General features: G+C 70.5%; 106 protein-coding genes and 1 tRNA gene (2 of these 107 cut by a window edge). 67 read left to right on the top strand and 40 right to left on the bottom strand.

Annotated elements, in window-relative coordinates; translation table 11 throughout:
- The 3 genes in view from hsdR to ELQ39_RS09575 are tightly spaced (each overlapping or abutting the next) and all read left to right on the top strand, a layout consistent with a single transcriptional unit that may run on beyond the window.
- Positions 1–2,304 carry the 3' portion of an EcoAI/FtnUII family type I restriction enzme subunit R gene (hsdR, locus tag ELQ39_RS09585; protein ID WP_242591649.1) on the top strand. It extends 147 nt beyond the left edge of the window, so the window shows 2,304 of its 2,451 coding nt (coding positions 148–2,451); the start codon falls outside the window, past its left edge; its stop codon occupies positions 2,302–2,304.
- Positions 2,304–3,743 (top strand): class I SAM-dependent DNA methyltransferase, encoded by a 1,440-nt coding sequence (locus ELQ39_RS09580; protein ID WP_242591648.1) that lies wholly within the window; start codon positions 2,304–2,306, stop codon positions 3,741–3,743. Before hsdR ends, ELQ39_RS09580 begins: the two co-directional genes overlap by 1 nt.
- Positions 3,736–5,382: a restriction endonuclease subunit S gene (locus ELQ39_RS09575; protein ID WP_242591647.1), complete on the top strand. Its 1,647-nt coding sequence runs from the start codon at positions 3,736–3,738 to the stop codon at positions 5,380–5,382. Before ELQ39_RS09580 ends, ELQ39_RS09575 begins: the two co-directional genes overlap by 8 nt.
- A 453-nt stretch (positions 5,383–5,835) precedes the next feature.
- Here ELQ39_RS09575 and ELQ39_RS09570 read toward each other — a convergent pair whose 3' ends face one another.
- On the bottom strand, positions 5,836–6,078 hold the full coding sequence (locus tag ELQ39_RS09570; protein WP_242591646.1) for a hypothetical protein: 243 nt from the start codon (positions 6,076–6,078) through the stop codon (positions 5,836–5,838).
- Positions 6,075–7,163 carry a DUF1152 domain-containing protein gene (locus ELQ39_RS09565; protein ID WP_242591645.1) on the bottom strand — a complete coding sequence of 363 codons (1,089 nt, stop codon included), beginning with the start codon at positions 7,161–7,163 and terminating at the stop codon, positions 6,075–6,077. Before ELQ39_RS09565 ends, ELQ39_RS09570 begins: the two co-directional genes overlap by 4 nt.
- An 85-nt stretch (positions 7,164–7,248) precedes the next feature.
- On the opposite strand from ELQ39_RS09565, the gene ELQ39_RS09560 reads away from it, so the two are divergent.
- From ELQ39_RS09560 to ELQ39_RS09500, 13 genes are all read left to right on the top strand, one after another.
- Positions 7,249–7,989: a GntR family transcriptional regulator gene (locus ELQ39_RS09560; protein ID WP_242591644.1), complete on the top strand. Its 741-nt coding sequence runs from the start codon at positions 7,249–7,251 to the stop codon at positions 7,987–7,989.
- A 280-nt stretch (positions 7,990–8,269) separates the two neighbouring features.
- Positions 8,270–8,707 carry an ATP-binding protein gene (locus tag ELQ39_RS09555; protein ID WP_242591643.1) on the top strand — a complete coding sequence of 146 codons (438 nt, stop codon included), beginning with the start codon at positions 8,270–8,272 and terminating at the stop codon, positions 8,705–8,707.
- An 81-nt stretch (positions 8,708–8,788) separates the two neighbouring features.
- Positions 8,789–9,517, top strand: a complete 729-nt coding sequence (locus ELQ39_RS09550) for a GntR family transcriptional regulator (protein WP_205077424.1) — start codon at positions 8,789–8,791, stop codon at positions 9,515–9,517.
- A gap of 126 nt (positions 9,518–9,643) precedes the next feature.
- Entirely contained in the window at positions 9,644–9,994 is a 351-nt protein-coding gene (locus tag ELQ39_RS09545; RefSeq protein WP_024884492.1) for an SCO3933 family regulatory protein, read from the top strand.
- A gap of 5 nt (positions 9,995–9,999) precedes the next feature.
- Positions 10,000–11,373 (top strand): FtsK/SpoIIIE domain-containing protein, encoded by a 1,374-nt coding sequence (locus ELQ39_RS09540; RefSeq protein ID WP_242591642.1) that lies wholly within the window; start codon positions 10,000–10,002, stop codon positions 11,371–11,373.
- Positions 11,374–11,450: 77 nt separating this feature from the next.
- Positions 11,451–12,080: a DUF2637 domain-containing protein gene (locus ELQ39_RS09535; RefSeq protein ID WP_242591641.1), complete on the top strand. Its 630-nt coding sequence runs from the start codon at positions 11,451–11,453 to the stop codon at positions 12,078–12,080.
- Positions 12,081–12,098: 18 nt separating this feature from the next.
- On the top strand, positions 12,099–12,290 hold the full coding sequence (locus ELQ39_RS09530) for a hypothetical protein (protein ID WP_004985516.1): 192 nt from the start codon (positions 12,099–12,101) through the stop codon (positions 12,288–12,290).
- Entirely contained in the window at positions 12,290–12,481 is a 192-nt protein-coding gene (locus ELQ39_RS09525; protein ID WP_242591640.1) for a mobile element transfer protein, read from the top strand. Before ELQ39_RS09530 ends, ELQ39_RS09525 begins: the two co-directional genes overlap by 1 nt.
- Positions 12,482–12,491: 10 nt before the next feature.
- Entirely contained in the window at positions 12,492–12,686 is a 195-nt protein-coding gene (locus ELQ39_RS09520; protein WP_023588145.1) for a hypothetical protein, read from the top strand.
- Positions 12,687–12,700: 14 nt separating this feature from the next.
- Positions 12,701–12,958, top strand: coding sequence for a SpdD protein (locus ELQ39_RS09515; RefSeq protein WP_242591639.1), 258 nt, complete (start codon positions 12,701–12,703; stop codon positions 12,956–12,958).
- Positions 12,959–13,090: 132 nt separating this feature from the next.
- Positions 13,091–14,413, top strand: a complete 1,323-nt coding sequence (locus ELQ39_RS09510; protein WP_242591638.1) for a replication initiator — start codon at positions 13,091–13,093, stop codon at positions 14,411–14,413.
- The gene (locus ELQ39_RS09505; RefSeq protein ID WP_033275543.1) at positions 14,410–14,580 is read left to right on the top strand and encodes a helix-turn-helix transcriptional regulator; all 171 of its coding nucleotides are present in this window, start codon (positions 14,410–14,412) and stop codon (positions 14,578–14,580) included. Before ELQ39_RS09510 ends, ELQ39_RS09505 begins: the two co-directional genes overlap by 4 nt.
- On the top strand, positions 14,577–15,950 hold the full coding sequence (locus ELQ39_RS09500; protein WP_242591637.1) for a tyrosine-type recombinase/integrase: 1,374 nt from the start codon (positions 14,577–14,579) through the stop codon (positions 15,948–15,950). The genes ELQ39_RS09505 and ELQ39_RS09500 overlap by 4 nt, the downstream gene beginning before the upstream one ends.
- An 84-nt stretch (positions 15,951–16,034) precedes the next feature.
- Here the strand turns inward: ELQ39_RS09500 and ELQ39_RS09495 are convergent, their stop codons facing one another.
- Both ELQ39_RS09495 and ELQ39_RS09490 read right to left on the bottom strand, forming a co-directional pair.
- On the bottom strand, positions 16,035–16,340 hold the full coding sequence (locus tag ELQ39_RS09495) for a hypothetical protein (RefSeq protein WP_242591636.1): 306 nt from the start codon (positions 16,338–16,340) through the stop codon (positions 16,035–16,037).
- A gap of 361 nt (positions 16,341–16,701) precedes the next feature.
- Positions 16,702–16,776 (bottom strand) — tRNA-Arg (locus tag ELQ39_RS09490).
- 135 nt (positions 16,777–16,911) lie between these two features.
- Between ELQ39_RS09490 and ELQ39_RS09485 the strand changes: the two genes are divergently transcribed.
- The 25 genes from ELQ39_RS09485 (at position 16,912) to ELQ39_RS09365 (ending at position 43,579) form a co-directional block, all read left to right on the top strand.
- The gene (locus ELQ39_RS09485) at positions 16,912–17,394 is read left to right on the top strand and encodes a response regulator (protein ID WP_225640695.1); all 483 of its coding nucleotides are present in this window, start codon (positions 16,912–16,914) and stop codon (positions 17,392–17,394) included.
- A gap of 95 nt (positions 17,395–17,489) precedes the next feature.
- Entirely contained in the window at positions 17,490–18,542 is a 1,053-nt protein-coding gene (nrtL, locus tag ELQ39_RS09480; RefSeq protein WP_242591635.1) for an ArgS-related anticodon-binding protein NrtL, read from the top strand.
- Between the two features lie 17 nt (positions 18,543–18,559).
- Positions 18,560–19,951 carry a diaminopimelate decarboxylase gene (gene lysA / locus ELQ39_RS09475; RefSeq protein WP_242591634.1) on the top strand — a complete coding sequence of 464 codons (1,392 nt, stop codon included), beginning with the start codon at positions 18,560–18,562 and terminating at the stop codon, positions 19,949–19,951.
- 170 nt (positions 19,952–20,121) lie between these two features.
- Positions 20,122–21,414: a homoserine dehydrogenase gene (locus tag ELQ39_RS09470; RefSeq protein WP_190002609.1), complete on the top strand. Its 1,293-nt coding sequence runs from the start codon at positions 20,122–20,124 to the stop codon at positions 21,412–21,414.
- 6 nt (positions 21,415–21,420) lie between these two features.
- On the top strand, positions 21,421–22,479 hold the full coding sequence (thrC, locus tag ELQ39_RS09465) for a threonine synthase (RefSeq protein WP_190002610.1): 1,059 nt from the start codon (positions 21,421–21,423) through the stop codon (positions 22,477–22,479).
- Positions 22,480–22,884: 405 nt separating this feature from the next.
- Positions 22,885–23,802, top strand: a complete 918-nt coding sequence (gene thrB / locus ELQ39_RS09460) for a homoserine kinase (RefSeq protein ID WP_242591633.1) — start codon at positions 22,885–22,887, stop codon at positions 23,800–23,802.
- 418 nt (positions 23,803–24,220) lie between these two features.
- Complete coding sequence (gene rho / locus ELQ39_RS09455) at positions 24,221–26,278, top strand: transcription termination factor Rho (RefSeq protein ID WP_242591632.1); 2,058 nt, start codon at positions 24,221–24,223, stop codon at positions 26,276–26,278.
- Positions 26,279–26,446: 168 nt separating this feature from the next.
- Entirely contained in the window at positions 26,447–28,222 is a 1,776-nt protein-coding gene (locus ELQ39_RS09450; RefSeq protein WP_242591631.1) for a trypsin-like serine protease, read from the top strand.
- A gap of 169 nt (positions 28,223–28,391) precedes the next feature.
- Entirely contained in the window at positions 28,392–28,613 is a 222-nt protein-coding gene (rpmE, locus tag ELQ39_RS09445; protein WP_006130146.1) for a 50S ribosomal protein L31, read from the top strand.
- A 109-nt stretch (positions 28,614–28,722) separates the two neighbouring features.
- The gene (gene prfA / locus ELQ39_RS09440; protein ID WP_242591630.1) at positions 28,723–29,790 is read left to right on the top strand and encodes a peptide chain release factor 1; all 1,068 of its coding nucleotides are present in this window, start codon (positions 28,723–28,725) and stop codon (positions 29,788–29,790) included.
- Positions 29,791–29,816: 26 nt separating this feature from the next.
- Positions 29,817–30,662, top strand: coding sequence for a peptide chain release factor N(5)-glutamine methyltransferase (gene prmC, locus ELQ39_RS09435; RefSeq protein ID WP_190002614.1), 846 nt, complete (start codon positions 29,817–29,819; stop codon positions 30,660–30,662).
- Positions 30,663–30,718: 56 nt separating this feature from the next.
- Positions 30,719–31,366, top strand: coding sequence for an L-threonylcarbamoyladenylate synthase (locus ELQ39_RS09430; RefSeq protein ID WP_190002615.1), 648 nt, complete (start codon positions 30,719–30,721; stop codon positions 31,364–31,366).
- Positions 31,363–32,040, top strand: a complete 678-nt coding sequence (locus ELQ39_RS09425; RefSeq protein WP_190002616.1) for an arsenate reductase/protein-tyrosine-phosphatase family protein — start codon at positions 31,363–31,365, stop codon at positions 32,038–32,040. Before ELQ39_RS09430 ends, ELQ39_RS09425 begins: the two co-directional genes overlap by 4 nt.
- Positions 32,041–32,140: 100 nt before the next feature.
- Positions 32,141–33,379 (top strand): serine hydroxymethyltransferase, encoded by a 1,239-nt coding sequence (gene glyA, locus ELQ39_RS09420; protein ID WP_190002617.1) that lies wholly within the window; start codon positions 32,141–32,143, stop codon positions 33,377–33,379.
- A gap of 124 nt (positions 33,380–33,503) precedes the next feature.
- Positions 33,504–34,859 carry an MraY family glycosyltransferase gene (locus tag ELQ39_RS09415; protein ID WP_242591629.1) on the top strand — a complete coding sequence of 452 codons (1,356 nt, stop codon included), beginning with the start codon at positions 33,504–33,506 and terminating at the stop codon, positions 34,857–34,859.
- A 309-nt stretch (positions 34,860–35,168) separates the two neighbouring features.
- On the top strand, positions 35,169–35,606 hold the full coding sequence (locus ELQ39_RS09410) for a hypothetical protein (protein WP_190002619.1): 438 nt from the start codon (positions 35,169–35,171) through the stop codon (positions 35,604–35,606).
- A gap of 225 nt (positions 35,607–35,831) precedes the next feature.
- The gene (gene atpB, locus ELQ39_RS09405; protein WP_190002620.1) at positions 35,832–36,659 is read left to right on the top strand and encodes a F0F1 ATP synthase subunit A; all 828 of its coding nucleotides are present in this window, start codon (positions 35,832–35,834) and stop codon (positions 36,657–36,659) included.
- A gap of 73 nt (positions 36,660–36,732) precedes the next feature.
- Entirely contained in the window at positions 36,733–36,963 is a 231-nt protein-coding gene (gene atpE, locus ELQ39_RS09400) for an ATP synthase F0 subunit C (RefSeq protein WP_009321656.1), read from the top strand.
- 41 nt (positions 36,964–37,004) lie between these two features.
- Positions 37,005–37,550, top strand: coding sequence for a F0F1 ATP synthase subunit B (locus ELQ39_RS09395; RefSeq protein WP_190002621.1), 546 nt, complete (start codon positions 37,005–37,007; stop codon positions 37,548–37,550).
- Positions 37,547–38,362 carry a F0F1 ATP synthase subunit delta gene (locus tag ELQ39_RS09390; RefSeq protein WP_242591628.1) on the top strand — a complete coding sequence of 272 codons (816 nt, stop codon included), beginning with the start codon at positions 37,547–37,549 and terminating at the stop codon, positions 38,360–38,362. Before ELQ39_RS09395 ends, ELQ39_RS09390 begins: the two co-directional genes overlap by 4 nt.
- A 134-nt stretch (positions 38,363–38,496) precedes the next feature.
- On the top strand, positions 38,497–40,086 hold the full coding sequence (gene atpA / locus ELQ39_RS09385) for a F0F1 ATP synthase subunit alpha (protein ID WP_242591627.1): 1,590 nt from the start codon (positions 38,497–38,499) through the stop codon (positions 40,084–40,086).
- Positions 40,087–40,107: 21 nt separating this feature from the next.
- Positions 40,108–41,025, top strand: coding sequence for a F0F1 ATP synthase subunit gamma (locus ELQ39_RS09380; RefSeq protein ID WP_190002624.1), 918 nt, complete (start codon positions 40,108–40,110; stop codon positions 41,023–41,025).
- Positions 41,025–42,461, top strand: coding sequence for a F0F1 ATP synthase subunit beta (gene atpD / locus ELQ39_RS09375; protein ID WP_190002625.1), 1,437 nt, complete (start codon positions 41,025–41,027; stop codon positions 42,459–42,461). The genes ELQ39_RS09380 and atpD overlap by 1 nt, the downstream gene beginning before the upstream one ends.
- Positions 42,462–42,592: 131 nt before the next feature.
- Positions 42,593–42,970 (top strand): F0F1 ATP synthase subunit epsilon, encoded by a 378-nt coding sequence (locus ELQ39_RS09370; RefSeq protein ID WP_048459226.1) that lies wholly within the window; start codon positions 42,593–42,595, stop codon positions 42,968–42,970.
- Between the two features lie 162 nt (positions 42,971–43,132).
- Positions 43,133–43,579, top strand: coding sequence for a DUF2550 domain-containing protein (locus ELQ39_RS09365; RefSeq protein ID WP_190002626.1), 447 nt, complete (start codon positions 43,133–43,135; stop codon positions 43,577–43,579).
- Positions 43,580–43,666: 87 nt separating this feature from the next.
- Here the strand turns inward: ELQ39_RS09365 and ELQ39_RS09360 are convergent, their stop codons facing one another.
- The 3 genes from ELQ39_RS09360 to ELQ39_RS09350 all read right to left on the bottom strand — a co-directional run bounded on the left by ELQ39_RS09360 (position 43,667) and on the right by ELQ39_RS09350 (position 47,463).
- Positions 43,667–45,490 (bottom strand): glycosyl hydrolase family 18 protein, encoded by a 1,824-nt coding sequence (locus ELQ39_RS09360; protein ID WP_242591626.1) that lies wholly within the window; start codon positions 45,488–45,490, stop codon positions 43,667–43,669.
- Between the two features lie 141 nt (positions 45,491–45,631).
- Entirely contained in the window at positions 45,632–46,273 is a 642-nt protein-coding gene (locus ELQ39_RS09355) for a response regulator (RefSeq protein ID WP_242591625.1), read from the bottom strand.
- Complete coding sequence (locus ELQ39_RS09350) at positions 46,273–47,463, bottom strand: sensor histidine kinase (protein WP_242591624.1); 1,191 nt, start codon at positions 47,461–47,463, stop codon at positions 46,273–46,275. Before ELQ39_RS09350 ends, ELQ39_RS09355 begins: the two co-directional genes overlap by 1 nt.
- A gap of 153 nt (positions 47,464–47,616) precedes the next feature.
- Here ELQ39_RS09350 and ELQ39_RS09345 point away from each other — a divergent pair, with 153 nt between their 5' ends.
- Entirely contained in the window at positions 47,617–48,201 is a 585-nt protein-coding gene (locus ELQ39_RS09345; RefSeq protein WP_190002630.1) for a hypothetical protein, read from the top strand.
- Positions 48,202–48,258: 57 nt separating this feature from the next.
- Positions 48,259–48,381 carry a hypothetical protein gene (locus ELQ39_RS32530; protein ID WP_337663037.1) on the top strand — a complete coding sequence of 41 codons (123 nt, stop codon included), beginning with the start codon at positions 48,259–48,261 and terminating at the stop codon, positions 48,379–48,381.
- A 3-nt stretch (positions 48,382–48,384) separates the two neighbouring features.
- Here ELQ39_RS32530 and ELQ39_RS09340 read toward each other — a convergent pair whose 3' ends face one another.
- Together ELQ39_RS09340 and ELQ39_RS09335 are read right to left on the bottom strand one after the other, a co-directional pair.
- A complete protein-coding gene (locus tag ELQ39_RS09340; RefSeq protein ID WP_019524076.1) occupies positions 48,385–48,957 on the bottom strand; it encodes a cob(I)yrinic acid a,c-diamide adenosyltransferase in 573 nt (190 codons plus the stop codon).
- Positions 48,958–49,008: 51 nt separating this feature from the next.
- Positions 49,009–49,674 (bottom strand): maltokinase N-terminal cap-like domain-containing protein, encoded by a 666-nt coding sequence (locus ELQ39_RS09335; protein WP_242591623.1) that lies wholly within the window; start codon positions 49,672–49,674, stop codon positions 49,009–49,011.
- 288 nt (positions 49,675–49,962) lie between these two features.
- Between ELQ39_RS09335 and ELQ39_RS09330 the strand changes: the two genes are divergently transcribed.
- The 3 genes from ELQ39_RS09330 to ELQ39_RS09320 all read left to right on the top strand — a co-directional run bounded on the left by ELQ39_RS09330 (position 49,963) and on the right by ELQ39_RS09320 (position 54,064).
- On the top strand, positions 49,963–50,811 hold the full coding sequence (locus ELQ39_RS09330) for a 3-hydroxyacyl-CoA dehydrogenase family protein (protein ID WP_058916962.1): 849 nt from the start codon (positions 49,963–49,965) through the stop codon (positions 50,809–50,811).
- A gap of 151 nt (positions 50,812–50,962) precedes the next feature.
- Complete coding sequence (locus tag ELQ39_RS09325) at positions 50,963–51,286, top strand: STAS domain-containing protein (RefSeq protein ID WP_019524073.1); 324 nt, start codon at positions 50,963–50,965, stop codon at positions 51,284–51,286.
- 261 nt (positions 51,287–51,547) lie between these two features.
- A complete protein-coding gene (locus ELQ39_RS09320) occupies positions 51,548–54,064 on the top strand; it encodes an ATP-binding protein (RefSeq protein ID WP_242591622.1) in 2,517 nt (838 codons plus the stop codon).
- Positions 54,065–54,145: 81 nt separating this feature from the next.
- Here ELQ39_RS09320 and nucS read toward each other — a convergent pair whose 3' ends face one another.
- Positions 54,146–54,817: an endonuclease NucS gene (gene nucS, locus ELQ39_RS09315; protein WP_190002634.1), complete on the bottom strand. Its 672-nt coding sequence runs from the start codon at positions 54,815–54,817 to the stop codon at positions 54,146–54,148.
- A gap of 288 nt (positions 54,818–55,105) precedes the next feature.
- Between nucS and ELQ39_RS09310 the strand changes: the two genes are divergently transcribed.
- The gene (locus ELQ39_RS09310) at positions 55,106–55,498 is read left to right on the top strand and encodes an SCO5389 family protein (protein WP_189904667.1); all 393 of its coding nucleotides are present in this window, start codon (positions 55,106–55,108) and stop codon (positions 55,496–55,498) included.
- A gap of 84 nt (positions 55,499–55,582) precedes the next feature.
- Here ELQ39_RS09310 and ELQ39_RS09305 read toward each other — a convergent pair whose 3' ends face one another.
- Positions 55,583–56,611 (bottom strand): LLM class flavin-dependent oxidoreductase, encoded by a 1,029-nt coding sequence (locus ELQ39_RS09305; RefSeq protein WP_225626433.1) that lies wholly within the window; start codon positions 56,609–56,611, stop codon positions 55,583–55,585.
- A 241-nt stretch (positions 56,612–56,852) separates the two neighbouring features.
- On the opposite strand from ELQ39_RS09305, the gene ELQ39_RS09300 reads away from it, so the two are divergent.
- Positions 56,853–57,185, top strand: a complete 333-nt coding sequence (locus tag ELQ39_RS09300; RefSeq protein WP_190002636.1) for an ATP/GTP-binding protein — start codon at positions 56,853–56,855, stop codon at positions 57,183–57,185.
- Between the two features lie 17 nt (positions 57,186–57,202).
- On the opposite strand, the gene ELQ39_RS09295 is transcribed toward ELQ39_RS09300, so the two are convergent.
- The 7 genes from ELQ39_RS09295 to mce form a co-directional block, all read right to left on the bottom strand.
- A complete protein-coding gene (locus ELQ39_RS09295; protein WP_225626434.1) occupies positions 57,203–58,096 on the bottom strand; it encodes an ABC transporter permease subunit in 894 nt (297 codons plus the stop codon).
- Positions 58,093–59,301 (bottom strand): ABC transporter ATP-binding protein, encoded by a 1,209-nt coding sequence (locus ELQ39_RS09290; RefSeq protein ID WP_190002638.1) that lies wholly within the window; start codon positions 59,299–59,301, stop codon positions 58,093–58,095. The genes ELQ39_RS09295 and ELQ39_RS09290 overlap by 4 nt, the downstream gene beginning before the upstream one ends.
- A gap of 132 nt (positions 59,302–59,433) precedes the next feature.
- Positions 59,434–60,207 (bottom strand): ABC transporter permease subunit, encoded by a 774-nt coding sequence (locus tag ELQ39_RS09285; RefSeq protein WP_242591621.1) that lies wholly within the window; start codon positions 60,205–60,207, stop codon positions 59,434–59,436.
- A gap of 2 nt (positions 60,208–60,209) precedes the next feature.
- Positions 60,210–61,166 carry an ABC transporter ATP-binding protein gene (locus ELQ39_RS09280; protein WP_242591620.1) on the bottom strand — a complete coding sequence of 319 codons (957 nt, stop codon included), beginning with the start codon at positions 61,164–61,166 and terminating at the stop codon, positions 60,210–60,212.
- 82 nt (positions 61,167–61,248) lie between these two features.
- On the bottom strand, positions 61,249–62,187 hold the full coding sequence (locus ELQ39_RS09275; RefSeq protein WP_190002641.1) for a cellulose-binding protein: 939 nt from the start codon (positions 62,185–62,187) through the stop codon (positions 61,249–61,251).
- A gap of 183 nt (positions 62,188–62,370) precedes the next feature.
- Positions 62,371–66,219, bottom strand: a complete 3,849-nt coding sequence (gene scy / locus ELQ39_RS09270; protein ID WP_242591619.1) for a polarized growth protein Scy — start codon at positions 66,217–66,219, stop codon at positions 62,371–62,373.
- A 226-nt stretch (positions 66,220–66,445) separates the two neighbouring features.
- Positions 66,446–66,886 (bottom strand): methylmalonyl-CoA epimerase, encoded by a 441-nt coding sequence (gene mce, locus ELQ39_RS09265; RefSeq protein ID WP_190002643.1) that lies wholly within the window; start codon positions 66,884–66,886, stop codon positions 66,446–66,448.
- A gap of 147 nt (positions 66,887–67,033) precedes the next feature.
- Here mce and ELQ39_RS09260 point away from each other — a divergent pair, with 147 nt between their 5' ends.
- Together ELQ39_RS09260 and meaB are read left to right on the top strand one after the other, a co-directional pair.
- Positions 67,034–68,257: an acetyl-CoA C-acyltransferase gene (locus tag ELQ39_RS09260; RefSeq protein ID WP_190002644.1), complete on the top strand. Its 1,224-nt coding sequence runs from the start codon at positions 67,034–67,036 to the stop codon at positions 68,255–68,257.
- A 40-nt stretch (positions 68,258–68,297) separates the two neighbouring features.
- Positions 68,298–69,269, top strand: coding sequence for a methylmalonyl Co-A mutase-associated GTPase MeaB (gene meaB / locus ELQ39_RS09255; RefSeq protein WP_190002645.1), 972 nt, complete (start codon positions 68,298–68,300; stop codon positions 69,267–69,269).
- Between the two features lie 201 nt (positions 69,270–69,470).
- On the opposite strand, the gene ELQ39_RS09250 is transcribed toward meaB, so the two are convergent.
- Positions 69,471–70,085, bottom strand: a complete 615-nt coding sequence (locus ELQ39_RS09250; RefSeq protein WP_242591618.1) for a PepSY domain-containing protein — start codon at positions 70,083–70,085, stop codon at positions 69,471–69,473.
- A 116-nt stretch (positions 70,086–70,201) separates the two neighbouring features.
- On the opposite strand from ELQ39_RS09250, the gene ELQ39_RS09245 reads away from it, so the two are divergent.
- Both ELQ39_RS09245 and ELQ39_RS09240 read left to right on the top strand, forming a co-directional pair.
- Positions 70,202–70,867, top strand: a complete 666-nt coding sequence (locus tag ELQ39_RS09245; RefSeq protein WP_102638330.1) for a response regulator transcription factor — start codon at positions 70,202–70,204, stop codon at positions 70,865–70,867.
- Positions 70,864–72,342, top strand: a complete 1,479-nt coding sequence (locus ELQ39_RS09240) for a sensor histidine kinase (protein ID WP_242591617.1) — start codon at positions 70,864–70,866, stop codon at positions 72,340–72,342. The genes ELQ39_RS09245 and ELQ39_RS09240 overlap by 4 nt, the downstream gene beginning before the upstream one ends.
- Positions 72,343–72,362: 20 nt before the next feature.
- On the opposite strand, the gene ELQ39_RS09235 is transcribed toward ELQ39_RS09240, so the two are convergent.
- From ELQ39_RS09235 to ELQ39_RS09220, 4 genes are all read right to left on the bottom strand, one after another.
- Entirely contained in the window at positions 72,363–72,839 is a 477-nt protein-coding gene (locus ELQ39_RS09235; RefSeq protein ID WP_006130189.1) for a MarR family winged helix-turn-helix transcriptional regulator, read from the bottom strand.
- 97 nt (positions 72,840–72,936) lie between these two features.
- The gene (locus ELQ39_RS09230) at positions 72,937–73,737 is read right to left on the bottom strand and encodes an AIM24 family protein (protein ID WP_242591616.1); all 801 of its coding nucleotides are present in this window, start codon (positions 73,735–73,737) and stop codon (positions 72,937–72,939) included.
- Positions 73,734–74,384 carry an AIM24 family protein gene (locus ELQ39_RS09225; RefSeq protein ID WP_225626440.1) on the bottom strand — a complete coding sequence of 217 codons (651 nt, stop codon included), beginning with the start codon at positions 74,382–74,384 and terminating at the stop codon, positions 73,734–73,736. Before ELQ39_RS09225 ends, ELQ39_RS09230 begins: the two co-directional genes overlap by 4 nt.
- Position 74,385: 1 nt before the next feature.
- Complete coding sequence (locus ELQ39_RS09220) at positions 74,386–75,018, bottom strand: AIM24 family protein (protein ID WP_225626487.1); 633 nt, start codon at positions 75,016–75,018, stop codon at positions 74,386–74,388.
- Positions 75,019–75,220: 202 nt separating this feature from the next.
- Here ELQ39_RS09220 and ELQ39_RS09215 point away from each other — a divergent pair, with 202 nt between their 5' ends.
- From ELQ39_RS09215 to ELQ39_RS09195, 5 genes are all read left to right on the top strand, one after another.
- Complete coding sequence (locus tag ELQ39_RS09215) at positions 75,221–75,565, top strand: DUF3817 domain-containing protein (RefSeq protein ID WP_190002650.1); 345 nt, start codon at positions 75,221–75,223, stop codon at positions 75,563–75,565.
- On the top strand, positions 75,562–75,855 hold the full coding sequence (locus tag ELQ39_RS09210; protein WP_006130194.1) for an MTH1187 family thiamine-binding protein: 294 nt from the start codon (positions 75,562–75,564) through the stop codon (positions 75,853–75,855). Before ELQ39_RS09215 ends, ELQ39_RS09210 begins: the two co-directional genes overlap by 4 nt.
- Positions 75,856–75,916: 61 nt before the next feature.
- Positions 75,917–76,426 (top strand): MarR family winged helix-turn-helix transcriptional regulator, encoded by a 510-nt coding sequence (locus ELQ39_RS09205; protein WP_190002651.1) that lies wholly within the window; start codon positions 75,917–75,919, stop codon positions 76,424–76,426.
- A 43-nt stretch (positions 76,427–76,469) separates the two neighbouring features.
- A complete protein-coding gene (locus ELQ39_RS09200) occupies positions 76,470–76,802 on the top strand; it encodes a DUF3817 domain-containing protein (RefSeq protein WP_190002652.1) in 333 nt (110 codons plus the stop codon).
- Positions 76,803–76,886: 84 nt separating this feature from the next.
- On the top strand, positions 76,887–78,587 hold the full coding sequence (locus tag ELQ39_RS09195) for an acyl-CoA mutase large subunit family protein (protein ID WP_242591615.1): 1,701 nt from the start codon (positions 76,887–76,889) through the stop codon (positions 78,585–78,587).
- 58 nt (positions 78,588–78,645) lie between these two features.
- Here the strand turns inward: ELQ39_RS09195 and ELQ39_RS09190 are convergent, their stop codons facing one another.
- A complete protein-coding gene (locus tag ELQ39_RS09190; RefSeq protein WP_242591614.1) occupies positions 78,646–79,446 on the bottom strand; it encodes an SAM-dependent methyltransferase in 801 nt (266 codons plus the stop codon).
- A 109-nt stretch (positions 79,447–79,555) separates the two neighbouring features.
- Positions 79,556–80,176 carry a TetR/AcrR family transcriptional regulator gene (locus ELQ39_RS09185; protein ID WP_190002655.1) on the bottom strand — a complete coding sequence of 207 codons (621 nt, stop codon included), beginning with the start codon at positions 80,174–80,176 and terminating at the stop codon, positions 79,556–79,558.
- A gap of 236 nt (positions 80,177–80,412) precedes the next feature.
- Here ELQ39_RS09185 and ELQ39_RS09180 point away from each other — a divergent pair, with 236 nt between their 5' ends.
- From ELQ39_RS09180 to ELQ39_RS09165, 4 genes are all read left to right on the top strand, one after another.
- A complete protein-coding gene (locus ELQ39_RS09180; RefSeq protein WP_242591613.1) occupies positions 80,413–81,387 on the top strand; it encodes a tetratricopeptide repeat protein in 975 nt (324 codons plus the stop codon).
- Positions 81,388–82,057: 670 nt separating this feature from the next.
- Positions 82,058–82,693, top strand: coding sequence for a DUF6230 family protein (locus ELQ39_RS09175; protein WP_006130203.1), 636 nt, complete (start codon positions 82,058–82,060; stop codon positions 82,691–82,693).
- A 116-nt stretch (positions 82,694–82,809) separates the two neighbouring features.
- On the top strand, positions 82,810–83,379 hold the full coding sequence (locus ELQ39_RS09170) for a DUF6114 domain-containing protein (RefSeq protein ID WP_225626444.1): 570 nt from the start codon (positions 82,810–82,812) through the stop codon (positions 83,377–83,379).
- Positions 83,369–84,679, top strand: coding sequence for a hypothetical protein (locus ELQ39_RS09165; RefSeq protein WP_242591612.1), 1,311 nt, complete (start codon positions 83,369–83,371; stop codon positions 84,677–84,679). The genes ELQ39_RS09170 and ELQ39_RS09165 overlap by 11 nt, the downstream gene beginning before the upstream one ends.
- Before the next feature lie 100 nt (positions 84,680–84,779).
- On the opposite strand, the gene pyk is transcribed toward ELQ39_RS09165, so the two are convergent.
- The 3 genes from pyk to pta form a co-directional block, all read right to left on the bottom strand.
- On the bottom strand, positions 84,780–86,207 hold the full coding sequence (gene pyk / locus ELQ39_RS09160; protein ID WP_242591611.1) for a pyruvate kinase: 1,428 nt from the start codon (positions 86,205–86,207) through the stop codon (positions 84,780–84,782).
- Between the two features lie 73 nt (positions 86,208–86,280).
- The gene (locus ELQ39_RS09155) at positions 86,281–87,492 is read right to left on the bottom strand and encodes an acetate kinase (protein ID WP_242591610.1); all 1,212 of its coding nucleotides are present in this window, start codon (positions 87,490–87,492) and stop codon (positions 86,281–86,283) included.
- Positions 87,489–89,585 carry a phosphate acetyltransferase gene (gene pta, locus ELQ39_RS09150; protein WP_225626448.1) on the bottom strand — a complete coding sequence of 699 codons (2,097 nt, stop codon included), beginning with the start codon at positions 89,583–89,585 and terminating at the stop codon, positions 87,489–87,491. Before pta ends, ELQ39_RS09155 begins: the two co-directional genes overlap by 4 nt.
- A gap of 212 nt (positions 89,586–89,797) precedes the next feature.
- On the opposite strand from pta, the gene ELQ39_RS09145 reads away from it, so the two are divergent.
- Positions 89,798–90,823 (top strand): ATP-dependent 6-phosphofructokinase, encoded by a 1,026-nt coding sequence (locus ELQ39_RS09145; RefSeq protein ID WP_033275475.1) that lies wholly within the window; start codon positions 89,798–89,800, stop codon positions 90,821–90,823.
- Positions 90,824–90,954: 131 nt separating this feature from the next.
- On the opposite strand, the gene ELQ39_RS09140 is transcribed toward ELQ39_RS09145, so the two are convergent.
- The 6 genes from ELQ39_RS09140 to ELQ39_RS09115 all read right to left on the bottom strand — a co-directional run bounded on the left by ELQ39_RS09140 (position 90,955) and on the right by ELQ39_RS09115 (position 97,705).
- On the bottom strand, positions 90,955–91,677 hold the full coding sequence (locus ELQ39_RS09140) for a helix-turn-helix domain-containing protein (protein WP_242591609.1): 723 nt from the start codon (positions 91,675–91,677) through the stop codon (positions 90,955–90,957).
- 287 nt (positions 91,678–91,964) lie between these two features.
- Positions 91,965–92,828 carry a carbohydrate ABC transporter permease gene (locus ELQ39_RS09135; RefSeq protein WP_242591608.1) on the bottom strand — a complete coding sequence of 288 codons (864 nt, stop codon included), beginning with the start codon at positions 92,826–92,828 and terminating at the stop codon, positions 91,965–91,967.
- A gap of 5 nt (positions 92,829–92,833) precedes the next feature.
- Complete coding sequence (locus ELQ39_RS09130) at positions 92,834–93,781, bottom strand: carbohydrate ABC transporter permease (protein ID WP_242591607.1); 948 nt, start codon at positions 93,779–93,781, stop codon at positions 92,834–92,836.
- A gap of 19 nt (positions 93,782–93,800) precedes the next feature.
- A complete protein-coding gene (locus tag ELQ39_RS09125) occupies positions 93,801–95,192 on the bottom strand; it encodes an extracellular solute-binding protein (RefSeq protein WP_242591606.1) in 1,392 nt (463 codons plus the stop codon).
- A 189-nt stretch (positions 95,193–95,381) separates the two neighbouring features.
- Positions 95,382–96,065 carry a response regulator gene (locus tag ELQ39_RS09120; protein ID WP_242591605.1) on the bottom strand — a complete coding sequence of 228 codons (684 nt, stop codon included), beginning with the start codon at positions 96,063–96,065 and terminating at the stop codon, positions 95,382–95,384.
- Positions 96,062–97,705, bottom strand: coding sequence for a sensor histidine kinase (locus tag ELQ39_RS09115; RefSeq protein WP_242591604.1), 1,644 nt, complete (start codon positions 97,703–97,705; stop codon positions 96,062–96,064). Before ELQ39_RS09115 ends, ELQ39_RS09120 begins: the two co-directional genes overlap by 4 nt.
- 155 nt (positions 97,706–97,860) lie before the next feature.
- Between ELQ39_RS09115 and ELQ39_RS09110 the strand changes: the two genes are divergently transcribed.
- From ELQ39_RS09110 to ELQ39_RS09095, 4 genes are all read left to right on the top strand, one after another.
- The gene (locus tag ELQ39_RS09110) at positions 97,861–99,255 is read left to right on the top strand and encodes a cation:dicarboxylate symporter family transporter (RefSeq protein WP_242591603.1); all 1,395 of its coding nucleotides are present in this window, start codon (positions 97,861–97,863) and stop codon (positions 99,253–99,255) included.
- A 201-nt stretch (positions 99,256–99,456) separates the two neighbouring features.
- A complete protein-coding gene (locus ELQ39_RS09105) occupies positions 99,457–99,885 on the top strand; it encodes a MerR family transcriptional regulator (RefSeq protein ID WP_242591602.1) in 429 nt (142 codons plus the stop codon).
- On the top strand, positions 99,882–100,205 hold the full coding sequence (locus ELQ39_RS09100; RefSeq protein ID WP_228755162.1) for a thioredoxin family protein: 324 nt from the start codon (positions 99,882–99,884) through the stop codon (positions 100,203–100,205). Before ELQ39_RS09105 ends, ELQ39_RS09100 begins: the two co-directional genes overlap by 4 nt.
- Before the next feature lie 172 nt (positions 100,206–100,377).
- Complete coding sequence (locus tag ELQ39_RS09095) at positions 100,378–102,609, top strand: HelD family protein (protein ID WP_225626455.1); 2,232 nt, start codon at positions 100,378–100,380, stop codon at positions 102,607–102,609.
- A gap of 12 nt (positions 102,610–102,621) precedes the next feature.
- Here ELQ39_RS09095 and glgB read toward each other — a convergent pair whose 3' ends face one another.
- The 4 genes from glgB to ELQ39_RS09075 form a co-directional block, all read right to left on the bottom strand.
- Positions 102,622–104,856: a 1,4-alpha-glucan branching enzyme gene (glgB, locus tag ELQ39_RS09090; RefSeq protein ID WP_391674873.1), complete on the bottom strand. Its 2,235-nt coding sequence runs from the start codon at positions 104,854–104,856 to the stop codon at positions 102,622–102,624.
- A gap of 314 nt (positions 104,857–105,170) precedes the next feature.
- Positions 105,171–106,589 carry a maltokinase N-terminal cap-like domain-containing protein gene (locus tag ELQ39_RS09085; RefSeq protein WP_242591600.1) on the bottom strand — a complete coding sequence of 473 codons (1,419 nt, stop codon included), beginning with the start codon at positions 106,587–106,589 and terminating at the stop codon, positions 105,171–105,173.
- A gap of 111 nt (positions 106,590–106,700) precedes the next feature.
- On the bottom strand, positions 106,701–108,401 hold the full coding sequence (gene treS / locus ELQ39_RS09080; protein WP_190002673.1) for a maltose alpha-D-glucosyltransferase: 1,701 nt from the start codon (positions 108,399–108,401) through the stop codon (positions 106,701–106,703).
- Complete coding sequence (locus ELQ39_RS09075; protein WP_242591599.1) at positions 108,398–110,569, bottom strand: maltotransferase domain-containing protein; 2,172 nt, start codon at positions 110,567–110,569, stop codon at positions 108,398–108,400. Before ELQ39_RS09075 ends, treS begins: the two co-directional genes overlap by 4 nt.
- A 759-nt stretch (positions 110,570–111,328) precedes the next feature.
- Here ELQ39_RS09075 and ELQ39_RS09070 point away from each other — a divergent pair.
- Positions 111,329–113,947: a glycosyltransferase family 1 protein gene (locus tag ELQ39_RS09070; RefSeq protein ID WP_242591598.1), complete on the top strand. Its 2,619-nt coding sequence runs from the start codon at positions 111,329–111,331 to the stop codon at positions 113,945–113,947.
- Positions 113,948–114,277: 330 nt separating this feature from the next.
- Here ELQ39_RS09070 and ELQ39_RS09065 read toward each other — a convergent pair whose 3' ends face one another.
- Positions 114,278–114,799, bottom strand: coding sequence for a DUF1990 domain-containing protein (locus tag ELQ39_RS09065; RefSeq protein ID WP_242591597.1), 522 nt, complete (start codon positions 114,797–114,799; stop codon positions 114,278–114,280).
- 91 nt (positions 114,800–114,890) lie between these two features.
- Positions 114,891–114,893: the end of a M4 family metallopeptidase gene (locus tag ELQ39_RS09060; protein WP_242591596.1), read on the bottom strand. 1,656 nt of this gene lie beyond the right edge of the window; only the last 3 of its 1,659 coding nucleotides appear in the window; its start codon lies beyond the right edge, outside the window; its stop codon occupies positions 114,891–114,893.

Here is a 114,893-nt window from a genome sequence, read left to right as displayed (position 1 = left end):
AAAAAGGGTGTCCGGAAAAAGGCCAAAAAGGTCGACTACCTCCTCGAGTGGCGCCCAAATCTGCCGCTTGCGGTTGTTGAGGCTAAGGACAACAACCACGAGCCAGGCGACGGCATGCAGCAAGCCATTGAGTACGCTGAACAGTTGGATGTCCCCTCTGTTTTCACTAGTAACGGGGACTCGTTCGTGTGGCACGATCGCACGGGTATCCGGCCAGAGGTCGAGGTTGAGATACCGCTTGATCAGTTTCCGTCTCCCGAAGAGCTTTACGATATCTACAAGCAATGGAAAGGCGTTACAGACGCTGACGAGCGCGTTGTGGCCAGTCAGTTCTATAGCGATGGTTCCGGGCGGCGCCCGCGTTACTACCAACGCATTGCTGTCAATCGAACGATGGAAGCCATCGCGAGAGGTAAGCGCCGACTCCTGCTGGTCATGGCTACAGGGACAGGAAAGACCTACACAGCTGCCCAGATTATTTGGCGCTTCATGGAATCGTTCAAGACGATCAACCCTGGCAAGTCTCAGGCTCGTGTCTTGTTTCTGGCTGACCGCAACATCCTAATTGACCAGACAATGATGAACGACTTCTCCATGTTCAAGGGGCGCATGGCGAAGCTCAGCACATCGCACAAAACTATCACGAGGGTCGTGGCGTCCGGCAAGCCCGATGACGTTCGGGTCAAAGTTGTCGACAAGAGCTTTGAGCTTTATCTCTCCCTTTACCAGGCCGTCACTGGCACAGAAGAAATTAATAACGTCTATAAGCAGTTTTCGCGCGATTTCTTCGACTTGGTGATTGTTGATGAGTGTCACCGCGGCAGCGCCAGAGATGACAGCGCTTGGCGCGCCATCCTCGAATACTTTGACTCGGCGATCCAAATCGGCATGACAGCAACACCAAAAGAAACGAAGACTGTCAGTAACATCAGCTACTTCGGTGACCCTTTGTACACCTATTCACTGAAGCAGGGTATTGAAGACGGGTTTCTAGCCCCCTACAAGGTGATACGTACCGCCCTCGATATTGACACCTTTGGCTGGCGCCCTGAGCAAGGTCAGTTGGATGACTATGGAACCGCGATACCTGATAAGCATTACACGAGCGGAGACATCGACGATTCTATTGTCTTTCCGGAGCGCGACAAGCGCGTTGCCGAACGAATCACTGAGTACTTGAAAGACACGGACAGATACGCAAAAACAATCGTCTTCTGTGAGGACATTCCGCACGCGAACCGAATGCGGCGAGCCCTAGCTAACCTCAACGCAGATGAAGTCCAAAAGGACCGTCGTTATGTCATGCAGATCACGGGCGACGAACAACAGGGTAAGCAAGAGCTTGACAATTTCATCGACCCAGAGTCGCCCTATCCTGTGATCGTAACGACGTCGAAGCTTCTTGCTACTGGAGTGGATGCACAGACTTGCAAGCTCATCGTGCTGAATAGCAATGTGGCCAGTATGACCGACTTCAAGCAGATGATCGGTCGGGGTACCCGCGTGCGGACGGATTACGATAAGTGGTTCTCCGTTATTTTGGACTTCAAGAACGTCACTAAGCTTTTCTCTGATAGAAACTTCGACGGAGATCCTGTCAAAGTCTACGAACTGCCCCCTAACGGCGACATGCACGCCGCAGTAGAAGACCTGAATGATGTCGATGAAACCAACGACGGCGGCGAAGGTAAGGAAGCACCGGATCAGTGGGTTGAACGGCCAAGTGCGCGAAAGCCCCGTCGCAAGAGAATTGTGGTCAGTGGCCAGCCTGTGACCATCATAGGTGAGCAGGTCCAGATGTTGGGAGTGGACGGCAAGCCGATTACTACGAGCCTCAAGGGCCTCGTGCGTAAGAACCTATTGGAGCGTTATCCGACGGTAGAGGCCTTCCGGAGTGCCTGGTTGGCAGCGAGACGGCTGTCGGACCTGCTAGACGAGTTGACTGACGCCGGCATCCCACTCGAGGACCTAGCGGAGCAGTCTGGACAGGATGTCGACCCGTTCGACGCTGCACTTGACGTATGCTATGCGGGCCCGCGGCACCAGCGCCAGGCGCGGGCAGCGGCCGTCCGCGCCTGTGGCTACCTTGGCACCTACCAAGCCAAGGTGCGCTCGGTGTTGGAGGCGTTGCTCGATAAGTACGTCGAGTCTGGTGTCCGTTCGATCGAAGACATTGCGATCTTGCGGGTGGAGCCGTTCAGCTCTATAGGCAGACCCATGGAGATCATCCAACTCTTTGGGACTCGCGAAACTTACTTCACGGCAGTGCACGATCTTGAGCAGAAGCTCTACCAGGAGGCGTAGTGATCTCGTCCACGCTGATCAAATCCATCCAGGACATCATGCGCCAAGATCAAGGCGTGGACGGAGATGCTCAGCGCCTCAGTCAGCTGGTGTGGCTGATTTTCCTCAAGATCCTGGATGATACCGAGCGAGAGCTTGAGTTGTTGACTGACGGCTATGTGTCAGCAATTCCGGTGGAATACCAGTGGCGTTCCTGGGCTGGCGATGCCGAGGGCCTCACGGGCGACGATCTTAACAACTTCGTCAATAACGACCTATTCCCGGCCCTCAGGAAGCTTTCCGTGGAGGATAATCCTCGTACCCTAATCGTACGGGAGGCGTTCGAGGATTCTTACAATTTCATGAAAAGCGGGACACTGCTCCGCCAGGTGATCAACAAGATCAACTCAATCGATTTTACGATCAGGGCTGATCGGCACCAGTTCAATGATCTTTACGAGAAGCTTCTTAAGGACCTGCAAAGCGCGGGTAACTCCGGTGAGTACTACACGCCCAGGGCATTGACACAGTTTATTGTCGAGATGGTGAACCCCCGCTTGGGTGAAGTGGTTCTTGATCCTGCGTGTGGAACCGGGGGATTCTTGGCCAGCTCGATCGATCATATGCGCAAGCAGGTTGTGACTGCTGATGATGAACTTCTGCTGCAGTCGTCCGTACGTGGCGTTGAAAAAAAGCAGTTGCCGCACCTGCTTTGCCTTACCAACATGATTCTGCATGGGATCGACGCACCCACAGGCATTCGTCGAGCTAACGCCCTATCGCGGCCTCTTCGCGATTACGGGCCAGCCGACAGAGTTAGCGTTGTTGTGGCGAATCCCCCTTTCGGAGGCATTGAAGAACCGGGAATTGAGCAGAATTTCCCTCAGAAGTTCCGCACTCGGGAAACTGCTGATCTTTTCCTTGTTCTGATTATGAGACTCCTCGAGGATGGGGGACGGGCGGGAATTGTTCTGCCCGACGGCACCTTGTTTGGAGAGGGCGCCAAGACGCGCATCAAGGAACAGCTTCTGAACGAGTGTAATCTGCATACAATCGTTCGCCTTCCGAACAGTGTCTTCGCTCCTTACACGTCGATTGCAACAAATCTCCTGTTTTTCACGAAGGGTGAACCGACTAAGGAGATCTGGTACTACCAGCACCCCTTGCCGGAAGGGGTTAAGGCGTACAATAAAACCAAGCCGATTCGCTCGGACGAGTTTGCGTCTGAGAGGGCATGGTGGAGCGAGCGTGCTGAATCCGATTGTGCGTGGCGAGTCTCGATCGACGAGATCAAGAGTCGCGGTTACAACCTGGATGTTCCGAATCCGCGAGCTCGGCGCGAGGATGACGTAAGCATGGCTGAGCGCCTACAAATGTACCGGGATGCGCAGATGCAGACCAAGACAGTGGTTGCAGAACTCAGGGATGCGCTGGCGCGAGCTTTGGAAAACAGTGACTGACGAACTGAAAAAGATGCTTAAGCATCTGGACGATATCGTGGAGATGCCGCAGGGTGTCGACATGATCCGACGTGAAGTCCTGCGGCTGGCATTTAGTGGCCGCTTGGTTCCTCAGGATCCAGACGAAGGCGATGTCGAGCAGCTCATCAGTGCGATAGAAAAAGAGAAAGCCGACCTTGTTGCTGAGCAGAAGCTCAGGCCCTCTCGGGGGCGCCGATCTCGGTCGACGGTATCCGATCATCCATTCGATATTCCGGACTCGTGGAAGTGGGTCGATGCACTTTCTGTCTGCAGTGTCGTTGTAGACGGGGATCATCAGCCTCCACCGAAGACGGTTTCTGGCGTGCCATTCTTGGTTATCGGCGACGTCAATTCGGGAGTGCTGAACCTAGAAAAGGTGACAAGGCGAGTTCCCGTCGAGTATTTTCGCGGCCTTGATTGGGCTCATACACCTAAGCCTGGGGACATCCTCTATACGACCGTCGGCAGCTTCGGTATTCCTGTTATGGTTACCGGCAGTGCGGATTTTTGCTTTCAGCGTCACATTGCGCTGTTTCGGCCTGTGCTTTCGGAAATGCAGGAGTATCTCTATCGATTTCTGCAGTCACAGTTTGCTTTCCAGTATGCCGCATCGGTGGCGACTGGAATCGCGCAAAAAACCGTCCCTCTCAGTGGTCTCCGCTCTATGCCGGTGCCCCTTCCTCCACTTGCTGAACAGCGGCGCATCGCACGTCGAGTCGATGAAATCTTCGATCTCATTGATCAGGCGGAAGCGGCCGTCAGGAAGCAGGAGACTGCGCGAAGAGCATTCACTCGGGCAGGCTTGAGAAGCCTTGCCAGCGGCGGGGAGCGAACGATCGTTTCTTTCCTCCAGGATGTGATCAGAGAAGATTCCGACACGGCTGAGCTGGAGGACGCCATTCTCCAACTCGCGGTGACCGGCCAGCTTACGCGAAGGCATGCGAACGACCAGTCCGCTCACTCGCTCCTAGAGGATGCTCAGTCAGTGGCGCTGGACCCTCCCAACCTCCACCTGGGCGATGACGAACTTAGTGATGGAGCTTATCCGCTGCCGGCTGGGTGGGCGTGGGTTTCGTTCGGGTCCGTCCTTACGCGAATTCAGGCCGGTTGGAGTCCGAGTGCCGAGCCGAGGCCAAAGGAGGGAGACGAGTGGGGTGTTCTAAAGGTGAGTGCTTGCTCATGGGGTGAATATAGGCCTCACGAGAACAAGGCGCTCCTACCTGACCAAGGATCACGCCCCGAGCTTGAGGTCCAGGTCGGTGATTTCCTCATTTCGCGTGCGAATACCTCCGAACTCGTCGGTCGTAGCGTTGTCGTGCGAGAGACTCCCCCTCGTTTGATGCTGAGCGACAAGACGCTGCGCCTCTCTACCGTGAAGGGCTGCAACCCCAGGTACCTAAACCTTGCCAACCTGGGCCCCGCAGCGCGAAGGCATTATGAGCGGGAAGCGACTGGGACCAGTAGTTCCATGAAGAATGTTTCTCAGCGGGTTATTAGGCGTACACCGATTCCTCTTCCACCTCGCGAGGAGCAAGATCGGATTGTCGAGGTCTTCGATGAAATGTCGAGGCTATTGCGCAGGGTACGTCAGGCTATGAGTGTCGTGGTCAGCGTATAGGTGTGCGGGGTGCTGCCCGGAGGCTACGCTGCGGAACGGCCACATGTGGTACGCCGCCGCAGCACCGAGTCGCATGGGTCGGCATTCCGGAGCGCAGTGAGGTCGGTGGAACGGCTTTGGGCTGGAGCTGCTTTGGCGCGAGTGATCATGGCCCCGTAAGCTTTCGGCGCGTCGGGCAGTCTGTGGACCTGCCCGGTAAAGCACGACGTTGGGGCCATGATCTTCGAGGCTCGCGCCAAAGTGGCTGCCTAAAGCCGTGGAGCCGACCGCCCCAGCCACGATGTACTCCTTCTCTGGCACCAGATGGCTGATCGCTGTAGAGCGCGGCACGGGCGCCGGCCGGGCTGGAGCGGGGCGGAGACAGGAGCGCAGGCCCGGCCGGGGGTCGGGCCGCGCGCGGTGAGCGGAGCGAGCCGCCTTGAACCTGTGGAGAAGGTTGTAACTCAGTGGGATTCAGGTGCTGGTTGACCGGTCCGGTCCTCTGGCTGCTGTGATCCTGCGTGCTTGTTCTGCTGCGCGCTGAAGTGCCTGGGCCACCTGGTCGGCGTCGTCGGCGTTCAGCAGGATCTCTTGTGTCCAGAGGATCGAGAGTTTGACCGTGCCGTCCTGAAGATGTACGGCTACGTCGACTTCTGTGTCGTGGCCGGCTGCGTCCCGGATGTCGTCCAGGCCTGGGTCGCTGGCGAACGCGCTCATGCTCCGATGTTCCACAGCGGAGCGTCGTACTGGCCCGGTCGGCTGTGGATGAGGAGCCGGCGCAGCTCGTCGCGCTGGGAGCCGCTGAGGTTCAAGGCCTCGGTGAGGTGGCGGAACGTCGTGTGGGTGACTCCGCGGGTTCGGGCCTCGCTCTGGAACTGGTCGAGTCGGGACAGGACGTCGTCGGGGTCCAGCTTCGTCTGTGGCCGTTCAGTGAGCCATGCTGCCTTGTTGCGTTCGTAGTCGATCTCCGAGAAGCCGCAGATCTCGCGGCTGTGTGCCTCGGCCTCGTCCAGGGTGGCGGTCGTCATGATGGCGAGGGCCAGGCTGTTGCGGGTCACTGCGTCGTCCAGGTCGACTTCGTGGACCGTGGGTCCCTCGTCGGTGAGGGGGACGGGAAGGCCGGCGTCGCGCACCTCGCAGATGCCGCGGGCTCCTCGGGCTGTTGCGGCCAGCATGGCGGTGGCCTCTGAGGGGTGCCACTCCAGGATGCTGCCGATCGTCTCCACGTCCTCAGCCGTGAAGATGTGGACGGGAGTGCCGAACAGAGGGCGCAGGTCGTTGGGGGAGATCTCACCGTCCAGTCCGGGGCCTGCGACCAGGAGCCGGATCGGCGCGTTGACCTGGCAGCAGGCGGCGAGAGTGAGGGCGTCGGCGAGTGGGCTCTTGAGGGTGGGTTCGTCGCCCTGGGCGAGGATGTCGCCGCCGACATCGAGCAGATCGATCGATGTCGGCGCCAGGTGGGACACCAGCTCTTCGAGCTGGCGAGTGATGCCCTCGGCGCCGTGGTGCGGGTCGAGCAGAGCCAGTGTGTGCGGGAGCTCCGTCGCGAGTCGGGGGAGTGTGGAGCCCGCCGGGGCGATCGGCTGGGCCTCGGCCGGCACCGACCAGACGGACTGAGTGACGGGTTCGAGTCCCGTGAAGCTGTCGGCTCCCCGTGGTCCCGGGAGGGGGTCGATCAGGAGGCGGTCCCACGCGTACGTGAGGATCACCGCCCGGTCCTCGTCGCCGTAGAGGGCGGCGTGAAGCATGGCGGCGGCGACTGCGTCGCCCCCTCCTCCTGCTGCGACGATCAACCGCGTCATGCGCTCAGAGTACGGGTTCACGGGTTGGCCACTCACCCTATAGTGGCCAAAGGCCATAGCCACTTGGACGAGGAAGGGAGGGGAGATGCCGCAGATCGAAGAGGCCCAGCCGAAGTATCTCCAGATCGCCCACTACATCCGTGACCAGATCCTTCGGGGTGACCTGCGACCGGGGGACGAGGTTCCCTCGGAACGGCAGCTCGCCGCGGACTGGAAGGTGTCCCGGCCCACGGCCGCGCGGTCGTTGGAGGCGCTGAGTCATCAGGGCCTGGTCGAGAAGCGTCAGGGCTCGGGGACGTACGTGCGCAGCCTCGAAGTGAACCGGCGTGCACGGGAGTTGTACGGGCGCGCCCGGCAGACCGGGAAGATCTACACGCCCGGAGAGTACGCGGTGATCACCTCGACCGGGTGGCTGGAGGCTCCGGACTACGTCGTCGAGGCGCTGGGGCTGGTGAAGGATCGCCGAGCCGTGCACCGCCGGCGGGTGACGAACAACCAGGACGGCCCGATCAACCTGTCCACTTCGTGGTTCGCTGCGGATGTCGGCCGCCGGGCACCCAAGCTCCTGGACCCCGAGCGGATCCAGGAAGGCACGCTCATGTACGTCGAGCGGATGACGGGGCGTCAAGGCAGTTACGCGGAAGACCGGATGTGCGCTCGTGCTGCCACGGATGAGGAGGCGGACGACCTGCGGTTGGAGCCGGGGTCCGCGGTCCTCATCGTCCATCACGTCGTCTTTGACCTCCAGGACCGTCCCCTGGAGTTCGCCGAAGCCACCTACCCGCCGCACCGCTGGGCGTTCGAGCAGGGCTACCCGCTCACCTGACGACGACTCGCCAGTTCCGGTGAACCGCTTGCACCTCTCAAGTGGCTAATGCCACTATCCAGAAAGTGGCTAAGGCCACTTGAGGAGAAGGGGGCACGACGTGACGAGTCGGCGGCCGGTACAGGGCGCGCGGTTAGCTTGCCGGGGGTGTCGGGGGCGTGGATGGAAGCGCGTCGGCTCCCGAACGGCGCTGGCGCTCTCCACGGCCAACGACCGCGGCCGTGCCACGTCGAAGCGGCGCTGCCTCGACTGCGACGGCAGCGGCAAGGAGTGAGCACGCATGGCCTACACGATCGACCGCCACCCCTGTGAGGACTCGCCGCGGCTCGGAGCGATGACCTTGCATCCGGAGCCCGAGTCCGTCCCTCGCGCCCGGCGCTGGTTCCGGAAGTTCATCGCCCCGTACAACCCGGCCTGCTCGATCGACGACTGCACGCTGATGATCTCGGAACTGGTGACCAACGCCATCTGCTACGGGAAGTCGGATGACCCGTGGTTGGTGCGGGTCGAGTGGTACCGCGAGGGAACCTCGCTCCGCGTCGACGTGCACAACCCGGGTTTCCCGGCGAACGTGCGGCTGAGGCATCCGGAGGCGAACGACGCTCACGGACGGGGGCTGCTCCTGGTCGACTCCATCGCGGATTCCTGGCACTCCGGGCCCAGCTGCTTCGGTGGAACGGTCGTTTCCTTTGTGGTTGCCGATGCTTGGCGAGCGTGAAAAGTCGCCCACCCTAGCGCACTTGCAGATGCGTTAGGGTGGTTGACTGGTTGACTTGGCCAATCTCAACGGGCGGCGTTCATGGCGTATGAAGTGGAGCCACCGAAGTACGTGCGCCTCGCGCAAACGCTTCAGCAGCGCATCGAGGACGGCACGTACGCGCCCGGCACCCGCGTACCGAGTGAGAACCAGTTGGTGCAGGCCTTCGGGATGTCCCGGCCCACGGTCGTACGGGCGCTGGAGCTGCTGAAGCGGGACGGCTGGCTCGAGTCCCGGCAGGGGTACGGCACGATCGTCCGCGGTCGACCGGAAGTCGTCGAGCAGAAGGATCGGCGGGGGCGTGAGGCGCTGGAGCGCGACGAGTCGCAGGGTGCGGGGCGGCTGATCGAAGTCGGGCGTGTACCTGTCCCGGCTCGGGTCGCCTCGGCGCTCGGCCTGCCGAAGAAGACCGAGGTTCTCATGCGTCGCTTCCTGGTCGAGGAGGACGGTGAAGCTGTCGAGCTGGTCTCGTCGTACTTCCCCGCCGGCCTGGTCGAGGGTACTGAGCTGGGGACCGACGAGCCTCTGAGCGGGAGTGTTCGCGAACACCTCGAGACGCGGAAGAAGGTCCGCTTCGACCACGTGGTCGAGCGTGTGTCGGCCCGGCTACCCGAAGCGAGTGAAGCCGAACTGCTGGATCTGCCGGACGGTATGCCCGTGCTGAGTGTCCTGGTCGTCGCCTGTGACGCCTCCGGCCGATCCTTGCAGGTCGCTGACGTGCTCCTGCCCGCTGACCGGCAGGAACTCGAAGACACCTACCGCCTGAGCTGAGCCCCGTCCGGGAGCTAAGCCCCGCGATAGCAGCTTGACAAGTCAACCTGGCATCCTTAGCTTCGGACTTGCTAAGTCAACTTGTCAGGTCGACGAGTTGATCAACTCTCAGAAGGAGCAATCCCTGTGCGTGTGATCCGCGTTGACGCCTCGGCCGCCACGATCCTGCTCACCGAAGCTCCGGCGCCGAAGGTGCGCGACCGGCAGACCGGTGAGATCGCCAAGGACGCGATGACCGGTGAGGCGCTGATGACCGTCGGCGTCGTCTACATCGACGAGGGCGAGTCGTCGCTGATCCAGGTCACCGTCCCGGAGAGCGGCGTGACCGAGGGCCTGACGGTCGGTGCTCCGGTCTCGCTTCCGGGACTGGTGGCACGGCCTTGGCAGAGCGTCTTCAACGGCCGGGAGCGGCACGGCATCGCCTACCGGGCGACCGCCGTCGCTCCGGGTGCCTTCTCGATGGCTCAGGCGGGCTGACCGCCGTGACGGGTCTGGTGACGTGGGTCGAGCTGGGCGGTTCGCTCGCTGCGATAGGCGGCGCCGCCTACGCCCGGCATGCCCACCCGGCGGCGTACTGGTCCACGGTCGGGCTGCCGCTCTCGGTGGTCCGGCTGCTGGCCTCTTACTCCTCGACCATGGACGCCTGCGGTCTGACCGTCGAGCCGTCCCGGTGGCGGGCGTTGGCCGTCCGGGCGGCCACCCGCCGTGAGGTCCGGCCGGTGCCTCCTCGCCGAGGTGTCATCCGTCCCACCACGACCGGCCTGCGCATGCGGCTGCGGTTGGCTCCGGGGCAGGAGCCGGCTGACGTGGCGGCCTCCGCCGAACGCCTCCGGCACGCCTGGGGCGTTCACGCCGTCCACGTGCGGGACGTCAAGCCGGGCGTCGTCGAACTGCGGCTCGTCGGCTTCGACGTGCTGCGGAAGGTGCGGATGCCCCGGCGGCTGGACGGCGGCCCGCTTCGGATCCCGGTGGCGTTAGGGGAGGACGCGACCGCGTTCCTGCGGGACTACCGGGCCGTACCGCATGAGCTGGTGCTCGGCGCCACGATCTCGGGCAAGTCCATGTACCTGCGGAACCTGCTGACCGGGCTCGCCGCTCAGCCGGTGGCGCTGGTCGGCATCGACTGCAAGCGCGGCGTCGAGCTGGCGCCCTTTGCGCCTCGACTCTCCGCCCTGGCGACCGACCCGGACCAGGCGGCCGAGCTGCTTCCCGCACTCGTGAAGGAAATGGAGGACCGATACGACCTGATCAAGGCCCGGCAGTGCATCGCGCCCGGCACTCCGGAAGAACTGATCACCTCGGACGTCTGGGGACTGCCGAAGGACGAACGCCCGGCCCCGATCGTGCTATTCATCGACGAGGTGGCCGAACTCTTCCTCGTCGCAACGCGGAAGGAGGAGGAGCGGCGGGACGAGATGGTCACCCAGCTCATCCGGCTCGCCCAGCTCGGCCGGGCCGCCGGCATCTATCTCGAAGTCTGCGGACAGCGCTTCGGCGCCGAGCTGGGCAAGGGCGCGACCATGCTCCGCGCTCAGCTCACCGGCCGCGTCTGCCACCGTGTGAACGACGAAGCCTCGGCGAAGATGGCACTCGGCGACATCGCCCCTGAGGCCGTCGGCGCGGCCTGTGCCATCGCCGCCGAGCTGCCCGGCCTGGCCGTCGTCGGCGACACCTCCGGCGGCTGGTCCCGCATCCGCACCCCCTACCTCTCCCTCGCCGACGCTGCGGCCACCTGCCGCGCGACGGCTGACCTAGCCCCAGACGTACCGGCGCTCCACCCCTTCCGACCGTACGTCTCGCCGATGCCGGTGGAGGCGTCCGGGCCCGTAGCCACGGCCCGCCCGGTCATCGAGTAAGCGCACCCGCCCACGGCCGGCACGGCCGTCCCGTGCCACGTCCTTACCCCCCGCCTGGAACCGGAAGGAGCTGCGCCGTGCGTGCCCTGTCCGTCCGCATCGACGCCGTACTCGTCCAAGCGCTGATCGCTGCCGCGCTGTCCTTCGCCCACCTGCATGACCTGGCGCTGGCCGCCGGACAGGATGGCTGGAAGGCCTGGGCCTACCCGGTCTCCGTCGACCTGCTGTTGGTCGCAGCCTGGCGGCGGCTGCGCTCCGGTGAGGCGAAATCGGCCGGGTGGTGCTGGTTCCTCGTCGCCCTGACCGCCTCGCTCGGCGCCAATGTCGCCACGGCCGGACTCCTCGACCTCGACGACGTGCCGGACTGGCTGCGCATCCTCGTCGCCGGATGGCCCGCGATCGCCTTCCTGGGCGGAACGCTGCTCGCCCACGGAGCAACCGCGGACGCCTCGACGGAGCAGCGCGAGTCGGCCTCGGAACCCATCGCGTCCGAAGCGCCTTCCTCTGCACCTGAGTTGCCCGCTGTGGAGCCGGAACCGGCTCCACCCGCCACGCCCCCGGTCCCTCCGGCGCTCGTCACGCTCGCACGCAAGGTCGCCGAAGAGCACCGCGCCCGCACCGGAACGCCCATCGACACCTCGACCCTTCGCGCCCGGCTCGGCGTCCCGCTGCCGCTGGCCGAAGCCATCTCCGCCCACCTGACCTGACCCGGAGGACCTTCCCCCGTGCGCCCGTCCACGCTCCGCGCGCTGAAGCGCGCCGCCGAGCTGACCCGACAGAACCGCCTCACCGAAGCCGTGCTCATCGCCGAGCCCGTGATCCTCGCCGCCGACGAGTACGAGGGCGACGAGATCTTGCGCTGGCTGGCCGAACACGTCACCGACTTCACCGGCGAAGACCCGAAGGAGACCCCCTGATGCCCACCAACCGCCGCTTCCGCCGCGTCGTCCGCATCGGCCCCGTGCAGGTCGCCACCTACTACGACGGCCGTGGCCGTGAGAAGCACACCGCCGCCTGCACGGCGCCGCGCTGTGGCTTCGCCACGGACTACGACAGCCGCGCCGCCGCCGAGCTGGCCGCCCGTACCCACCGCTGCGCCATCCGCTGAGGGAGCTTCCGTGACCGTCTCGCTGCCGCTCGTCTTCGTCCTGGGCGTCATCGCCTGGGCCGCGATCAAGTTCCTCGGCGTCCGGCTCTGGGTCGCCGTCGTGATTGCGCTCTTCGGCTTCTGGCTCTCGCACACCTTCCTCGCCCCCGCCATCGAGTCCGGCACCCGCTCCGGGGTCGACGTCGTCAACGGCACCCACGAGTGACAAGGAGATCCGTCGTGTTCCGTCCCAAGCTGCCCGACGTCCCGACTCTGCCGACGCCGACCGTTACGCATCAGCAGACACAAGCTCCGGTTGCCTTGGCCGGTCGTCCGATCGCCCCGTACGTGGGCATCGGTGCCAGCGCGGTCGCCGCCGTGGTCGTCGTCGGGATCGTGCTCACCGCGCTCCTGGCGGCGGTCGCCGTCTCGGCCGTTTCCGTGGCCATCGCCGCCGTGGTCCTGCGCTCGCTCGTCAACGGCGCACACAAGCGCTGACCGGCCGCCGGGGCGGCAACAAGCCGCCAAGCATCCCGCCGCCCCGGGGCCGTCCCTTCCGAACCGTCACGACAGCCGAAAGGAACTCCCATCATCACCCGGCAGACTCCGCCTCCGCTGGCGGAACTCTCCATGCTGGCCTCCCTCGGCACCCTGCCCGAGCTGGGCCGCCAACTGTCCGGCCTGGGCGGCTGCACCCGCCCGGTACGTCTCGACGGCCACCGCACCGAATACGCGGTGGACCGGACGACCGGGGAGATCGGCCGCGTCCTGCACCATCTGGACTCCTCCGCCCTCCCGGCCGGCCAGCTCCTCGTCCGCTGCAACAACCGCCGCGCCACCCGGTGCGCGGCCTGCGCCGAGACCTACCGCCGCGACACCTACCACCTGATCACCGCCGGACTCCGCGGCGGCAAGGGCACCCCCGAACGGGTCGCCACCCACCCGCGCGTCTTCGCCACCTTCACCGCCCCCGGCTTCGGCCCGGTCCACAACCGGCCCTCCGGTGATCGCCCCTGCCGCTGCGGCATCCGCCACGACGGCCAGGACCCGGCCCTGGGCACGCCCCTCGACCCGGACACGTACGACTACGAAGCGGCCGTGCTGTGGAACGCGCACGCCGGGCCTCTCTGGCAACGCTTCTCGATCTACCTCCGCCGGGAAGTCGCCAAGCGGGCCGGCCTCACCCAGCGGGCCTTCCGCGACCATGCCCGGGTCTCCTTCGCCAAGGTGGCCGAGTACCAGAAGCGTGGCGCCGTCCACTTCCACGCGGTAATCCGCCTCGACGGCCCGGAAGGCGGTGAGACCGCGCCCCCGGCCTGGGCGACGGCCGAGCTGCTGACCGACGCCATCCGTGCTGCCGCCGCTGCCGCTCGCGTCGACGGCCCGGAGGTCGACGGCCGGCCGCACACCTTCGTCTTCGGCCGACAGCTCGACGTCCGTACGATCCGCTCTGCCGACTTCGGCGACGGCCAGGACCTGACCGAGCGGGCCGTAGCGGCGTACGTCGCCAAGTACGCCACCAAAGGCGCCGAGACGGCGACCGGCACCCTCGACCGGCCGATCCGCTTCCTCGCCGAGCTGGCACAAGCGAGGATCACCGACCACTCCCGGCGCATGATCCGCACGGCCTGGACCCTGGGCGCACGCACCGAGTTGGCAGACCTCCGCCTGCGGGCCTGGGCCCACATGCTCGGCTTCCGCGGCCACTTCTCCACCAAGTCCCGCCGCTACTCCACCACCCTCGGCGCCCTCCGCGATGCCCGTGCCGCATGGCGCCGTGCCCAAGCCGATCCGGCCGTCGACACCGCCCAGGAAACGACTCTCGTCCTCGCGCACTGGGTCTTCGCCGGAACCGGCCTCTCCGGTGCTGAAAGCTGGCTCGCCACCACCCTCGAACCCGCTCCCGGAACGGAAGGAGAACCGACATGGACCGCCGATGCGACGAACTCATGACCGTTCCGCAAATCCTTGCCGAGCTGGGTGGGGTGTCCCGGCGTACCTTCTACCGCTGGCGCGAATTGGGCCAGGGGCCCGCTGCGTTCAAGTTGCCCAATGGGGAGCTCCGGGTGTGGCGGAGTGACTTCACCACGTGGCTGCGGCAGTTGGAGGCGGCGGCGTGAAGTCTCTCGATGTGAAGGTCTGGAGCGTTCGTAAGCGGGACACCAAGACGCCCTCATATGGAGTCCGCTGGTCTGTTGCGGGCAACGTCTTCTCGGAGTCCTTCCGGACCAAGGCGCTCGCCGACCACTACCGCACGAAGCTCATGCGCGCGATGCGCGACGGCGAGGAATTCGACACAGAATCGGGCCTTCCGGCCTCGATGGAAGAGAAGAAGTCGGCCGTGTCGTGGTACGCCTTCGCTCTCAGGTACCTCGCCATGAAGTGGCCCCATGCCGCACCCAACACACGGGACGGCATCAACGAAGCCCTCACCAGCGTGACGCTGGAACTCCTCGACGAGCGCGCCGGACGACCGTCCGACGAGGTGATCCGCAGAGCACTGCGCAACTGGGCCTTCGTGCTGCCGGGGCCCGATGACCGGAAAGTCCCGGACGACGTGCGGAACGTTCTCCACTGGGTGTCCAAAGCGTCCCGGCCGCTCGCCGATCTTGCAGAACCGGCCACGGCTCGCGCGGTCCTCGATTCGCTGAAGCTTAAGCTCGACGGCACGGCGGCAGCGGCGGAGACGGTGCGGCGCAAGCGTCGGACGCTCGTCAACGCCGCGAATTACGCCGTCGACCTGGGGGAGTTGCGGGAGAACCCCATCACGGCTGTCCGCTGGCAGAAGCCGAAGGTGTCCAACCAGGTCGATCCGCGGGTCGTCGCCAACCCGGAGCAAGCACGGAACCTGCTGGCGGCGGTTTCCTATGTGGGCGGGTACCGGCGTGCCCGTGGTCGTCGCCTCGTGGGTCTGTTCGCCGCCATGTACTTCGGCGGTCTCCGGCCGGCGGAAGCGGTCGGCCTCGTCGAGACGGACCTGAACCTTCCCGGGCAAGGCTGGGGCTCGGCGCTGCTCCACCGGACACGTCCGTCCGTCGGCAAGCAGTGGACCGACTCGGGGGAGACCCATGACGACCGCGGGCTGAAGAACCGGCCGACCGAGGACGTCAGGCGGGTGCCCATCCCGCCCCACCTCGTCGCCGTGCTCCGCGAGCACCTGGCCACCTTCGGCACGGCGGACGACGGGCGGCTGTTCTTCAGTGAGAAGGGCTCGGTCGTCCCATCCTCGACCTACTACCGCGTGTGGCAGGAGGCCCGGCTCCTCGCGCTTCCGCCGGCCGTCGCGGCCTCGCCGCTCGCGAGTAGGCCGTACGACCTCCGGCACTCGGCGCTGTCGACGTGGCTCAACGCCGGTGTCGACCCGACAGAGGTGGCCGAGCGCGCCGGCAACAGTGTCGAGGTCCTGCTGACTCGCTACGCGAAGTGCCTCGACGGACGGCAGGACGTCGCCAACCGGCGTATCGAGGACCTACTTCGTGAGTATGAGTAAGTAGGACCTCGGCATTCGAGGCCTCTGGGATCGACCAGGGGCCTCATTGCTTTTCGGAGATCGGCACTAACGAGCAAGCAGGCATCAGCGTCGACGGCGTCCTAGCGTGGGAAGCCCTCCAGACAACGTGCGAATGCTCTCGCTTGCCTCCAGAGCCGGTGTTGAGTCGACGGGCTCCTTGCGCCAACCGCGTGCCGCGAATTCTGCCGCTTCCTGGCGCTTCTTTTCGGCCTCGCGCTCTCTGCTCTCGAAAACCTGTTCGCGCAGGAGGATCCGTGCTTCCTCTGGATCATCGAGTCCAGTTAGTTCGCGCAGCGCACCGCGTGTGGCATTGACCAGTGCCATCAGCGACTCGGGATCTCTGGGCATTTCAAACTTCTGGGACTTCACACCCTCCACGCGATCGAACGAGAGGCGCGGTTCACCTGACTCGTCGGTCCAAAGCCACACACGTACATGCGGCCATCGATAGTCCTTCTCCCCCCGAAGCATGCAGGCATCATGCTCTGTCGAGGTCGCGATCGCTAGACCTCGGCAGTGAACGTAGCGGTCATGCGGGGACTGTTCGCCTTTCCGGCCACACAATGGTCGGAGGGGCTGGGCTCACCTGCGGCGATGCTCCAAGACCCCGTCCACGCCTCGTCCACAGACCCCGACATACGGCCGCTCCGGGCGGCACATGCCTGCACATACGCGAAGACCCCGGCCTCAGCGTTTCCGCTGGTGACGGGGTCTTTGGGCACCTAATCCGTGGTGCCCCCGGCAGGATTCGAACCTGCGCACACGGCTCCGGAGGCCGTTGCTCTATCCCCTGAGCTACGGGGGCGTGTCGGTCGCGGTGATCGCGGCGACGGGTAGAACACTACCAGTTCTCGGGGGGTGGTCATGAACCACTTTCCCTGTCCGGTGACGTCCGTCCCGGTCGGCTCCCCGCGCGGCCCGTACCCCGGTCGGGGTGGAAGTGGGCAAACGCCGGACGCGGTGGCCGGGCTCGACCTACTCTCGAGTCGTGCCGAGCACTTCGGGCCGGGTTCTTGTGGTCGACGACAACAAGGTCATCCGGCAGTTGATCAGGGTCAACCTCGAGCTGGAGGGCATCGAGGTGGTGACCGCGGCCGATGGTGCCGAGTGTCTGGAAGTCGTGCATCAGGTGCGGCCCGACCTCATCACCCTGGATGTCGTCATGCCCCGGCTCAACGGGCTCAGAACCGCCGCGCGCCTGCGGTCCGACCCCCGCACCGCCGGCACCCCCCTCGTCATCGTCAGCGCCTGCACCCAGCACGAGGTCGAGAGCGGGCTCGACGTCGGTGTCGACGCCTTCCTCGCCAAGCCCTTCGATCCGCAGGAGCTCGTGCGGGTCGTGCAGTCGCTGATCGACTCCTCGACCGGGCGGGTGCGGGGGAGCGGGGACGCCGAGGCCGCCGCCGGGCACGCCGGCGGCTGACGCCACACCCCACGGCCTGTCCACGCCCGTCCACATCCCGGGACAGCGGCCAACCTGTTCGCCTGCCCACCCCCCTCCTCGCCTACGCTTGTCCCGTGACCCCCGTCGAGCTCTCCCGCACCGTGCTGCACGCGGTGCGTCGTGCCGTCGACGAGGGAGAACTCGCCGTGGCCGTGCTGCCCGAACGGGTCGTCGTCGCTCCCCCCGGGCCCGGAGGCTGCGGCGACTACGCCACCAACGTCGCCCTCCAGCTCGCCCGCCCGGCCGGACAGCCCGCCCCCGCCGTCGCCGAGCTGCTGCGCACCCGACTTCTCCGTACCCACGGGATCAGCGACGTCGTCGTCACCGGGCCCGGGTTCCTCAACATCTCCCTCGCCGGTGATGCCGACGGCCGTCTCGTCCGTGACATCCTCCGCGCCGGCCCCCGGTACGGGCACAGCGACACCCTCGCCGGGCAGGCACCACAGCTCCACGCCGCCCCCGAGGTCCGCGCCCTGGTCCTCATGGATTCCGTCGCCCGGGTCCTGCGGTCCCAGGGGGCCCGCCCCCAGCTGCACTGCGCCCGCCCGCCCCAGGACGCCTGGGTGCGCACCCTCGGCGTCCCCGGCGACCTCACCGTGGGCACCGTCACGGACGACCCCCTCCGCCCCGTCCCCGCCCCCGCCGACCCCACCCCCCTCGGCCGCGACGCCGCCCGCTGGGCCCTGCTCCACGCCGCCCCGCACGACCGCCCCCACATCGGCGACAGCCGGAGCGAGCAGCACCTCGCCCAACGGGAGACCAACCCCCTCTTCCGCGTCCGGTACGCCCACGCCCGCACCCGCGCCCTCCTCCGCAACGCCGCCGACCTCGGCTTCACCCCCGAGCCTGGCCCCGTCACCCCGCACGCGGAGGCTCTCCTCCACCTCCTCGCCGACCACCCCCGCGTCCTGGCCGCCACCGCCGCCCACCGCGCCCCCGACCGGCTCGCCCGGCACCTCGTCGCCGTCGCCGACGCGCTCGCGCCCCTGCTGCCCTCCGTCCTGCCCCTCGGCGACGAGAAACCCTCGGCCGCCCACCGTGCCCGGCTCGCCCTCGCCGAAGCCGCCGGGACGGTGCTGGCCGGCGGCCTCACCCTGCTCGGCATCGACGCACCCGAACATCTCTAGGAAGCCCAAGACCTGCCATGAGCCGTTCCGCACACCCCGCCGGGCCCCGTCACGCCGACGTCCTCCCCGAGGGGCACTACCTCGCGCCTCCCGCCGACCCCAATGCCCTCGACCCCAAGGTGTGGTCCCGGACCGTCACCCGTGACGAGCACGGCGTGCTCACCGTCGGCGGGATCGACGTCAAGCGGCTCGCCGAGGAGTACGGCACCCCCGCCTACGTCCTCGACGAGGACGACTTCCGCTCCCGGGCCCGCGCCTGGCGCACCGCCTTCGGCGAGAACGCCGACGTGTTCTACGCCGGCAAGGCGTTCCTGTCCCGCGCCGTCGTGCGCTGGCTGAACGAGGAGGGGCTGAACCTCGACGTCTGCTCCGGCGGCGAGCTGGCCACCGCGCTGTCCGCCGGGATGCCCGCCGAGCGCATCGCCTTCCACGGCAACAACAAGTCCGTCGCCGAGATCCGCCGCGCCGTCGAGGCCGGCGTCGGGCGCATCGTGCTCGACTCCTTCCAGGAGATCGTCCGCGTCGCCCACATCGCCCGGGAGCTCGGCACCCGGCAGCGCGTGCAGATCCGCGTCACCGTCGGCGTCGAGGCCCACACCCACGAGTTCATCGCCACCGCGCACGAGGACCAGAAGTTCGGCATCCCGCTGGCCGGCGGGCAGGCCGCGGAGGCCGTGCGGCGCGCGCTGCAGCTCGACAGCCTCGAGGTCATCGGGATCCACTCGCACATCGGCTCGCAGATCTTCGACATGTCCGGGTTCGAGGTCGCCGCGCACCGCGTGGTCGGGCTGCTGAAGGACATCCGTGACGAGCACGGCGTCGAGCTGCCCGAGATCGACCTCGGCGGCGGTCTCGGCATCGCGTACACCAGCGACGACGACCCCCGCGAGCCGCACGAGATCGCCAAGGCGCTCACCGAGATCGTCACCCGTGAGTGTGAGGCCGCGAAGCTGCGCACGCCCCGCATCTCCGTCGAGCCGGGCCGCGCCATCGTCGGGCCGACCGCGTTCACGCTCTACGAGGTCGGCACCGTCAAGCCGCTCGACGGGCTGCGCACGTACGTGTCCGTCGACGGCGGCATGTCGGACAACATCCGCACCGCCCTCTACGACGCCGAGTACAGCGTCTCCCTCGTCTCCCGCTCCTCCGACGCCGCACCCATGCTCACCCGGGTCGTCGGCAAGCACTGCGAGAGTGGTGACATCGTGGTGAAGGACGCGTTCCTGCCGGGCGACCTGGCACCGGGTGACCTGATCGCCGTGCCGGCGACCGGGGCGTACTGCCGGTCCATGGCCAGCAACTACAACCACGTGCTGCGGCCGCCGGTGGTGGCCGTCAAGGACGGTCAGGCGCGCGTCATCGTCCGGCGTGAGACGGAGGAGGACCTGCTCCGGCTCGACGTCGGCTGAGAGGCCCCCGAAGAAGGGCTCCGGACAGGGTGTCCGCGCCGACGGAAGATCTTTCGTCGGCGCGGTCATGGAAATGAAATAGACGTCTCACGATCCGGACTTTGCACAGAAAGTCCCGTTCGGTGAGTGAGACTGGTGCAACCGAGACGGTAATCAGGAAACGAGGTCGGATGATGCGTACGCGTCCGCTGAAGGTGGCGCTGCTGGGCTGTGGAGTGGTCGGCTCAGAGGTGGCGCGCATCATGACGACGCACGCCGACGACCTCGCCGCCCGCATCGGCGCCCCGGTCGAGCTCGCCGGCGTGGCCGTACGGCGGCCGGACAAGGTACGTGAGGGCATCGACCCGGCGCTGATCACCACCGACGCGACCGCCCTGGTCAAACGGGGCGACCTCGACATCGTCGTGGAGGTCATCGGCGGCATCGAGCCCGCCCGGACCCTCATCACCACCGCCTTCGAGCACGGCGCCTCCGTCGTCTCCGCCAACAAGGCCCTCCTCGCCCAGGACGGCGCCGCGCTGCACGCCGCCGCCGAGGAGCACGGCAAGGACCTCTACTACGAGGCCGCCGTGGCCGGCGCCATCCCGCTGATCCGCCCGCTGCGGGAGTCTCTCGCCGGCGACAAGGTCAACCGGGTGCTCGGCATCGTCAACGGCACCACCAACTTCATCCTCGACAAGATGGACAGCACGGGGGCGGGGTATCAGGAGGCCCTCGACGAGGCGACCGCCCTGGGATACGCCGAGGCCGACCCGACCGCCGACGTCGAGGGCTTCGACGCCGCCGCCAAGGCCGCCATCCTCGCCGGGATCGCCTTCCACACCCGGGTGCGCCTCGACGACGTCTACCGCGAGGGCATGACCGAGGTGACGGCCGCGGACTTCGCCTCCGCCAGGGAGATGGGCTGCACCATCAAGCTGCTCGCCATCTGCGAGCGGGCCGAGGACGGCGCGTCGGTCACCGCGCGCGTGCATCCGGCGATGATCCCGCTCAGCCACCCGCTGGCCTCCGTGCGCGGCGCCTACAACGCCGTGTTCGTCGAGTCCGACGCCTCCGGGCAGCTGATGTTCTACGGCCCCGGCGCGGGCGGCTCCCCGACCGCCTCCGCCGTCCTCGGCGACCTGGTCGCGGTCGGCCGCAACCGGCTCGGCGGCACCACGGGACCCGGCGAGTCCGCGTACGCGGCACTGCCCGTCTCACCGATGGGCGAGGTCGTCACGCGCTACCACATTAGCCTGGACGTGGCCGACAAACCGGGTGTCCTCGCCCAGGTCGCCACCGTGTTCGCGGAGCACGGTGTCTCGATCGACACGGTCCGCCAGCAAGGCAAGGACGGGGAGGCGTCGCTCGTCGTCGTCACCCACCGCGCGTCCGACGCGGCCCTCGGCGGGACCGTGGAGGCGTTGCGAAAGCTCGACACCGTGCGTGGTGTCGCCAGCATCATGCGGGTTGAAGGAGAGTAACCAGCAATGACCCACCAGTGGCGCGGAATCATCGAGGAGTACCGGGACCGGCTTCCGGTGTCGGACACCACGCCGGTCGTGACGCTCCGTGAGGGCGGTACGCCGCTCGTGCCCGCGCAGGTGCTCTCCGAGCGCACCGGCTGCGAGGTCCACCTCAAGGTCGAGGGCGCGAACCCGACCGGGTCCTTCAAGGACCGCGGTATGACGATGGCCATCTCGCGGGCCAAGGAGGAGGGCGCGAAGGCGGTCATCTGCGCCTCCACGGGCAACACCTCCGCCTCCGCCGCCGCGTACGGCGTGCGCGCCGGGATGGTCTCCGCCGTGCTGGTGCCGCAGGGCAAGATCGCGCTGGGCAAGATGGGCCAGGCCCTGGTGCACGGCGCGAAGATCCTCCAGGTCGACGGAAACTTCGACGACTGCCTCACGCTGGCCCGCTCGCTGAGCGACAACTACCCGGTGGCGCTGGTCAATTCGGTCAATCCGGTGCGCATCGAGGGCCAGAAGACGGCCGCCTTCGAGATCGTGGACATGCTGGGCGACGCCCCCGACATCCACGTCCTGCCGGTGGGCAACGCGGGCAACATCACCGCGTACTGGAAGGGCTACAAGGAGTACGCGGCCGACGGCGTCAGCTCCCGGACCCCGCGCATGTGGGGCTTCCAGGCCTCCGGCAGCGCCCCGATCGTGCGCGGCGAGGTCGTCAAGGACCCCTCGACGATCGCCACCGCGATCCGTATCGGCAACCCCGCCTCGTGGCAGCTCGCGCTGGCCGCGCGGGACGAGTCGGGCGGCCGGATCGACGAGGTGACGGACCGTGAGATCCTGCGCGCCTACCGGCTGCTGGCATCCCAGGAGGGCGTCTTCGTCGAGCCGGCGTCCGCCGCGTCGGTCGCCGGTCTGCTGAAGGCGGCCGAGCAGGGCAGGGTCGACCCGGGGCAGAAGATCGTCTGCACGGTCACCGGCAACGGTCTGAAGGACCCCGACTGGGCCGTCGCCGGCGCCCCGCAGCCGGTCACCGTCCCGGTCGACGCCGCGACCGCCGCCCAGCGCCTCGGTCTCGTCTGACCCGCGGCGACGGACGCCACCCGGCCCGCCGGGCCACGCGCTTCCGCCGACGCGGAGCCGCGACAGCCTCGCGTTTCCGCCGACGCGGAGCCGCGAAACCGGCGTAAGGGCGCGCCTGCCCGGGGACGCTACCTACGGGGGGTGCACAGGGGGCTCGCGACACGCATCGTGCGCCTCCTGTGCGCCCTATGTCGCAGGTGAACCTTCCTTCGATAGGCTGTAGGGAACCCGCCCGCCGCATATGCCGCGGCAGTGCGTCGTCCCCAGGGTCCCGCCAGTGACCCGGGACGGCCCGGAAGCGGCCGGCCAGCCCGGTCGGCGGCGGCCCCAGGGTTTTCGTACGCCATCGAATGTCCATCGAACGTCATTCGACAGTCCACGCAGCTCAAGGAGAATTTGCGAGCGATGGCCGGTCCCGCGTTCCGCGCCGCCGCCGTCCGGGTGCGCGTCCCCGCCACCAGCGCCAACCTCGGCCCGGGCTTCGACGCCCTCGGCCTCGCGCTGGGCCTCTACGACGACGTCGTCGTCCGGGTGGCCGACTCCGGGCTGCACATCGACATCGCGGGTGAGGGCAGCGAGACCCTCCCGCGGGACGAGAGCCACCTTCTCGTACGCTCCCTGCGCACCGCTTTCGACCTGCTCGGCGGGCAGCCGCGCGGTCTGGAGATCGTCTGCGCCAACCGGATCCCGCACGGCCGGGGCCTCGGCTCCTCCTCGGCCGCCATCTGCGCCGGCATCGTCGCCGCCCGCGCCGTGACCATAGGCGCCGAGGGCAAGCTCGACGGCACCGCGCTGCTCGAACTGGCCACCGAGATCGAGGGCCACCCCGACAACGTCGCGGCCTGTCTGCTCGGCGGTTTCACCCTGTCCTGGATGGAGGGCGGCGCCGCCCGGGCGATCAGGATGGAGCCCGCCGATTCCATCGTTCCGGTGGTTTTCGTGCCCGCGAAGCCGGTCCTCACCGAGACCGCGCGCGGACTGCTCCCGCGCACCGTGCCGCACGTCGACGCCGCCGCCAACGCGGGCCGTGCCGCCCTGCTCGTCGAGGCCCTCACCCGGCGCCCCGAGCTGCTGCTGCCCGCCACCGAGGACCGCCTGCACCAGGAGTACCGCGCCCCGGCGATGCCGGAGAGCGCCGCACTGGTGGAGCGGCTGCGCGGGGACGGCATCCCCGCGGTCATCTCCGGCGCCGGACCGACGGTCATGGCGCTGGCCGACGCGGGCACGGCCGACAAGGTCGAAGCGCTCGCCGGCGCCGACTGGGCCGCCAACCGGCTGAGCCTGGACGTCCAGGGAGCGAGCGTCCTTCCGCTCGCGACCTGACACGGTTGCCGGATTTCGAGAGGGGGAATGTTTGTTGGATCCGGTAGTGTTAATCTCAAGTCTGCACCCGACCCCACCATGGCGAGGTGCCTCGTGTCCCCGTCCGGGACAGACATTCTTCCGGGAGCCCCCCAAGCCGCACTGTGTTCACTGCTACGTACGCGGGCAGTACGTCGTACGCGGACACTGAACGGCCCGCAGGTGGGGGCACCCCCTCTGGGGGAGCTTCGGAATCGGTGCGACCACGCCACGTGACACCGGGTGCCACGGCTCGAGGTAGCGCCATCACCAGATATCTCTTCCGCCGCGCAGGCGGACAACCGCCCCGGCACGGTCCACACATCAGGGAACGATGCCGGACAGCACAACCGGTCGCCGAGCCAGACAGGCCGACGTCCGCTCCAGGGAAGGACCCTTCGTGAGCGACACCACCGATCTGATGGGCGCACGTGTCGAGGAGACCGCTGCCGCGCCCGCCACGGACGCTTCCGCGCCTGCTTCCGGTGCCGGCTCCCGGCGGCGCCGCGGTACCGGCCTCGAGGGCATGGTGCTGGCCGAGCTGCAGCAGGTCGCATCCGGCCTCGGCATCAGGGGCACGGCGCGCATGCGCAAGAGCCAGCTGATCGAGGTCATCAAGGAGGCGCAGGCCGCCGGCGGAGGCACCCCTTCCGGGGACGCCCCGGCCAAGGCCGAGGCCGCCGAGACCAAGCCCAAGCGCCGCGCGACCTCCCGCACGCGCACGGGTGACACGGCCGAGAAGGCCGAGAAGAAGACCGAGGCGAAGGACGCGCAGGCGCCCGCCGACAAGGCCGCGGCCCAGCAGCAGATCGAGATCCCGGGTCAGCCTTCGCCGAAGGCCTCCGCCGCCGAGCAGGCCGCGGAGGGCGCCCCCGAGCGCCGCCGCCGTCGCGCCACCGCCGACGCGGGCGCCCCGGCCGCCGCGACCGAGACGATCACGGCCGAGGCGAAGACCGAGACCACGTCCGACGCCCCGGCGCAGCAGCAGTCCCAGCAGGGCGAGGGCAAGTCCGACCACGACGGCGGCGAGGGCCGCCGCCGCGACCGCCGTGAGCGTGGCCGTGACCGTGACCGTGACCGCGGGGACCGTGGCGATCGCGGTGACCGCGGTGACCGCGGGGAGCGCCGCGGCAAGGGCGACGACCAGCAGCAGAGCCAGGGCGGCGGCCGTCAGCAGAACCAGCAGGGCGGCGGGGGCCGTCAGGACGACGGGTACGACGACGACGGAGGCGGCCGCCGTGGCCGTCGCGGCCGCTACCGCGACCGCCGTGGCCGCCGTGGCCGCGACGACGTGCAGGAGCCGCAGATCGCCGAGGACGACGTCCTGATCCCGGTCGCGGGCATTCTGGACATCCTCGACAACTACGCCTTCATCCGGACCTCCGGCTACCTGCCCGGTCCGAACGACGTGTACGTCTCCCTGGCCCAGGTCCGCAAGAACGGCCTGCGCAAGGGCGACCACATCACCGGCGCGGTGCGCCAGCCCAAGGAAGGCGAGCGGCGCGAGAAGTTCAACGCGCTGGTCCGCCTGGACTCCGTCAACGGCATGGCGCCCGAACACGGCCGCGGCCGCCCGGAGTTCAACAAGCTGACCCCGCTGTACCCGCAGGACCGGCTCCGTCTGGAGACCGACCCGGGCGTGCTGACCACGCGGATCATCGACCTCGTGTCGCCGATCGGCAAGGGCCAGCGCGGTCTGATCGTGGCCCCGCCGAAGACCGGCAAGACCATGATCATGCAGGCGATCGCCAACGCGATCACGCACAACAACCCCGAGTGCCACCTGATGGTCGTCCTCGTCGACGAGCGTCCGGAAGAGGTCACCGACATGCAGCGGTCGGTGAAGGGCGAGGTCATCTCCTCGACCTTCGACCGTCCGGCCGAGGACCACACGACGGTCGCGGAGCTGGCCATCGAGCGTGCCAAGCGCCTGGTGGAGCTGGGGCACGACGTCGTCGTGCTGCTCGACTCGATCACGCGTCTGGGCCGTGCGTACAACCTCGCCGCCCCGGCCTCCGGCCGCATCCTGTCCGGTGGTGTCGACTCGACTGCCCTGTACCCGCCGAAGCGCTTCTTCGGTGCGGCCCGCAACATCGAGGACGGCGGCTCGCTGACCATCCTCGCCACCGCCCTGGTGGACACCGGGTCCCGCATGGACGAGGTGATCTTCGAGGAGTTCAAGGGCACCGGCAACATGGAGCTCAAGCTCGACCGGAAGCTCGCCGACAAGCGCATCTTCCCCGCGGTGGACGTCGACGCGTCCGGTACGCGTAAGGAAGAGATCCTGCTCGGCAACGAGGAGCTGGCGGTCGTCTGGAAGCTGCGCCGGGTGCTGCACGCGCTGGACCAGCAGCAGGCGATCGAGCTGCTCCTCGACAAGATGAAGCAGACCAAGTCGAACGTCGAGTTCCTCATGCAGATCCAGAAGACGACGCCGACGCCGGGCAACGGCGACTGACGTCACCCCCTTCTCGGGCCCCCGCGCGGGCACGCGAACGGCCGTCCCTTCACGGGACGGCCGTTTTTCGTACACAACTGTCGTCGGACAGGTGTACGATCACGCTGCTTCGAGCTGTCCCTGAACAGGGTTCGACGCTCGAACTCCACATCCCGAGGGGGGAATTGCATGGCTACACCCATGTCCGGCCCCGGCCGTCGCAGACGCCGGTTCGCCGTGGCCGCGGCCGGTGCCGCCGTGGCCGTCGGAGCGGCGCTGCTGTCGGCGCCGGCGGCCCAGGCCGCGCCCGGGCTGCCCCGGCCGAACGTCACTCCGGCGACGGAGTCACCGTCACAGTCCGAGCTGATCAGCCGCGTCGTGAACGCGATGGCGGCGGACGAGGCCGCCCGGGCCGAGGACAAGGCGCCGCTCAGCACGAGCGGCAAGGCCGGCTCCGGCATCGACCCGAAGATCATCGGTGGCACCACCACCACGATCTCAGCGGCGCCCTGGATGGCGCAGCTGCACTACTACGACCCGGTCACCGACGAGGGCTTCTTCTGCGGCGGCACCGTCGTCGCGCCGACGAAGATCCTCACCGCCGCGCACTGCGTCAAGGGCTACAACTGGTACCTGAACGGCGCCGTCGTCACGGGCGCCACCCAGCTGCCCTCCGCGGACGGCGACCTGCACGGCGGCACCGCCACCGGTGTCTGGCGGCAGTGGCACAACCCGGCGTACAACGAGGCCGCCATCGACAACGACATCGCGGTGCTCACGCTGCCGGTGCCGGTGAAGGCCACGCCGCTGCGCATGACGACCGCGGGCGACACAGCGTCGTACAAGGCCGGGACCAACGCCCGGGTCTACGGCTGGGGGCGCACCACCTCCACCACCAACGAGATCTCCGAGTACCTGAAGACGGCGACGCTGCCCATCCAGTCCGACGCCACGTGCGCCGGCGCCTGGGGCAGCGACTACGTCCGCGGTCACATGGTCTGCGCGGGCGCGCCGGCCACCGGCAGCGACGCCGGCACCACCACCGCCTGCAACGGCGACTCCGGTGGTCCGCTGGTGGTCAACAACCGGATCGTGGGCGTCGTCTCCTGGGGCGTCGAGGACTGCGTGGCCAAGGGCGCCTACGGCGTCTTCACCAAGGTGACGAGCTACGTCGGCGCCACCTACCCGCGCATCGACGACACCGACATCAACGGCGACCACCGCGCCGACCTGTGGGCCCGCAAGAAGTCCACGGGTGTCGGCTACTCCCGCAACTCGCTGGGCTCGCGGTTCGCCGCCCAGGAGGCGTGGGGCGACTGGAGGGGCGTCAACACCGTCCTCCAGACCGACCTCGACCGTGACGGCTACCAGGACCTCGTCTACCGCACCACCGACGGGAGCGCGTACTGGGCGCACTACGTGATCTCCAGCGACAGCTGGGCCACCAAGCGGCTCAGCACCGGCTGGAAGTCCGTCCGCCAGATCGTCACCCCCGGTGACGTGACCGGCGACTACCTGCCCGACCTGCTGCTGGTGGACTCGGCGGGCGTGCTGTGGACGTACCCGGGCAAGGGCAACGGCACCTTCTCGGCCCGTGTGAAGACGGGCACGGGCTGGGCCGGGTTCGACGTCATGCGCGGCCACGGCGACTTCACCGGTGACGGCCGCACGGACATCGTGGCCCGCGTCCGCACCACCGGCGACCTGTACCTGTACAAGGGCACCGGCAAGGCCGGCTCCGGCTCCTTCACGGGCCGGACCAAGCTGGCCACGTGGAAGAGCACCACGTACAACGCCCTCGTCACGGTCGGGGACGTCAGCGGCGACGGGAAGGCGGACCTGCTGGCCCGCACCCCGAGCGGCACGATGTACCTGTACCGGGGCACCGGCCGAGCCGCCGCGCCGTTCTTCTCGGCACGGCTGTCCATGGGCACGGGTTACCAGCAGTACGACGTGCTGGGCTGAGCCCGCCGCACGTCCGCAGGACCGCGGGGTGGCCCCGGGAACATCTCCCGGGGCCACCCCCGTTTTGGGAGACGGCCCCAGTCCTGGCAGACTGGTACGTCGGCCCCGGTTCACGCTCCCGCATCCCGCGGGCGGCGACCCGGCGCCCTCCCGAAACCTAGGAGACACCTTGAAGCGCGACATCCACCCCGAGTACGTCGAGACGCAGGTCAGCTGCACCTGCGGCGCGTCGTTCACCACTCGCTCCACGATCTCCAGCGGCAACATCCGCGCCGAGGTCTGCTCCGAGTGCCACCCGTTCTACACGGGCAAGCAGAAGATCCTCGACACCGGTGGCCGTGTGGCCCGCTTCGAGGCCCGCTTCGGCAAGGCTGCCGGCTCCAAGAAGTAGCGAGCACCGATTCGCCGGTCCACGGCCGCGTCCCCGCCCGGGGGCAGGCCGGGACCGGCGTTTTTGGTCGCCCGCCCCTTCACCCCCGCACCAGCAGCAGGAGCCCACCATGTTCGAGGCCGTCGAGGAACTCGTCGCCGAGCACGCCGACCTGGAGAAGAAGCTCGCCGACCCGTCGGTCCACGCCGACCAGGCCAACGCGCGCAAGCTGAACAAGCGCTACGCCGAACTCACCCCGATCGTCACCACGTACCGCTCCTGGAAGCAGACCGGCGACGACATCGAGACCGCGCGCGAACTGGCCGTCGACGACCCGGACTTCGCCGCCGAGGTCAAGGACCTCGAGCAGCAGCGCGAGGAGCTCACCGAGAAGCTGAGGCTGCTGCTGGTCCCGCGCGACCCCAGCGACGACAAGGACGTCATCCTCGAGATCAAGGCGGGCGCCGGCGGCGACGAGTCCGCCCTGTTCGCCGGCGACCTGCTGCGCATGTACCTGCGCTACGCCGAGCGCGTCGGCTGGAAGACCGAGATCATCGACGCCACCGAGTCCGAGCTGGGCGGCTACAAGGACGTCCAGGTCGCGGTGAAGTCCCGCGGGCAGACCCAGCCCGGCCAGGGCGTGTGGGCCCGGCTGAAGTACGAGGGCGGCGTGCACCGCGTGCAGCGTGTGCCGGCCACCGAGTCGCAGGGCCGCATCCACACCTCCGCCGCGGGCGTCCTGGTGACCCCGGAGGCCGAGGAGGTCGACGTGGAGATCAACCCGAACGACCTGCGCATCGACGTCTACCGCTCCTCGGGACCCGGCGGGCAGTCGGTGAACACCACCGACTCCGCCGTGCGCATCACGCACCTGCCGACCGGCGTCGTCGCCTCCTGCCAGAACGAGAAGAGCCAGCTCCAGAACAAGGAGCAGGCCCTGCGTATCCTGCGCTCCAGGCTGCTCGCCATGGCCCAGGAGGAGGCGGAGCGCGAGGCCGCCGACGCCCGCCGCAGCCAGGTCCGCACCGTCGACCGCTCCGAGAAGATCCGGACGTACAACTACCCGGAGAACCGCATCTCCGACCACCGCGTCGGCTTCAAGGCGTACAACCTGGACCAGGTCCTGGACGGCGACCTCGACGCGGTGATCCAGGCCTGCGTCGACGCGGACTCGGCCGCCAAGCTCGCCGCCGCGTAACTTACGTAGACAGCCCGGAGGACCACGTGAACCTGCTGCTCGCCGAGGTGGCCCAGGCCACCCAGCGGCTCGCCGACGCGGGCGTGCCCTCGCCGCGCACCGACGCGGAGGAGCTCGCCGCGTTCGTGCACGGCGTCAAGCGCGGCGAGCTGCACACGGTGAAGGACGCCGACTTCGACGCCCGGTACTGGGAGGTCATCGCCCGCCGCGAGGCCCGCGAGCCGCTCCAGCACATCACCGGACGGGCGTACTTCCGCTACCTGGAGCTCCAGGTGGGCCCCGGGGTGTTCGTGCCCCGCCCGGAGACCGAGTCGGTGGTCGGCTGGGCCATAGACGCCGTGCGCGCCATGGACGTGGTCGAGCCGTGCATCGTCGACCTGTGCACCGGCTCCGGCGCGATCGCCCTCGCCCTGGCGCAGGAGGTCCCCCGGTCCCGCGTGTACGCCGTGGAGCTGTCCGAGGACGCCCTCAGGTGGACCCGCAAGAACATGGAGGGGTCCAGGGTCGAACTGCGCCAGGGCGACGCCCTGACGGCCTTCCCGGACCTCGACGGCCAGGTCGACCTGGTGGTCTCCAACCCGCCGTACATCCCGCTCACCGAGTGGGAGTACGTCGCCCCCGAGGCCCGCGACTACGACCCCGAGCTGGCCCTGTTCTCCGGCGAGGACGGCCTCGACCTGATCCGCGGCCTGGAGCGCACCGCGCACCGGCTGCTGCGCCCCGGCGGCGTGGTCGTCGTCGAGCACGCCGACACCCAGGGCGGGCAGGTGCCGTGGATCTTCGCCGAGGACCGCGGCTGGACCGACGCGGCCGACCACCCCGACCTGAACAACCGGCCCCGGTTCGCCACCGCACGCAAGGCGCTGCCGTGACCGGCACGGCGCATACTTCTTCCCCCCAGCAGCACGTGTACGAGGAGGCCCGCCACATGGCTCGGCGATACGACACCAATGACGCGACCGACCGCGCGACCGGTCTGCGCGAGGCCGCGTCCGCCGTGCGCAGGGGCGAACTCGTGGTGCTGCCGACGGACACCGTGTACGGCATCGGCGCCGACGCCTTCACCTCGGACGCCGTCGCCGACCTGCTCCAGGCCAAGGGCCGCGGGCGCAACATGCCCACGCCCGTCCTCATCGGCTCCCCGAACACCCTGCACGGCCTGGTCACGGACTTCTCCGAGATGGCCTGGGAGCTGGTCGACGCCTTCTGGCCGGGCGCGCTGACCCTGGTCGCCCGCCACCAGCCGTCACTCCAGTGGGACCTCGGCGACACTCGCGGCACGGTCGCGGTGCGCATGCCGCTGCACCCGGTCGCCATCGAGCTGCTCACCGAGGTCGGCCCGATGGCCGTGTCCTCCGCCAACCTCACCGGCCATCCGGCGCCGGAGGACTGCGACGCCGCCCAGGAGATGCTCGGCGACTCCGTCTCCGTGTACCTGGACGGCGGTCCCACCCCGGGCAACGTGCCGTCCTCCATCGTCGACGTGACCCGCCCGGTGCCCGTGCTGCTGCGCGAGGGCGCGCTCTCGCCCGAAGAGCTGCGCAAGGTGGTACCCGATCTCGAGGTGGCGAATTGACGGCCCCTGAGGCGGGGCGTGGCATAGGCAACGAGGAATCCGACGCGGAGGTGACGACCACCTTCGGGTTTCCGCGCGACACCTTCCGCATCCTCCACGTCAGCACCGGAAACGTGTGCCGCTCGCCCATCACCGAGCGGCTGACCCGGCATTTCGTGCACCAGCGCCTGGGCGTCCTCGGCGGCGGGCTGATCGTCGAGAGCGCCGGCACCTGGGGCCACGAGGGCGCTCCGATGGAGGCCCACGCGGAGACCGTGCTGGCGGAGTACGGCGCGGACGCCTCCGGCTTCACCGGCCGGGAGCTGCTCGACGAACACGTCATCCGCGCCGACCTCGTGCTGACCGCGACCCGCGACCACCGTGCCCAGGTCATCTCCATGGGCCACTCGGCGGGACTGCGCACCTTCACGCTGAAGGAGTTCACCCGCCTGGTGAACGCGATCGACCCGGCCACCCTGCCGCCCCTGGAGGACGGCCTGGTCATGCGCGCCCGCGCCCTGGTCCGCGCGGCCGCCGCGCTGCGCGGCTGGCTGCTGGCGCCCACGGCCGAGGCCGACGAGGTGCACGACCCGTACGGCGCCCCGCTGACCTTCTTCCGGTCCATCGGCGACGAGATACACCAGGCGCTGGACCCCGTGGTCACGGCGCTGACCGGAGTGCCCGCGCGGACCTGAGCGCCGGCGGCGCCCGCCAGGCGGATGCAAGAACTCGGGCGCGGCGGGACGGGCGGGCCTACATTGGTCGTACGTCAGTGCCGACGTCCGGGAGTCCACCATGACGGTCACCCCTGAGCTCGAGGCCGATGTCCTGCGCCGGCAGGACCCCGAGCTCGCCGAGGTGCTGCTCGGGGAGCGCGAGCGGCAGGCGACCACGCTCCAGCTGATCGCCGCCGAGAACTTCATGTCGCCCGCGGTGCTGGCGGCCCTGGGCTCGCCGCTGGCCAACAAGTACGCCGAGGGCTACCCGGGCAGCCGGCACCACGGCGGCTGCGAGATCGTCGACGTGGCCGAACGGCTCGCCGTGGACCGGGCCAAGGCCCTGTTCGGCGCCGAACACGCCAACGTCCAGGCGCACTCCGGCTCCTCCGCGGTGCTCGCCGCCTACGCCGCCCTGCTGCGCCCCGGCGACACCGTCCTCGCCCTCGGCCTGCCCTACGGCGGCCACCTCACCCACGGCTCGCCGGTCAACTTCTCCGGCCGCTGGTTCGACTTCGTCGGCTACGGGGTGGACGCGGAGAGCGGACTGGTCGACCACGAGCAGGTCCGCACCCTGGCCCGCGCCCACCGCCCCAAGGCGATCGTGTGCGGCTCCATCTCCTACCCGCGCCACATCGACTACGCCTTCTTCCGCGAGGTCGCCGACGAGGTGGGCGCCTACCTGATCGCGGACGCGGCGCACCCCATGGGCCTGATCGCCGGGGGAGCGGCGCCCAGCCCGGTGCCGTACGCGGACATCGTCTGCGCGACCACGCACAAGGTGCTGCGGGGGCCGCGCGGCGGAATGCTGCTGTGCGGCACGGAGCTGGCCGAGCGACTGGACCGGGCGGTGTTCCCCTTCACCCAGGGCGGGGCACAGATGCACACCATCGCCGCCAAGGCGGTCGCCTTCGGGGAGGCGGCCACGCCTGCCTTCGCCGCGTACGCCCACCAGGTGGTGACCAACGCGCGGGCGCTGGCCGCCGCGCTCGCCGCCGAGGGGCTGACCGTCACCACCGGGGGCACCGACACCCACCTGATCACCGCCGACCCGGCCCCGCTCGGCGTCGACGGGCGCACCGCACGCGGCCTGCTGGCGGCGGCGGGCATGGTCCTGGACTGCTGTGCGCTGCCGCACGACGACGACCGGGGACTGCGGCTGGGCACCGCGGCCGTGACCACACAGGGCATGGGGACCCGGGAGATGACGCTGGTCGCCGGGATGCTGGCGAGCGTGCTGCGCGGCGGCACGGACGCCGCACGGGCCCGGAAGGACGTCCGCGACCTGGCGGCGGCCTTCCCTCCGTACCCCCGCTGAGCCGTCCGTGCCGCTTCGCGGGCCCGTCCGTGCAACCATCGTCACCACCCGGCAGTCCTCACTCGTATCCGTCCCTCGCTAGGGTGTGGGGCTGTGAAGGCCAGCGAGATCTGTGGGGAAGCCCGTGCGTGAATACCTGCTGACGCTCTGCATCACGGCCGCGGTGACGTACCTCCTGACGGGACCGGTGCGGAAGTTCGCGATCGTGGCGGGGGCGATGCCGGAGATCCGGGCACGTGACGTGCACCGGGAGCCCACTCCGCGGCTCGGCGGGATCGCGATGTTCTTCGGCCTGTGCGCGGGTCTGCTGGTCGCCGACCACCTGACCAACCTCAGCACGCTCTTCGAGAAGTCCAACGAGCCCCGGGCGCTGCTCTCCGGGGCCGCGCTGATCTGGCTGATCGGCGTCCTGGACGACAAGTTCGAGATCGACGCGCTGATCAAACTGGGCGGGCAGATGATCGCCGCCGGCGTGATGGTCATGCAGGGTCTGACGATCCTGTGGCTGCCGATCCCCGGTGTCGGCTCGGTCGCGCTCACCCAGTGGCAGGGCACGCTCCTCACCGTCGCCCTGGTGGTCATCACGATCAACGCGGTCAACTTCGTCGACGGCCTGGACGGACTCGCGGCCGGCATGGTGTGCATCGCGGCGGCGGCGTTCTTCCTGTACGCCTACCGCATCTGGTACTCGTACGGCATCGAGGCGGCCGCCCCGGCGACGCTGTTCGCGGCGATCCTCATGGGCATGTGCCTGGGCTTCCTGCCGCACAACATGCACCCCGCGCGGATCTTCATGGGCGACTCCGGCTCGATGCTCATCGGGCTGGTGCTGGCAGCCGGCGCGATCTCCGTCACCGGGCAGGTGGACCCGGACGCGCTGAAGCTGTTCGCCGGTTCGGAGAAGGAGGCCGTGCACCAGACGGTGCCGGTCTACATCCCGCTGCTGCTGCCGCTGACCATCATCGCGGTGCCGGCCGCCGACCTGATCCTGGCGATCGTGCGGCGCACCTGGCGCGGTCAGTCGCCGTTCGCCGCGGACCGGGGGCATCTGCACCACCGGCTGCTGGAGATCGGGCACTCGCACAGCAGGGCGGTGCTGATCATGTACTTCTGGTCGGCGCTGATCGCCTTCGGCGCGCTGACGTACTCGGTGAACTCGGCGTCGATGTGGATCGTGCTGAGCGTGGTGATCCTCTCGACGATCGGGCTGGTGCTGCTTCTGCTGCCGCGTTTCACCCCGCGCGCCCCGCGCTGGGCGGAGGCGTTCGTGCCGCCGCGCTACCGGCGGGGGAGGGCGTCGGAGGCCGATGTCCCGGAAGCCGCCGGGACCGCCGCGGAGGCGGGCGCACAGGGCGTGGAGGGGCCGCGGGAGGCCGACGCGGGGGACCGTACGCCGGTGGCGGCCGGTGTCTCCGGCGTCAACGGCGCGAGCGCCGTGGGACCCCGCGCACGCCTGGCCGACCGCTCACGGCCAAGGTAAGAATTCGCCTAGAGCATTGCCAAGCCGTGGGGGACCTATGGGGCGGAGTTGGGTGCAGCAACCGCCCCAATATCAGACATAAGGGTTCGGTACGCGCTCAGACGCGCAGGTTCACCCTCATGTGTGACACCGCGCACACCGTTCAGGTAAAGACTGCATCAAATAGTTTGTGATACCGTTCACGAGTCCCCGGAAAGAGCCGACGAGCAGCCTTCTGACGGCTCACCGGTGCGGTGAATTCGCACCCGGCCCGGGGGTTTACGCTCGTCCATGACGACACCCTGCCCCCTGAATTGCGGAGTTGCCGCCATGCCGTCCAATGACGCCCGGATCCTGGCCCAGGCCGCCGTGCCCACGGCTGCCGTCGGAGCCGTTGCCGCGCTCGTCAGTGGCCTGACGGTCGGCGGCAAGGGGGCGGTCGGCGCGGTCGTCGCCACCGTCGTGGTCGTCCTCTTCATGGGTATCGGCCTCTACGTCCTGCAGCGCACCGCCAAATCGCTTCCTCACCTGTTCCAGGCGATGGGGCTGATGCTCTACGCGGCGCAGATCCTGCTGCTGTTCGTCTTCCTGGCCGTGTTCAAGAACACGACTCTGTTCCATCCCAAGGCCTTCGCGATCACGCTCGTCGCCGGCACCCTCGCCTGGATCGCGGCGCAGACGCGGGCCCACATGAAGTCCAAGATCCTCTACGTCGAACCCGAGTCGACGACGGACGCGAAGTCCGAGAAATCGGGGCACTCGTCGTGACGGGTAGGGCCGGGATAAAGAGGCATGCACAACCCTGCTATCGTCCGGTGCCAACTGCGGCATCGCGGGCGCGGGCATCCCAGCTGACGCCTGCTCAATCGCGAGGCGAGATGCCCCCCAGCCGCCCCCACATCCGTAACACCAGTCCCGTGCCGAACCGCGGCTCAGCGCCGCGCCGACACAACGAGGTTGCCGTACCTATGCGCCACGCTGAAGGAGCCCGCGGTGAGTGCTGACCCGACGCAGGTGCTCGCCTTCGACACCAACTGCCACCTCTTCGACGGGTGTGGCTTCGCGGAAGTGTCTCCGGGCCTGCACTCGTTCCTGTTCCAGCCCCTGTGGGGCGACGGAGACAGCAACCTGTACTTCAACAAGACGATGCTGCTGGCGCTGCTCGGCTCGGTGATCATCATCGGCTTCTTCTGGGCCGCCTTCCGCCGTCCGCAGGTCGTCCCCGGCAAGCTCCAGATGGTCGCGGAGGCGGGTTACGACTTCATCCGCCGCGGCGTCGTCTACGAGACGATCGGCAAGAAGGAGGGCGAGAAGTACGTTCCGTTCGTCGTCTCCCTCTTCTTCTTCGTCTGGATGATGAACCTCTGGTCGATCATCCCGGTCGCCCAGTTCCCGGTGACGTCGATCATCTCGTACCCGCTGGTCCTGGCCCTGATCGTGTACATCACGTGGGTCGTGCTGACCTTCAAGCGGCAGGGCTTCGTCGGCTTCTGGAAGAACGTCACCGGCTACGACAAGTCGCTCGGCCCGGTGCTGCCGCTGGCCATGCTGATCGAGCTCTTCTCGAACCTGCTGATCCGGCCGTTCACCCACGCCGTGCGACTCTTCGCGAACATGTTCGCGGGCCACACCCTGCTGCTGCTGTTCACCATCGCCAGCTGGTACATGCTGAACGGCATCGGCATCGCCTACGCGGGTGTCTCCTTCGTGATGGTGATCGTGATGACGGCCTTCGAGCTGTTCATCCAGGCCCTTCAGGCGTACGTGTTCGTGCTGCTGACCTGCACGTACATCCAGGGCGCCATGGCCGAGCACCACTGAGCCACTGCCCTCCACCTCCCAGATCGTCCGGTGGCCAACCCCCATCGGTCCGTAAAGAAAAGGAAGAACTGGCATGTCCCAGACCCTTGCTGCTGTCGAAGGCTCCCTCGGCTCCATCGGTTACGGCCTCGCCGCGATCGGCCCGGGCGTCGGCGTCGGCATCATCTTCGGTAACGGCACCCAGGCGCTGGCCCGTCAGCCCGAGGCCGCCGGCCTGATCCGTGCCAACCAGATCCTCGGCTTCGCCTTCTGTGAGGCGCTCGCCCTGATCGGTCTGGTCATGCCGTTCGTCTACGGCTACTGAGCCACCAGACCAGTCCAGCCGACTAGACGAAAGGCACTCACATGAGCCAGCTGCTCATCGCGGCGAGCGAGGGCGGGGAGAACCCCCTCGTCCCGCCGATCCCTGAGCTGGTCATCGGCCTGCTCGCCTTCGTCATCGTCTTCGGCTTCCTCGCCAAGAAGCTCCTCCCGAACATCAACAAGGTTCTGGAAGAGCGTCGCGAGGCCATCGAGGGCGGTATCGAGAAGGCCGAGGCCGCCCAGACCGAGGCCCAGAGCGTCCTGGAGCAGTACAAGGCCCAGCTCGCCGAGGCCCGGCACGAGGCCGCGCGCCTGCGCCAGGAGGCGCAGGAGCAGGGCGCCGCGCTCATCGCCGAGATGCGCGCGGAAGGCCAGCGCCAGCGCGAGGAGATCGTCGCTGCCGGTCACGCCCAGATCGAGGCCGACCGCAAGGCCGCGGCCTCCGCGCTGCGCCAGGACGTCGGCAAGCTCGCCACCGAACTGGCCGGCAAGCTCGTCGGCGAGTCCCTCGAGGACCACGCCCGGCAGAGCCGTGTGATCGACCGCTTCCTCGACGAGCTCGACCAGAAGGCAGAGGCCGCACGATGAACGGAGCGAGCCGCGAGGCCCTGGCAGCCGCACGTGAGCGTCTCGACGCGCTGACGGACTCCACGTCCGTGGACGCGGCCGCGCTCGCCGACGAGCTGGCCGCCGTCACCGCGCTGCTCGACCGCGAGGTGTCGCTGCGTCGGGTCCTCACCGACCCGGCGCAGGCCGGTGAGGCCAAGGCCGACCTGGCACGGCGCCTGCTCGGCTCGCAGGTCAGCGGCACCGCCGCCGACCTGGTGGCCGGCCTGGTGCGCTCCCGCTGGTCGCAGTCCCGCGATCTGGTGGACGCACTGGAGGAGCTGGCGAACACCGCCGACCTCACCGCCGCCCAGAAGGCCGGTGCGCTCGACAACGTCGAGGACGAGTTGTTCCGGTTCGGCCGGATCGTCTCCTCCAGCACCGAGCTGCGCGCCGCGCTCACCAACCGCAGCGCGCCCGCCTCCTCCAAGAGCGAGCTGCTGCGCAGCCTGCTCGGCGGCAGGGCGAACGCGGCCACCGAGCGTCTGGTGACGCGCCTCGTGACCGCGCCGCGTGGACGTAGCCTGGAGTCGGGACTCGAGTCCCTGTCCAAGCTCGCCGCAGAGCGCCGGGACCGCATGGTGGCCGTCGTCACCTCCGCGGTGCCGCTCAGCGACCAGCAGAAGCAGCGCCTGGGCGACGCCCTGGCGAAGCTCTACGGCCGCCGGATGCACCTCAACCTCGACGTCGACCCCGCGGTCGTCGGCGGGATGCGGGTGCAGGTCGGTGACGAGGTCATCAACGGCTCCCTGGCGGACCGGCTCGAGGACGCGGGCCGCCGCCTGGCGGGCTGAGCACCACATTCTTAATAGGCAGTACGTACTTACGGCCCTGGTTGGGCCGTGCAGAGGATTCACCTCCTGTAGGGGGGAGTCCCCATCCCCCCCAAGTGAAACTTCGGGCCCAACAAGGAGAGCAGGGAACTCAGATGGCGGAGCTCACGATCCGGCCGGAGGAGATCCGGGACGCGCTGGAGAACTTCGTCCAGTCGTACAAGCCGGACGCGGCCTCGCGCGAGGAGGTCGGTACGGTCACCCTGGCCGGCGACGGCATCGCGAAGGTCGAGGGCCTGCCCTCGGCCATGGCCAACGAGCTGCTGAAGTTCGAGGACGGCACCCTCGGCCTCGCCCTCAACCTCGAGGAGCGCGAGATCGGTGCCATCGTCCTCGGTGAGTTCAGCGGCATCGAGGAGGGCCAGCCGGTCACCCGCACCGGCGAGGTGCTGTCCGTCGCCGTCGGCGAGGGCTACCTCGGCCGTGTGGTCGACCCGCTCGGCAACCCGATCGACGGCCTCGGCGAGATCGAGACCGAGGGCCGCCGCGCCCTCGAACTGCAGGCCCCCACGGTCATGCAGCGCAAGTCGGTGCACGAGCCGATGGAGACGGGTTACAAGGCCGTCGACGCCATGACCCCGATCGGCCGTGGTCAGCGTCAGCTGATCATCGGCGACCGCCAGACCGGCAAGACCGCGCTGGCCGTCGACACGATCATCAACCAGCGTGACAACTGGCGCACCGGCGACCCGAAGAAGCAGGTCCGCTGCATCTACGTCGCCATCGGCCAGAAGGGCTCCACCATCGCGTCGGTCCGCCGCGCGCTGGAGGAGAACGGCGCGCTGGAGTACACGACCATCGTCGCCGCCCCGGCGTCCGACCCGGCCGGCTTCAAGTACCTGGCGCCGTACACCGGCTCGGCCATCGGCCAGCACTGGATGTACCAGGGCAAGCACGTCCTGATCATTTTCGACGACCTGTCGAAGCAGGCCGACGCCTACCGCGCCGTGTCGCTGCTGCTGCGCCGCCCGCCGGGCCGCGAGGCCTACCCGGGTGACGTCTTCTACCTGCACTCCCGTCTGCTGGAGCGCTGCGCGAAGCTCTCCGACGACATGGGCGCCGGCTCGATGACCGGTCTGCCGATCGTCGAGACGAAGGCCAACGACGTCTCGGCGTTCATCCCGACCAACGTCATCTCCATCACCGACGGCCAGTGCTTCCTGGAGTCGGACCTCTTCAACGCCGGTCAGCGCCCCGCGCTGAACGTCGGTATCTCCGTCTCCCGAGTCGGTGGTTCCGCCCAGCACAAGGCGATGAAGCAGGTCTCCGGCCGTCTGCGCGTGGACCTCGCCCAGTTCCGTGAGCTGGAGGCGTTCGCCGCCTTCGGTTCCGACCTGGACGCGGCCTCCAAGGCGCAGCTGGAGCGCGGTCAGCGCATGGTCGAGCTGCTGAAGCAGGACCAGTACCAGCCGATGTCGACCGAGGACCAGGTCGTCTCCGTCTGGGCCGGCACCACCGGCAAGATGGACGACGTGCCGGTCGCGGACGTCCGCCGCTTCGAGAAGGAGCTCCTGGAGTACCTGCACCGCAAGGAGCAGGGCCTCATGACCTCCATCCGCGAGGGCGGCAAGATGTCGGACGACACCCTGCAGGCCGTGGCCGACGCGATCGCCGAGTTCAAGAAGCAGTTCGAGACGAGCGACGGCAAGCTGCTCGGCGAGGACGCCCCGTCCGCCGCCAAGTGACGTAAGGAAGGGACCTGACTCATGGGAGCTCAGCTCCGGGTCTACAAGCGTCGCATCCGATCCGTCACCGCGACCAAGAAGATCACCAAGGCGATGGAGATGATCGCCGCCTCGCGCGTCGTCAAGGCGCAGCGCAAGGTGGCGGCCTCCACGCCGTACGCGCAGGAACTCACCCGCGCGGTCACGGCGGTCGGAACCGGGTCGAACACCAAGCACCCGCTCACCACGGAGGCGGACAACCCGACCCGTGCCGCGGTCCTGCTCCTCACGAGCGACCGCGGCCTGGCCGGCGCCTTCAACGCCAACGCCATCAAGGCGGCGGAGCAGCTGACCGAGCGCCTCGAGCGCGAGGGCAAGCAGGTCGACACGTACATCGTCGGCCGGCGCGGTGTGGCCCACTACAACTTCCGTGAGCGCAAGATCGCGGAGACGTTCACCGGCTTCACCGACGAGCCCTCGTACGCGGACGCCAAGAAGGTCGCGGCGCCGCTGATCGAGGCCATCCAGTCGGAGACGGCGGACGGCGGCGTGGACGAACTGCACATCGTCTACACCGAGTTCGTGTCGATGATGACGCAGACGGCGGTCGGCTCCCGGCTGCTGCCGCTGCGCCTCGACGACGCGGCCGCGGAGACCGCCGGCAAGGGCGAGATCCTTCCGCTGTACGACTTCGAGCCCTCGGCGGAGGACGTCCTCGACGCACTGCTGCCGCGGTACGTGGAGAGCCGGATCTACAACGCGCTGCTCCAGTCGGCCGCTTCGAAGCACGCCGCCACGCGGCGCGCGATGAAGTCGGCCACCGACAACGCGGGCGAGCTGATCAACACGCTCTCCCGTCTTGCCAACGCGGCCCGCCAGGCCGAAATCACCCAGGAAATCAGCGAGATCGTCGGTGGCGCCAGTGCCCTGGCCGACGCGACCGCGGGGAGTGACAACTAATGACCACCACTGTTGAGACCGCGACGGCTACGGGCCGCGTCGCCCGGGTCATCGGCCCGGTCGTCGACGTGGAGTTCCCCGTCGACGCCATGCCGGACATCTACAACGCCCTGCACGTCCAGGTCGCCGACCCGGCCAAGGAGGGCGAGCTCAAGACGCTGACCCTCGAGGTCGCGCAGCACCTCGGTGACGGCCTGGTCCGCACCATCTCCATGCAGCCCACCGACGGTCTGGTCCGCCAGGCCCCGGTGACCGACACGGGCGCCTCCATCTCCGTGCCGGTCGGCGACTTCACCACCGGCAAGGTGTTCAACACCCTCGGTGAGGTGCTGAACGTCGACGAGGAGTACACGGGCGAGCGCTGGCCGATCCACCGCAAGGCGCCGAACTTCGACGAGCTCGAGTCGAAGACCGAGATGTTCGAGACCGGCGTCAAGGTCATCGACCTGCTGACCCCGTACGTCAAGGGCGGCAAGATCGGTCTGTTCGGCGGCGCCGGCGTCGGCAAGACGGTGCTCATCCAGGAGATGATCTACCGCGTCGCCAACAACCACGACGGTGTGTCGGTGTTCGCCGGTGTCGGTGAGCGCACCCGTGAGGGCAACGACCTCATCGACGAGATGAGCGAGTCGGGCGTCATCGACAAGACCGCCCTCGTCTTCGGCCAGATGGACGAGCCCCCGGGCACCCGTCTGCGCGTGGCCCTGGCCGGTCTGACCATGGCGGAGTACTTCCGCGATGTGCAGAAGCAGGACGTGCTGTTCTTCATCGACAACATCTTCCGCTTCACCCAGGCCGGTTCCGAGGTGTCGACCCTGCTCGGCCGTATGCCCTCCGCGGTGGGTTACCAGCCGAACCTGGCCGACGAGATGGGTCTCCTCCAGGAGCGCATCACCTCGACCCGTGGTCACTCGATCACCTCGATGCAGGCGATCTACGTCCCCGCGGACGACCTGACCGACCCGGCCCCGGCCACCACCTTCGCCCACCTCGACGCGACGACGGTTCTCTCCCGTCCGATCTCGGAGAAGGGCATCTACCCGGCCGTGGACCCGCTGGACTCGACGTCCCGGATCCTGGACCCGCGCTACATCGCGCAGGACCACTACGACGCGGCCATGCGCGTGAAGAACATTCTGCAGAAGTACAAGGACCTGCAGGACATCATCGCGATCCTCGGTATCGACGAGCTCGGCGAGGAGGACAAGCTCGTCGTCCACCGTGCCCGTCGCGTGGAGCGCTTCCTGTCCCAGAACACCCACGTCGCCAAGCAGTTCACCGGCGTCGACGGGTCGGACGTCCCGCTGGACGAGTCGATCGCGGCCTTCAACGCGATCTGCGACGGCGAGTACGACCACTTCCCTGAGCAGGCGTTCTTCATGTGCGGTGGCATCGAGGACCTGAAGAAGAACGCGAAGGAGCTGGGCGTCTCCTGACCCCCGCGCTCTGAAGTGAGCCGAACGGCTCACCCTTGAGGGGGCGGGCACGTCCCGCCCCCTCTGCCACGCCCACTAGACTTGTAACCAACACCCGGCACTACCGCCGGGTGGTGACCCGAGGAGCCACCTTGGCTGCTGAGCTGCACGTCGCGCTGGTCGCGGCCGACCGAGAGGTCTGGTCCGGCGAGGCCACCCTGGTCGTCGCGCGCACCACGTCCGGCGACATCGGCGTCATGCCCGGTCACCAGCCGCTGCTCGGTGTGCTGGAGTCGGGCCCGGTGACCATTCGTACGCCCGAGGGCGGGACGGTCGTCGCCGCGGTGCACGGCGGATTCATCTCGTTCGCGGACGACAAGCTGTCCCTGCTGGCCGAGGTCGCCGAGCTGTCGGACGAGATCGACGTCCAGCGCGTGGAGCAGGAGCTCGCCCGCGCGAAGGCGGAGGACGACGCCGAGGCCCAGCGTGCCGCGGACGTCCGCCTGCGGGCGGCGACGGCGGGACGCTGATCCGTGGGGGCTCCTCCCAGGCCCTTCGGGGCACTGGGGGAGCGGTGAGATGACGTCACTCAGCCGCGGCCGGCACCGGAGCGATCCGGAGCCGGTCGCGGCTGAGGCAGATCTGGATGATTTTTCCGTTCCGTTACCTAGGAGACGAGGAGGTCGGTGCCGATGGTCCTCGCTCTGACTGTGTGCGGAATCGTCGTGGCCCTCGTGGTGGTGGGGCTCTTCGTCTTCGGCCTGCGGCGCCGGCTCATCCAGCGGTCGGGCGGCACCTTCGACTGCAGCCTGCGCTGGGAGGCGCCCGAGAAGGGCGACGCCGGCGGCAAGGGCTGGGCGTACGGGGTGGCACGTTACAACGGCGACCGGGTCGAGTGGTTCCGGGTCTTCTCCTACGCCCCGCGCCCGCGCCGCGTCCTGGAGCGCTCCGCGATCGAGGTGGCCGGCCGCCGCGTCCCGGAGGGCGAGGAGGAGCTGGCCCTGCTGTCCGACGCGGTGATCCTCGCCTGTCTGCACCGGGGCACGCGTCTGGAGCTCGCGATGAGCGAGGACGCGCTGACCGGCTTCCTCGCCTGGCTGGAGGCGGCGCCTCCAGGGCAGAGGGTGAACGTCGCCTGATCTGCCGCTGACGCACTCTGCCGCAGAAGCACTTCGCCCCTCCTCCCGGCCGGGAGGAGGGGCGAAGTGCTTCTCGTCAGGTGCGTGTTACTTCAGTCCGGCGTCGACGGCGGAGGCCAGCTCGCCGTTGGCGGTGTCGCCGCTGAACTCCCAGTAGAAGGCGCCGCCCAGGCCCTGGGACTTGGCCCACGCCATCTTGGAGTTGATGGTGGCGGGGGTGTCGTAGGACCACCAGTTGCTGCCGCAGTGGGCGTACGCGGTGCCGGCGATCGTGCCGGTGGCCGGGCAGCTGTTCTTCAGGACCTTGTAGTCCTCGATGCCCGCCTCGTAGGTGCCGGGCGCGGCGCCCGTCGCGGTGCCGCCGGGGGCGGACTGGGTGACGCCGGTCCAGCCGCGGCCGTAGAAGCCGATGCCGAGCAGCAGCTTCTTGGACGGGACACCCTTGGCCTTCAGCTTGGCGATGGCGTCGGCGGAGTTGAAGCCGGCCTGCGGGATGCCCGGGTACGACGTCAGCGGCGAGTGCGGGGCCGTCGGGCCCTGCGCGTTGAAGGCGCCGAAGTAGTCGTACGTCATCACGTTGTACCAGTCGAGGTACTGGGCGGCGCCGCCGTAGTCGGCCGCGTCGATCTTGCCGCCGTTGGAGCCGTCCGCCGTGATGGCCGCGGTGACCAGGTAGTTCGGGCCGAACTCGTTGCGCAGTGCCTGCATCAGCGTGCGGAAGGCCGCCGGACCGCTGTTGTCACAGGTCAGACCGCAGGCGTTCGGGTACTCCCAGTCGATGTCGATGCCGTCGAAGACGTCGGCCCAGCGCGGGTCCTCCACGACCTGCTTGCAGGAGCGGGCGAACGCGGCGGCGTTCTGCGCGGCCTGGCCGAAGCCGCCGGAGTACGTCCAGCCGCCGAAGGAGTACAGCACCTTGATGTGCGGGTACTTGGCCTTCAGCTGACGCAGCTGGTTGAAGTTGCCGCGCAGCGGCTGGTCCCAGGTGTCGGCCTGTCCGCTGACGGACTGGTCGGCGGTGTACGCCTTGTCGTAGGCGGCGTAGGTGTCGTCGACCGTGCACTGGCCGTTCTTCACGTTGCCGAAGGCGTAGTTGATGTGCGTGATCTTCGACGCCGTGCCCGAGGTCACCAGGTTCTTGACGTGGTAGTTGCGGCCGTAGACGCCCCACTCGGTGAAGTAGCCGAGCTTGACCTTGTCGCCGGTGGGCGGCTCGGTGGTGCCTCCGGTGGTGCGCACCGCGCGGGCGCCGCTGACCGGGCCGAGCTGGTCGGCGGTGTCGCGGGCCTGGACGGTGTACGAGTAGTCGGTGCCGGCGGTGAGACCGGTGTCCGTGTACGAGGTGGCGGTCACGGTGGCGACCTTGGCGCCGTCGCGCAGCACGTCGTAGTTCTTGACGCCCTTGTCGTCGGTGGCCGCGCTCCAGGACAGCTTCACCGAGGTGTTGGTGATGTCCGACGCGGACGGCGTGCCGGGGGCGCTCGGCGGGTTGTCACCGGGGTTGGTGGAGCCGCCGTCGCAGCTGCCGCCGTTGAGCTTGCAGTTGGCGGGGGAGCCGGAGCCGGCGCCGTTGAAGCCGAAGGTGACGGAGGCGCCGGGGGCGAGGGTGCCGTTCCAGGACTTGTTCTTCGCGGTCCAGTGGGTGCCGGAGGAGGTGACGTCGGCGTCCCAGGCGGAGGTGACCGAGGTGCCGGCGGGGAAGTCCCACTCGACGGTCCAGGAGCTGAGGCTGGTGGTGCCGGTGTTCTTGACGGTCCACTTGCCCTCGAAGCCGGAGCCCCAGTCCTGGGTCTTGACGTAGGTCGCGGTCGCCGACGTCGCCGCCTGGGCGGGGTTCGCGAGGCCGACGAGGCCGGCGAAGGGGAGCACGAGGGTCGCGATTCCGGCCGCGACTCTGTGTCTGAAGCGCATGCCGCGCCTCCTTCTGGGGGATGGGGGCACGACTGAGCCTTCGTGCCCACGGTGCGGCGAGAATAGAAAGGTCTGGACCACGGGTCAATAGGTCTGGACCACTGTGCGCGGCTCTTTGTCTTCTAAACCTTCACGGCGCCTTCAGATACCCAACTCCTGCGCCAGTACCGCCGCTTGCACCCGGCTGCGCAGCTCCAGCTTCCCCAGCAGCCGGCTGACGTGCGTCTTCACCGTGGCCTCGGCCATGTCCAGGCGCCCCGCGATGGCGGCGTTCGACAGACCTTCCCCGAGGCACGACAGCACCTCCCGCTCCCGCCGGGTGAGCGTGTCCAGCACCGACGGGTCCGCCGTCGCCGGGCGGGCGGGCTTCGCGGCGAACTCGGCGATCAGCCGCCGCGTCACCGCCGGGGCGACGATCCCCTGGCCGCCCGCCACCGTGCGCACCGCCGCGATCAGGTCCTTCGCCTCGGTGTTCTTCAGCAGGAACCCGGCGGCGCCCGCCCGCAGCGCCCCGAACACGTACTCGTCCAGGTCGAAGGTGGTCAGCACCAGCACGTCCGCGAGGTTCTCCGCGACCACCCTCCGGGTCGCCGACACCCCGTCCAGACGCGGCATCTGCACGTCCATCAGCACCACGTCCGGGCGCAGTTCACGGGCGAGCGCCACCGCCTGCTCGCCGTCCGCCGCCTCGCCCACCACCTCGACGTCCGGCGCGCTGCGCAGGATCAGCACCAGCCCCGCGCGGACGGCGGACTGGTCCTCGGCGACCAGAACCCGGATCATCACGCTTCTCCTTGCTCGACATCGGTGACCGGAAGGGTGGCACGCACCACCCACAACGTGCCCTCGGGACCGGCCTCCGGGCCCGCCTCGAAGAAACCGTCCAGCAGGGCCGCCCGCTCCCGCATCCCGACGAGACCGGCGCCCGAGCCGGGCGCGCGGGGGCCGTCGCGGTCGCCGCAGGGGCTGGTCACCCTGATCTCCAGGGCCTCGGGCGAGCGGCGCAGGGAGACGGCCACCCGGCCGGGCGCGGCGTGCTTCAGCGCGTTGGTCAGCGACTCCTGCACGATCCTGTACGCCGCCAGCTCGACCGGCGCCGGCACCCCGCCCGGCTCGGCGTCCAGGGTGACGTCGAGGCCGTTGGCGCGGGCGTTGTCGACCAGGGCGCCGAGCCCGTCCAGGGTCGGCGTGGCGGCCGGCTCCCGGTCGCCGGCACCGTCGCGCAGGATGCCGATGAGCCGTCGCATTTCGGACAGACCTTGGACGCTGTTCTCCCGGATCACCGTCAGGGCGTCCCGCGACGTCCCCGGGTCGTCGAGGGAGAGCGCGGCGGTGGAGTGGATGGCGATCGCCGAGAGGTGGTTGGCCACCAGGTCGTGCAACTCCCGGGCCATCCGCGAGCGTTCCGCGGTGACCGCCTGGACCCGGTCCATCTCCGCCAGCAGCGCGGTCTGTTCGGCCTGAAGGCGGGCGGCGTCGGCGGCGTCCCGGTGGTTGCGCACGATCAGACCGGTCGACGCGGGCGCGAAGGTCACCGCGCCGACCACCAGACCGATCAGCAGCGCCTCCGGCACCCGCCACACGGCGTACGGCACCAGCATCCCGGCCAGCGTGAGCACGCCGGTGATCCACGGCAGACGGTGGGCGGTCGCGGGCGAGCCGTAGACCACGGCGGCGTACATCAGGTCGGTGTACATCACGATCGTCGCGATGCTGCCCTGCGTCATGGTGTCCGCGGCCAGCGCCAGCGTGCCGGCCGCCAGCGCGGTGCGCGGGGCGGTGCGGCGCAGCAGCTCGCAGCACGCCGTCACGCCGAGCGGCACCAGCAGCGCCCACCGGCCGCCGAACAGCACGATCGGGTCGCTGCCCGGCCGCACGCCCAGCCCGAACCCCCACAACAGCAGCCCGCCCAGCAGTCCGGCGAGCGCGACGGTCACGTCGAAGCGGGGCGGGCGGAGGGGTCGTACGGCCATGGACACCATCCAACACGGTGCGCACGCCGCACGCCTGATCCCCGGGACCGGTCCTGGACTGCATCTTTCGATGTACTGCGGATTCGTCGGCCGCGACGACGCGCGCGCCCGGAGCGCACGGAAGCCTGGAAGGGTGACCGAGAGGAGCGAACCGTGATCGTCGCCTTGATCATCGCCTGCGAGATCGGGTTCTGGGTGCTGCTGGCGGCCGGCCTGGCCTTCCGCTACCTGCTGCGGATGCCGCGCACCGGGCTGGCGCTGCTGCTGTGCGAGCCGGTGCTGGAGGTCGTGCTGCTCGTCGTCACCGCGTGGGACCTGAAGAACGGCGCGGAGCCGGACTGGACCCACGGGCTCGCCGCGCTCTACATCGGCTACACGGTGGGCCACGGCCACCGCACGGTGAAGTGGCTCGACGGGCACGCGGCGCACCGCCTCGACGGCCGCCCGCTGGTCCGGCCGCCGCGTCACGGCCTGGCCCGCGCCCGGCACGAGACCAGGGTGTGGCTGGGCACGCTGATCGCCGCCGCCGTGGCGACCGCGCTGCTCCAGCTCGCCATCTGGTACGTCGGCGACCCGGCCCGCGTCACCTCCCTGGAGTCCTGGCGCTCCACCGCCTGGCGGGCGGCCGGCATCCACGGCCTGATCACCCTCACCTACTGGCTCTGGCCGAAGAAGGCCCCGGCGGACAACGCCGGCACCGAGCCGGGCGCCGCCGGCCGCGAGCGGGTGGGCCGGTGAGGCGGGCGGCCGGGCACTGCGCCACGGGCGTGGGCACGGTGCCCGGGGGCCTCGCCCCTGTGGCGCTTCACCCAGGGCGTGGAGCTGCCGGTGATCTCGCTGCCCAGGGCGGGCGGCCTGCTCGTGTTCCTCGGCGGCGCCGAGATCCTGCCGGGCCCGTGCCGGGCCGTGCGCCGGTAGGCCTCAGCGCTCGCCGCCCGGCACCCACAGGACGTCGCCCGTCTCCTTGTTGGCGATGCGGGCCAGGATGAACAGCAGGTCCGACAGGCGGTTGAGGTAGGTCGCGGTGAGCGGGTTCATCGTCTCGCCGTGCGCCTCCAGGGCCGCCCACGTCGAGCGCTCGGCCCGGCGCACCACCGTGCACGCCTGGTGCAGCAGGGCCGCGCCCGGCGTGCCGCCCGGCAGGATGAACGAGCGCAGCTTCTCCAGCTGCTCGTTGAAGCGGTCGCAGTCCTCCTCGAGCCGGTCGACGTAGAACTGCTCGACCCGCAGCGGCGGGTACTTCGGATCCTCCACCACCGGCGTCGACAGGTCGGCGCCCACGTCGAACAGGTCGTTCTGCACGCGGGTGAGGACCGCGACCACCTCGTCCGGAAGATCGCCCAGGGCGAGCGCCGTGCCGATCACCGCGTTCGCCTCGTTGGCGTCCGCGTAGGCGGAGATCCGCAGATCCGTCTTGGCGACCCGGCTCATGTCCCCGAGGTGCGTGGTGCCCTTGTCGCCGGTCCGCGTGTAGATGCGTGTCAGGTTGACCATGAGGTCAGCCTAGTGACGCACCGGCGACACGGGGCACTCGTGTGCGCACCGTCACGGCGCGGGCGGCGGCGTGAGCAGCAGCGCCATCAGGCCCTGCACACGGGCGCCGTCCGGCGCCTCCCACGCCCCGGCGACATGGCCCGCCGCGCCCGGCTCGGCCTGCGGTGCGCCGTCCGGGGCGGGGTGCAGGGTGCGCAGCACGCGCAGCACCGTGCCGTCCGGCGCGGTCAGCTCGGTGTGCTCCTCGGCGTCCTCGACCGCCGGGAACTCCGCCGGCACAGGGCCCTCGCCCGCCAGGGCGCGGCTCACCTCACGGTCGGGGGTGTGGCTCACGCTCTGCGCCTGCGGCTGGGCCCGGCCCTCGACCAGCGCCGCCAACTCGGCGACGGCCACCGGGTCGTGGCAGGCGTCGTAGATCCAGCGGCGGCCCAGGACCCCGTGCTCGGCGGTGCCGACGAGGGCCGCGTCCGCCCCGTCGAGCGGTGCGGCGCGGTAGGTGAGCGGCACCAGGTAGGAGACCGGGGTGTCGCCCGACTCGTCCCGGACCACCATGAACTCGATGCCGACCTCGCCCTTGGGGTCGTCGAGCCGGAAGCCTCCCGCCTTGCTCAGCTGCGGCTCCCGGGGACCGCCGTGGTACCAGGGCCGGGTGGGCAGCCAGCCGGCCAGCAGCTCCAGCTTGGTCGGCTCCAGGGTGGTGCGGTGGATGACGGACATGCCGGGGGTTCTCCTTCGACGGGCGGACACACCGGCCCCCACCCTCGCACCGGCGGCGCTCCCGCGCGACGGCTTTCCGCCGGGCCGCCGGCCCGCCCGGCCGTACCGACCCTCGGGACGGCGGGCGCCCGCGATCTGACGCCCCGTCGGCTCTCACCGCCTCTGCCGCCGGTGTGATGTCCGTCATGTGAGACGTGACGCGCGTTACTTACCGGTCACAGGGCTCCCCGCGAACGCTAATGTCCGCTCCTGGAGAACATGGACAGCGCGTATCAGGGGAGTCGCACAGTGGCACGCAAGCTCGCCGTCATCGGGGCCGGTCTCATGGGGTCCGGCATCGCCCAGGTCTCCGCTCAGGCGGGCTGGGACGTCGTCCTGCGCGACGTCACCGACGAGGCGCTGACGCGGGGCACGGACGGGATCAAGGCGTCGTACGACAAGTTCGTCGCCAAGGGGAAGCTCGAGGCGAAGGACGCGGAGGCCGCCCTCGGCCGGATCACCACGACCACCGATCTCGACGCCTGCGCGGACGCGGACGTCGTCGTCGAGGCCGTCTTCGAGAAGCTCGAGGTCAAGCACGAGATCTTCCGCACGCTCGACAAGCTCGTACGCGAGGACACCGTCCTCGCCTCCAACACCTCCGCCATCCCGATCACCAAGATCGCGGCCGTGACGGAGCGCCCGGAGCGGGTCGTCGGCACCCACTTCTTCTCGCCGGTGCCGATGATGCAGCTCTGCGAGCTGGTCCGCGGCTACAAGACCAGCGACGAAACCCTCGCCAGGGCCCGGGAGTTCGCCGAGTCCGTCGGCAAGACCTGCATCGTCGTCAACCGCGACGTGGCCGGCTTCGTCACCACCCGCCTCATCTGCGCCCTCGTCGTCGAGGCCGCCAAGCTGTACGAGTCGGGCGTGGCGAGCGCCGAGGACATCGACCTCGCCTGCAAGCTGGGCTTCGGCCACGCCATGGGCCCGCTGGCCACCGCCGACCTCACCGGCGTGGACATCCTGCTGCACGCCACCAGCAACATCTACACGGAGTCGCAGGACGAGAAGTTCGCGGCCCCCGAGCTGATGCGCCGGATGGTTGACGCCGGTGACATCGGGCGCAAGAGCGGGCAGGGCTTCTACGAGCACTGAGACCGCGCACACCCCGGCGTGCATCACACGCCGGGGTGAATTCGGTATCGGTTCGTTCACAGCCAGCAACCTCCGCGGCCGTCACGCAGTCAGAGGTTGCAACCGGCCGTCAGGACACCGCGGAGCACACCACGCATCACGGGGAGCGCATATGCACATCAGGGGCGACCACGCCGAGCTGGTCGTCGGGGGCCGCCTCGACGTCCGCAGCGCGGCGGACGCCCGTACGGTCCTGCACTCGGCCGTCGACGACGGAGTCGGCGACCTGGTGCTGGACCTGTCCGAACTGGACTCCTGGGACGCCACCGGACTCGGGGTGATCATGGGGGCCCACCGACGGGCCGGCCGCTGCGGCCGGCGCCTGGTGCTGCGCGACGTGCCGCCGCAGATGCAGCGCCTGTTGGTGGCCACCCGGCTGCACCGGATTCTGGCGATCGAGGGGGGTATCGGGGTGGACACGCTGCCCCGCGTGTAAGGGCGTACGGGTGCATGACGGACGAGCCGGAGAAGCCGGGCCCACGCCCGCGAACTCCGCGCCGCGCGCACAATCCTCACGAGACCGTGACCAGTCGGACGCCCTGGCACCCCGGACTGTCGTGGATACTGACCGAAGGTTTAGGGTTCGGCTGCCCGCTGCCTTGCAACCCTCGAGCGGGCCCGGACCAGAAGCGACAGCGCGGTGTGCAGCGAGGCCGGGGAGGGCTTCAGCCACGACGCTTTTGGGGGGCTAGGACCTATGGACCCGAACCGCACGGGACCCGAGGAGTACGGCCACGGCGGCGACACGCCGCGCCAGCGCCCTCCCAGGGAATCCCTCACCTCCGACTTCGGACAGCACGCGCCCGTGCCCGCCCGCACGGTGCAGCTCGTCTCCGGCGACTTCCTGCTGACCGTCAACCCCGTCGACGGCAGCGAGATCGAGCCCTGCCCGCCCGCCGAGCGGCCCGCCCGCCCCGGCAGGCTCACCGAGTCCGAACGCGCCGAGGTGGAGCGCGCCGCCGCCCCGCCCGTCCCCCCGGGCCCCGCGCGGCCCGCGCTGCCCCTGCTGGCCCGCCAGGACGAGCGGGAGACCCTGGTGCGGCTGCTCGCCCGCGGCCGCTCCGTGCGTCTCGTCGGCCCCGGCGGCTCCGGCCGCACCCGGCTGCTCGACGTCGTCGCCGAGGACTGCGCCGACCTCGCGCCCGACGGAGTGGTCCGCCTCAACGGCCACCGCCGCACCGCCGACGACCTCCTGTACGACCTCTTCCACGCGGTCTTCGACGCGCCCCTGCACCGCCCCGACCGGGACGAACTGCTCGAAAGCGTCGGCGAGATCGGCGCCGTCGTCGTCCTGGACGACCTGGAGTTCGGCGGGGCCGCCCTCGACGAGCTGCTGGACGCCACCCCCGAGTGCGCCTTCCTGTTCGCCGCCACCCCGGACGTGGCCGACCCCTCCGCCGACGCGGGCGTCGAGGACGTCGAGCTGGCCGGCCTCGACCGCGCGGCCGGCCTCGACCTGCTCGGGCACGCCGTCGGCCGCAGCCTCACCGACGAGGAGGCGACCTGGGCGGGCGACCTGTGGTTCGAGTCCGAGGGCCTGCCGCTGCGCTTCGTCCAGGCGGGCGCCCTGCTGCGGCAGCGCGACCGGCTGCGGGCCGGCACCAGCGCCGTCGACGAGTTCGGCGTCTTCGAGGACGTCCGGCCCGACGAGGCGCCCTACGACCCCGCCGACGGCGACGAGGTGCCGCTGCCCTCCCTCGGCGAGGCCGCCGCGCCCGCCCCGCTGCTCGCCTCCCGCCTCAGCGACTCCGCCCGCGCCACCCTGCGGTTCGCCGTCGCGCTCGGCGGCGAGGTGCCGCACCAGGCGCACCTGCCCGCCCTGGTGGGCGACACCCACGCCGACGCCGCCCTCGGCGAACTGGTCTCCTGCGGACTGGTCTCCCCGGTCGGCGCCCGCTACCGGCTCGCCGCCGGCGTCCCCGCCCAGCTGGAGGCCGCCGGGTACACCGACGACGCCGACGTCCGCGTCCGCGAGGCCGCGCAGCACTACGCCTGGTGGACCGGACACCCCTCGGTGACACCCGAGCGCGTCTGTGCCGAGGCCGACGCCGTCCTCGCCGCGCTCACCGCCCTGTCGCCGCTCGCCGCCGACACCGCCGACGAGCCCGGCACCGCCGTGCAGCTCGCCCGCACCGCCGCTCCCGCCTTCGCCTCCGGGCTCCACTGGAGCGCCTGGGAGCGGGCGCTGCGGGCCGGCGCGGAGGCCGCCCGCATCGCCGGGGACGTGGGCGAACAGGCCTACTTCCACCACGAGCTGGGCATCCACGCGCTGTGCGCCGGACAGCTCGACCGGGCGCGCGCCGAGCTGGAGGCGTCCATCGGCCTGCGCGGCGCCCTCGCCGACAAGCGCGGCACGGTCGCGGGCCGCAGGGCGCTGGCCCTCGTCGCCGACCGCTCCGGCGTCCCGCTCGCGATCGCGCCGACCGCGGCGGAGGAGGTGCCCGAGGCGCACGTCGAGGAGTCGGCGTCCCCGCCCCGCGGGGTGCCGATGGCCTTCCCCGACCTCCAGCCCCCCGCCGACACCGGTCTGGTCGTCTCCGGGGCCGTGCCGGCCGCGACGGTTCCGCAGCGAGCCAAGGCCGGCGTCCCGGGCGGCTTCAAGGGGCTCGCCAAAAGGAACCTGGTCGCGGCGGGCGCCGGCGCGCTGCTCGTCGCCGTCCTCGGCACCGTCGTCACCCTCGGCGCCACGTCGGGCAACGACCCCGCGTCGCCCTCGGAGAACATCGGGGTCAACCCGTCCGCCAGCCAGGGTCCGGACGACGGCAGCCTCGACGCGGACCCGGCGGCCGGCAACAAGGGCGACACGGGGAAGGCCACCAGCCGCCCCTCCGACCCCGGTCCCGACGGCACGCCCGGCACCGCGGACGACCCGACGCCGACGGCCACCGAGTCCGGCGGGCCGACGGACGAGGAGACCGGCACCGGGGAGCCTGGGGAGCCGACGCGGCCGACGTCGCCGGGCACCTCGCCGACCAAGCCGACCAAATCGCCGAAGCCGCCCACGTCTCCGTCGCCCACGCCGACCGAGACGGAAACCGAGGAACCCACGGAGGACCCCACCGAGGAGCCCACGGAGACCCCCACCACGCCGCAGGAGCCGACCACCAGCAACTCCGCCAGCGGTCCCGCCTCCTCGGCCCCCGTGGAGACCTCCGCGAGCGCCTCGCAGAGCACGGATCAGGCCTCGCCCGAGGACGCGGAGACGATGATCTGACCCGCCGGGCGTACCGCACGCACCATGGGCCGGGTTCCGCACGGAACCCGGCCCCTGGTGCGTGCCGTCGTGGCGCGCCGCTCAGAACAGGCGCAGCTTGTCGTCCTCGATGCCCCGCAGGGCGTCGTAGTCGAGCACCTGGCAGCCGATGCCCCGGTCGGTCGCGAGCACCCGGGCCTGCGGCTTGATCTCCTGGGCCGCGAAGATGCCGCGCACCGGCGCGAGATGCGGGTCGCGGTTCAGCAGTTCCAGATAGCGGGTGAGCTGCTCCACGCCGTCGATCTCGCCGCGTCGCTTGATCTCCACGGCGACGGTCTGCCCTTCGGCGTCCCGGCACAGGATGTCGACCGGCCCGATCGCCGTCATGTACTCACGGCGGATCAGCGTGTAGCCCTCGCCCAGGGTCTCGATGCGGTCGGCGAGCAGCTCCTGAAGGTGTGCTTCCACGCCGTCTTTGATCAGGCCGGGATCGACGCCGAGTTCGTGCGACGAGTCGTGGAGGATCTCCTCCATCGTGATGATGAGCTTCTCGCCCGCCTTGTTGACGACGGTCCACACGCCTTCCTGTTCGCCGGTGCCCTCCTTCAAGGTGCACGGCGGCGACATCCAGTTGAGGGGCTTGTAGGCCCGGTCGTCGGCATGGATCGAGACGCTGCCGTCCGCCTTGATCAGGATCAGACGAGGTGCGGACGGCAGGTGCGCGGTGAGCCGCCCGGCGTAGTCCACGGAGCAGCGGGCAATGACGAGACGCATGGTCGGCAACGCTACTCGACCGGCCGGGCCGGACGCGATTCGCCCTCACAGACGCCCCTCGGGGCCCATGAGGCGCGTCCTGTATCTCCTGGAAAACGCGTGTTCCGCAATGGCCGATTCCCGGCCTACAGGAAGTTCCGCATCCGCCCGTTCTCCTGGTGCGGTCACCGTCCGTTGCTTACGGTATTGAACGGGAGGTCGCGGACTGTGTACGCAGCGTGTCTGATTTCGCGCACTCCCTTATCTGTCAGGCAACCCCCGAGTGCTGGGGGTGCGAGAGGAGAACCCATGTCGCTCGACGTCTCACCGGCCCTACTCGAACAGGCCGAGCGAGGCGAGGTCGACGAAGCTGCCTTCGTCGACTGCGTCCGGACCTCCCTGCCCTACGCGTGGGAGATGATCAGCTCCCTGGTGGCCCAGCTGAAGGTGGACGGCGGAGCCTTCGCCGACAACCAGACGCCCCCGCCGGACGAGCAGGCACGCGGTCAGCTGCTGCGTGCGCTCGCGAGTGACGCGATACGCGGCGCCCTGCAACGGCACTTCGGTGTTCGGCTGGCCTTCCAGAACTGCCACAGGGTGGCCGTGTTCCCGCTTGACTCCTCGGTCGACGAGACGCTGGCCCGCTTCACCTCCGTGCGCAGCCAACTGCTCAACCAGTCGCCGGAACTGCGCGACTGCTGACGCTCCATCGACAGCTTGCCGCTCCGTACGCGGGAGGTGCAGTTTGTACCGGAGCGGCAAGCATCCTTGGAACGCCTCGAGCGGTCAGGTGAGTTGGGGGAGCACCTCGGCGCCGAGCCGCCGTACGTTCTCCTCCGTCGCCGCCAGGTCGCCGGAGCCCTCGACGAGCAGCGCGAAGCGCGAGATGCCGGTCCGCTCGCTGGTCGCGGCGAGCCGGTCGGCGCACAGCCGCGGGGTGCCCACCGGGTGCAGCCCGCACAGCAGCTCCGTGTAGGCCAGCGGGTCGCGCATCCGGCGCTCGCGGCCGTCCACCGTCACATGCGCCTCCAGCCCCTGCTTCAGCCAGCCGGGCATCGCCTTCAGCAAGGTCTCGGCCGCGTCCGCGCGCCGGTCCGCGATCTGGCAGACCCCGGCCGAGACATGGGACGCGCCCTCGATCTCGGCGGACGTCCGGCCGCCGGCGCGCGCGTGGCGCCGCCACAGGGCGACCATCTCGGCCTTCTCCTCGTCGCCGACGTGCATGCCGAGCAGCATCGGCAGCCCTCGCTCGGCGGCCAGCCGTACGCTCGCGGGGGAGGTGCAGGCGACCACGACCTCCGGTCCCTCGGTCTCGGTGAGCGCCTCCGAGGGGCGGGGGACGACGGGCACCTCGCGGAACCGGTACCGCTCGCCGTCGGCGCCCACGGACGGCTCGCGCAGCCAGCGCAGCAGCAGGTCGAGCGCTTCCGGGAACCCCTTCTCGTACGCCTCCAGACCGGCCCCGAAGACCTCCAGGTCCACCCACGGGCCGCCCCGGCCGAGGCCCAGCGAGAACCGTCCGCCGCTGGCGACGTGCAGCAGCGCGGCCTGTTCGCCGAGCGCGACCGGGTGGGCGGTCGGCAGCACACTGACCGCCGTGCCCACGCGCAGCCGCCGGGTGCGGCCCAGCAGCATGGCCGCCAGGGTGACGGCGGACGGGCAGGTGCCGTAGGGCACGAAGTGGTGCTCGGCCAGCCAGACCGTGTCGAGCCCTGACTCCTCGGCCACCTCGGCGGAGCGGACCGCGCGGTGCAGCGCCTCACCCTCGCCCTGCCCGGGGAACCGGGCGGCCAACACGAAACTTCCAACGCGCATTGCTCTTCCTGCTTCCTTGGCTCCGACGCGGAGCTCCCCCGCAGGGCATAACCCCCCGACACGTGCCGAGGACACGGTCGGGTGAGCGATTTTGCGGATTGTCTGCAGAATGGGCCGCTCTCCCGGGGCCGCCGCGCGCCACGGAGTGACTTGTGACGTTTGGCGGCGTACGCGTACCCCGGTCCGCGGCGGCTAGGCTGGACGCGGTCCGTGCATCCTGTATAGCCCCGTGAGGTGTCCTGTGTCCCCGCGTCGCAACCGACCCAAGGGAGCCGGTTCGTCCGGCCGGAGCGCCGAGGACGACCGCTCCGGGAGGTACGGCGGCTGGCAGTCCACGGAGCCCTGGCAGGGCGAGGACTGGAGCGTGCGGCACGTGGCGGGCAGCAGCGCCCGCGGCAAGTCCTACCGGTGCCCGGGCTGCGACCAGTTGATCCCGGACGGGGTGCCGCACGTGGTGGCCTGGCCCGAGCACTCCGGCGTCGACGAGCGCCGGCACTGGCACAAGGCCTGCTGGAACGCGAAGGACCGCCGCACCACGCGGGTGCAGCGGTCCCGTAACGCGCCGAGGTTCTGACAGGCCCGCCGGGGTCCCTAGACGTCCCGCTTCCGCAGCAGGGTGAACGCCCCGGCGAGCGCGGCACCCGTGACGACCAGCATGATCCACAGCGGGTCCCAGCCCGACGGTCCCGACTCCGACAGGGAGTTGGCGTAGAAGATGCTCATCTGGTTCGGGATGGAGTACTCGAACAGCGCCTGCTGCACGTCCTCCAGCGAGGGGGAGAACATGAACAGAGCGATCACCAGCGGGGCCAGCACCGCCGCGATCATGATCGTGATGGCGCCCGCCGAGTGCCGCACGATCGACCCGACCGCCAGCGACAGGGTGCCGAGCAGCGCCAGGTAGAGCGAGACGCCGACCGTGCCCTTCAGCCATTCCTCGCCGTTCGGGTCCGCGGCGTTGTGCTCCTCGAGCAGCGACACGTGCAGCAGGCCCACGACCGACGCGCACACGAGGGTCACCACGAAGGCGACCAGGAAGAACACCAGGGCCTTCGCCGCGAGCACCCGGCCGCGGCTGGGACAGGCGACCATCGTCGTGCGGATCATGCCGGTGCCGTACTCGGAGGCGGTGGTCAGCACGCCGAGCGTGATGAGGCACATCGAGCCCAGCAGCAGTCCGAAGAAGCCCAGCGACAGCGGGCTCTCGCCGCCCAGGTCGGGGTCGGAACTGGCGACCACCAGGCCGGTGAGCAGTCCGATGCCGACCACGAGCGCGAAGAACACACCCAGCGTCCACAGGGTGGAGCGCACGGACTTGATCTTCGTCCACTCGGAGGCGAGCGCGTGCCCGAGATGGGTGCGCACCACCGGGATGGGCGAGGTGTAGGTGGGGTACGCCGGGCCGGGGGCGGAGGGCGCGGCACCGGGTGCGGCCGGCCACTCGGGTGCGGCGCTGTGCGGCATCGGGGGCTGGGGCGTGCTCATCGGGCGTCCTCGGACTTGGTCGGCTCGGCGGAGGGGGCGGACTGGGGAGCGCTCTGCGGCGCCTGCGGAGGCTGCGCGTACGGGTTCGCCGCCGGGGCGGCCGGAGCGGCCGCGGGGGCAGGGGGAGCGCCGTAGGGGCCCGCGGGGGCGGCCTGCGGCGGGGCGAAGGGCTGCCCGCCCTGCTGGGGCGGCGGCGGGGCGTACCAGCCGGGCTGGCCCTGGCCCGGCACCGGCATCGGCGGCTGCGCGCCCGGCGGGAGGGGCTGCTGGAGCCCTTCCTTCTGGTCGACGGTCGAGCGGTAGTCGACGGCGCCCTGCGTCATCCGCATGTACGCCTCCTCCAGGGACGCCTGGTGCGGCGAGAGCTCCCACAGCCGTACGTCGTGGTCGTGGGCGAGGTCGCTGATCCGGGGCAGCGGCAGTCCCGTCACCCGCAGCGCGCCGTCCTGCTCGGGCAGCACATGGCCGCCGGCCTCGGTGATGGCCGCCGACAGCTTCTCGCGCTGCTGCGGCTCGCTGTCGGGCGTCCGCACCCGCGCGAAGTCGGCGGAGTTGGCGGAGATGAAGTCCCGCACGCTCATGTCCGCCATGAGCTGGCCGCGGCCGATCACGATGAGGTGGTCGGCGGTCAGCGCCATCTCGCTCATCAGGTGGGAGGAGACGAACACCGTACGGCCCTCGGCGGCCAGTGACTTCATCAGGTTGCGCACCCAGAGGATGCCCTCGGGGTCGAGGCCGTTGACCGGCTCGTCGAACAGCAGTACCTGGGGGTCGCCCAGCAGCGCGGCGGCGATGCCCAGGCGCTGCCCCATGCCGAGCGAGAAGCCCTTGGACCGCCGGCCCGCCACCTCGTGCAGACCCACCACGCCCAGCACCTCGTCCACCCGGCGGGCCGGGATGCCCGACAGCTGGGCCAGGCTGAGCAGGTGGTTGCGGGCGGACCGGCCGCCGTGCACCGCCTTGGCGTCCAGCAGCGCACCCACCTGGCGGGGGGCGTTGGGCAGCCTGTCGTACGGGTGGCCGCAGATCGTGACATGGCCCGCGGTGGGATTGTCCAGACCGAGGATCATCCGCATCGTCGTCGACTTGCCCGAGCCGTTGGGGCCCAGGAAGCCGGTGACGGCGCCGGGACGCACCTGGAAGGAAAGGTTGTACACAGCGGTCTTGTCGCCGTACCGCTTGGTCAGGCCGACTGCCTCGATCATGCTCCGCACCCATCGAAAGGTTCAGGACAGCGGGGCATACGCCCCCCGTAAGGGTTAGGAGCTTATCGGGGCGCTGACGGTTCCGCTCAAGGGTGCATCACGGACGGACCGGAACCGCTCCCGAACGGTCGTTCACTGCGCGTCACGCCGCTTCAGCAGCACGTAGCCGCCGACGACGGCCGCGATCACCCACAGCGCCATGATGCCCAGGCCGCCCCAGGGGCCGTACGGGGTGTCGTCGTCCACCGGGGTGACCACCTGCATGATCCTGCTGCCCGCCTGGTCGGGCAGGAACCGGCCGACCTTCTCGGTGGCGCTGACGTTGCCGAGGATGTTGGAGATCAGGAAGAAGAACGGCATCAGGATGCCCAGCGACAGCATGGGGGAACGCAGCATCGCGGCCACTCCCATGGAGAACAGCGCGATCAGCGTCATGTAGAGCCCGCCGCCGAACACCGCGCGCAGCACCCCGTCGTCGCCGATGGACGCCCTGAGGTCGCCGAGCATCAGCTGGCCCAGGAAGAACGTGGCGAAGCTGGTGGCCATGCCGACCACGAACGCCAGCGCGGTGGCCACGGCGAGCTTGCTGAACAGGAAGACGCCCCGTTGGGGCACGGCCGCCAGCGAGGCGCGGATCATCCCGGTGCTGTACTCGTTCGACACCACCAGCACCCCGAACACGATCATCGCGAGCTGGCCCAGGCTGGTCCCGGCAAAGCTGATGAACGTCGGGTCGAAGGAAAGCCGCTCCCGCTCGCTGAGGCTGCCGAACTCGTTCTTCGACAGCGCCGAGATCAGCATGCCGAGGGCGATGGTGACGACCACCGCGGTGGACAGCGTCCACACGGTCGACGCCACCGACCGGATCTTGGTCCACTCCGACCGTACGACCTGTGCCGTCGCCATGCTCAGCCCTTCCTCCAGCTCTCGCCCCACTGCTGCTGAGGGGGCAGGGGCGCGCCGGTGTGCGCGTGGTACTCCACCGACTCCGCCGTCAACTGCATGAACGCCTCCTCCAGGGAGGCCTGCTGCGGGCTCAGTTCGTGCAGCACCACCCCGTTGCCGGCGGCCAGCTCGCCGATCTTCTCGGCGGGCGTCCCGTCCACCTCCAGCGTCCCGTCCGCGCCGTCCACGGCGGTGACGCCGGCCTGGTGCAGCGCGTCCAGCAGCGCCTCCCGCTGCGGGCTGCGCACCCGGACGTAGGAGCGGGAGTTGCGCTCGATGAACTCCGCCATCGAGGTGTCGGCGAGCAGCCGCCCCTGCCCGATGACCACGAGGTGGTCCGCCGTCAGGGCCATCTCGCTCATCAGGTGGGAGGAGACGAACACCGTGCGGCCCTGCTCGGCCAGCGACTTCATCAGCGTACGGATCCAGTGGATGCCCTCGGGGTCGAGGCCGTTGACCGGTTCGTCGAACATCAGGATCCGAGGGTCGCCGAGCAGGGCGGCGGCGATGCCGAGCCGCTGCCCCATGCCGAGCGAGAACCCCTTGGCCTTCTTCCGGGCCACCGCCGTCAGGCCGACCTCGCCCAGCACCTCCCGCACCCGCCGTTCGGGGATGCCGTTGCTCTGCGCGAGCCACAGCAGGTGGTTGTAGGCGCTGCGCCCCGGGTGCACTCCCTTGGCCTCCAGCAGGGCCCCGATGCACGTCAGGGGGTCCTGGAGCCGGTCGTAGTGCGTGCCGTCGATGCGGACGTCCCCCGCGGTGGGGTGGTCGAGCCCCAGGATCATCCGCATCGTGGTCGACTTGCCGGCGCCGTTCGGGCCGAGGAAGCCCGTGACGATGCCCGGCCGGACGGTGAAGGTCAGGTTGTCCACCGCGACCTTCTCGCCGTACCGCTTGGTCAGCCCCTCCAGCTCGATCATGCGGCCACGCTAGAACGGGGCGAAGCCCTCTGCCACCGCAGTGGCAGAGGGCTTCGACCTGTGTCCGGGTCGCCCGGTGGTGCTACCGGGACTGCTGGGCCGGGACGCCGCGGGAGACGGGCTCGTCCTCGGTGGCGGGCGCGCCGGTGGCGGCGACCGCGGCACCCGTGAGGGTCGCCAGCATCTCGCGGACGTTGGTCAGCTGGGCGTTGATGGAGTCGCGGCGGTTGGTCAGCGCCGCGAGCTCGCGCTCGGACTCCGAACGGATCCGGTCGGCCTTGGCGTTGGCGTCGGCCACGATGTCCTCGGCCTGGCGCTGGGCGGTCTCCACCGTCTGGCGGGCCCGGCGCTCGGCGTCCGTGCGCAGCTTCTCGGCCTCCAGGCGGAGCTGCTCGGCGCGGTGCTCGATCTCCGCGAGTCGCTTCTCGGCCTTGGCCTGACGCGAGGCCAGGTCACGCTCGGACTGCTCGCGGCGCTTCGCCAGGTTCGTCTCGAAGTCCGCGGCGGCCTGCGCGGCCTTGGCGCGGGTCTCCTCGAAGAGGGCCTCCGCCTCCTCGCGCTTGGACTGGGCGTCCTTCTGCGCCTCGGAGCGCAGCTGCGCGGCCTCGCCCTGGGCCTTCTCGACGATCCGGACGCCTTCGTCCTCGGCCTTGGCCTTGCGCTCGGCGGCGTAGGACTCGGCGTCGTTGCGCACCTGCTGGGCGGCCGACTCGGCGAGCTCACGGTGCTGCTCCGCGGCGCGCCGGGCCTCCTCGCGCAGGTCCTTGGCCTCCTCCTCGGCGAGACGGAGGATCTTCTCCACGCGCGCGCCGAGACCCGCGTACGACGGCTCGGCGTCGTTGATCTGGGCCTGGGCGTTCTGCGTCTCGAGGTGGAGCTCTTCGATGCGCTTTTCCAGAGCGGTGATGCGGGCGAGAGCGCTGTCACGGTCGGAGACGAGCTTGGAGATACGTTCGTCCACCTGAGCGCGGTCGTACCCACGCCGCACAAGCTCGAAGCCGTAGGGGGAAGTGTCGCTCATGGGGTTCCTGTCGAATGAGACCGGTGAGGTGATAGGTGGAATCCTAGGGGCCGAAGCGCTGTGTCATCGAGCGGATGCACGTTTGATACGGAAGATGACACCCCTTTTGAGTGGCTCGCCGCCGGAAGCCTTGCCAAAGCCATGGTCAAAGCCCTCACCGTACAAGGGAATTCGCCCGGTTTGCTAGCTATCGGTTGACTTGCCACCCGTACGGGTAGCACCTGCCGCGGCCCCTGCCTTGACGCCGTTGTCCTTGCCGCCCGCCGGGGCTTCGAAGGACTCCAGGGCCTCCAGGACGTCCTGGACGCGCGAGATCTCCGCGTTGATGTCCTCGCGGCGCCGGACGAGGACTTCCAGCTCGCGCTTGCCCTCCTCGACGGTGCGCCGTGCCTCGCGCACCGCCTCGGCCTTCAGCTCCTCGGCCTCCTTCACGAGCGTGGCCTTCTTCTGCTCCGCCTCCTTCAGAAGACCCTCGGCCTTCTTCACGGCGGCGATGCGCACCTTGCCCGCCTCGGAGTTGGCCTCGGAGACGATCTCCTTCGCCTTGGCCTCCGCCTTGGCCAGCTGCTCCTCCGCGGCCTTGATCAGCGCGTCGCAGCGGTCGCCGGCGGACTTCATGGTCTCCGCCGCCTCGCGCCGTGCCCGCTCGTGCAGCTCCTCGATCTCCCTGGTGATGCGGTCGCGCAGCTCCTCCGCGCGCTCCCGGATCTGCGTCGCGTCCCGGCGTGCGCCGACCAGCAGCTCGTCGGCGTCCGTACGGGCCTTCTCCACCAGGGAGTTGCCCTCGACCCGCGCCTCGGACACCAGCCGCTCGGCCTCGCTGCGGGCCGCGCCCACCATGGTGTCCGCCTGCGACTCGGCGTCGGCCGTCGTCTTCAGCGCCTGCTGCTGCGCCTCGGTGAGCAGCTTGTCCGCCTCGGCGGTGGTCTCCGTGATGAGGGTGTCGACCTGCTCGGCCGCCTCCGAACGCCGCTTGTTGGCCTCCTTGCGGGCCTCGTCCAGCGTCCGCTCGGCCTCGTCGCGCGCGGAGGACACCAGCCGCTCCGCCTCCGACTCCGCGTCGGCCTTGACCCGCTCGGCCTCCTGCCGCAGCCGCTCCGCGTGCTGCTGCGCCGACCCCACCGTCTCCGCGGCCTCGGCGCGCAGCCGCTCCGCGTCGCCGGTGGCGTCCGCGATGAGCTTCTCCGCCTTGGCGACCGACTCCGAACGCACCCGCTCGGCCTCGGCGACCGTCTCGTCGGTGAGCCGCTCCGCCTCGCTGCGCGCCTCGGTGATGAGCGTGTCCGCCTGCGTCGCCGCGTCCGAACGGATCCGGTTGGCGTCCTGGCGGGCCTCCGCCCGGGTACGCGCCGCGGCCTGCTCCGCCTCGGCGACCGCGTCGGACGCCTCGGTGCGCAGCCGCTGCGCATGCTCGGAGACCTCGGCGCGGATCCGGTCCGCCTCCGTGATCGCCTCCGAAACCGTGCGCTCCGCAAGGGACTTGGCCTCCTCGGCCTCTTCCTGCGCCTCGCGCCGCATCCGGCCCGCGTCCTCGCTGGCCCGCTCCCGCTCCGCGTAGGCGTCGGCGCGGACCCGGTCCGCCTCCTCCTCGGCCTCGCGCCGGGTGCGCTCCGCCGCGTGCTCGGCGGCGCTGCGCAGCCCGGTGATCTCCTCCTGCGCCTGCTCGTGCAGCCCCGCGACGGAGTCCCGCACCTGCTGGGCGTGGAGCTCCGCCGCCGACACCATCTCCGTGGCGCGCCGGTCCGCCTCCTCGACCAGCCGTACGGCCTCGGCCTGTGCCTCCTCCACACGGGTGCGCGCCGCCGCCAGCAGTTCCTCGCTCTGCTCGCGGGCCCGCCGACGCTCCTCGCCGGCCTCCTCGCGGGCCGCGCCGAGGAGTTCCTCCGCCTCCCGGCGCCGCCGGGCCGCCTCCTCCTGCGCCGCCGCCAGCGTCTCGGACGCCTCCGTGCCGATCCGCTCGGCGGCCGCCTGGGCCTCCGCGCGCATCCGGTCCGCGCTGTCCTGCGCCTCCGACTTGAGCCGCTCCGCCTCCGCCGCGGCCTCCGACCGCAGCCGCACGGCGACGGCCTCGCCCTCCGCCCGGGACGCCGACGCGTCCGCGGCGGCCTCGTCGCGCAGCCGCTCGGCCTCCTGCTCCGCCTGCTGCTGCAGCGTACGGATCCGCTCGGCGGCCTCGGTGCGCAGCCGCTCGGCCTCCTCGGTCGCCTCGCGGCGGATCCGGGCGGCCTCCTCGCGCGCGTCGCTCAGCGCCTGCTCGGCCGAGGCGAGGCGCTCCTCGGCCTCGGTGTGCAGCCGGGTCAGCTCCTCGGCGGCCTCCGCGCGCCGCGCCTCCACGGCCCGCTCGGTCTCCTCGCGCAGCTCGCGCGCGGCCCGCTCGGCGTCCTCCTTGAGCGCGTCGGCCTGCTCCGCGGCCTCCGCGCGGTGCCGCTCGGCCTCCTTGCGGGTGCGCTCCAGGGTCTCCTCGGCCTGCCGGCGCAGCGTCGTGGCGCGCTCGATGGCCTCGGTGCGGACCTTCTCGCTGTCCGTCTGCGCGGTGGAGCGCAGTTCGTCCGCGTCCGCCTTGGCCTTGGCGAGCAGCTCCTCGGCGGACTTGGCCGCCTCCTCGATCTGCGCCACGGCCTCCTTGCGGGCCTCCGCGCGGATCTTCTCGCCCTCGGCGACCGCGTCGGCGCGCAGCTGCTCGGCCTCGCCGCGCAGCCGGCGCGCCTCCTCCTGCAGCTCGACCGTCTTGGCGCGGTACTCCTTGGTGTCGTCCTTCGCCGCGCCCTTGAGCTGCTCGGCGATGTCGTGCGCCTCGGCGCGCAGCCGGTCGGCCTCGGCCTCGGCCTCGCGGCGGATCCGCTCGGCCTCCTCGGCGGCCGCCTTGGTGGTCCGCTTGGCCTCCTCGGACGCCTTGTTGAGCACGTCCTCGGCGGTCTTGGCCGCCTTGGACAGCTGGGTGGCCGACTCCTCCGCGGTGAGCGTACGGGCCTTCTCCGCGGCCTCCGCGACGATCTTCTCCGCCTCGGCGCGGGCGTCGGCGACCAGCTGCTCGGCGTCCGCCTTGGTGGCCTCCGCCTCCTTGGTCGCCTCGCTGACCAGCCGCGCCACCTGCTCCTTGGCGGTGCGCGTACGGGTCTCGTTGGCGGCCTCGGCGGACGCCAGCGCCTTGGCGGCGGCCTCCTTCGCCTCGGCGAGCACCTTCTCGGCCTCGGACCGCGCCTCGCGCAGCGCGCTCTCCGCCTGGGCCATCCGCTCCTCGGCGGCCCGGCTCATCTCCTGCGCCCGGCGGCGCGCCGACTCCGACTCGGTGACCGTGGAGGTGCGCAGCTGCTCGGCGTGCTCGGTGGCCTCCTGGGCCTGCGTGGACGCGGCGTTCAGCAGCCGCTCGGCGTCCGCGCGGGCGCGGCGCAGCAGCTGCTCGGCCTCGCTGCGGGCCGCCTCCGCCTCGCTCTGCAGCCGGCGGCGGGCCTCGGCGGTCAGCCGCTCGGCCTCCTCGCGCGCGGCGGCCAGGGCCTGCTCCCGCTCGGCGCGGGTCTCCTCCATCAGGCGGCGGGCCTGCTCCTCGGTGCGGGCCCGCAGCTGCTCCGCCCACGCCACGTTCTCGTTGACGTGCGTCTCGACGGTCTGGCGGCGCTCCGCCAGCTCCTGGTCGAGCTGCTGACGCCGGGCCACCGCCTCCTGGTGCAGTTCCGCCTGGAGGCGGGCGGCCTGCTCGGCGTGCTCCTGGAGAATGCGCTGGGTCTGGGCGCGGGCCTGGCTCAGCTCCCGCTCGGCGTCCGCGCGGAGCTGGTCGGCCTGCATCTGCGCGTTGCGCAGCAACTGCTCGGCCTGGTAACCGATGTCGCCGCCGTCGTAGGCGGGCCGGGACATGATGGTGCGCCGCGCCTCGTGCAGCTTGGCGCGCAGCACCTCGACCTGGTAGCCGAGGTCCTCGGCGTGCTGGATCGCCTTTTCCCGCTCGGTCTTCAGCCGCTTCATCTCGGCTTCGAACCGAGAGAGGTGGTCGACGTCAGCCGCCGGCTCTCGCTCCTGGCTCTCGTAGCCCCGCACTGCGCGGTCCCATCCGTCCCCTGGTCGCAAGTCTGGCCGAGCTCCGCCCATCCCGAACGGAGCCCCCGGGGAATGGTGTCAGATCAACGGCGGAGCATGGGCTGCTGCCCCGCGCTCGCCCCCCGCCACCCGGCCCCGGCGATCCCGTCGCCGAACACGACGGGACTCGGTCACCACGCTTCGAGCGGCGACCAGACCCAACCCTACCGGCCCTTATGTACGTGGGTCAGTGCTCGGACGACTCAACGGGCGCGGAAGTGACCAGTTCTGTCAGTACGCCGTGGCAGTCCTTCGGGTGCAGGAAGGTGATCCGTGACCCCATGGAACCGCGCCGGGGCTCTTCGTACAGAACGCGTACGCCCTTCTCCTTGATGCCGGCCGCCTCCGTGTCGACGTCCGCCGTACCGAAAGCGATGTGGTGGACCCCCTCGCCGTTCTTCGCGAGCCACTTGGCGACGGTGGAGTCCTCGCGGGTCGGCTCGAGAAGCTGCAGGTAGGAGGCGCCGCCGTCCGAGGTCTCGTTGATCTTGAGCATGGCCTCGCGCACGCCCTGCTCCTCGTTGACCTCCGAGTGGAACACCTCGAAGCCGTAGGTGGAGCGGTAGAACTCCACGGTCTTGTCGAGGTCGAAGCAGGCGATCCCGATGTGGTCGATTCGCGTCAGCATGAAATCAGTGCAGCGCCCCCGGGCCGGTTACGCAACGTGCGCGCGATCACACCGAAAGGCCGATGACGGGGTCACCCGCGCGTCAGTACATTCGAAGTAAACCCTCGTTCACTCCTCGGCTGTGCAGCCGGAAGGGGACCGCAGCTCATGACTTCTGCATCTTCTGCATCATCCGCAACGAACGGCACGACGTCCGTCATCGTCGCGGGCGCCCGCACCCCGATGGGTCGGCTGCTCGGTTCGCTGAAGTCGTTCTCCGGAGCCGACCTCGGCGGCTTCGCGATCAAGGCCGCCCTCGACCGTGCGGGGATCGGTGGCGACCAGGTCCAGTACGTGATCATGGGGCAGGTGCTCCAGGCCGGGGCGGGGCAGATCCCGGCGCGCCAGGCCGCCGTGAAGGCCGGCATCCCGATGAACGTCCCGGCGCTCACCATCAACAAGGTGTGCCTCTCCGGCCTCGACGCCATCGCGCTGGCCGACCAGCTCATCCGCGCGGGCGAGTTCGACGTGGTCGTGGCCGGCGGCCAGGAGTCCATGACCAACGCCCCCCATCTGCTGCCGAAGTCCCGCGAGGGCTACAAGTACGGCGCGGTGCAGGTGCTCGACGCGATGGCGCACGACGGCCTGACCGACTCCTTCGAGAACATCGCCATGGGCGAGTCCACGGAGAAGCACAACACCCGCCTCGGCATCGGCCGCGCCGAGCAGGACGAGATCGCCGCCCTGTCCCACCAGCGGGCCGCCGCCGCGCAGAAGAACGGCATCTTCGAGGCCGAGATCACCCCGGTCGAGATCCCGCAGCGCAAGGGCGACCCGGTGCTCTTCAGCAAGGACGAGGGCATCCGCGGCGACACCACCGCCGAGTCCCTCGGCAAGCTGCGCCCGGCCTTCGCCAAGGACGGCACCATCACCGCCGGCTCCTCCTCGCAGATCTCCGACGGCGCCGCCGCCGTGGTCGTGATGAGCAAGGCCAAGGCGCAGGAGCTGGGCCTGGAGTGGATCGCCGAGATCGGCGCCCACGGCAACGTGGCCGGCCCCGACAACTCGCTCCAGTCGCAGCCGTCGAACGCCATCCTGCACGCCCTCAAGAAGGAGGGCCTGGAGGTCTCCGACCTCGACCTGATCGAGATCAACGAGGCGTTCGCGGCGGTTGCCGTGCAGTCAATGAAGGACCTGGGCGTTTCCACCGAAAAGGTGAACGTCAACGGCGGCGCCATCGCGCTGGGCCACCCGATCGGGATGTCCGGCGCGCGCCTGGTGCTGCACCTGGCGCTGGAGCTGAAGCGGCGAGGCGGCGGTGTCGGCGCCGCGGCGCTGTGCGGTGGCGGCGGCCAGGGTGACGCGCTGATCGTGCGGGTACCCAAGGCCTGACCCGGTTGTTGCCGACTTCCCTTACGCGAACGGAGCTGTGATGCAGGACGTCTCCACTCTGGTGGCCCAGGCCAGAGAGGGCAGGCCACGGGCCGTGGCCCGGCTGATCTCCTTGGTGGAGGGGGCGTCACCGCAGCTCAGGGAGGTCATGGCGGCCCTCGCGCCGCTCGCGGGCAATGCCTACGTGGTCGGCCTCACCGGCTCCCCGGGCGTGGGCAAGTCGACGTCCACCTCGGCGCTGGTGACCGCGTACCGCAAACAGGGCAAGCGGGTCGGCGTCCTGGCCGTCGACCCGTCCTCCCCCTTCTCCGGGGGCGCCCTTCTGGGTGACCGCGTCCGGATGTCGGAGCACGCCTCCGACCCGGGCGTCTACATCCGCTCCATGGCCACCCGCGGCCACCTGGGCGGCCTCGCCTGGGCCGCGCCGCAGGCCATCCGCGTCCTGGACGCGGCCGGCTGCGACGTGATCCTCGTCGAGACGGTCGGCGTGGGCCAGTCGGAGGTGGAGATCGCCTCCCAGGCCGACACCTCCGTGGTCCTGCTCGCCCCCGGCATGGGCGACGGCATCCAGGCCGCCAAGGCCGGAATCCTGGAGATCGGCGACGTCTACGTCGTCAACAAGGCCGACCGCGACGGGGCGGACGCCACCGCCCGCGAGCTGAACCACATGCTGGGCCTCGGCGAGTCCCGCGGCCCCGGCGACTGGCGCCCCCCGATCGTCAAGACGGTCGCCGCCCGTCAGGAGGGCGTCGACGAGGTCGTCGAGGCGCTGGAGAAACACCGGGCGTGGATGGAGGAACGGGGCGTCCTCGCGGAGCGGCGCAGGGCGCGGGCGGCGCGGGAGGTCGAGACGATCGCGGTCACCGCTCTGCGGGAACGCATCGGCGACCTCCACGGGGACCGCCGCCTCGGGGCGCTCGCCGAGCGGATCGTCATGGGCGAGCTGGATCCCTACCGGGCGGCGGACGAGTTGGTCGAGGGTCTGACCCAGGGTGGCTCGTCCGGCGGCTGAGCACGGGTTTCCCGCCCCCGCCGCCCCTTCCCGTCCCGACCCGGGGCTCCGCCCCGGACCCCGCTCCTCAAACGCCGGAGGGGCTGAATGTCAGCCCGTCCGGCGTTTGAGGACGAGGCCCGTCAGGGCCGATGGGGGTCCGGGGGCGCAGCCCCCGGGGGACGGGAAGGGAAGGGGCGGCGGGGGCGAGGACACTCCTGGTCAGTCGTCGTCGCGGTCGGCCGTGACCGAAGCGGTCGTCAGGCCGACGCTCCAGTCCTGCCCGTCCCCGCCGGAGGCGCGCGTCTCCGCCTCCCAGCCCCGGTCGTCGCCGTCGTCGTCCAGGTCGACGGAGACGACGGTCCCCTTGGCGGCGGCAGCCTTCGCCGCCTGCTCGGCCGTCACCGACGTCCCCTTCAGCGCGGCCCGCACCTCGGCGGCGTCGTCCTCGTCGTCCTTCGACGAGCCCAGGACCTTGCCGGTGCCCGGGTCGACGCGCACGCTGTGCCAGGTGTCGCCCTTGCCGAGGACGTCGATCTCCCACGACCCGTCGTCCAGCTCGGCGGACACCGCCGTACCCGGGGTGTGCTTCAGCGCGGCGGCGATGGCGTCGGCGGCGGTGACGTCCCCGGGTGCGGCGGCACGGTCGCCGTCGTCGCTGTCGCCGCCGTCGTCGGAACGGTCGTCCCGGTCGTCCCGGTCGTCCCGGTCGTCGTCCGTCCGCGTCACCGGCGTCGAGGCGTCGTCATCGTCCCCCGAGACCGCGAGGGCCGTGGCCGTGCCGCCTCCCACGAGGGCCGCGGCCGTGACGACGGCGATCACGATGTTGCGCTTCATGTGGGTTCCTCCCGAGTGGGTGGGCTTTCGACGTCTTCAATCTCGCCCACCGACGCTGAGCCGAAGCTGAAGCAGCCTTAAGTGATCTTCAGCTTCCCTTTGCGACCCTGGGTCCCATGCGACTCCTGATCGTCGAGGACGAAAAGCGCCTCGCCCTCTCCCTCGCCAAGGGCCTCACCGCCGAGGGGTACGCCGTCGACGTCGTGCACGACGGCCGGGAGGGGCTGGACCGGGCCACGACCGAGCCGTACGACCTGGTGATCCTCGACATCATGCTGCCCGGACTCAACGGCTACCGGGTGTGCGCCGCCCTGCGCGCCGCCGGGCACGACGTGCCGATCCTGATGCTCACCGCCAAGGACGGCGAGTACGACGAGGCCGAGGGCCTGGACACCGGCGCCGACGACTACCTGACCAAGCCGTTCTCCTATGTGGTGCTGGTCGCCCGGGTGAAGGCGCTGCTGCGCCGCCGGCGGGCCGCGGGCGCGTCCCCGGTCCATGTGCACGGCGATCTGAAGGTGGACACCGCCGCCCGCCGCGTCTGGCTCGGCGAGGAGGAGGCCGAGCTGACGGCGAAGGAGTTCTCGGTGCTGGAGCACCTGGTGCTGCGGGCCGGCGAGGTGGTGTCCAAGGCCGACATCCTCGAGCACGTCTGGGACTTCGCGTACGAGGGCGACCCCAACATCGTCGAGGTCTACGTCAGCGCCCTGCGCCGCAAGCTCCGCGCGGACCTCATCCGCACGGTGCGCGGCGCCGGATACCGGCTGGAGACGGCGCCGTGAGCCGGCTGTTCGGCTCGGTCCGCTCCCGGGCGACGCTCGGCGCCACGCTCGTCGTCGCCGTGGCCCTCGTCGCGGCCGGCACCGCCCTCCTGCTGTCCCTGCGCGCCAACCTGACCGGCGAGGCGGGCACCCGGGCCGAGCGTTCCGCGCAGGCCGTCGCCTCCGAACTGGCCGCCCGTACACCCCTCGGCAAGCTCTCCGGGCTGGACGCCGAGGACACCCCCGTGCAGATCGTCGACGAGGACGGCGTCCTGCTCGCGGCCTCGGAGGACCTGGAGCGGATCAGCGGTACGGGCACCTCCGAGGTGACCCCCGCACCCATCCGGTCCGAGGAGGACGGCCGTGACGACCGGGACGGCCCTGACCACCGCGACGACGACCGCGACGACCGGGACGACCGGGACGACGACGAGTCCCTCGAACCCGGCGAGATCGCCCAGGGCGCGAGCTACACCAACGGCACCGCCACCGTCGACGGCGACACCGAGGACTACCGCTTCGCCGCCGTCGAGGTGGAGACCCCCGACCGGGGCCGTCTCACCGTCCACGCGGGCGCCCCGCTCGCCGCCGAACACAGCGCCGTGGGCACGGCGCTGACCGCCATGCTCATCGGCTTCCCGCTGCTGCTCGGCGTCGTCGCCGGGGTGACCTGGCTGGTCACCGGAAGGGCCCTGCGCCCCGTCGAGGGCATCCGCAGGGAGATGGCCGCGATCACCGCCTCCGAGGACCTCCGCCGCCGCGTCCCCGAACCGGCGACGCACGACGAGGTCGCCCGGCTCGCCCGCACCACCAACGCCACGCTCGCCGCGCTGGAGACCTCCGTCGAGCGGCAGCGCAGGTTCGTCGCCGACGCCTCGCACGAGCTGCGCAGCCCCATCGCCTCGCTGCGCACCCAGCTGGAGGTGGCGGCCGCGCACCCCGAGCTGCTCGACCTGGACGGCGCCGTCGAGGACACCGTACGGCTGCAGAACCTCGCCGCCGATCTGCTGCTGCTCGCCCGGCTCGACGCGGGGGAGCGGCCCGCGGGCACCCGGGTGGACCTGGCCGCGCTGGCCCGTGAGGAGGCGGCGGAGCGCCGGCGCGTCACGGTGGAGGCGGAGCCCGTCGAGGTCTCCGGGTCACGCGGTCAGCTGGGGCGGGTGCTCGCCAACCTGCTGGACAACGCGGAGCGGCACGCACGGGAACGGATCACGGTGACCGTGCGCCGGGAGGGCGGCGAGGCCGTGGTGGGCGTCGCCGACGACGGCGAGGGGGTGGCCGAGGCCGACCGCGAGCGGATCTTCGAGCGGTTCGTCCGGCTGGACGCGGCGCGCAGCCGGGACGACGGCGGGGCCGGTCTCGGCCTGGCCATCGCGCGGGACGTGGCCGTACGGCACGGCGGCACGCTCACCGCGGGCGCGGCGCCGGCGGGCGGAGCCCTCTTCGAACTCCGCCTGCCGCTCGCCGGCTCGGACCGGGGGACGGCCCGGCCCTAGGGGGCGTCAGGGGGAGGACGTCAGAGTCGTCCCCGCTGGCCGCGCAGGTGCTCCGCGATGGGCTTGAGGGCCTTGTCGAGCTCGATCAGGGCCTCGGGGGAGAGGAGGTCGATGAAGTGCCGGCGCACCGACGCCACGTGGTGCGGGGCGACCTTCTGCATCGTCTCCATGCCGTGGTCGGTGAGGACCGCGTAGAGTCCGCGGCGGTCCGACTCGCAGTTCTCCCGGCGGACCAGGTGGGCGTTCTCCATCCGGGTGATCTGGTGGGAGAGCCGGCTCTTGGACTGCATCGTGGCGGAGGCGAGGTCGCTCATCCGCATCCGCCGGTCCTCCGACTCGGACAGGTTCACCAGGATCTCGTAGTCGTTCATTGTCAGGCCGAACGGCTGCAGATCCTTCTCGAGCTGGTAGGTCAGCAGCTTGTTGACCTCCAGGTGGGTGCGCCAGGCGCACTGCTCCGCATTGGTCAGCCAGCGGGTGGCCGTCTCGGTCTCCATGAATGAAGTCTACCTAAGGAAGTTGAAAGGCGAACTAATAGGGCTTCCGTGTGACACCGCGTGCAGGCGTTCGATGTCACACCCCGCACACTACCGCTCACAGCCCGAAGCGACGCTGGAGGTCTCCCAGCTGTCCGGGAAGACGCGGTCCGGCTGCGCCAGGTCCGGACCCGCCCGGTCCACCCCCTCCGGGCACCCCGGGCTGCTGCGGAGGCGCCCCGACGGCCTGCTCCGTCATCAGCGCCTCGGACGACTGCAGCAGCACCGTGCCCGCGCCGACGAACTCGAACTGGTGCTCCTCGCCGGAGACCCCTCCAAGGCCCGTCATCGCACGTAGACCGCCCAGTACGCCGGTCAGGTAGCCGTGGTCGTAGTGGTGGCACGGGGACGGGCAGTCCGCCCAGCCGACCAGCGCCTGCGGGTCGACCCTGATCGGCGGCTCCATGAACACCACCGGTCCGTTTGATGCCGCCACGAACTTTCCGGTTCCGATCAGTGTCAGAAAACCTGGCACGATCGACTGCTTCAGCGACAAGCTTGGCTGAAAAGCGAGCAAGTTGCCCGAGCGAATGGTCAGATTGCCGTCATCCAAGTCGTACGAATTGACGTCGAAGGCCCGGTCGGCGAGCAGCATCTTGCCCGAGCCCTCCGCCACGACCCAGTCGCTCGCGTGCAGTGGCGAATGGAACGCCTTCCGGACAAGTCGGTCGAGTCGCCCGTGCCCGATGCCGTTGAACTCGACGGTGCCGTAGTAGGCGATCATCTTCCCCTTCTGCATGAACCACTGGGTGCCCTTGAGCTCCACGCAGAAGGTGTAGGCGTCCACGTTGTCGTCGGACGGCAGCGTCATGGGGTCGAGGACCCGGGGCGCGGCGCCCGGCGTTCCGTACGTGCTCACAGCTTCTCCTCCGAGGCCTGGACGTAGACCGCGCCGCTGCCGCTCAGCTCCAGCTGGAAGGCCTCCCCGGAGCCGCGTCCCACCATGTCCCGCCAGCCGAGCGCCGTCGAGAGCTTGTTGCGCACGTCACCGTGGTGGGCGACGTAGGCCTGCGGGTCGACGTGCACCGGGCGCTGCGGGGTGATCGGCACCTCGATCACCCCGCCGTGCGCCATCACGGCGACCGCGCCGTGTCCCTTGAGCGTGGTGGTGAACAGGCCCTGACCGGAGACCTGGCCCCGGACCATCCCCATCACCCCGCCCTGCGAGCCGAGGAACACCGTGCCCTGCTCCAGCGTCCCCTCGAAGGCCAGCAGCCGGTCCGCCTCGACGTACAGGGTGTCCCCGGAGAGGTGGATCACCTGGACGTGGTGGCCGCCGTGCCCGAACAGCACCGTGCCGCTGCCCTCCACGGTCATCAGGGGCGTGTCCTCGTCCGCCACGCGCCGGCCGATCATCGACATCACCCCGCCCTGGCCGCCGCGCAGGTTCGGGGTGAAGCTGACCTCGCCCCGGTACGCGAGCATCGCGCCGCGCTGGCTGAACAGCCGCTGACCGGGCGCGACGGTCGCCTCGACCATCTTGGGGTTGATCTCCCGGAAGCCCATGTCAGACGTCCCCCGCGATCGTGTTGCGCTCACTGGGCTGGACGTAGACCACCCCGTCGCCCTCGAAGCGGATCTGAAAGGCCTCGCCGCCGCCCTCGCCCATGAACGTGCGGAACGTCACGCCGGACTGGAAGGACTGCCGCAGATTTCCCTGGTGCGCGACGTACGCCCCCGGGTCGACCGTCAGTGGGTACTGCGGGCTCACCCGCAGCAGCACGGCGGGGCCGTCCGACATGATCGCGGCCTGGCCGTGCCCCTCGATCGTGGTCGTGAACAGCCCGTTGCCCTGGGAGGCGCCGCGCAGGCCGGTGAAGGTGGTGCCCGTGCGCAGGCCGCCGTCGGCCGCCAGCAGGTTGCTGGACTCCACGTACAGCTTCTCCCCGCCGAGGGACACCAGGTTGATCTCCGAGGCGCGGTCGGCGAAGAAGCAGGTGCCGTGCCCCTTCACCTCCATGAGCGTCATCTGCTCGCCCGTGAGCCGCCGGGTCACCATCCCCCGGATGCCCTCACCGCCACCCGTGAGCTTCTTGAAGGCCATCTGTCCGTCGTACGCGACCATGGAGCCGTTCTTCGCCTTGACGGCGTCCCCGGTCATGTCGACGGCGAGCACCTTGCTGCTCTGAAGTCGGAACATCGCCACGTGTGCGACGGTAGCGGCCCTTTTGCCCCGCGCCCAGATCCCGGAGGACGAGTCGCACCCTGACGCGACCCCGACCCCCCGGCCGTGATCGTCCCGGGGGTTTGCCACAATGGACCCGCTTGTGCGCGCGTTCACAAGGCGCTCGCAGGCAGACAGCACCGTCGACGCCGACGTCTCTCCCTTCCGAAGGTGACCCGTGGACATCAAGACCGCCTCCGCACTCCGCCGCCTCCGCCTGGTCTCGGGCCCCGAAGCGATCTCGTTCCTGCTGCTGCTCGTCTGCTCGGTCCTGAAGCGGACCACCGAGTTCAACGCCGTGCCGGTCATGGGCGCGGTCCACGGCTTCCTCTTCGTCCTCTACGTGATCTTCTGGGCCGACGCCTGGAACCGGGCGAAGTGGTCGCTGGGCACCGCCGCCTTCTACTTCGTGATGTCGGTGCTGCCCGCCGGCGGCTTCTTCGCCGAGCGGCGGCTGAAGCGTGAGGCCGAGGACGCGGTGATCGCGTCCCGCGCCCGCAAGGAAGGGGTCGTGAACGCGTGATCGTCGCCTTTTCCGTGACGCCGCTGGGTGTCGGCGAGGACGTGGGGGAGTACGTCGCCGACGCCGTGCGGGTGGTCCGCGAGTCCGGGCTGCCGAACCGCACCGACGCGATGTTCACGTCGGTCGAGGGGGAGTGGGACGAGGTCATGGACGTGGTGAAGCGCGCCGTGGCCGCGGTGGAGGCGCGCGCGCCGCGCGTCTCCCTCGTCCTCAAGGCGGACATCCGTCCGGGCGTGGAGGACGGGCTGACGTCGAAGGTGGAGACCGTCGAACGGCACCTGGCCGGCTGACGGCGGACCGAAGGGCGAGACAGGGCTGACCGGCATCTGACCCGCCGGTAGGGTCTGGACCGTGCCCAAACCGCTCAGTCTCTCGTTCGATCCCATCGCCCGTGCCGACGAGCTCTGGAAGCAGCGCTGGGGAAGCGTGCCGGCGATGGCCGCGATCACCTCGGTCATGCGGGCCCACCAGATCCTGCTGGCCGAGGTCGACGCGGTGGTCAAGCCCTACGGGCTCACGTTCGCACGGTACGAGGCGCTGGTCCTGCTGACCTTCTCCAAGTCCGGCGAGCTGCCGATGTCCAAGATCGGCGAGCGGTTGATGGTGCATCCGACGTCGGTGACCAACACCGTGGACCGGCTGGTGAGGTCGGGGCTGGTGTCCAAGCGCCCCAACCCCAACGACGGCCGCGGCACGCTGGCGTCCATCACGGACAAGGGCCGCGAGGTGGTCGAGTCGGCGACCCGGGACCTGATGGCGATGGACTTCGGTCTGAGCGCCTACGACGCGGAGGAGTGCGCGGAACTCTTCGCGATCCTCCGCCCGCTGCGGCTGGCGGCGGGCGACTTCGAGGAGGGGTGACCCTGCCGAAGATCGCCCGGAACGTGCCGTTACGCTCGATCGCATGAAGAAGAGCGTGCTGACCCGCTACCGGGTCATGGCCTACGTGACCGCTGTCATGCTGCTGGTGCTGTCCACCTGCATGGTGTTCAAGTACGGCTTCGGAACGGGCGAGGACGTCACGCTGGTCGTCTCCCAGGTGCACGGCTTCCTGTACATCGTCTACCTGATCTTCGCGTTCGACCTCGGCTCTAAGGCCAAGTGGCCGTTCGGCAAGCTGCTGTGGGTGCTGCTGTCCGGGACGATCCCCTTCGCCGCCTTCTTCGTCGAGCGCAAGGTGACACAGCAGGTGGAGCCCCTCACGGAGAGCCCGGAGCCGGCCGTCGCCAAGGCCTGACGCCCCGCGTCGCACCGCCGTACGGACGAGCGTACGGCGGTCTCCCATCGACATTTACTTGGACGTCCTAGTAAATTCGAGGGTATGGACGCTGACGCCATCGAGGAGGGCCGCCGTCGCTGGCAGGCCCGGTACGACTCCGCGCGCAAGCGCGACGCAGACTTCACCACGCTCTCCGGGGACCCCGTGGAGCCGGTGTACGGGCCGCGGCCCGGGGACCGCTACGACGGGTTCGAGCGGATCGGCTGGCCGGGGGAGTACCCGTTCACCCGCGGGCTGTACCCGACCGGCTACCGGGGGCGGACGTGGACCATCCGGCAGTTCGCCGGGTTCGGGAACGCCGAGCAGACCAACGAGCGGTACAAGATGATCCTCGGCAACGGCGGAGGCGGCCTCTCCGTCGCCTTCGACATGCCGACGCTCATGGGCCGCGACTCCGACGACCCGCGCTCGCTGGGCGAGGTCGGCCACTGCGGGGTGGCCATCGACTCGGCGGCCGACATGGAGGTCCTGTTCAAGGACATCCCCCTCGGTGACGTCACCACGTCGATGACCATCAGCGGGCCCGCCGTGCCCGTCTTCTGCATGTACCTCGTCGCCGCCGAGCGCCAGGGCGTCGACCCGGGCGTGCTCAACGGCACGCTGCAGACGGACATCTTCAAGGAGTACATCGCCCAGAAGGAGTGGCTCTTCCAGCCCGAGCCGCACCTGCGCCTCATCGGCGACCTGATGGAGTACACCAGCGCGCGCATCCCCGCGTACAAGCCGCTGTCGGTCTCCGGCTACCACATCCGCGAGGCGGGCTCGACGGCCGCGCAGGAGCTGGCGTACACCCTCGCCGACGGCTTCGGCTACGTCGAGCTGGGGCTCAGCCGCGGCCTCGACGTGGACGTCTTCGCACCCGGCCTGTCCTTCTTCTTCGACGCGCACGTCGACTTCTTCGAGGAGATCGCCAAGTTCCGCGCCGCGCGCCGTATCTGGGCGCGCTGGATGCGGGACGTCTACGGCGCCAGGAGCGAGAAGGCGCAGTGGCTGCGGTTCCACACCCAGACCGCCGGCGTCTCGCTCACCGCGCAGCAGCCGTACAACAACGTCGTCCGCACCGCCGTCGAGGCGCTCGCCGCGGTGCTCGGCGGGACCAACTCGCTGCACACGAACGCCCTCGACGAGACCCTGGCGCTGCCCAGCGAGCAGGCCGCCGAGATCGCCCTGCGCACCCAGCAGGTGCTGATGGAGGAGACCGGCGTCGCCAACGTCGCCGACCCGCTGGGCGGTTCCTGGTACGTCGAGCAGCTCACCGACCGCATCGAGGCGGACGCCGAGAAGATCTTCGAGCAGATCAAGGAGCGCGGTCTGCGCGCCCACCCCGACGGCGAGCACCCCATCGGGCCGATCACCTCCGGCATCCTGCGCGGCATCGAGGACGGCTGGTTCACCGGCGAGATCGCCGAGTCGGCCTTCCGCTACCAGCAGGCGCTGGAGAAGGGCGACAAGAAGGTCGTCGGCGTCAACGTTCACACCGGCTCCGTCACCGGCGACCTGGAGATCCTCCGGGTCAGCCACGAGGTGGAGCGTGAGCAGGTACGGCTGCTCGGCGAGCGCAAGAGCGCCCGCGACGACGCGAAGGTGCGCGGCACGCTGGACGCGATGGTCGAGGCGGCCCGCTCCGGCGCGAACATGATCGAGCCGATGCTCGACGCCGTCCGCGCCGAGGCCACGCTGGGCGAGATCTGCGACGCCCTGCGCGACGAGTGGGGCGTCTACACGGAGCCCGCCGGCTTCTGAGCCCACGCAGGTGCGTCCCCGCCCCGGCAGGCCCCCGGCCCGCCGGGGCGCGGTGTGTTCACGGCTTGCGGGCGACCGCCCCGTACAGGGAGATGACCGCGTGCTCGTCGACGGTCTCCCCGACCGCGAGTTCCGGGTGCCAGTCGGTCAGCTGGACCAGCCCCGGATCGACGGGCTCGAGACCCTCGAAGAAGCGGGCGATCTCCGCGCGGGTGCGGGGCGCCAGGGTGACGCCGCCCGCCCGGTACATCTCGACCCCGCGCGCCACGGCCGCCGGGTCGAAGTCAGCGGTGAGCTGCGACAGCACCAGGTAGCTGCCGGACGGCAGGGCGTCGACGAGGCCGGCCACCAGGGCGTGCGGGTCGTCCTCGTCGCCCAGGAAGTGCGTCAGCGCCACCAGGGACAGCGCCACCGGGCGGGTGAGGTCCAGGGTCTGCCGGGCCTCCTTCAGGATCCGGCCGGGCTCGCGCACGTCGGCCTGCACGTAGTCGGTGGCGCCCTCGGGTGTGCTGCGCAGCAGCGCCTCGGCGTGCTTCAGCACGATGGGGTCGTTGTCCGCGTAGACCACCCGGGACTCCGGCGCGACGCCCTGCGCGATCTGGTGCAGGTTCGGCTCGGTCGGTATGCCGGTGCCGACGTCCAGGAACTGCCGTACGCCCCCGGGGCCGGCCAGCCAGCGGGTGACGCGCTGCATGAACCAGCGGTTGGTGCGGGCGACGTGCCGGGCGGTGCCGTCCACGCCCATGATCTGCCGGCCCAGTTCCTCGTCGACGGGGTAGTTGTCCTTGCCGCCGAGGAACCAGTCGTAGACCCGGGCCGGGTGCGGCGTGGAGGTGTCGATGCGTGCGGCGCCGGTCATGCCTGTCCCCCTGATCCATGCGTCCCGAAACGGTCACGATCATCGCAGCTGGTGACCAGGCGGTGACAGAAGAGTACCGGCCGACCGTGGCCTGTTCTCGCCGCGATGCTCAGCGTGCGCTCGCCGCCAGCCCCGACAGCAGCACCCGGGTCAGCCCGTGCACCCACTCCTCGTCGGCCGGCTGGTTGCTGACCAGGGTCCGGTGCACCACCGAACCCGCCACCATGTCGAAGATCAGGTCGACCGCGCGGGCCGAGCGGTCCGCGTCGGACTCCGGGGGGAGTTCGCCCCGCTGCTGGGCGCGGGTGCGGCCCGCGATCACCAGGCGTTTCTGCCGGTCGACGATCGAGGCGCGGATCCGCTCGCGCAGCGCCTCGTCGCGGGTGGCCTCGGCGACCACCGCCATCAGCCCGCTGCGGGCCTCGGGGCGGGCCAGGATCGCGGCGAACTGCAGCACCACGCCCTCGATGTCGGCGGCCAGCGACCCGCGGTCGGGCAGCGTCAGCTCATCGAACAGCTCGGCGACGGCGTCCACGACGAGCTCGTTCTTGCCCGCCCAGCGCCGGTACAGCGTCGTCTTGGCCACCCCGGCGCGCACCGCGACGTCCGAGAGCGTGAGCCCCGACCACCCCAGGTCCACCAGCGCCTGCCGGGTCGCGGCGAGGATCGCGGTGTCGGCCGCGGCGCTGCGGGGGCGCCCGGTGCGACTGGCTGGATAGCGGCGCTGCATGGCACGACCATAACCGGCGGATTCCGTGCGGTGGTGAGGGAGATCACCGGGAAGCGGCACCGCGCACCGGTCCCTTGCCATTACGCTACGACTCGTAGCGAAAGCACGTGAGCACCTGACGTGCCCGAGCGACGACCACCGCGCCGGGTGGGGACCCGGCGCATCAGCACCACACGTAAGCCTGTGTTTCCCGGGCGCTTTTCACACTCACGCGGAGTACGGGGGAGGATAGACGCATGCAGCCACGGAACATGTCCATGAGCGGAGTCGTCGACCTCGCCGCGGTGAAGGCGGCCCAGGAGGCCAAGGCGAAGGCGGAGCAGGCGCGCGCCGAGGCGGCCCGCACGGGCGGCACCGGCGCCGTCTCGCCCGCCGACCTCGTCATCGACGTCGACGAGGCAGGTTTTGACCGCGACGTCCTGCAGCGTTCCACCGAGGTCCCGGTCGTCATCGACTTCTGGGCCGAGTGGTGCGAGCCCTGCAAGCAGCTGAGCCCCGTCCTCGAGCGGCTCGCCGTCGAATACAACGGCCGTTTCCTCCTCGCCAAGATCGACGTCGACGCCAACCAGATGCTGATGCAGCAGTTCGGCATCCAGGGCATCCCCGCCGTCTTCGCGGTGGTGGCCGGACAGGCCCTGCCGCTCTTCCAGGGCGCCGCGGGCGAGGCGCAGATCCGCCAGACCCTGGACCAGCTGGTGCAGGTCGCCGAGCAGCGCTTCGGTCTGACCGGCCTGACCGTCGACCCGGACGCCGAGCCGGGCGGCGCCCCGGCGGCCGGCGAGGCCCCCGTCGGCCCGTACGACTCCCTCCTGGAGGCGGCCGCCCGCGCGCTGGACGGCAACGACCTGGACGGCGCCGTGCAGGCCTACAAGAACGTGCTCGCCGAGGACCCCGCCCACCCCGAGGCCACATTGGGCCTCGCCCAGGCCGAACTGCTGCGCCGCGTACGGGACATGGACCCGCAGCAGGTGCGCACGGACGCCGCCCGGGATCCGGGCGACGTACAGGCGCAGATCGCCGCCGCCGATCTGGACCTGGCGGGCGGTCATGTGGAGGACGCCTTCGGCCGGCTGGTCGACACCGTGGCCCGCACGGCGGGCGACGACCGGGAGACCGCGCGCGTGCGGCTGCTGGAGCTGTTCGACGTGGTCGGCGCCGACCACCCCGCCGTGGTGACCGCGCGCCGCGCCCTGGCCCGCGCCCTGTTCTGAGCGAAGTGTTCTGAACGCACCGCACCCGGGCGCCCGTTCTGCCGCTTTCGCCCGTTACGGCGACGGACGGGGTCCGAGGTGCCGTCTGGCCGACAGAGGCCGAAGCGGCCGCGCTTTACCAAATCTTGGTAATCGCGGCCGCTGTTACTACGAGTAAGTCGCAGGCGTTGATCTGTCGGATTCTGTCCACTGATCAACTGGTTTGCACACCCCCACCGGTGCACCCAGCGTCGCCGCTCGGGTCCGGCGGGTCGCGCCACGGTTATCCGGCCGTTACTAGCCAGTAACGAACCCCCTTGTGCGGGCGGCGAGAATGCACCACGATCGGCGACGCTCGGTCCATCACCCGTACCCCGACAGCCGGTCGGGCGGCGGGAACTCCTGGGTCCCCACCGAGCAGGAGCGCCGGCAATGACGTCGCTCCTTGGACAGGGGGGTCTTCGCCCGTCCGGCGAAGCCTGTCCAGCAGGGTTGTGCGTGATGCGTGTCAGGCGCGACCAGTGGTTGTCGCTCGGGGGTGATCGCCGGTGATTCGGGCGCGTACCTCGCGTCGCCGAAAGCGGGCGCTCTCCTTCCCGAGGACGTAGCACTTCTCCCATCCCTGCCCGACTCGGCCGCCGTTCAAGGCGGCGAGCCAGGACAGGAGATGTACGTCCGAGAAGGAGGAAATATGGAGTCCCAGGTGCGTGGCGGGACCAGATGGAAGCGGTTCGCTGTGGTCATGGTGCCCAGCGTGGCCGCCACGGCTTGCATAGGTGTCGCTCTCGCGCAGGGCGCCCTCGCGGCGTCGTTCAGCGTTTCCGGCCAGTCGTTCAAGGTCACCACGAAGGAGCTCGTCGGCGAGGGCTTCTCGCAGTACGGCGCTCTGGACGAGGGTTACACCCTCGACGGCAAGAAGACGGCTCACCCCGTCGCGGTCTCGGCGTTCAAGTCCGCGACCATCAAGAGCCTGTGCCAGTCGGTCGTGACCCCGAACATTCCGGTGCTCGGGAACGTCAGCCTGATCCTGCGTGCCGGTGACGGTGCTCAGCCGGTCGAGGCCAAGAACCTGTACATCGACGTCGCCGACCTGAACGCCGATGCGACGTTCACGAACATCGACATCGGTGTTGCCGCCAAGGACGCCAGCAAGGGTCCGGGCATGAAGGGCGGCGGCGAGCAGGCCAACCCCTTCGGGTTCGCGCAGCAGGCCGACAAGGCCGTGCTGAAGGACGTGAAGCAGACGGCGTGGGCGACCACCGCCGGAACCTTCAAGCTCAGCGGCCTGAAGATGTCGCTCTCGACGGGCGTCAAGGAGTGCTACTAAGCACTCGCTGACGGGCGGGGGAGCCGGTGGCGCCCCCGCCCGTCCACCTTCCCGCCGCGCCTTCACGCGCGGCGCACATCACCACCACAGCAACGCCATCCAGGGAGCTGTTTTCCATGAGCGCCGAGACTCCTGCCGCCTCCGGCCAGTTCACTCGCCGACGGCTGCAGTTCCGCGCCTGGCGTGGCCAGCGGCCCTTCTGGGCCGGTCTGTTCATCATCATCGGCGGACTCCCCATCGCCTACTTCCCGTACGCGAACCTGCAGATCGGTCACCTGACCCTGGCGATGGCGACCACCGCGGGCGCCGGGTCCCTGATCATCGGCGTGCTGCTCGTCGTCCTCGGCGTCAGCCTCTGGTTCCAGAAGCACATCCGCGTCTTCGCGGGCGTGGCGGCGATTCTGCTGGCGTTGGTGTCCATCCCCGTGTCCAACCTCGGCGGCTTCCTGATCGGCTTCCTCTTCGCCCTCGTGGGCGGGGCGATGGCCGTGTCGTGGGTGCCGGGCGAGCCGCCCGAGCAGGAGCCGCGGGCGGACGCGGGCGCGCACGGCGGCGCACCCGAGGGCGCCTTCCCCGAATCCACGGTCTCCGGCCCCGCAGAGGGCGCCGCGGCGACGGGTGAGCCGAACGATCTGTCAGGAACGAGCCCGGCGAACGGGGCGAACGGGAGGCACAGTGCCGGCTGACGAGGCGACCCACGGGGCTGATGTGGAGGCGTCCCGTGTGAGAACCGGGCCGCGACACGCGGCACCCAAGAAGCCGCTGTTCACCAGGTTCCACATGCCCGCGGGCAAGGCGATAGCCATAGCGGCGATGCCGACCGCGGTCCTGATGGGGATGGGCTTCACGCCGACGCTCGCCCAGGCCGACGACCAGCCGTCGTCCAGGAGTCTCACGGCCGACGAGTTCAAGGAGTGCCTGGAGGCCATCGAGAAGGCGGAGAAGGGGGACGCGAGCGCGTCGCCCACGCCGTCCGCCACCGCGAGCGAGAGCGCCTCCGAGGACGACGAGGAGCCCTCGGCGGAGCCGACCGGCTCGGCTCCCGCCCAGGAGGCCCCGCAGGAGGACACGGACAAGGACTCGGACTCTTCGCCGGATTCAGGTTCCGACGACAAGGCCGAGCCGACGCCCACGCCCTCCGCGACCGCGGGCGGACAGGCGGCGGACACCGAACCCGCCCCGTCCCCGTCGGAGACCGACAAGAACCTGCTGGAGCAGGTCGGGGACGCCATCAAGGACGTCTTCACGCCGGGCGAGAAGGCGGAGGAGACCCCGGGCCCCGGCCCGTCCGCCTCCGCGTCGTCGTCCGCCCCCGCCGAGGAGACGGACGAGAAGGACGAGGAGGCTCCGCAGAAGCCCGCCGAGAGCGCCGCCGGAGATGTCCTCGACACGGCAGGCGACGCGGCGCAGGACGCCACGGAGCAGGCCGAGGAGGCCGCGGAGGAGGCGACGCAGGAGCCCGAGGCCACCGCCTCGCCCAGCCCCTCCGAGTCGTCCGGGATGGACCTGGAGGACTGCCCGGTCGCGACCGACGCCGAGGGCGGGGTGGACAACAACGTCCCGCTCCCCGACGACCCGTGGTTCCTGAACGCCAGCTCGCTGCTGCTGAAGGGCGCCGACTACAAGGGCATCGTCGAGGTGCGGACCGCCAACGGCACCAGGAAGAAGGTGCTGAAGTACGTCATCTCCGACGGCACCGACATCGGCGACCTGCACCAGACGGTCAAGGACAAGCAGTCCGGCAAGACGTACCACGTCCAGGCCGCCAAGGGTTCGACGTCGACCATCCGCGACGGCGACACCGTGATGTACACCGAGAGCATCTCCGGCAACCTGCTGGGCCTGATCCCGGTGACGTTCGACCCGGAGAACCCGCCGCCGCTGAACATCCCGCTGATCTACTTCACCAAGGTCACGGTCCAGCAGGCCGGCCAGTTCGGCGGCACCCTGCACGTACCGGGACTCCACCAGTACATCACCGACTGAGCGACCGCCGGGCCGCACACCGGGACCACCCCGGGAGCCGCAACACCGAGGGCGCCCTCTGCTCGCAGAGGGCGCCCTCGGTCGTGTCACGGGTGCCGGGTCAGGCGGTCGCCTCGCCCAGGTGGTGGACGCGGACCATGTTCGTGGTGCCGGGGACGCCGGGCGGGGAGCCGGCGGTGATCACCATGATGTCGCCCTCGTTGAAGCGGCTCAGGCGGACCAGTTCCTGCTCCACCAGCGCGACCATCTCGTCGGTGCTGTTCACGAACGGCACCACGTGCGGCTCCACGCCCCAGCTCAGCGTGAGCTGGTTGCGGGTCGACTCGTCCGTGGTGAACGCCAGGATCGGCTGCGCGACGCGGTAACGGCACAGCCGGCGGGCCGTGTCGCCGGACTGGGTGAAGGCCACCAGGCCCTTGCCGCCGAGGAAGTCGGCGATCTCGCAGGCCGCGCGGGCCACCGAACCGCCCTGCGTACGGGGCTTCTTGCCCGGCACCAGCGGCTGCAGGCCCTTGGACAGCAGCTCCTGCTCGGCAGCCTGGACGATCTTCGACATCGTCCGGACCGTCTCGATCGGGTAGGCGCCGACCGAGGACTCCGCCGAAAGCATGACCGCGTCCGCGCCGTCCAGGATCGCGTTGGCCACGTCGGAGGCCTCGGCGCGCGTCGGACGGGAGTTGGTGATCATCGACTCCATCATCTGGGTCGCCACGATCACCGGCTTCGCGTTGCGCCGGCACAGCTCGATCAGGCGCTTCTGCACCATGGGGACCTTCTCGAGCGGGTACTCGACGGCCAGGTCGCCACGGGCGACCATCACGCCGTCGAACGCCATCACGACGTCCTCCATGTTCTCCACCGCCTGCGGCTTCTCCACCTTGGCGATGACGGGGACGCGGCGGCCCTCCTCGTCCATCACGCGGTGGACGTCGGCGACGTCCTTCGCGTCCCGGACGAAGGACAGGGCGACCAGGTCGCAGCCCATCCGCAGGGCGAACCGCAGGTCCTCGACGTCCTTCTCGGACAGCGCGGGGACGTTCACGGCCGTGCCGGGCAGGTTGATGCCCTTGTGGTCGGAGATGACGCCGCCCTCGATGACGATCGTCCTGACCCGGGCGCCCTCGACGTCCAGCACCTTCAGCTCGACGTTGCCGTCGTTGATCAGGATCTGGTCGCCGCGGGAGACGTCGCCGGGGAGGCCCTTGTAGGTGGTCCCGCAGATCGTCTTGTCACCGGGGACGTCCTCGGTGGTGATGGTGAACTCGTCACCACGCACCAGCTCGACGGGGCCCTCGGCGAAGGTCTCCAGGCGGATCTTGGGGCCCTGGAGGTCGGCGAGGACGCCGACGGCCCTGCCCGTCTCCTTGGCGGCGGCCCGGACCCGGTCGTACCGGCCCTGGTGCTCGGCGTGCGAGCCGTGGCTGAAGTTGAAGCGGGCCACGTTCATGCCGGCTTCGATCAGAGCGACGAGCTGCTCGTGGGAGTCGACCGCGGGGCCGAGAGTACAGACGATTTTCGAACGGCGCATGGGGCGATCCTATCGGTTTGTTTCGCTCCGGAATATTCCGTCTGGCGGAATGTACAAATGAGGTTCCCGCTGCTCAGTTGTTCTTTCCGACCAGTGCGTATGTCTGCTGTGCGATCTCCATTTCCTCGTCCGTGGGTACCACCGCGACCGCGACCCGTGCCCCCTCGGGCGAGATCAGCCGCGCCCCGCCGCCGCGCACGGCGTTGCGCCCGCCGTCCACCGCGAGGCCCAGCCCTTCCAGGCCCGCCACGGCGGCCTCACGCACCTCGGCGGAGTTCTCGCCGACACCGGCGGTGAAGGCCACCGCGTCCACCCGTCCGAGAACGGCGTAATAGGCGCCGATGTACTTCCTCAACCGGTGAATGTAGATGTCGAAGGCGAGCTTCGCCCGTTCGTCGCCCTCGGAGATCCGGCGCCGGATCTCCCGCATGTCGTTGTCCCCGCACAGTCCGACCAGCCCGCTCCTCTTGTTCAGGAGGGCGTCGACCTCGTCGGCGGACATTCCGCCGACGCGCATCAAATGGAAGATGACGGCCGGGTCCATGTCACCGGACCGCGTACCCATCACGAGCCCCTCCAAGGGGGTGAGCCCCATGGAGGTGTCCACGCAGCGGCCCGCCCGCACGGCCGAGGCGGACGCCCCGTTGCCCAGGTGCAGCACGATCACGTTCACCTCCTCGGGCGCCTTCCCCAGCAGCCGCGCCGTGGCCCGGGAGACGTACGCGTGCGAGGTGCCGTGGAAGCCGTAGCGGCGCACCCGGTGCGCGTCGGCGGTCTCCACGTCGATCGCGTAGCGGGCCGCGGACTCCGGCATCGTGGTGTGGAACGCGGTGTCGAAGACGGCGACCTGCGGCAGGTCGGGGCGCAGCGCCGTCGCCGTGCGGATGCCGGTGAGGTTGGCCGGGTTGTGCAGCGGCGCCACCGGGATCAGCCGCTCGATCTCGGCGAGCACCCGCTCGTCGATCACCGTCGGCTCGGTGAAGTACTTGCCGCCGTGCACCACCCGGTGGCCGATCGCCAGCAGCTCGGGGGAGTCCAGGCCCAGGCCGTCGGCGGCCAGCTCCTCGGCCATCGCCTTCAGCGCGGCGTCGTGGTCGGCGACCGGACCGGTGCGCTCCCTGGTCTCGCCTCCCGACGCCAGCGGGGTGTGGCGCACCAGCGAGGTGCGCTCGCCGATCCGCTCGACAAGACCGGACGCCAGCCGGCTGCTGTCGCTCATGTCCAGCAGCTGGTACTTCACCGAAGAGGAGCCGGAGTTGAGGACGAGGACGCGGGACGGGCTCACTGGGCGGCTGCCTTCTCGCTCGGGGCCGGGGACTGCGCCTGGATGGCGGTGATCGCGACGGTGTTGACGATGTCCTGCACCAGGGCGCCCCGGGACAGGTCGTTGACCGGCTTGCGCAGGCCCTGGAGGACCGGGCCGACGGCGATCGCGCCGGCCGAGCGCTGCACGGCCTTGTAGGTGTTGTTGCCGGTGTTCAGGTCGGGGAAGATCAGCACGGTCGCCTGGCCGGCCACCTCGGAGTCCGGCAGCTTGGTCGCCGCGACCGACGGCTCGACGGCCGCGTCGTACTGGATCGGGCCCTCGATCCGCAGGTCGGGCCGGCGCTCGCGCACCAGCTCGGTCGCGGTGCGCACCTTGTCCACGTCGGCGCCGGAACCGGAGGTGCCCGTCGAGTACGACAGCATCGCGATCCGCGGCTGGACCCCGAACCGCGCCGCCGTGACCGCCGACTGCACCGCGATGTCGGCGAGCTGCTCGGCGTCCGGGTCCGGGTTGACCGCGCAGTCGCCGTACACCAGCACCTTGTCGGCCAGGCACATGAAGAACACCGACGAGACGATGTCGGCGTCCGGGCGGGTCTTGATGATCTCGAAGGCCGGGCGGATGGTCGCCGCCGTGGAGTGCACCGAGCCGGACACCATGCCGTCGGCGAGGCCCTCCTCCACCATCAGCGTGCCGAAGTAGTTCACGTCGGACACCACGTCGTACGCCAGCTCCACGGTCACGCCCCGATGGGCGCGCAGCGCCGCGTACTTCTCCGCGAAGGAGTCCCGCAGCTCCGAGGTGGCCGGGTCGATCAGCTGGGTGTCGCCGAGGTCGATGCCCAGGTCGGCGGCCTTCTTGCGGATCTGGTCGACGTCGCCGAGCAGCGTCAGTTCGCACACGCCCCGGCGCAGCAGCACCTCCGCCGCGTGCAGCACCCGCTCCTCGCCGCCCTCCGGCAGCACCACCCGGCGCAGGTCGGAGCGGGCCTGCTCCAGCAGCTTGTGCTCGAACATCATCGGCGTGACCCGGTCGCTGCTGGGCGCGGACACCTCGCGGGTGAGCTCGGCGGTGTCGGCGTACCGCTCGAACAGGCCGAGCGCCAGCTCCGCCTTGCGCGGGGTGGCCGCGTTCAGCTTGCCCTCCAGGGAGAACAGCTGCTCGGCGGTGGGGAAGCTGTTGCTCGGCACGGACAGCACCGGCGTGCCGGGCGCGAGCCGGTCGGCGAGGGTGAGGATGCGCTCGCCGGGCACCTCGTCCAGGGTCAGCAGCACCCCGGCTATCGGCGGGGTGCCGGCGCTGTGCGCGGCCAGCGCGCCCACCACGAGGTCGGCCCGGTCGCCCGGGGTCACCACGAGGCAGCCGGGGGTCAGCGCGGCGAGGAAGTTGGGAAGCATCGCGCCGCCGAAGACGAAGTCCAGGGCGTCGCGGGCGAGCCCGGAGTCGTCGCCGAGCACCACCTTCGCCCCCAGGGTGTGGGCGATCTGGGACACCGTGGGCGCGGACAGGGCGGGCTCGTCGGGCAGCACGTAGCAGGGCACCGGCAGCCGGGTGGCGAGCCGTTCGGCGATCTCGTCCCGGTCCTCGCGCGCGACCCGGTTGACCACCACCGCCAGCACGTCGCAGCCGAGGGTGTCGTAGGCGCGGTAGGCGTTGCGGGTCTCCGCGCGCACGGACTCGGCGGTCTGCTTGCGGCCGCCCACCACGGGGATGACCGAGGCGCCGAACTCGTTGGCGAGGCGGGCGTTCAGGGACAGCTCGTCCGGGAACTGCGTGTCCGCGTAGTCGGTGCCGAGGACCAGCACCACGTCGTAGTCGCGGGCCACCAGGTGGAACCGGTCGACGAGGGTGGACACCAGCTCGTCCGTGCCGCGCTCGGCCTGGAGCGCGGAGGCCTCCGCGTAGTCCATGCCGTAGACGGTTGCGGGGTCCTGGGAGAGCCGGTAGCGGGCGCGCAGCAGTTCGAAGAGCCGGTCGGGCCCGTCGTGCACCAGGGGGCGGAACACGCCCACCCGGTCGACCTGCCGGGTCAGCAGCTCCATGACCCCGAGTTCGACGACCTGACGGCCGTCGCCGCGGTCGATGCCGGTCACGTACACGCTGCGGGTCACGCGCGCTCTCCGTTTCGTCGGGGGCTTCGTCGGGGGCCGCGAGGACGAGGCGGGGCCTCAAAACCGCCCACACAGGTGAGCGGATCCCTCTTGACAATACCCGCGGCGCTGGCTAAGACGCCCGCGCACAGGGTCGTCGGCGGTGCTCCGGGGGACATGAAAGAATCGGCAGTGGCTCACCGGTATCGACAGCGACCAGGAGACACAGCACGATGCGTATAGGAGTCCTCACCGCAGGCGGCGACTGCCCTGGACTGAACGCAGTGATCCGGTCGGTCGTGCACCGGGCGGTGGACAACTACGGCGACGAGGTCATCGGCTTCGAGGACGGCTACTCCGGCCTGCTGGACGGCCGCTACCGCACCCTCGACCTCAACGCGGTCAGCGGCATCCTGGCGCGTGGCGGGACCATACTGGGCTCCTCCCGGCTGGAGCGCGACCGGCTGCGCGAGGCGTGCGAGAACGCCTCCGACATGATCCACGAGTTCGGCATCGACGCGCTCATCCCGATCGGCGGCGAGGGCACGCTGACGGCGGCCCGCATGCTGTCCGACGCCGGTCTGCCGGTGGTCGGCGTCCCCAAGACGATCGACAACGACATCTCCTCCACGGACCGCACCTTCGGCTTCGACACGGCCGTCGGCGTCGCCACCGAGGCGATGGACCGCCTGAAGACCACCGCCGAGTCCCACCAGCGGGTGATGGTCGTCGAGGTCATGGGCCGGCACGCGGGCTGGATCGCCCTGGAGTCCGGCATGGCGGCCGGCGCCCACGGCATCTGCCTGCCCGAGCGTCCCTTCGACCCGGCCCAGCTGGTCAAGATGGTCGAGGAGCGCTTCGACCGGGGCAAGAAGTTCGCCGTGATCTGCGTTGCCGAGGGCGCCCACCCGGCCGAGGGCACCATGGACTACGGCAAGGGCGAGATCGACAAGTTCGGCCACGAGCGCTTCCAGGGCATCGGCACGGCCCTGGCGTACGAGCTGGAGCGGCGCCTCGGCAAGGAGGCCAAGCCGGTCATCCTCGGCCACGTGCAGCGCGGCGGCGTGCCGACCGCGTACGACCGCGTCCTCGCCACCCGCTTCGGCTGGCACGCGGTGGAGGCCGCCCACCGGGGCGACTTCGGCAGGATGACCGCCCTGCGCGGCACGGACATCGTGATGGTCCCGCTCGCGGAGGCCGTCACGGAACTGAAGACCGTCCCGAAGGACCGCATGGACGAGGCGGAGTCGGTCTTCTAGACCGCGCCCTCCGTCCCGGGGGGGTGCGGGGCAGCGCCCTCGCACCCCCGACGTCGCCCGTGGCCGCGTGGGAGCTCGTCAGGAGCGGCACCACAGGAAGGCCCGGGTCCGCATCAAGAGCCTCGTGCCGTTCAGGCGCGGCCGCCGTCCTCGACCGCCGTCCAGAAGTGGTCGACCACGTGCGTGAGGAAGTCGCGGCCCGGGTCGGACGCGTCGGCGGGGCCGCCGCCCCAGCTGAGGGTGGCGGCCATGTGGCCCTGGTAGTCCCGGTGCAGCCGGTGCAGCACCTCCTCCAGGAGACGCCGTTCCAGCGGGGCGATCTTCGACACCGGCCGGACGTACGCCTGCCAGCGCGTGGTCACCGCGTCACGCAGCAGCTCCGCGAGGTGTTCCTCGCGGCCGGTGACGGTGAGGACGTCGGCAAGGGACAGACCGAGCATCCGGGTCAGTGCGGCCGTCTGGCGCTCGGTGCCGCGCCACCGGCCCGTCTCCTCCATCCGCAGGTACGCGTGAAGTTCGTGCCCCACGGTGTGGGCGACGTCCTCCGGCGCCAGGCCGCGGGCCATCCTGTGCTCGCGCAACGTGCGGGGGCGGCCGATGAGTTCGCCGGGGGAACACCACAGCACGCCTGCCAGGGCGGCGAGTTCGGGATGGGACGGGGAGGCGTTGCCGCGCTCCCACGCGGCGACGAGAGCCGGCGTGACGTACGGCAGGTCGTAGGAGGCGCGCAGGGCGCGGGCCACATGGTCCGGGTCCAGGCCCAGCGCGGCGCGCAGCCGCCGGGCGGCGGGGGCGTTGAACGGAGGGGGCGGATGGCGGTCACTGCGAGGGGGAGGTCGGCGCACGGCCCACAAGCTAGGCCCGCCCGCCGGGGGTGACTACGGTCTGTTCGGCCAGGCTCACGGATCGTAGGAAGGTACGGCTACCGGCCGGTCGCGTTTCGGAGGGAGGACCGCACCGGTCGCGGAGTGAGGCGCTCCGTATTGCGAACGGCACGCTCAGCGGGCATATGCGAGCCCGTGCGCGCCCGCTTCGCGCACGAGCCGGACGGAACGGACGCCCGCCCCTCGTACCCCCGTACGAGCCCCGCGCCCCGTGCGCCCCTCCGCCCGCGTCCGCGCACGCGGCGCGAATCCGCCGGTCACCCCTTCACCGCACCGCCCAGCGCGAACCCCGCCCCCAGCCGCCGGGAGATCAGCACGTACAGCAGGATCACCGGCGTCGAGTAGACGATGGAGAACGCCGCGAGCTGGCCGTACGCCACCATCCCGCGGTTGCCGAAGAAGTCGTTGATGCTCACCGACGCCGGCATCAGATCCGGACTGAGCAGCAGCATGAACGGGACGAAGAAGTTTCCCCACATCATCACGAACGAGAAGACGGTCACCACCGCCACGCCCGGCCCCATCAGCGGCAGCACGATCCGCGCGAGCGACTGGAGCGAGGACGCCCCGTCGGTCCAGGCCGCCTCCTCCAGCTCCTTCGGCACGCCATCCATGAAGTTCTTCATCAGCCAGACGGCGAACGGGAGCTGGGACGCCGCGAAGAAGAAGATCGTGCCCTGCATCGTGTCGATCAGGTTCACCCGCACGAACAGCGCGTACACCGGCACCATGATCGCGGTGATCGGCAGGCTGGTCGCGAAGAGGATCGTCAGCAGGAACGGCCGGTTGAGCCGCGACCGGTAGCGGGACAGCGGATACGCGGCCAGCGCCGCGCACACCACGGTCAGCGCGGTCGCGCCCCCGCACAGGACAAGGCTGTTGAGCAGCGGGGTGAAGGTGATCTCGTCGGTGAGGATCGCGTCGAAGTGCTCCAGCGTGACCCCGTCCGGGGTCTTCACCCGCAGACCGGCGTGCGGGTCGACCGCGGAGAGCACCACCCACGCCAGCGGCAGCAGGAACGCGACGGTGACGACGAGCAGCCCGGCGTCGGCGGCCAGCCGCCGGGCGGTGCGGCGCGAGGACAAGGACCGCGAGGACAAGGACCGCGTGGACGGGGACATGGCGGTCAGACCTCCGTCCGCAGCAGACGCATGTACAGCAGCGAGAACAGCGAGCCCACCAGCAGAAGCAGCAGCGCCACCGCCGTGCCGTACCCGATCAGGCTGTTCTGGGAGGCCTGTTCGTACATGAACAGCGGCAGCGTCTGGCTCTTCCCGCCGGGGCCGCCCCGCGTCATCACCCAGATCAGACCGAACACCGAGAGCGTCTGCAGGGTGTTGAGCATCAGCGTGGTGCCGATCGAGCGGCGGATCATCGGCAGCGTGACATGCCACATCCGGCGCCACCCGCTCGCGCCGTCCACCTCGGCCGCCTCGGTGATCTCCTTCGGGATCTCGTTCAGCGCGGCGGAGTACACCAGCATCGAGAACGCCGTGCCGCGCCACACGTTGGCGAACGACACCGCCAGGACGGGCAGGGTGAACAGCCAGTTCTGCGACGGCAGATGCAGCCAGTCCAGGACCGCGTTCAGCGTCCCCTCGCGGCGGAAGAACGCGTACAGCAGGAACCCCGCCACCACTTCGGGCAGCACCCACGCCGTGACGACGACACCGCCGGTCAGCGTGCGCACCGGCTTCGACGCCCGCTGCATCAGCGCGGCCAGCGCAAGGCCCAGCGTGTTCTGCCCGACCAGCGCCGACACCACCGTGAACACCAGGGTCAGCCACACGGCGTTGAGGAACGCGTCGTCGCGGAACGCCCGGCGGAAGTTGTCCAGACCGACGAACGACTCCTCGGCCTGACCGGTCAGCTGCAGATCGGTGAAGGCGATGAGGACGCAGTACGCGATCGGCCCCGCGAGGAACACGAGCAGCAGGGCGAGCGCGGGGGTGAGCGGCAGGAAGCGGGGGAGGGACCGGCGCAGGGCGCGCCGGTCCCGCGGGGGCGGGGAGGCGGCGGGCGGGCCCGGGGTCTTCACGAGGTCCGGGCCCGCCTGCGGTGCGGCGGCGGTCATCGGCGCGTCCCGTCGCCGCTCACTGCGAGGTGACCTGGCCGCCGGCGGCGTCGCGCAGCGCCTCGTCGTAGCCCCGCGCGGCCTCCTCCACGGACGCGTCACCCGTGGTCACGGCCTCCATCGCCTCCTGGATGGCGGTCGACACCTTCGGGTACGCCGGGTACGCGGGCCGGTAGTGGGTGTGTTCCACCAGGTCGGTGAAGAACCGGATGCCGGGCTGGGCCGCCGTGTACGCCGGATCGGACGCGACGTCCTCGCGGACCGCGATGCCGGAGTTGGCGATGTACCACTTCTGCGCGTTGGCCTTGGTCTGCATCGTCTTCACGAACTCGAAGGCCAGGTCGGGGTTGGCCGCCTTGGCGGGGATCGCCCAGGTCCAGCCGCCCGACATGCTCACCTTGCCGGGCGCCTGCCCGTGCTGGGTGGGCATCGCCGCGAGCCCCAGCTCCTTCGACCACTCGGGCCACTCGTGGCCGCTGCCCTCCAGCCAGTCCTGCGGCAGCCAGGAACCGTCCAGCGCGATCCCGAGCTTGCCCTCCGGCAGCCACTCGCCGCGCACCCGGGTGCCCACGTTGGGGTCGAGGGCGTCGGCGACGTCGGGCCCGAGCTTCTCCTTGTAGACGGTCTCGACGAACGTCAGGGCGTCCCGGAAGCCCTTGCCCGCCGTGATCCACTTCTTGCTGTCCTTGTCGTACAGCGGGTCCGACGTGCCGTCGTTCGTGCCGTACAGCAGCATCTCGAAGGTCTGCATGGTGGCCGCCTCGCCGACCGGCTTGCCGGTGTAGACGTTCAGCGGGATGACGCCGGGCACCTCCTTCTTGACGGTGCGGGCGGCGTCCAGGACGTCCTCCCAGGTCCTCGGCTGCCAGTTCGCGGGCAGCCCCGCCTTCGCGAAGACGTGTTTGCTGAACCACAGTCCGCGCGTGTCGGTCCCGTCGGGGACGCCGTACGTCTTCCCGTCCTCGCCCTGGGCGGCGGCCTTCGCGGTGCCGGCGAACCGGTCCCAGTCCTTCCACCCGGCGAGGTAGGGGTCCAGCGGCTTCAAGTACCCGCTGGTGATGTCGGAGTTGATGAGGAACGTGTCCTCGTACACCAGGTCGGGCGCGGTCCTGGGGGAGCGGAGCATCTGCTGGAGCTTGGTGTAGTACTCGGCGTCCGGCGCCTTGATGGGGACGAGCTCCACCTTCTTGCCGGGGTGGGCCTTCTCGAACTGCTGCTTGATGCCGGCGAGATAGGTGTCCATCACCTTCACGGAGTTGTCCGTGGACTGCTTGAAGGACACCTTCAGCGTGTCCGGGTCCCCGCCGGACCCGCCGCCGCAGGCGGTCAGCAGCAGCGGGGCGGCGGCGCAGAGGGCGACGAACGCGGTCGGACGGACGGTGGTGCGGGGGCGGGCGGCGGTGGGGCGCACGGGCACGACCTCCTACGGGCACACGACACTGTGGCCTGGACGGCTGCCTGGCGAACGTAAGTTGACCGGTCCGGTCGGGTCAATGAGCGTGCGCAGGGGGAACCGCCGGGGGCGGTGAAGGCTTCGTGAGCTTCGGCGGGGCTCGCCTCGCAGGCCGTGCGGTCCGCGCGAGCGGCGTGACGGCGCGGTTCAGCGGCCGGAGACCCACCGGTACTGAAGCTCCGGCCGCCCCACCGTCCCGTACTGGGGCCGGCGGGCCGCGCAGCCGCAGTCGACGAGGTGTTCCAGGTAGCGGCGGGCCGTGATGCGGGAGATGCCGACCGCCTCCGCGACGCCCGTGGCGGTGAGGCCGTCGGGGGCGTCGCGCAGGACCGTGGAGACGCGTTCCAGGGTGGGCCCGCTGAGGCCCTTCGGGAGGGCGGCCGGGCCGGGGGCGCGCAGGGCCGCGAGCGCGCGGTCGACCTCGTCCTGGCCGCTCGCCTCGCCGGCCGCGGCGCGGAACTCGGCGTACCGGACCAGCCGGTCGCGGAGCGTCGCGAAGGTGAACGGCTTCAGCACGTACTGCACGACGCCGAGCGACACCCCCTCGCGCACCACCGTGAGGTCCCGCGCCGACGTCACCGCGATCACGTCGGCGTGATGGCCGGCCGCCCGCAGGGTGCGGGCCAGCTGCAGTCCGTGCACGTCCGGCAGGTGCAGGTCGAGAAGCAGCAGGTCGACGGGGGTGCGGTCGAGCGCCCGGCGGGCCGCGGCCCCGGTGTGCGCCTTGCCGACGGCGACGAAGCCGGGCACCCGCCCGACGTACGTCATGTGCGCGTCGGCGGCGACCGGGTCGTCCTCGACGACCAGCACCCTGATCGGCTGCCCGGTCACACGGCACCGCCCGCGCCGTTCACGACCACACCGGCCGTCTCCCGCAGCGGGATCCGCACGTCGAACACGGCGCCGCCCTCCTCGCCGGAGGTCACCGCGAGGGTGCCGCCGTGCCGGGACACCGCCTGCCGGACCAGCGCGAGCCCCAGACCCCGCCCGCCGGGACCGGACGGCTTGGTGGTGTAGCCGAGCCGGAACAGCTCCTCGGTGCGGTCCGGGTCGACGCCCGGCCCGGTGTCGCCGACCCGCAGGACCAGCTCCGAACCGTCCTCCTCGGTCAGCGCCGTCACCGTCACCCGCGGCCGCACCCCGCCCTGCGCCGCGTCCACCGCGTTGTCGATCAGGTTGCCGAGGATGGTCACCAGGTCGCGGGAGGGCAGCGCCTCCGGGAGCAGGCCGTCGTCCAGGCGGCTGTCCGGGGACACCACCAGCTCCACGCCCCGCTCGTTGGCCTGCGCGGTCTTCCCCAGCAGCAGCGCCGCCAGCACCGGCTCGCTCACCGCCGCCACCACCTGGTCGGTGAGCGCCTGCGCCAGCTCCAGCTCGGCGGTGGCGAACTCCACGGCCTCTTCGGCGCGGCCCAGCTCGATCAGCGACACCACGGTGTGCAGCCGGTTCGCCGCCTCGTGCGCCTGGGAGCGCAGCGCCTGCGTGAAACCCCGCTCCGAGTCCAGCTCGCCCATCAGCGACTGCAGCTCGGTGACGTCCCGCAGCGTCACCACCGAGCCGCGCCGCTGGCCGCCGGTGACCGGCGAGGTGTTCACCACCAGCACCCGGTCGGCCGTGAGGTGCACTTCGTCGACCCGTGGCTCGGAGGCGAGCAGCGCGCCCGTCAGCGGGGCCGGCAGACCCAGCTCCGCGACCGACCGGCCCACCACGTCCTCCTCCTGGTCCACCCCGAGCAGCTCCCGGCCGCCGTCGTTGATCAGCGCCACCCGGAACTGCCCGTCCAGCATCAGCAGACCCTCGCGCACGGCGTGCAGCGCGGCCTGATGGTAGTCGTGCATGTGACTCAGCTCGGTCGCGTTCATGCCGTGGGTGTGCCGGCGGAGCCGCGCGTTGATCACGTACGTGCCGACCGCGCCGAGCCCGAGCGCGCCCGCCGCGACCGCCAGCAGCGCGGCCAGCTGCTCCTGCACCCGCCGGCCGATCTCCTCGACCCGTATGCCCGCGCTGACCAGGCCGACGATCCGGTCGCCGTCCCTCACCGGCGTCACGGCCCGCACGGACGGGCCGAGTGTGCCGGTGTAGGTCTCGGTGAAGGTGCGTCCCCGAAGCGCCGGGCCGGTGTGCCCCTGGAAGGGCAGGCCGATCTGGGCCGGGTCGGGGTGGGTCCAGCGGATGCCCCGCGGATCCATGATCGTGACGAAGTCCACGTCGGTGTCGCGCACCACCGCCACCGCGTACGGCTGGAGCCGCGCCGACGGGTCGGACGAGCGGATCGCCTCCCGCACGGAGGGCGAGTCGGCGACCGAGAGGGCCACCGAGGTGGCCTGCCGTCCCGCTGCCTCCTCGGCCTCGCCGCGGTGGCTGAGATAGGTGGCCAGCGCGTACCCCGCCACGACGACCGTGAGCAGCACGGCCTGCATGGCGAAGAGCTGCCCCGCGAGACTGCGGGGCCGGGGGAGGGGGATACGCATCCCGCCAGTCTGCCTCGTGCTTCCGCGGTGAACTAAATGAACGGAAGGGTGACCGCACTCACAAGGCGCGACATAGTCACCGCGTTCCCCCGAACCATCCCCCGGACGTGAGCCGCACGCCGGTGATGCCGACGACGACGTCAAGGAGGGCCGCCGTGACCAGCACCGCCGATACGGCACCTGCCGCACCCGAGGCCAAGCGGGACCGCACGCACTATCTCTACATCGCGGTGATCGTCGCGGTCGCCCTCGGCATCGCCGTCGGCCTGATCGCGCCGGACTTCGCGGTCGAGCTGAAGCCGATCGGCACCGGCTTCGTGAACCTGATCAAGATGATGATCTCGCCGATCATCTTCTGCACCATCGTGCTGGGCATCGGGTCCGTGCGGAAGGCCGCCAAGGTCGGCGCGGTGGGCGGCATCGCCCTCGGCTACTTCATGGTCATGTCCGTGGTGGCGCTCGCCATCGGCCTGGTCGTCGGCAACATCCTGGAGCCGGGCACCGGCCTCGCGATCACCGACGCGGTCAAGGAGACCGGCCACGCCCAGATCGACGCGGAGGCGAAGGACACCACCGAGTTCCTGCTCGGCATCATCCCGACCACCATCGTGTCCGCCTTCACCCAGGGCGAGGTCCTGCAGACCCTGCTGATCGCGCTGCTGTGCGGCTTCGCCCTGCAGGCCATGGGCAACGCCGGGCAGCCGGTCCTGCGCGGGATCGAACACATCCAGCGGCTGGTCTTCCGTGTCCTCGCCATGATCATGTGGGCGGCCCCGGTCGGCGCGTTCGGCGCGATGGCCGCGGTCACCGGCTCGGCCGGCCTGGACGCGCTGAAGAGCCTCGCGGTGCTGATGCTCGGCTTCTACGTCACCTGTGTGCTGTTCATCTTCGTGGTGCTCGGCGCGATGCTGAAGATCGTCGCGGGCCTGAACGTGTGGACCCTGTTCAAGTACCTGGGCCGTGAGTTCCTGCTGATCCTGTCCACCTCCTCCTCCGAGTCCGCGCTGCCGCGGCTCATCGCGAAGATGGAGCACCTGGGCGTCAGCAAGCCGGTGGTCGGCATCACCGTCCCGACCGGCTACTCCTTCAACCTCGACGGCACCATGATCTACATGACCATGGCCTCGCTGTTCATCGCCGACGCCATGGGCACGCCGATGTCGATCGGCGAGCAGATCCCGCTGCTGCTGTTCCTGCTGGTCGCCTCGAAGGGCGCCGCCGGCGTCACCGGCGCCGGCCTCGCGACCCTGGCCGGCGGTCTCCAGTCGCACAAGCCCGCCCTGGTGGACGGCATCGGCCTGATCGTCGGCATCGACCGCTTCATGAGCGAGGCCCGCGCGCTGACCAACTTCGCCGGCAACGCGATCGCCACGGTGCTGATCGGCACCTGGACGAAGGAGATCGACAAGGAGCGGGTCGCCGAGGTGCTGGCCGGACGCGCCCCGTTCGACGAGCGCACGCTGCTGGACGACCACGGCGACGGCGCCGACCGGGACGACGAGGCCGAGGTGTCCGAGGCGGGCGGCGAGAAGCAGCTCGCCAAGGCCTGACCCCAGGCCCTCCCCACCCCGGCCGGCCGGTCCGCACCCCCGTCGCCCCGGCCGGCCGGTCCCCGGAAGGCCCACCCCCCTGACAGGGCCTCCCGCCGGGCGGCCGGACTCCTCCCCCGTGAGTCCGGCCGCCCGGCCTTTTCCCCTCCCCGGCACTGCGCCCTTGCCCTGACGCCGACGTCAAGCCGTACGTTCGACGGCATGCGAATCGGCGAGCTGGCCGCACGCGCCGGGACCACGACGCGGACGCTGCGGTACTACGAGTCCCGCGGGCTGCTGCCCGCACGCAGGGACGGCAACGGCTACCGGACCTACGACGAGTCCGACCTGAGGCTGCTGCGGCAGATCCGCACGCTTCAGGACTTCGGGTTCGGCCTGGAGGAGACCCGGCCGTTCGTGGAGTGCCTGCGCGCGGGGCACCCCGAGGGCGACTCCTGCCCGGCCTCGCTCCAGGTCTACCGGCGCAAACTCGACGAGCTCGACACGCTCATCGCCGAGCTGGGCGCGGTGCGGGAGCAGGTCGGGCGGCAGCTGGCGAGGGCGGAGGCGGCCCGTGCGGCGCTCGCGGCCGACGCGACGGTCCCGGGTGGTCCGGAACCGGAGTGCGAACTGGGAGGGGGACAGCGATGAGCGGCGTGCCCGAGGTGACGGACGCGGATTTCAGGGAGGAGGTGCTGGGCGCCGGACTTCCGGTGCTGGTGGAGTTCACCGCCGACTGGTGCCCGCCGTGCCGGCAGATGGCGCCGGTGCTGCGTGACCTGGCCGCGGCGGAGGAGGGACGGCTGAAGGTCGTCCAGCTGAACGTGGACCGCAATCCGGCCACGACGAACGCGTACAAGGTGCTGTCGATGCCGACGTTCGTCGTCTTCCGCGACGGGGAGCCGCTGCGCTCCATGGTCGGCGCGCGGCCGGGCCGGCGGCTGCGGGAGGAGCTGCGCGACGTGCTCTGACCGCCGCCCTCCATGGAAGGAAAAACCCCCGGGTAATTGCGCCCGGGGGTTTTCCTTGCGTATATTCGTTCATTCGCGCCTTCGTTGAAAAAGAGGTCGCGAAGAAGTTCAGTGAGCACAGTATATCCGGGCGGGAGTGGAATTGTCAAACACCGAATTTCCGGACGATGAATTGCGGCACGAACAGGAATTCATCGACGGACTGTACGCACGGGTGGACGTCCTGCGGGGTGACGCCGAGGCCGGTGTGGCGGACGCCCTCGCCCAGGGCCACACCCCCCGGCAGGCCCGGCTGGAGCGGGACATCCTGGTCGCCGAGCGCTCCGGGCTGCTCGCCGCGCTGAACGCGGTGGACGGCTCCCTCTGCTTCGGCCGGATCGACCTCGCCTCCGGGCGGACCCACCACATCGGCCGCATCGGCCTGCGCGCCGACGACGACGAGCGCACCCCGGTCCTCATCGACTGGCGGGCCGACGTCGCCCGCCCTTTCTACCTGGCCACCGGCCACACGCCGATGGGGCTGCGCCGCCGCCGGCACATCGCCACCGAGGGCCGCCGGGTCACCGGCCTGCACGACGAGATCCTCGACCTCGGCGACGACACCCGCACCGGCCACGAGGACCCCACCGGCGACGCCGTGCTGCTCGCCGCCCTCAACTCCGCCCGCACCGGCCGCATGGGCGACATCGTCCGCACCATCCAGGCCGACCAGGACCGCATCATCCGCGCCCCGCACCGGGGTGTCATGGTGGTCGAGGGCGGCCCCGGCACCGGCAAGACCGCCGTGGCCCTGCACCGGGCCGCGTACCTGCTCTACGAACACCGCGAGCTGCTGGCCCGCCGCGCCGTCCTGATCGTCGGACCCAACCCGGCGTTCCTCGGCTACATCGGCGAGGTGCTGCCCAGCCTCGGCGAGACCGGTGTGCTCCTCGCGACCGTCGGCGAGCTGTTCCCGGGTGTGCGGACGACCCGCAGGGACACCCCGGAGGCCGCCGCCGTCAAGGGACGGGCGGACATGGCCGGCGTGCTCGCGGAGTACGTGAGCGACCGGCAGGCGCTGCCCGACCCGGTCATCGCCATCGAGCACGACCGGGAGGTCCTGATGCTCGACGACGGCCTGGTGAACGTCGCCCGGGAGCGCACCCGCGCCACGAAGCTGCCGCACAACGTGGCCCGCGAGCACTTCGAGGGACACATCCTCAACACGCTCACCGACATGCTCGCCGAGCGCATCGGCACCGACCCGTACGACGGGTCCAACCTGCTCGACCCGAGCGACATCACCCAGATCCGCGACGAGCTGGCCGAGAACCCCGAGGTGTGGTCCGCGATCGACCAGCTCTGGCCGCGCATCACCCCGCAGCGCCTGGTCGCGGACTTCCTCGCCGCCCCGGAGGGCTACCTCTCCGACGAGGACGCCGCCGCGGTCCGCCGCCCGGTCACCCGGCATTGGACCGTCTCCGACGTGCCGCTGCTGGACGAGGCCGCCGAACTCCTCGGCGAGGACGACCGGCTCGCCCGCGAGCGCGCCGAACGCGAACGGCAGCGGCAGATCGCCTACGCGCAGGGCGTGCTGGACGTCTCCTACGCCTCCCGGACCTTCGAGTTCGAGGACAAGGAGGAGGACGACCCCGAGTCCTCCGAGGTGCTGTCCGCGCACGACATCATCGACGCCGAGCGGTTCGCCGAACGGCACGAGGAGGACGACCACCGCAGCGCCGCCGAGCGCGCCGCCGCCGACCGCACCTGGGCGTTCGGCCACATCATCGTGGACGAGGCGCAGGAGCTGTCCCCGATGGCGTGGCGGCTGCTGATGCGGCGCAGCCCTACCCGGTCGATGACGCTGGTCGGCGACCCGGCGCAGACCTCGGAGGCGGGCGGCGTCGGCTCCTGGGAGGGCATCCTCGCCCCCTACGTCGAGGACCGCTGGGAGCACCACCGGCTCGGCGTCAACTACCGCACCCCGGCGGAGATCATGGAGGTCGCGGCCGCCGTGGTCCGCGACGCGCACCCCGGCTTCGAGCCGCCCAGCTCGGTGCGCGCCACCGGGGTGAGGCCGTGGGCCCGGGCCGCCGAGGACCTGCCCGCCGCCACCGCCGAGGCGGTCCAGGAGCTCACCCCGGAGGAGGGCCGCCTGGCGGTCATCGCCCCGCGCGAGCTGCACCGCGCCCTGGCCGCCCGCCTGGACGGGGTGACGGCGGGCGCCGAGCCGGACCTCACCCACCGGGTGGTGCTCCTCGACCCGCGCCAGGCCAAGGGGCTCGAGTTCGACTCGGTCCTGGTGGTCGAGCCGGGCCGCTACGGCACCAGCGACCTGTACGTGGCGCTCACCCGCGCCACCCAGCGGCTCGGTGTGCTGCACACCGAGCCGCTCCCGGACTCGCTGGCGAAGGCGCTCGCGTAGGCCGCGTTCCGGTCAGGCCGGGCGCAGCCACACCGTCGCCAGGGGCGGCAGGGTCAGTCGGATGCTCGCCGGCAGACCGTGCCACCCCTGCGGCTCCGGCTTCACCGGGTCGGGGTTGGTGACGTCGGAGCCGCCGTAGCGGGCCACGTCGGTGTTCAGGACCTCGTGCCAGGCGGGCACGTCGTCCGGGACGCCGACGCGGTAGTCGTGCCGTACGACCGGCGCGAAGTGGCACACCGCGAGCAGCGGCGAACCGTCGGCGTCGTACCGCAGGAAGGCCAGCACGTTGTCGTCGGCGGCGTCACCGGTCACCCAGCGGAAGCCGGCCGGCTCGGTGTCGTACTGCCACAGCGCCGGGGTGGCCCGGTAGACGGTGTTGAGGTCGCGCACCAGATCCCGTACGCCCCGGTGGTCGGCCTCCGCGCCGTAGTGCGGGTCGAGCAGCCACCAGTCCGGGCCGTGCGCCTCCGACCACTCCGCGCCCTGGGCGAACTCCTGCCCCATGAAGAGGAGTTGCTTGCCGGGGTGGGCCCACATGAAGCCCAGGTAGGCGCGCAGGTCGGCGCGCTGCCGCCACCAGTCGCCGGGCATCTTCGACACCAGGGACCGCTTGCCGTGCACCACCTCGTCGTGGGAGATCGGCAGCACGTAGTTCTCGCTGTACGCGTACACCATCGAGAAGGTCATCTCGCCGTGGTGGTACTTGCGGTGCACCGGCTCGTGGCTCATGTACTCCAGCGAGTCGTGCATCCAGCCCATGTTCCACTTCAGCCCGAACCCCAGACCGCCGAAGCCGCTCGGGCCGCGGTGATGGGTGGCGCGGGTGACGCCGTCCCAGGCGGTGGACTCCTCGGCGATCGTCACGACCCCCGGCACCCTGCGGTACACGGTCGCGTTCATCTCCTGCAGGAACGCCACCGCGTCCAGGTTCTCCCGGCCGCCGTGCTCGTTCGGCGTCCATTCGCCGGGCTCACGCGAGTAGTCCAGGTAGAGCATCGAGGCGACCGCGTCGACGCGCAGCCCGTCGATGTGGAACTCCTCGCACCAGTAGAGGGCGTTGGCCACCAGGAAGTTGCGCACCTCGCGCCGCCCGAAGTCGAACTCCAGGGTGCCCCAGTCGGGGTGCGCGGCGCGCAGCGGATCGGAGTGCTCGTACAGCGGACGGCCGTCGAACTCGGCCAGCGCCCACTCGTCGCGCGGGAAGTGCGCGGGCACCCAGTCCATGATCACGCCGATGCCGGCCCGGTGCAGGGCGTCCACCAGGTACTTGAAGTCGTCCGGGGTGCCCATACGGGCCGTCGGCGCGTAGAACCCGGTGACCTGGTAGCCCCAGGAGCCGCCGAAGGGGTGCTCGGCGACCGGCATCAGCTCGACGTGCGTGAAGCCCAGGTCCTTCACATACGCGGGGAGCTGGTCGGCGAGCTGCCGGTAGGTGAGCCCCGGCCGCCACGACGGCAGGTGCACCTCGTACACGGAGAGCGGCGCCCGGTGCGCGGGCACCTTCGCCCGCCGCTCCAGCCACTGCGCGTCGCCCCACTCGTACCGCGACGACGTGACGATCGACGAGGTGGCCGGGGGCACCTCCGTGCGGCGGGCCATCGGGTCGGCGCGCACGGTCATCGAACCGTCGGGGCGGGTGATCTCGAACTTGTACAGCTCGCCCTCGCCGATCCCCGGCACGAACAGCTCCCACACCCCGGACGAGCCCAGCGAGCGCATCGGGAAGCCGGCGCCGTCCCAGAAGTTGAACGAGCCCGCCACCCGCACGCCCCGCGCGTTCGGCGCCCACACCGAGAACCGGGTGCCGTCCACGCCCTGGTGGGTCATGGGGTGCGCGCCCAGCACCGTCCACAGCTCCTCGTGCCGGCCCTCACCGATCAGATGCAGGTCCAGTTCACCCAGGGTGGGCAGGAAGCGGTAGGCGTCCTCCGTCTCCAGCTCCGTCCCCTCGTACATGACGCGCAGCCGGTATGCCGGGACCTCCCGCAGCGGCAGCAGGCCGGAGAAGAAGCCGTCGCCGTCGTCGTGCAGGTCGACGGTCATGCCGCCGGACACCACGGTCACCGCCCGCGCGTACGGCCGGAACGCCCGGAAGGCGACCCCGCCGGGCACGCGGTGCGCGCCCAGCACGGAGTGCGGCGCGTGATGCGTCCCGTGCAGCAGCCGCTCCCGGTCACCGGCGTCCACGGCGGGGGAGACGGCGATCTCCGCCTCCGGCGGGGCGAACTGCGGCGTCCCGTCCGGCACCGCGGGTGTCACTGCCGCCGGTGCCGTCCGCGAGGCGCCGCCCGCGTCCCCCCGTGCCGTCCCAACGGCGCGACTGCCCGCGGGCTGCGGTGTTGCCGCCTTCGCCGCCGCGGACGCCGTCTTCTTGGCGGGCGTCTTCCGCGCGGCGGGCTTCTCGGCCGCGGCCGGAGCGGGCTGCTTCTTCGCGGGCTTCTTCTTCCGCGCGGGCGCCGGTGGCTCGGTGCGCCGCCGGTCGGCCGGCTGCTCCGGGGACGGACCACTGGACTCGGGGCGGGGGGTCACGGGCGAAGCCTCCTGGACGCGGGTCGGGTGGATCAGGTCGGGTCGGCCGAGGCGAGCCGGCGCAGGGCCGCCAGCGGCACGGGCAGCCAGTCGGGGCGGTGCCGGGCCTCGTAGACCGCTTCGTAGACCGCCTTGTCGGTCTCGTACGCGCGCAGCAGCACCGGCTCGGTGCGCGGGTCACGGCCGGCGGCCTCCGCGTACCCGGCGCAGTACGCCGCCCGGCAGTGGGCGGCCCAGTCGGGTTGCGGCGGGTCCGTCGTGCGCGCCGCGTAGTCGAAGGAGCGCAGCATGCCCGCCACGTCCCGCACGGCCGGCTGCGGCATCCGGCGCTCGGCCAGCGGCCGGGCCGGCTCCCCCTCGAAGTCGATCAGCGACCAGGCGCCGGCCGGGGAGCGCAGGCACTGCCCGAGGTGCAGGTCGCCGTGGACCCGCTGGGCGGTCCACGTGCGGCCCTCCGACGCGAGGTCGTCCAGCGCGGTGTACGCCGAGCGGAGGTCCTCCGCGTACGGCTGCAGCGCGGGCACCGCGTGCACGGCCGCCTCCAGCCGCTCGGTCATGCCGTGGACCAGGGCGCGCATCTGCACATGACCCAGGGTGACCGTGGGCAGCGCGCGCGCCAGCGCGGTGTGCACCTCGGCGGTGGCCCGCCCGACGGCCCGCGCCTCGGAGACGAAGTCCTGCCCCTTCGCCAGCTCCCGCAGCGCCAGCTCCCAGCCGTCGGTGGCACCCTGCACGAACGGCTGGAGCACACCGAGGACGTACGGCTCGGCCGTGTGCGACGGCCCGGCCGTGTCCTCGGCGTCGGCGACCAGCCACGCCGTCGGCGGGGGCACCCGGGGGCACCCCTCGCGGGCCAGCGCCAGCGGCAGCTCCAGGTCCGGGTTGATGCCGGGCACCACCCGGCGCATCAGTTTCAGGATGAAGGTGTCGCCGTAGACGACCGACGAGTTCGACTGCTCGGCGGTCATCAGGCGCGGCACCAGGCCGGGCCGTATCTCCTGGCGCGGGTCGCGCTCGAAACGAAGCCCGCCGATCCGGGCCCGGGTGCGCAGGGCCTCCAGGAGCAGATCGGCGGGCCGGGTGTCGTGCAGGGCCTCGTAGACCGTCCGTCCGGCCAGCGGACCCTGCGACACATGACCGATCAGCGCGGGCGCCAGCCGGGGCGGCAGCGCCTCGCGCACGCCTATGAACAGCTGGTAGCAGTCGCCCGGCTGCTCCTGCCGGCCGGGGCCGGGCTGAAGGGGCTGGTGGGCGCGCACCAGCAGGTGGTACAGGCCGAGCTTCGCGCCGGCCGGCAGCAGCTCGGTGGCCGCCACCAGGTCGAACCCGGTGACCGGGCGGCCCTTCCCGGCGAACCAGCGCTGTCTCGGCAGCCACTCCCGCAACAGTGGCTCGAGTGACGCAAGGAGGCCGGGCGGGGTCGTGACGGTGCGTGTGACGGCTTCCGACATGGCGTCGCGTCCTTTCCCCTCTGTCGGCCGCACCACGGGGCGCCGCCGGTGGGCGGGGTGTTACTCATGCGTGCCCCGGGCGGAGCGGGAGAAACCGCCCCGCCCCGGGTTCTACGCGGCGTCCTTGCGGAGCCGGAACCAGTAGAAGCCGTGACCCCCGAGCGTCATCAGGTACGGCAGTTCGCCGACGGCCGGGAACCGCACCCCGCCGAACAGCTCCACCGGGTGCCGCCCCTCGAAGGCGCTGAGGTCCAGCTCGGTCGGCTGCGCGAAACGGGAGAAGTTGTTGACGCACAGGACCAGGTCGTCCTCGTACTCGCGGAGGAAGGCGAGGACAGCGGGGTTGGAGGAGGGCAGTTCGGTGTAGGAGCCGAGGCCGAACGCGGGGTTCTGCTTGCGGATCTCGATCATGCGCCGGGTCCAGTGGAGCAGGCTGGAGGGTGAGGCCATGGAGGCCTCGACGTTGGTGACCTGGTAGCCGTAGACCGGGTCCATGATCGTCGGAAGGTAGAGGCGGCCGGGGTCCGAGGACGAGAAGCCGGCGTTGCGGTCGGGCGTCCACTGCATCGGCGTGCGGACGGCGTCGCGGTCGCCGAGCCAGATGTTGTCGCCCATGCCGATCTCGTCGCCGTAGTAGATGATCGGTGATCCGGGCAGGGACAGCAGCAGGGCGGTGAAGAGTTCGATCTGGTTGCGGTCGTTGTCGAGGAGGGGGGCGAGGCGCCGGCGGATGCCGATGTTGGCGCGCATGCGGGGGTCTTTGGCGTACTCGGCCCACATGTAGTCGCGTTCCTCGTCGGTGACCATTTCCAGGGTCAGCTCGTCGTGGTTGCGCAGGAAGATGCCCCACTGGCAGCCGGAGGGGATGGCGGGGGTCTTGGCGAGGATCTCGGAGACGGGGTAGCGGGACTCGCGGCGGACGGCCATGAAGATGCGGGGCATGACCGGGAAGTGGAAGGCCATGTGGCATTCGTCGCCGCCGGCGGCGTAGTCGCCGAAGTAGTCGACGACGTCCTCGGGCCACTGGTTGGCCTCGGCGAGCAGCACGGTGTCCGGGTACTGGGTGTCGATCTCCTTGCGCACCCGCTTGAGGAACGCGTGCGTCGCCGGAAGGTTCTCGCAGTTGGTGCCCTCCTGCTGGTACAGGTACGGCACCGCGTCCAGCCGGAAGCCGTCGATCCCGAGGTCCAGCCAGAACTTAAGCGCGGAGATCATCTCCTCCTGCACGGCCGGATTCTCGTAGTTCAGGTCCGGCTGGTGCGAGAAGAAGCGGTGCCAGTAGTACTGCTTGCGTACGGGGTCGTACGTCCAGTTGGACGCCTCGGTGTCGACGAAGATGATGCGGGCGTCCTGGAACTGCTTGTCGTCGTCGGCCCACACGTAGTAGTCGCCGTACGGGCCGTCGGGGTCGCGCCTGGACTCCTGGAACCACGGGTGCTGGTCGCTGGTGTGGTTCATGACGAAGTCGATGATCACGCGCATGCCGCGCTGATGGGCGGAGTCGACGAACTCCACGAAGTCGGCCAGGTCGCCGAACTCGGGGAGCACGGCGGTGTAGTCGGCCACGTCGTACCCGCCGTCGCGCAGCGGCGACTTGAAGAACGGCGGCAGCCACAGGCAGTCGACGCCCAGCCACTGCAGATAGTCCAGCTTGGCGGTCAGACCCTTCAGGTCGCCGATGCCGTCCCCGTTGCTGTCCTGGAAGGAGCGGACGAGGACCTCGTAGAAGACGGCGCGTTTGAACCAGTCGGGGTCCCGGTCCTTGGCGGGGGTGTCTTCGAAGGTGTCCGGGACGGGTTCGTTGACGCTCATGTGGCGGATGACCCTCCGATCTGCGGGGTGGACGGTCGCAGAACCGCGCTGTGCGTCCCGGAAGGCCCGTCACCGGGCCTCCCGCCGACGACGAGTACATGTGCCCCGCCCGGACCGAGACGCACATAGTTGGCACTGCCCCATTGATAGGTCTCGCCGGTGAGCTCGTCGCGCACCGGCACCGACTCGTGCCAGTCCAGGCCGAGTTGCGGCATGTCCAACGAGACCGTCGCCTCCTGGGTGTGCCGGGTGTCGAGATTGGCGACCACGAGCACCGTGTTGCCGTCCCGTCGCTTCGAGTAGGCGATGACCTCCTCCTTGTCCGCCTGGTGGAAGTGGAGGTCGCGCAGTTGCCGCAGGGCCGGGTTCTCGCGGCGGACGGTGTTGAGGCGGGTGATGAGGGGGGCGATGGTGCGGCCCTCGCGTGCGGCGGCTTCCCAGTCACGGGGTTTGAGCTGGTACTTCTCGCTGTCGAGGTACTCCTCGCTGCCCTCGCGCAGCGGGGTGTTCTCGCACAGTTCGTAGCCGCTGTAGATGCCCCAGGCGGGGGAGAGGGTGGCGGCGAGGACGGCGCGGACCTCGAAGGCGGGCCGGCCGCCGTGCTGGAGGTAGGCGTGCAGGATGTCGGGGGTGTTGGCGAAGAAGTTGGGCCGCATGTAGGAGGCGGCCTCCCCCGACAGTTCGGTGAGGTACTCCGTCAGCTCCTGCTTGGTGTTCCGCCAGGTGAAGTACGTGTAGGACTGCTGGAAGCCGATCTGGGCGAGGGTGTGCATCATCGCCGGGCGGGTGAAGGCCTCCGCCAGGAAGATGACGTCCGGGTCGGTGCCGTTGATGTCGGCGATCACCCGCTCCCAGAACACGACGGGCTTGGTGTGCGGGTTGTCCACGCGGAAGATCCGCACCCCGGCGTCCATCCAGTGCCGCAGGATCCGGCAGGTCTCGGTGACCAGGCCGTCCATGTCGGCGTCGAAGGCGACGGGGTAGATGTCCTGGTACTTCTTGGGCGGGTTCTCCGCGTAGGCGATGGAGCCGTCGGGGCGGTGGTGGAACCACTCGGGGTGCTTGTGCACCCAGGGGTGGTCCGGGGAGCACTGCAGGGCGAAGTCGAGGGCGACCTCCATGCCCAGGTCGCGGGCGCGGGCGACGAAGCGGGTGAAGTCCTCCAGTGTGCCCAGCCGCGGGTGGACGGCGTCGTGGCCGCCCTCGGGGGAGCCGATCGCCCACGGCACGCCGACGTCGTCGGGGCCGGCGTCGAGGGTGTTGTTCGGGCCCTTGCGGAACGTGGTGCCGATCGGATGGATCGGGGGCAGGTAGACGACGTCGAAGCCCATCGCGGCGATCGCGGGCAGCCGGCGCGCGGCGGTGTCGAAGGTGCCGTGCGGCTGCTCGGGGGTGCCCTCGGAGCGGGGGAAGAACTCGTACCAGGACCCGAACAGGGCGCGTTCCCGCTCCACCAGCAGGGGAAGCGGCTCGCTGCTGGTGACCAGCTCCCGCAGCGGGTGCCTCGCCAGCACCGCGTCCACCTCCGGCGTCAGCGCCGCCGCCAGCCGGGCCGCCGCCGGGCGTTGCGTGTCGCGCAGGCCGTCCACGGCCGCGCGCAGCACTTCCCGGTCGTCGGCCCCGGGCACCTGCTCCGCCGCCCGCTCGTGCAGCCGGGCGCCCTCCTCGAGCACCACCTCGGTGTCGATGCCCGCCGGAACCTTGATCTGCGCGTGGTGCCGCCAGGTGGTGACCGGGTCGCCCCAAGCCTCCACCGCGTACGTCCACAGGCCGGTGGCCGTCGGGGTGACGGTCGCCCCCCACCGGTCCGTGCCGGGCGCGAGCTCCCGCATCGGCGTGAACGGGCCCGGACGCCCCTGCGGATCCTTCAGCACCACGTTGGCCGCCACCGCGTCGTGCCCCTCACGGAACACGGTCGCCGTCACCTCGAACGCCTCGCCCGGCACGGCCTTCGCCGGCCGGCGCCCCTGCCGCACCAGCGGCCGGACGTCCAGCACGGGGATGCGCCCCACGGAGGTCCCGGGAGGCGCCGGTGGCGCGGGCGTGCCGGTGGCGGACGGGGCCGGCCCGGTGCGGGGCGGCCGGCCGCGCGGGGGCGCGGCGTCGGTGCGGGCGGACGCCTTGGCGCCGGACGGTGAGGGGGATGACGAGTGGTGCTTGGCGGGCATGACCGCTCCTGTCCGCGTCAACGAGGGTGGGCGGATGACTGTGGGGAGGTGGGTCCTGCGGGGTCTGAGTGGGGTGTACCCGCAGGAGCCTTCCCACACCGTTCGGGTGGGCAATCCGGCCCTTTGTTAACTACTCACGCGTATGTCGACACACAAGACCGGCCGGGGCCTCTCGGCGCCCGGCGGGTCCGGGGCCCGCCCGTGCTGGGTGCGTTCCCACCGGCTGCCGGCGCTTCGGAGCACGCACGGCACCCCGGTGTACGCGGGCACCCGGGCTGACGGGGGCGCGCGCCGTGGAGGCGGCGCCCGCCCCGCCCGTGACCAGCGGCTTCTCCGCCCGCCCCGGCCGCCGCCGCCCCGGCGCGCGGCGATTCGCCCGCGCCGTGCGCCGACGGCCGCACGTGACCGGTGGGGAAGGCGGGGCGTAAGGGGCGCGCGGGGCCCGAACACCGGAGGTGACGTGGGTGTGGGACCTGGCGGGAGGCGGAAACGGCCGGTTCTTTGCCCTGCCCGGCGACCGGCCCGGTCCGCCCGGCCGGACACGCGTCCCCGAGCGGCGGCGCGACGCACGGGGTGTAGTACGACAAGACCGCACATGGGGCCGGAATCGGCCATATCCACTGTGCGGTGAATCGTTTGGACAGGGCAGGCGAGGTACCCGTGTCCCCGGCTTCCCCCGCGGACGGCGTCCGCGCCGGTACTGTCGGCTGCGATACCCGGACGCACACCGCGTCTCTCACGAACGCGCCGAGGTGGCTTGTGAAGGCTATCCGTCGATTCACCGTCCGACCCGTGCTCCCCGGACCCCTCCGGCCGCTGAGCGACCTGGCCCGCAATCTGCGCTGGTCCTGGCACGCCGGAACCCGTGACCTCTTCCGCTCCGTCGACCCCGAGCGCTGGGCCGCGGCCGGCGGCGATCCCATGCGTCTGCTGGGCAGCGTGCCGACCGAGCGGCTCACCGAACTGGCCGGCGACCGCGACTTCCTCGACCGCCTCGCCGCGGTCGCGGACGACCTGGACACCTACATGACCGGCGACCGCTGGTACCAGCGGCAGAGCGGCCGGCTCCCCGCCGCCGTCGCCTACTTCTCCCCCGAGTTCGGCATCACCGCCGCCCTGCCCCAGTACTCCGGCGGGCTCGGCATCCTGGCCGGCGACCACCTCAAGGCCGCCAGCGACCTCGGCGCCCCGCTGATCGGCGTCGGCCTGCTCTACCGGCACGGCTACTTCCGCCAGTCCCTGTCCCGGGACGGCTGGCAGCAGGAGCACTACCCCGTCCTCGACCCGCACGAGCTTCCCCTGGACCAGCTCAAGGAGGCCGACGGCGCCCCCGCCCAGATCACCCTCGCCCTCCCCGGCGACCGCTCCCTGCGCGCCCGTATCTGGGTCGCCCAGGTGGGCAGGATCCCGCTGCTTCTGCTCGACTCCGACATCGAGGAGAACGACCTCATCGAGCGGGGGGTGACCGACCGGCTCTACGGCGGCGGCAGCGAGCACCGGCTGCTCCAGGAGATGCTCCTCGGCATAGGAGGTGTCCGCGCCGTCCGCACGTACTGCAGGGTCACCGGGCACGCGGCGCCGGAGGTGTTCCACACCAACGAGGGGCACGCCGGGTTCCTCGGCCTGGAGCGGATGGCGGAGCTGCGCGCCGAGGGGCTCGACTTCGACGCGGCACTGGAGACGGTCCGAGCCGGGACCGTGTTCACCACGCACACGCCCGTGCCGGCCGGCATCGACCGCTTCGACCGCGAACTGGTCGCCCGGCACTTCGGCCCGCACGCGGAGCTGCCGAACCTGGAGGTCGACCGCATCCTGCGGCTCGGCATGGAGACCTACCCGGGCGGCGAGCCCAACCTCTTCAACATGGCCGTGATGGGTCTGCGCCTCGCCCAGCGGGCCAACGGCGTCTCCCTGCTGCACGGCCAGGTCAGCCGGGAGATGTTCGCCGGGCTGTGGCCGGGGTTCGACCCCGAGGAGGTGCCCATCACCTCCGTCACCAACGGGGTGCACGCGCCCACCTGGGTCGCCCCCGAGGTGTACCGGCTCGGCGCCCGGCAGATCGGCACCCAGCGCGCGGAGGAGGCGCTCAGCATCGGCGACTCCGACCGCTGGGACTCCGTCGCCGACATCGCCGACCAGGACATCTGGGACCTGCGCCGGTCGCTGCGCGAGCTGCTCGTGCTGGAGGTGCGGGAGCGGCTGCGCGCCTCCTGGCGGCAGCGCGGCGCCGGGACCGCCGAACTCGGCTGGATCGACGGAGTCCTCGATCCGGACGTGCTCACCATCGGCTTCGCCCGGCGCGTCCCGTCCTACAAGCGGCTGACGCTGATGCTGCGCGACCGGGACCGGCTGATGGACCTGCTGCTGCACCCCGAGCGGCCGGTGCAGATCGTGGTCGCGGGCAAGGCGCACCCGGCGGACGACGGCGGCAAGCGGCTCATCCAGGAACTCGTCCGCTTCGCCGACGACCCGCGGGTCCGCCACCGGATCGTCTTCCTGCCCGACTACGGCATGGCGATGGCGCAGAAGCTGTACCCCGGCTGCGACATCTGGCTGAACAACCCGCTGCGGCCGCTGGAGGCGTGCGGCACCAGCGGGATGAAGGCCGCGCTCAACGGCGGGCTCAACCTGTCGGTGCTGGACGGCTGGTGGGACGAGTGGTTCCAGCCCGACTTCGGCTGGTCCATCCCCACGGCGGACGGCGCGGGGACCGACCCGGACCGGCGCGACGACATAGAGGCCGCGGCGCTGTACGACCTGCTGGAGCAGCGGGTGACCCGCACCTTCTACGAGCGCGGGCGCAGCGGGCTGCCGGACCGGTGGATCGAGATGGTCCGGCGGACGCTGAGCCTGCTCGGGCCGAAGGTCCTGGCCGGGCGGATGGTGCGGGAGTACGTGGAGCGGCTGTACACCCCGGCCGCGCACGCGCACCGGGCGATGGACGCGGACGCCGCGCGGGAGCTCGCGGAGTGGAAGGCGGCGGTGCGGGGGGCGTGGCACGGGGTGACCGTCGACCACGTCGAGACGTCCGTGGCCTCCGCCACCGCGGAGCTGGGCAGCACGCTGGCCCTCCGGGTGAGGGTGGGGCTGGGGAGCCTGCGGCCGGAGGACGTGGAGGTGCAGGCCGTCGCCGGGCGGGTGGACGAGGAGGACCGCATCACGGATGCGGCCGCCGTGCCGTTGAAGCCGGTGGGAGCGCCCGGGGCGGGGGGTGAGTGGGTCTACGAAGGCCCGCTGTCCCTGGACCGGACGGGGCCGTTCGGCTACACGGTGCGGGTGCTGCCGAGTCACCGGCTGTTGGCGTCGGGAGCGGAACTGGGGTTGGTGGCGGTGCCACCGGAGGACGTCGCGGAGGCGGCGGGCTTACTGATGCGGTAGCGCGCCGCGGGGGCGCGGGGAACCGCGCGCCCTCCCCCCCGACGGCCCGCACCCGGCGACGGACGGTGTCCGGTGCCCCGGTGGCCGTCGGGGGGTGCGGTGCGGGCCCGGTGGGGGTGCCGCCTGCGCCCACCCGTGCCGCCCTGCGGCACGTATGCCCGCAGGCTGCCTGGTGGGTGGGCTGCTGCCCGGGCGGCGCGTCTGCCCGCAGGCTGCCCGGGTGGTGCGGGTGCCTTCAGGCGGAGGTGCCCTGAGGGGGCGCGGGGAACTGCGCGAGCGGCCCCCGCCGGGCCGCGCCCGGCGGTCGACAGTCCCGGACCCCGGTCGCCGTCAGCCGTCCTGGACGCCCCGTGTCGCCAGGCGGCGGAGGACCTTGCCGGCGCGGCGGGCGTAGGCGTGTTGGAGGGACCGGGTGGCCGCGCCGCCCGCCCGGGCGTACCAGCGGGCCGGCCGGCTGAACGCCGAGACCGTCAGCCACACCGTCCCGTCCCCCGTCCGGTGCACGACGAACGCCTCCTCCCCGCTCTCCGGATGCCCCGCCAGCGTCCCGTACGCCCACCCCGCCTCGCGGTACTCCTCCGACGCCCACACCACCCGGCACGGCGCCTTCACCAGCCCCGCCAGGGTGACGGTGACGTCGACGTCGGGCGCGGCCCGGTCCGCCGAGGCGTCTATGCCGACGCCCATCTCCCGGTGCATCTGCCAGGTGAACAGCGCGTCAGCCGCCTGGCGGAACACCTTCTCCCCCTCGCCGAGCCGGGTGCGCTCCCTCAGGTGGTGGAACCCCGGAGGGCAGTAGTCGGGATCGCGGCTCGCGCCGACGTGGTCGTGGGTGAAGTCCGCCGAAGACATGGGACCCAAGCCTAGGCGGTGGCCCCGCACGCACCGGCGGCACCCGGAGCGAAGCGCTCCGGGTGCCGCGCGGGACGGGGGAGAGCCGGCCTCA

The sequence above is a fragment of the Streptomyces sp. GB4-14 genome, assembly GCF_022696125.1.
Classification (GTDB): Bacteria; Actinomycetota; Actinomycetes; order Streptomycetales; family Streptomycetaceae; genus Streptomyces; species Streptomyces werraensis.
Note: the sequence above shows the minus strand (reverse complement) of the source record. Positions and strands in the feature narration are given on the sequence as shown.

Bases quoted from the DNA above. Each gene is read 5' to 3' on its own strand.
- ELQ39_RS09355 (WP_242591625.1), bottom strand. From the start codon at position 46,273: ATGATCCGGGTTCTGGTCGCCGAGGACCAGTCCGCCGTCCGCGCGGGG.
- ELQ39_RS09130 (WP_242591607.1), bottom strand. From the start codon at position 93,781: ATGACCGCCGCCGCACCGCAGGCGGGCCCGGACCTCGTGAAGACCCCG.
- ELQ39_RS09195 (WP_242591615.1), top strand. From the start codon at position 76,887: ATGGACGCTGACGCCATCGAGGAGGGCCGCCGTCGCTGGCAGGCCCGG.
- ELQ39_RS09190 (WP_242591614.1), bottom strand. From the start codon at position 79,446: ATGACCGGCGCCGCACGCATCGACACCTCCACGCCGCACCCGGCCCGG.
- treS (WP_190002673.1), bottom strand. From the start codon at position 108,401: ATGAGCGTCAACGAACCCGTCCCGGACACCTTCGAAGACACCCCCGCC.
- nucS (WP_190002634.1), bottom strand. From the start codon at position 54,817: ATGCGTCTCGTCATTGCCCGCTGCTCCGTGGACTACGCCGGGCGGCTC.
- ELQ39_RS09170 (WP_225626444.1), top strand. From the start codon at position 82,810: ATGAGCGCCGAGACTCCTGCCGCCTCCGGCCAGTTCACTCGCCGACGG.
- ELQ39_RS09235 (WP_006130189.1), bottom strand. From the start codon at position 72,839: ATGGAGACCGAGACGGCCACCCGCTGGCTGACCAATGCGGAGCAGTGC.
- ELQ39_RS09390 (WP_242591628.1), top strand. From the start codon at position 37,547: ATGAACGGAGCGAGCCGCGAGGCCCTGGCAGCCGCACGTGAGCGTCTC.
- ELQ39_RS09380 (WP_190002624.1), top strand. From the start codon at position 40,108: ATGGGAGCTCAGCTCCGGGTCTACAAGCGTCGCATCCGATCCGTCACC.
- ELQ39_RS09470 (WP_190002609.1), top strand. From the start codon at position 20,122: ATGATGCGTACGCGTCCGCTGAAGGTGGCGCTGCTGGGCTGTGGAGTG.
- ELQ39_RS09220 (WP_225626487.1), bottom strand. From the start codon at position 75,018: ATGTTCCGACTTCAGAGCAGCAAGGTGCTCGCCGTCGACATGACCGGG.
- thrB (WP_242591633.1), top strand. From the start codon at position 22,885: ATGGCCGGTCCCGCGTTCCGCGCCGCCGCCGTCCGGGTGCGCGTCCCC.
- ELQ39_RS09135 (WP_242591608.1), bottom strand. From the start codon at position 92,828: ATGTCCCCGTCCACGCGGTCCTTGTCCTCGCGGTCCTTGTCCTCGCGC.
- ELQ39_RS09560 (WP_242591644.1), top strand. From the start codon at position 7,249: ATGCCGCAGATCGAAGAGGCCCAGCCGAAGTATCTCCAGATCGCCCAC.
- ELQ39_RS09065 (WP_242591597.1), bottom strand. From the start codon at position 114,799: ATGTCTTCGGCGGACTTCACCCACGACCACGTCGGCGCGAGCCGCGAT.
- ELQ39_RS09550 (WP_205077424.1), top strand. From the start codon at position 8,789: ATGGCGTATGAAGTGGAGCCACCGAAGTACGTGCGCCTCGCGCAAACG.
- mce (WP_190002643.1), bottom strand. From the start codon at position 66,886: ATGCTGACGCGAATCGACCACATCGGGATCGCCTGCTTCGACCTCGAC.
- meaB (WP_190002645.1), top strand. From the start codon at position 68,298: ATGCAGGACGTCTCCACTCTGGTGGCCCAGGCCAGAGAGGGCAGGCCA.
- ELQ39_RS09175 (WP_006130203.1), top strand. From the start codon at position 82,058: ATGGAGTCCCAGGTGCGTGGCGGGACCAGATGGAAGCGGTTCGCTGTG.
- ELQ39_RS09280 (WP_242591620.1), bottom strand. From the start codon at position 61,166: ATGATCGAGCTGGAGGGGCTGACCAAGCGGTACGGCGAGAAGGTCGCG.
- ELQ39_RS09290 (WP_190002638.1), bottom strand. From the start codon at position 59,301: ATGATCGAGGCAGTCGGCCTGACCAAGCGGTACGGCGACAAGACCGCT.
- pyk (WP_242591611.1), bottom strand. From the start codon at position 86,207: ATGCGCCGTTCGAAAATCGTCTGTACTCTCGGCCCCGCGGTCGACTCC.
- ELQ39_RS09365 (WP_190002626.1), top strand. From the start codon at position 43,133: ATGGTCCTCGCTCTGACTGTGTGCGGAATCGTCGTGGCCCTCGTGGTG.
- ELQ39_RS09505 (WP_033275543.1), top strand. From the start codon at position 14,410: ATGACCGTTCCGCAAATCCTTGCCGAGCTGGGTGGGGTGTCCCGGCGT.
- ELQ39_RS09275 (WP_190002641.1), bottom strand. From the start codon at position 62,187: ATGAGCGACACTTCCCCCTACGGCTTCGAGCTTGTGCGGCGTGGGTAC.
- ELQ39_RS09100 (WP_228755162.1), top strand. From the start codon at position 99,882: ATGAGCGGCGTGCCCGAGGTGACGGACGCGGATTTCAGGGAGGAGGTG.
- ELQ39_RS09185 (WP_190002655.1), bottom strand. From the start codon at position 80,176: ATGCAGCGCCGCTATCCAGCCAGTCGCACCGGGCGCCCCCGCAGCGCC.
- lysA (WP_242591634.1), top strand. From the start codon at position 18,560: ATGAGCCGTTCCGCACACCCCGCCGGGCCCCGTCACGCCGACGTCCTC.
- prfA (WP_242591630.1), top strand. From the start codon at position 28,723: ATGTTCGAGGCCGTCGAGGAACTCGTCGCCGAGCACGCCGACCTGGAG.
- ELQ39_RS09105 (WP_242591602.1), top strand. From the start codon at position 99,457: ATGCGAATCGGCGAGCTGGCCGCACGCGCCGGGACCACGACGCGGACG.
- ELQ39_RS09525 (WP_242591640.1), top strand. From the start codon at position 12,290: ATGCCCACCAACCGCCGCTTCCGCCGCGTCGTCCGCATCGGCCCCGTG.
- ELQ39_RS09295 (WP_225626434.1), bottom strand. From the start codon at position 58,096: ATGAGCACGCCCCAGCCCCCGATGCCGCACAGCGCCGCACCCGAGTGG.
- ELQ39_RS09320 (WP_242591622.1), top strand. From the start codon at position 51,548: ATGGACCCGAACCGCACGGGACCCGAGGAGTACGGCCACGGCGGCGAC.
- ELQ39_RS09250 (WP_242591618.1), bottom strand. From the start codon at position 70,085: ATGAAGCGCAACATCGTGATCGCCGTCGTCACGGCCGCGGCCCTCGTG.
- ELQ39_RS09325 (WP_019524073.1), top strand. From the start codon at position 50,963: ATGCACATCAGGGGCGACCACGCCGAGCTGGTCGTCGGGGGCCGCCTC.
- ELQ39_RS09335 (WP_242591623.1), bottom strand. From the start codon at position 49,674: ATGTCCGTCATCCACCGCACCACCCTGGAGCCGACCAAGCTGGAGCTG.
- ELQ39_RS09340 (WP_019524076.1), bottom strand. From the start codon at position 48,957: ATGGTCAACCTGACACGCATCTACACGCGGACCGGCGACAAGGGCACC.
- ELQ39_RS09085 (WP_242591600.1), bottom strand. From the start codon at position 106,589: ATGTCGGAAGCCGTCACACGCACCGTCACGACCCCGCCCGGCCTCCTT.
- ELQ39_RS09510 (WP_242591638.1), top strand. From the start codon at position 13,091: ATGCTGGCCTCCCTCGGCACCCTGCCCGAGCTGGGCCGCCAACTGTCC.
- ELQ39_RS09285 (WP_242591621.1), bottom strand. From the start codon at position 60,207: ATGGCGACGGCACAGGTCGTACGGTCGGAGTGGACCAAGATCCGGTCG.
- ELQ39_RS09260 (WP_190002644.1), top strand. From the start codon at position 67,034: ATGACTTCTGCATCTTCTGCATCATCCGCAACGAACGGCACGACGTCC.
- ELQ39_RS09310 (WP_189904667.1), top strand. From the start codon at position 55,106: ATGTCGCTCGACGTCTCACCGGCCCTACTCGAACAGGCCGAGCGAGGC.
- ELQ39_RS09075 (WP_242591599.1), bottom strand. From the start codon at position 110,569: ATGCCCGCCAAGCACCACTCGTCATCCCCCTCACCGTCCGGCGCCAAG.
- ELQ39_RS09360 (WP_242591626.1), bottom strand. From the start codon at position 45,490: ATGCGCTTCAGACACAGAGTCGCGGCCGGAATCGCGACCCTCGTGCTC.
- ELQ39_RS09180 (WP_242591613.1), top strand. From the start codon at position 80,413: ATGCAGCCACGGAACATGTCCATGAGCGGAGTCGTCGACCTCGCCGCG.
- thrC (WP_190002610.1), top strand. From the start codon at position 21,421: ATGACCCACCAGTGGCGCGGAATCATCGAGGAGTACCGGGACCGGCTT.
- glyA (WP_190002617.1), top strand. From the start codon at position 32,141: ATGACGGTCACCCCTGAGCTCGAGGCCGATGTCCTGCGCCGGCAGGAC.
- ELQ39_RS09395 (WP_190002621.1), top strand. From the start codon at position 37,005: ATGAGCCAGCTGCTCATCGCGGCGAGCGAGGGCGGGGAGAACCCCCTC.
- ELQ39_RS09115 (WP_242591604.1), bottom strand. From the start codon at position 97,705: ATGCGTATCCCCCTCCCCCGGCCCCGCAGTCTCGCGGGGCAGCTCTTC.
- ELQ39_RS09430 (WP_190002615.1), top strand. From the start codon at position 30,719: ATGGCTCGGCGATACGACACCAATGACGCGACCGACCGCGCGACCGGT.
- ELQ39_RS09570 (WP_242591646.1), bottom strand. From the start codon at position 6,078: ATGAGCGCGTTCGCCAGCGACCCAGGCCTGGACGACATCCGGGACGCA.
- ELQ39_RS09410 (WP_190002619.1), top strand. From the start codon at position 35,169: ATGCCGTCCAATGACGCCCGGATCCTGGCCCAGGCCGCCGTGCCCACG.
- atpE (WP_009321656.1), top strand. From the start codon at position 36,733: ATGTCCCAGACCCTTGCTGCTGTCGAAGGCTCCCTCGGCTCCATCGGT.
- ELQ39_RS09450 (WP_242591631.1), top strand. From the start codon at position 26,447: ATGGCTACACCCATGTCCGGCCCCGGCCGTCGCAGACGCCGGTTCGCC.
- atpA (WP_242591627.1), top strand. From the start codon at position 38,497: ATGGCGGAGCTCACGATCCGGCCGGAGGAGATCCGGGACGCGCTGGAG.
- ELQ39_RS09350 (WP_242591624.1), bottom strand. From the start codon at position 47,463: ATGGCCGTACGACCCCTCCGCCCGCCCCGCTTCGACGTGACCGTCGCG.
- ELQ39_RS09145 (WP_033275475.1), top strand. From the start codon at position 89,798: ATGCGTATAGGAGTCCTCACCGCAGGCGGCGACTGCCCTGGACTGAAC.
- ELQ39_RS09225 (WP_225626440.1), bottom strand. From the start codon at position 74,384: ATGGGCTTCCGGGAGATCAACCCCAAGATGGTCGAGGCGACCGTCGCG.
- ELQ39_RS09245 (WP_102638330.1), top strand. From the start codon at position 70,202: ATGCGACTCCTGATCGTCGAGGACGAAAAGCGCCTCGCCCTCTCCCTC.
- ELQ39_RS09555 (WP_242591643.1), top strand. From the start codon at position 8,270: ATGGCCTACACGATCGACCGCCACCCCTGTGAGGACTCGCCGCGGCTC.
- ELQ39_RS09305 (WP_225626433.1), bottom strand. From the start codon at position 56,611: ATGCGCGTTGGAAGTTTCGTGTTGGCCGCCCGGTTCCCCGGGCAGGGC.
- ELQ39_RS09565 (WP_242591645.1), bottom strand. From the start codon at position 7,163: ATGACGCGGTTGATCGTCGCAGCAGGAGGAGGGGGCGACGCAGTCGCC.
- ELQ39_RS09200 (WP_190002652.1), top strand. From the start codon at position 76,470: ATGAAGAAGAGCGTGCTGACCCGCTACCGGGTCATGGCCTACGTGACC.
- atpD (WP_190002625.1), top strand. From the start codon at position 41,025: ATGACCACCACTGTTGAGACCGCGACGGCTACGGGCCGCGTCGCCCGG.